General features: G+C 59.2%; 100 protein-coding genes and 3 tRNA genes (2 of these 103 running past the window's edge). 79 read left to right on the top strand and 24 right to left on the bottom strand.

Translation table 11 applies throughout. From position 1 onward, the window contains the following. Positions 1-475, top strand: the end of a protein-coding gene (gene mptB / locus HD598_RS03820) for a polyprenol phosphomannose-dependent alpha 1,6 mannosyltransferase MptB (RefSeq protein ID WP_260170482.1). It extends 1,079 nt beyond the left edge of the window; only the last 475 of its 1,554 coding nucleotides appear in the window; its start codon lies off the left edge, out of view; it ends in the stop codon at positions 473-475. Further along, positions 472-2,070, top strand: a complete 1,599-nt coding sequence (mptB, locus tag HD598_RS03815; protein ID WP_183663937.1) for a polyprenol phosphomannose-dependent alpha 1,6 mannosyltransferase MptB — start codon at positions 472-474, stop codon at positions 2,068-2,070. Before mptB (HD598_RS03820) ends, mptB (HD598_RS03815) begins: the two co-directional genes overlap by 4 nt. A gap of 35 nt (positions 2,071-2,105) precedes the next feature. Here mptB (HD598_RS03815) and HD598_RS03810 read toward each other — a convergent pair whose 3' ends face one another. Together HD598_RS03810 and HD598_RS03805 are read right to left on the bottom strand one after the other, a co-directional pair. After that, complete coding sequence (locus HD598_RS03810) at positions 2,106-3,497, bottom strand: MFS transporter (RefSeq protein ID WP_183663935.1); 1,392 nt, start codon at positions 3,495-3,497, stop codon at positions 2,106-2,108. Between the two features lie 75 nt (positions 3,498-3,572). Beyond that, positions 3,573-3,649 (bottom strand) — tRNA-Arg (locus tag HD598_RS03805). A 171-nt stretch (positions 3,650-3,820) separates the two neighbouring features. Here HD598_RS03805 and ssb point away from each other — a divergent pair. Further along, positions 3,821-4,432: a single-stranded DNA-binding protein gene (ssb, locus tag HD598_RS03800; protein ID WP_183663933.1), complete on the top strand. Its 612-nt coding sequence runs from the start codon at positions 3,821-3,823 to the stop codon at positions 4,430-4,432. 184 nt (positions 4,433-4,616) lie between these two features. Continuing rightward, complete coding sequence (gene ettA / locus HD598_RS03795; RefSeq protein WP_071893466.1) at positions 4,617-6,299, top strand: energy-dependent translational throttle protein EttA; 1,683 nt, start codon at positions 4,617-4,619, stop codon at positions 6,297-6,299. A 177-nt stretch (positions 6,300-6,476) separates the two neighbouring features. On the opposite strand, the gene HD598_RS03790 is transcribed toward ettA, so the two are convergent. Beyond that, positions 6,477-7,382 carry an acyl-CoA thioesterase gene (locus HD598_RS03790; protein WP_221244589.1) on the bottom strand — a complete coding sequence of 302 codons (906 nt, stop codon included), beginning with the start codon at positions 7,380-7,382 and terminating at the stop codon, positions 6,477-6,479. Positions 7,383-7,515: 133 nt separating this feature from the next. On the opposite strand from HD598_RS03790, the gene HD598_RS03785 reads away from it, so the two are divergent. Then, complete coding sequence (locus tag HD598_RS03785; RefSeq protein ID WP_183663929.1) at positions 7,516-8,265, top strand: hypothetical protein; 750 nt, start codon at positions 7,516-7,518, stop codon at positions 8,263-8,265. A 45-nt stretch (positions 8,266-8,310) separates the two neighbouring features. Continuing rightward, positions 8,311-9,540: an endonuclease/exonuclease/phosphatase family protein gene (locus HD598_RS03780; protein WP_183663927.1), complete on the top strand. Its 1,230-nt coding sequence runs from the start codon at positions 8,311-8,313 to the stop codon at positions 9,538-9,540. 73 nt (positions 9,541-9,613) lie between these two features. On the opposite strand, the gene HD598_RS03775 is transcribed toward HD598_RS03780, so the two are convergent. The 4 genes from HD598_RS03775 to pepN all read right to left on the bottom strand — a co-directional run bounded on the left by HD598_RS03775 (position 9,614) and on the right by pepN (position 14,125). Continuing rightward, on the bottom strand, positions 9,614-10,057 hold the full coding sequence (locus tag HD598_RS03775; protein WP_260170640.1) for a globin: 444 nt from the start codon (positions 10,055-10,057) through the stop codon (positions 9,614-9,616). Between the two features lie 49 nt (positions 10,058-10,106). Continuing rightward, positions 10,107-10,838, bottom strand: coding sequence for a DNA alkylation repair protein (locus tag HD598_RS03770; RefSeq protein WP_183663923.1), 732 nt, complete (start codon positions 10,836-10,838; stop codon positions 10,107-10,109). Further along, entirely contained in the window at positions 10,835-11,308 is a 474-nt protein-coding gene (locus HD598_RS03765; protein WP_183663921.1) for an OsmC family protein, read from the bottom strand. Before HD598_RS03765 ends, HD598_RS03770 begins: the two co-directional genes overlap by 4 nt. 270 nt (positions 11,309-11,578) lie before the next feature. Further along, entirely contained in the window at positions 11,579-14,125 is a 2,547-nt protein-coding gene (gene pepN / locus HD598_RS03760; protein WP_183663919.1) for an aminopeptidase N, read from the bottom strand. Between the two features lie 138 nt (positions 14,126-14,263). On the opposite strand from pepN, the gene HD598_RS03755 reads away from it, so the two are divergent. Next, positions 14,264-14,737, top strand: coding sequence for a ribose-5-phosphate isomerase (locus HD598_RS03755; protein WP_183663917.1), 474 nt, complete (start codon positions 14,264-14,266; stop codon positions 14,735-14,737). A 246-nt stretch (positions 14,738-14,983) separates the two neighbouring features. Here the strand turns inward: HD598_RS03755 and HD598_RS03750 are convergent. After that, positions 14,984-15,057: transfer RNA gene (locus tag HD598_RS03750), tRNA-Gly, on the bottom strand. A 140-nt stretch (positions 15,058-15,197) separates the two neighbouring features. Between HD598_RS03750 and HD598_RS03745 the strand changes: the two genes are divergently transcribed. The 6 genes from HD598_RS03745 (at position 15,198) to HD598_RS03720 (ending at position 20,542) form a co-directional block, all read left to right on the top strand. Further along, positions 15,198-15,272 (top strand) — tRNA-Pro (locus HD598_RS03745). Positions 15,273-15,376: 104 nt separating this feature from the next. Beyond that, positions 15,377-16,771, top strand: coding sequence for a trigger factor (gene tig / locus HD598_RS03740; protein WP_183663915.1), 1,395 nt, complete (start codon positions 15,377-15,379; stop codon positions 16,769-16,771). Positions 16,772-17,042: 271 nt separating this feature from the next. After that, positions 17,043-17,633 carry an ATP-dependent Clp protease proteolytic subunit gene (locus HD598_RS03735; RefSeq protein WP_071895113.1) on the top strand — a complete coding sequence of 197 codons (591 nt, stop codon included), beginning with the start codon at positions 17,043-17,045 and terminating at the stop codon, positions 17,631-17,633. A gap of 28 nt (positions 17,634-17,661) precedes the next feature. Next, the gene (locus HD598_RS03730; protein ID WP_183663913.1) at positions 17,662-18,333 is read left to right on the top strand and encodes an ATP-dependent Clp protease proteolytic subunit; all 672 of its coding nucleotides are present in this window, start codon (positions 17,662-17,664) and stop codon (positions 18,331-18,333) included. Positions 18,334-18,510: 177 nt separating this feature from the next. Beyond that, complete coding sequence (clpX, locus tag HD598_RS03725; protein ID WP_183663911.1) at positions 18,511-19,803, top strand: ATP-dependent Clp protease ATP-binding subunit ClpX; 1,293 nt, start codon at positions 18,511-18,513, stop codon at positions 19,801-19,803. Between the two features lie 109 nt (positions 19,804-19,912). Next, positions 19,913-20,542 carry a mycothiol-dependent nitroreductase Rv2466c family protein gene (locus HD598_RS03720; protein WP_071893476.1) on the top strand — a complete coding sequence of 210 codons (630 nt, stop codon included), beginning with the start codon at positions 19,913-19,915 and terminating at the stop codon, positions 20,540-20,542. Between the two features lie 149 nt (positions 20,543-20,691). Here HD598_RS03720 and valS read toward each other — a convergent pair whose 3' ends face one another. Beyond that, complete coding sequence (valS, locus tag HD598_RS03715) at positions 20,692-23,316, bottom strand: valine--tRNA ligase (RefSeq protein WP_183663909.1); 2,625 nt, start codon at positions 23,314-23,316, stop codon at positions 20,692-20,694. A gap of 63 nt (positions 23,317-23,379) precedes the next feature. Between valS and HD598_RS03710 the strand changes: the two genes are divergently transcribed. The 5 genes from HD598_RS03710 (at position 23,380) to ndk (ending at position 30,047) form a co-directional block, all read left to right on the top strand. Then, a complete protein-coding gene (locus HD598_RS03710; RefSeq protein ID WP_183663907.1) occupies positions 23,380-24,162 on the top strand; it encodes an SDR family oxidoreductase in 783 nt (260 codons plus the stop codon). A 250-nt stretch (positions 24,163-24,412) separates the two neighbouring features. Then, positions 24,413-27,760, top strand: coding sequence for an isoleucine--tRNA ligase (gene ileS, locus HD598_RS03705; protein ID WP_183663905.1), 3,348 nt, complete (start codon positions 24,413-24,415; stop codon positions 27,758-27,760). Continuing rightward, on the top strand, positions 27,757-29,115 hold the full coding sequence (locus HD598_RS03700) for a bifunctional folylpolyglutamate synthase/dihydrofolate synthase (RefSeq protein ID WP_311538941.1): 1,359 nt from the start codon (positions 27,757-27,759) through the stop codon (positions 29,113-29,115). Before ileS ends, HD598_RS03700 begins: the two co-directional genes overlap by 4 nt. 3 nt (positions 29,116-29,118) lie before the next feature. Next, positions 29,119-29,580: a DUF4233 domain-containing protein gene (locus HD598_RS03695; RefSeq protein ID WP_183663902.1), complete on the top strand. Its 462-nt coding sequence runs from the start codon at positions 29,119-29,121 to the stop codon at positions 29,578-29,580. A gap of 38 nt (positions 29,581-29,618) precedes the next feature. Next, positions 29,619-30,047, top strand: a complete 429-nt coding sequence (gene ndk / locus HD598_RS03690) for a nucleoside-diphosphate kinase (RefSeq protein ID WP_071893481.1) — start codon at positions 29,619-29,621, stop codon at positions 30,045-30,047. A 91-nt stretch (positions 30,048-30,138) separates the two neighbouring features. Here the strand turns inward: ndk and HD598_RS03685 are convergent, their stop codons facing one another. Then, positions 30,139-30,822, bottom strand: a complete 684-nt coding sequence (locus HD598_RS03685; RefSeq protein ID WP_183663899.1) for a vitamin K epoxide reductase family protein — start codon at positions 30,820-30,822, stop codon at positions 30,139-30,141. A gap of 437 nt (positions 30,823-31,259) precedes the next feature. Between HD598_RS03685 and HD598_RS03680 the strand changes: the two genes are divergently transcribed. The 14 genes from HD598_RS03680 (at position 31,260) to nrdF (ending at position 46,215) form a co-directional block, all read left to right on the top strand. Further along, on the top strand, positions 31,260-34,370 hold the full coding sequence (locus tag HD598_RS03680; RefSeq protein ID WP_260170481.1) for an Rne/Rng family ribonuclease: 3,111 nt from the start codon (positions 31,260-31,262) through the stop codon (positions 34,368-34,370). Between the two features lie 250 nt (positions 34,371-34,620). After that, complete coding sequence (gene rplU, locus HD598_RS03675) at positions 34,621-34,929, top strand: 50S ribosomal protein L21 (RefSeq protein WP_071893483.1); 309 nt, start codon at positions 34,621-34,623, stop codon at positions 34,927-34,929. Between the two features lie 46 nt (positions 34,930-34,975). After that, positions 34,976-35,230 carry a 50S ribosomal protein L27 gene (rpmA, locus tag HD598_RS03670; RefSeq protein ID WP_071893484.1) on the top strand — a complete coding sequence of 85 codons (255 nt, stop codon included), beginning with the start codon at positions 34,976-34,978 and terminating at the stop codon, positions 35,228-35,230. A 162-nt stretch (positions 35,231-35,392) separates the two neighbouring features. Continuing rightward, a complete protein-coding gene (obgE, locus tag HD598_RS03665) occupies positions 35,393-36,952 on the top strand; it encodes a GTPase ObgE (RefSeq protein WP_071893485.1) in 1,560 nt (519 codons plus the stop codon). After that, positions 36,949-38,133 carry a glutamate 5-kinase gene (gene proB, locus HD598_RS03660; RefSeq protein ID WP_183663895.1) on the top strand — a complete coding sequence of 395 codons (1,185 nt, stop codon included), beginning with the start codon at positions 36,949-36,951 and terminating at the stop codon, positions 38,131-38,133. Before obgE ends, proB begins: the two co-directional genes overlap by 4 nt. 10 nt (positions 38,134-38,143) lie before the next feature. Then, positions 38,144-39,502, top strand: a complete 1,359-nt coding sequence (locus HD598_RS03655; protein ID WP_183663893.1) for a glutamate-5-semialdehyde dehydrogenase — start codon at positions 38,144-38,146, stop codon at positions 39,500-39,502. Positions 39,503-39,639: 137 nt separating this feature from the next. Beyond that, on the top strand, positions 39,640-39,870 hold the full coding sequence (locus tag HD598_RS03650) for a hypothetical protein (RefSeq protein ID WP_183663891.1): 231 nt from the start codon (positions 39,640-39,642) through the stop codon (positions 39,868-39,870). A 10-nt stretch (positions 39,871-39,880) separates the two neighbouring features. Next, a complete protein-coding gene (gene nadD, locus HD598_RS03645) occupies positions 39,881-40,504 on the top strand; it encodes a nicotinate-nucleotide adenylyltransferase (RefSeq protein ID WP_071893489.1) in 624 nt (207 codons plus the stop codon). 1 nt (position 40,505) lies between these two features. After that, positions 40,506-41,477, top strand: a complete 972-nt coding sequence (locus HD598_RS03640) for a hypothetical protein (protein ID WP_183663888.1) — start codon at positions 40,506-40,508, stop codon at positions 41,475-41,477. A gap of 47 nt (positions 41,478-41,524) precedes the next feature. Next, the gene (gene rsfS / locus HD598_RS03635; protein WP_183663886.1) at positions 41,525-41,929 is read left to right on the top strand and encodes a ribosome silencing factor; all 405 of its coding nucleotides are present in this window, start codon (positions 41,525-41,527) and stop codon (positions 41,927-41,929) included. 416 nt (positions 41,930-42,345) lie between these two features. Beyond that, positions 42,346-42,594: a glutaredoxin-like protein NrdH gene (gene nrdH, locus HD598_RS03630; RefSeq protein WP_071893492.1), complete on the top strand. Its 249-nt coding sequence runs from the start codon at positions 42,346-42,348 to the stop codon at positions 42,592-42,594. Further along, positions 42,563-43,033, top strand: a complete 471-nt coding sequence (gene nrdI / locus HD598_RS03625; RefSeq protein WP_183663884.1) for a class Ib ribonucleoside-diphosphate reductase assembly flavoprotein NrdI — start codon at positions 42,563-42,565, stop codon at positions 43,031-43,033. Before nrdH ends, nrdI begins: the two co-directional genes overlap by 32 nt. Continuing rightward, positions 43,033-45,186: a class 1b ribonucleoside-diphosphate reductase subunit alpha gene (gene nrdE / locus HD598_RS03620; protein ID WP_183666556.1), complete on the top strand. Its 2,154-nt coding sequence runs from the start codon at positions 43,033-43,035 to the stop codon at positions 45,184-45,186. The genes nrdI and nrdE overlap by 1 nt, the downstream gene beginning before the upstream one ends. Positions 45,187-45,240: 54 nt before the next feature. Continuing rightward, positions 45,241-46,215 carry a class 1b ribonucleoside-diphosphate reductase subunit beta gene (gene nrdF / locus HD598_RS03615; protein WP_071893493.1) on the top strand — a complete coding sequence of 325 codons (975 nt, stop codon included), beginning with the start codon at positions 45,241-45,243 and terminating at the stop codon, positions 46,213-46,215. A 103-nt stretch (positions 46,216-46,318) separates the two neighbouring features. On the opposite strand, the gene HD598_RS03610 is transcribed toward nrdF, so the two are convergent. The 3 genes from HD598_RS03610 to HD598_RS03600 all read right to left on the bottom strand — a co-directional run bounded on the left by HD598_RS03610 (position 46,319) and on the right by HD598_RS03600 (position 49,497). After that, positions 46,319-47,239 (bottom strand): alpha/beta hydrolase fold domain-containing protein, encoded by a 921-nt coding sequence (locus HD598_RS03610; RefSeq protein WP_221244587.1) that lies wholly within the window; start codon positions 47,237-47,239, stop codon positions 46,319-46,321. Positions 47,240-47,272: 33 nt separating this feature from the next. After that, positions 47,273-47,899 (bottom strand): DUF4230 domain-containing protein, encoded by a 627-nt coding sequence (locus tag HD598_RS03605; RefSeq protein WP_183663882.1) that lies wholly within the window; start codon positions 47,897-47,899, stop codon positions 47,273-47,275. 74 nt (positions 47,900-47,973) lie between these two features. Further along, positions 47,974-49,497: a SulP family inorganic anion transporter gene (locus HD598_RS03600; protein ID WP_183663880.1), complete on the bottom strand. Its 1,524-nt coding sequence runs from the start codon at positions 49,495-49,497 to the stop codon at positions 47,974-47,976. Positions 49,498-49,682: 185 nt separating this feature from the next. On the opposite strand from HD598_RS03600, the gene HD598_RS03595 reads away from it, so the two are divergent. Next, positions 49,683-50,525, top strand: coding sequence for a thioesterase family protein (locus HD598_RS03595; protein ID WP_183663878.1), 843 nt, complete (start codon positions 49,683-49,685; stop codon positions 50,523-50,525). On the opposite strand, the gene HD598_RS03590 is transcribed toward HD598_RS03595, so the two are convergent. Continuing rightward, a complete protein-coding gene (locus HD598_RS03590) occupies positions 50,512-51,129 on the bottom strand; it encodes a uridine kinase family protein (protein ID WP_183663876.1) in 618 nt (205 codons plus the stop codon). The two genes, HD598_RS03595 and HD598_RS03590, sit on opposite strands and share 14 nt — an antisense overlap. 37 nt (positions 51,130-51,166) lie before the next feature. Here HD598_RS03590 and HD598_RS03585 point away from each other — a divergent pair, with 37 nt between their 5' ends. Next, entirely contained in the window at positions 51,167-51,904 is a 738-nt protein-coding gene (locus HD598_RS03585; RefSeq protein ID WP_183663874.1) for a lipoate--protein ligase family protein, read from the top strand. A 51-nt stretch (positions 51,905-51,955) separates the two neighbouring features. Here HD598_RS03585 and HD598_RS03580 read toward each other — a convergent pair whose 3' ends face one another. Both HD598_RS03580 and HD598_RS03575 read right to left on the bottom strand, forming a co-directional pair. After that, positions 51,956-52,585 carry an MBL fold metallo-hydrolase gene (locus tag HD598_RS03580; protein WP_183663872.1) on the bottom strand — a complete coding sequence of 210 codons (630 nt, stop codon included), beginning with the start codon at positions 52,583-52,585 and terminating at the stop codon, positions 51,956-51,958. Then, positions 52,582-53,670 (bottom strand): S-(hydroxymethyl)mycothiol dehydrogenase, encoded by a 1,089-nt coding sequence (locus HD598_RS03575; RefSeq protein ID WP_183663870.1) that lies wholly within the window; start codon positions 53,668-53,670, stop codon positions 52,582-52,584. The genes HD598_RS03580 and HD598_RS03575 overlap by 4 nt, the downstream gene beginning before the upstream one ends. A 144-nt stretch (positions 53,671-53,814) precedes the next feature. On the opposite strand from HD598_RS03575, the gene HD598_RS03570 reads away from it, so the two are divergent. Further along, entirely contained in the window at positions 53,815-54,576 is a 762-nt protein-coding gene (locus HD598_RS03570; RefSeq protein ID WP_183663868.1) for an SOS response-associated peptidase, read from the top strand. Between the two features lie 145 nt (positions 54,577-54,721). Then, a complete protein-coding gene (locus tag HD598_RS03565; protein WP_183663866.1) occupies positions 54,722-55,210 on the top strand; it encodes a hypothetical protein in 489 nt (162 codons plus the stop codon). Between the two features lies 1 nt (position 55,211). On the opposite strand, the gene HD598_RS13710 is transcribed toward HD598_RS03565, so the two are convergent. Then, positions 55,212-56,009 (bottom strand): response regulator transcription factor, encoded by a 798-nt coding sequence (locus tag HD598_RS13710; RefSeq protein ID WP_221244585.1) that lies wholly within the window; start codon positions 56,007-56,009, stop codon positions 55,212-55,214. A 230-nt stretch (positions 56,010-56,239) separates the two neighbouring features. Here HD598_RS13710 and HD598_RS03555 point away from each other — a divergent pair, with 230 nt between their 5' ends. The 6 genes from HD598_RS03555 to pdxS all read left to right on the top strand — a co-directional run bounded on the left by HD598_RS03555 (position 56,240) and on the right by pdxS (position 64,729). Next, positions 56,240-56,554 carry a hypothetical protein gene (locus HD598_RS03555; protein WP_071893505.1) on the top strand — a complete coding sequence of 105 codons (315 nt, stop codon included), beginning with the start codon at positions 56,240-56,242 and terminating at the stop codon, positions 56,552-56,554. Further along, positions 56,551-60,270, top strand: coding sequence for a DNA polymerase III subunit alpha (locus tag HD598_RS03550; protein WP_183663864.1), 3,720 nt, complete (start codon positions 56,551-56,553; stop codon positions 60,268-60,270). Before HD598_RS03555 ends, HD598_RS03550 begins: the two co-directional genes overlap by 4 nt. 135 nt (positions 60,271-60,405) lie before the next feature. Beyond that, positions 60,406-62,532: a threonine--tRNA ligase gene (gene thrS / locus HD598_RS03545; protein WP_183663862.1), complete on the top strand. Its 2,127-nt coding sequence runs from the start codon at positions 60,406-60,408 to the stop codon at positions 62,530-62,532. Between the two features lie 66 nt (positions 62,533-62,598). Next, entirely contained in the window at positions 62,599-63,150 is a 552-nt protein-coding gene (locus HD598_RS03540) for an HIT family protein (RefSeq protein ID WP_311538940.1), read from the top strand. A gap of 5 nt (positions 63,151-63,155) precedes the next feature. Continuing rightward, positions 63,156-63,773: a phosphatidylinositol phosphate synthase gene (pgsA, locus tag HD598_RS03535; RefSeq protein WP_183663860.1), complete on the top strand. Its 618-nt coding sequence runs from the start codon at positions 63,156-63,158 to the stop codon at positions 63,771-63,773. Positions 63,774-63,802: 29 nt separating this feature from the next. After that, a complete protein-coding gene (gene pdxS, locus HD598_RS03530) occupies positions 63,803-64,729 on the top strand; it encodes a pyridoxal 5'-phosphate synthase lyase subunit PdxS (protein ID WP_221244719.1) in 927 nt (308 codons plus the stop codon). Positions 64,730-64,839: 110 nt separating this feature from the next. Here pdxS and HD598_RS03525 read toward each other — a convergent pair whose 3' ends face one another. Next, positions 64,840-65,613: a GNAT family N-acetyltransferase gene (locus tag HD598_RS03525; RefSeq protein WP_183663858.1), complete on the bottom strand. Its 774-nt coding sequence runs from the start codon at positions 65,611-65,613 to the stop codon at positions 64,840-64,842. Continuing rightward, positions 65,610-67,652, bottom strand: coding sequence for a M3 family metallopeptidase (locus tag HD598_RS03520; RefSeq protein WP_183663856.1), 2,043 nt, complete (start codon positions 67,650-67,652; stop codon positions 65,610-65,612). Before HD598_RS03520 ends, HD598_RS03525 begins: the two co-directional genes overlap by 4 nt. 87 nt (positions 67,653-67,739) lie before the next feature. Here HD598_RS03520 and HD598_RS03515 point away from each other — a divergent pair, with 87 nt between their 5' ends. From HD598_RS03515 to HD598_RS03470, 10 genes are all read left to right on the top strand, one after another. Next, positions 67,740-68,957, top strand: a complete 1,218-nt coding sequence (locus tag HD598_RS03515) for a CapA family protein (protein WP_311538939.1) — start codon at positions 67,740-67,742, stop codon at positions 68,955-68,957. Further along, positions 68,954-69,568: a pyridoxal 5'-phosphate synthase glutaminase subunit PdxT gene (gene pdxT, locus HD598_RS03510; protein ID WP_071893513.1), complete on the top strand. Its 615-nt coding sequence runs from the start codon at positions 68,954-68,956 to the stop codon at positions 69,566-69,568. Before HD598_RS03515 ends, pdxT begins: the two co-directional genes overlap by 4 nt. Positions 69,569-69,570: 2 nt before the next feature. Continuing rightward, positions 69,571-70,326: a YebC/PmpR family DNA-binding transcriptional regulator gene (locus tag HD598_RS03505; protein WP_071893514.1), complete on the top strand. Its 756-nt coding sequence runs from the start codon at positions 69,571-69,573 to the stop codon at positions 70,324-70,326. Between the two features lie 4 nt (positions 70,327-70,330). Further along, the gene (ruvC, locus tag HD598_RS03500) at positions 70,331-70,918 is read left to right on the top strand and encodes a crossover junction endodeoxyribonuclease RuvC (protein WP_071893515.1); all 588 of its coding nucleotides are present in this window, start codon (positions 70,331-70,333) and stop codon (positions 70,916-70,918) included. 139 nt (positions 70,919-71,057) lie between these two features. Continuing rightward, positions 71,058-71,681 carry a Holliday junction branch migration protein RuvA gene (ruvA, locus tag HD598_RS03495; RefSeq protein WP_183663854.1) on the top strand — a complete coding sequence of 208 codons (624 nt, stop codon included), beginning with the start codon at positions 71,058-71,060 and terminating at the stop codon, positions 71,679-71,681. Continuing rightward, positions 71,681-72,748, top strand: coding sequence for a Holliday junction branch migration DNA helicase RuvB (ruvB, locus tag HD598_RS03490; protein ID WP_183663852.1), 1,068 nt, complete (start codon positions 71,681-71,683; stop codon positions 72,746-72,748). Before ruvA ends, ruvB begins: the two co-directional genes overlap by 1 nt. Positions 72,749-72,899: 151 nt before the next feature. After that, positions 72,900-73,391, top strand: a complete 492-nt coding sequence (gene yajC, locus HD598_RS03485; protein ID WP_260170479.1) for a preprotein translocase subunit YajC — start codon at positions 72,900-72,902, stop codon at positions 73,389-73,391. Between the two features lie 83 nt (positions 73,392-73,474). Then, entirely contained in the window at positions 73,475-75,241 is a 1,767-nt protein-coding gene (secD, locus tag HD598_RS03480) for a protein translocase subunit SecD (RefSeq protein WP_183663850.1), read from the top strand. Next, positions 75,234-76,235, top strand: a complete 1,002-nt coding sequence (gene secF, locus HD598_RS03475; RefSeq protein ID WP_183663848.1) for a protein translocase subunit SecF — start codon at positions 75,234-75,236, stop codon at positions 76,233-76,235. Before secD ends, secF begins: the two co-directional genes overlap by 8 nt. Positions 76,236-76,359: 124 nt before the next feature. Continuing rightward, positions 76,360-78,642 (top strand): RelA/SpoT family protein, encoded by a 2,283-nt coding sequence (locus tag HD598_RS03470; RefSeq protein WP_183663846.1) that lies wholly within the window; start codon positions 76,360-76,362, stop codon positions 78,640-78,642. A 15-nt stretch (positions 78,643-78,657) separates the two neighbouring features. Here HD598_RS03470 and HD598_RS03465 read toward each other — a convergent pair whose 3' ends face one another. Then, the gene (locus tag HD598_RS03465; RefSeq protein ID WP_183663844.1) at positions 78,658-79,317 is read right to left on the bottom strand and encodes a hypothetical protein; all 660 of its coding nucleotides are present in this window, start codon (positions 79,315-79,317) and stop codon (positions 78,658-78,660) included. Positions 79,318-79,478: 161 nt separating this feature from the next. Then, positions 79,479-81,116, bottom strand: coding sequence for a DUF349 domain-containing protein (locus HD598_RS03460; RefSeq protein WP_311538938.1), 1,638 nt, complete (start codon positions 81,114-81,116; stop codon positions 79,479-79,481). A 241-nt stretch (positions 81,117-81,357) separates the two neighbouring features. On the opposite strand from HD598_RS03460, the gene hisS reads away from it, so the two are divergent. Beyond that, positions 81,358-82,710, top strand: a complete 1,353-nt coding sequence (hisS, locus tag HD598_RS03455) for a histidine--tRNA ligase (RefSeq protein WP_183663840.1) — start codon at positions 81,358-81,360, stop codon at positions 82,708-82,710. A 35-nt stretch (positions 82,711-82,745) separates the two neighbouring features. Here hisS and HD598_RS03450 read toward each other — a convergent pair whose 3' ends face one another. Beyond that, positions 82,746-84,017 (bottom strand): APC family permease, encoded by a 1,272-nt coding sequence (locus HD598_RS03450; RefSeq protein WP_183666544.1) that lies wholly within the window; start codon positions 84,015-84,017, stop codon positions 82,746-82,748. Positions 84,018-84,166: 149 nt separating this feature from the next. On the opposite strand from HD598_RS03450, the gene aspS reads away from it, so the two are divergent. Continuing rightward, the gene (gene aspS / locus HD598_RS03445) at positions 84,167-85,978 is read left to right on the top strand and encodes an aspartate--tRNA ligase (protein ID WP_183663838.1); all 1,812 of its coding nucleotides are present in this window, start codon (positions 84,167-84,169) and stop codon (positions 85,976-85,978) included. An 86-nt stretch (positions 85,979-86,064) separates the two neighbouring features. Here aspS and dtd read toward each other — a convergent pair whose 3' ends face one another. Beyond that, on the bottom strand, positions 86,065-86,505 hold the full coding sequence (dtd, locus tag HD598_RS03440; RefSeq protein WP_183663836.1) for a D-aminoacyl-tRNA deacylase: 441 nt from the start codon (positions 86,503-86,505) through the stop codon (positions 86,065-86,067). A 41-nt stretch (positions 86,506-86,546) separates the two neighbouring features. Here dtd and HD598_RS03435 point away from each other — a divergent pair, with 41 nt between their 5' ends. The 12 genes from HD598_RS03435 to HD598_RS03380 all read left to right on the top strand — a co-directional run bounded on the left by HD598_RS03435 (position 86,547) and on the right by HD598_RS03380 (position 99,730). Then, entirely contained in the window at positions 86,547-87,965 is a 1,419-nt protein-coding gene (locus HD598_RS03435; protein WP_183663834.1) for a replication-associated recombination protein A, read from the top strand. Between the two features lie 147 nt (positions 87,966-88,112). After that, positions 88,113-88,739 carry a 30S ribosomal protein S4 gene (gene rpsD / locus HD598_RS03430; protein ID WP_183663832.1) on the top strand — a complete coding sequence of 209 codons (627 nt, stop codon included), beginning with the start codon at positions 88,113-88,115 and terminating at the stop codon, positions 88,737-88,739. 198 nt (positions 88,740-88,937) lie between these two features. Beyond that, on the top strand, positions 88,938-91,616 hold the full coding sequence (gene alaS, locus HD598_RS03425) for an alanine--tRNA ligase (protein ID WP_183663830.1): 2,679 nt from the start codon (positions 88,938-88,940) through the stop codon (positions 91,614-91,616). Positions 91,617-91,634: 18 nt separating this feature from the next. Continuing rightward, on the top strand, positions 91,635-92,267 hold the full coding sequence (locus tag HD598_RS03420; protein ID WP_183663828.1) for a RuvX/YqgF family protein: 633 nt from the start codon (positions 91,635-91,637) through the stop codon (positions 92,265-92,267). Continuing rightward, positions 92,264-93,682: an endolytic transglycosylase MltG gene (gene mltG, locus HD598_RS03415; protein ID WP_183663826.1), complete on the top strand. Its 1,419-nt coding sequence runs from the start codon at positions 92,264-92,266 to the stop codon at positions 93,680-93,682. The genes HD598_RS03420 and mltG overlap by 4 nt, the downstream gene beginning before the upstream one ends. Beyond that, a complete protein-coding gene (locus HD598_RS13705; protein WP_183663824.1) occupies positions 93,673-94,557 on the top strand; it encodes a shikimate dehydrogenase family protein in 885 nt (294 codons plus the stop codon). The genes mltG and HD598_RS13705 overlap by 10 nt, the downstream gene beginning before the upstream one ends. 26 nt (positions 94,558-94,583) lie before the next feature. Beyond that, positions 94,584-95,807, top strand: a complete 1,224-nt coding sequence (aroC, locus tag HD598_RS03405) for a chorismate synthase (RefSeq protein WP_183663822.1) — start codon at positions 94,584-94,586, stop codon at positions 95,805-95,807. Then, positions 95,804-96,361, top strand: coding sequence for a shikimate kinase (locus tag HD598_RS03400; protein ID WP_183663820.1), 558 nt, complete (start codon positions 95,804-95,806; stop codon positions 96,359-96,361). The genes aroC and HD598_RS03400 overlap by 4 nt, the downstream gene beginning before the upstream one ends. Next, positions 96,358-97,449: a 3-dehydroquinate synthase gene (gene aroB, locus HD598_RS03395; RefSeq protein WP_183663818.1), complete on the top strand. Its 1,092-nt coding sequence runs from the start codon at positions 96,358-96,360 to the stop codon at positions 97,447-97,449. Before HD598_RS03400 ends, aroB begins: the two co-directional genes overlap by 4 nt. Before the next feature lie 169 nt (positions 97,450-97,618). After that, complete coding sequence (efp, locus tag HD598_RS03390; RefSeq protein WP_071893532.1) at positions 97,619-98,182, top strand: elongation factor P; 564 nt, start codon at positions 97,619-97,621, stop codon at positions 98,180-98,182. Further along, a complete protein-coding gene (gene nusB / locus HD598_RS03385; RefSeq protein WP_071893533.1) occupies positions 98,179-98,589 on the top strand; it encodes a transcription antitermination factor NusB in 411 nt (136 codons plus the stop codon). Before efp ends, nusB begins: the two co-directional genes overlap by 4 nt. Before the next feature lie 115 nt (positions 98,590-98,704). Beyond that, the gene (locus tag HD598_RS03380; RefSeq protein WP_183663816.1) at positions 98,705-99,730 is read left to right on the top strand and encodes an NADP-dependent oxidoreductase; all 1,026 of its coding nucleotides are present in this window, start codon (positions 98,705-98,707) and stop codon (positions 99,728-99,730) included. Between the two features lie 28 nt (positions 99,731-99,758). Here the strand turns inward: HD598_RS03380 and HD598_RS03375 are convergent, their stop codons facing one another. Next, positions 99,759-100,919: a PrsW family intramembrane metalloprotease gene (locus HD598_RS03375; RefSeq protein WP_071893535.1), complete on the bottom strand. Its 1,161-nt coding sequence runs from the start codon at positions 100,917-100,919 to the stop codon at positions 99,759-99,761. Positions 100,920-101,023: 104 nt separating this feature from the next. Between HD598_RS03375 and pyrR the strand changes: the two genes are divergently transcribed. The 13 genes from pyrR to HD598_RS03310 all read left to right on the top strand — a co-directional run. Then, positions 101,024-101,635: a bifunctional pyr operon transcriptional regulator/uracil phosphoribosyltransferase PyrR gene (gene pyrR / locus HD598_RS03370; protein WP_183663814.1), complete on the top strand. Its 612-nt coding sequence runs from the start codon at positions 101,024-101,026 to the stop codon at positions 101,633-101,635. Further along, a complete protein-coding gene (locus tag HD598_RS03365) occupies positions 101,635-102,603 on the top strand; it encodes an aspartate carbamoyltransferase catalytic subunit (RefSeq protein WP_183663812.1) in 969 nt (322 codons plus the stop codon). Before pyrR ends, HD598_RS03365 begins: the two co-directional genes overlap by 1 nt. Before the next feature lie 12 nt (positions 102,604-102,615). Continuing rightward, positions 102,616-103,953, top strand: coding sequence for a dihydroorotase (locus HD598_RS03360; protein WP_183663810.1), 1,338 nt, complete (start codon positions 102,616-102,618; stop codon positions 103,951-103,953). Positions 103,954-104,015: 62 nt separating this feature from the next. After that, positions 104,016-104,498: a PH-like domain-containing protein gene (locus HD598_RS03355; protein ID WP_221244712.1), complete on the top strand. Its 483-nt coding sequence runs from the start codon at positions 104,016-104,018 to the stop codon at positions 104,496-104,498. Then, complete coding sequence (gene carA, locus HD598_RS03350; RefSeq protein ID WP_183663807.1) at positions 104,495-105,688, top strand: glutamine-hydrolyzing carbamoyl-phosphate synthase small subunit; 1,194 nt, start codon at positions 104,495-104,497, stop codon at positions 105,686-105,688. The genes HD598_RS03355 and carA overlap by 4 nt, the downstream gene beginning before the upstream one ends. Next, complete coding sequence (gene carB, locus HD598_RS03345) at positions 105,688-108,993, top strand: carbamoyl-phosphate synthase large subunit (protein ID WP_183663804.1); 3,306 nt, start codon at positions 105,688-105,690, stop codon at positions 108,991-108,993. Before carA ends, carB begins: the two co-directional genes overlap by 1 nt. After that, entirely contained in the window at positions 108,990-109,907 is a 918-nt protein-coding gene (gene pyrF, locus HD598_RS03340; RefSeq protein WP_183663802.1) for an orotidine-5'-phosphate decarboxylase, read from the top strand. The genes carB and pyrF overlap by 4 nt, the downstream gene beginning before the upstream one ends. Positions 109,908-110,045: 138 nt before the next feature. Beyond that, entirely contained in the window at positions 110,046-110,429 is a 384-nt protein-coding gene (gene mihF, locus HD598_RS03335; protein ID WP_221244583.1) for an integration host factor, actinobacterial type, read from the top strand. 72 nt (positions 110,430-110,501) lie between these two features. Then, positions 110,502-111,128 carry a guanylate kinase gene (gene gmk / locus HD598_RS03330; RefSeq protein WP_311538936.1) on the top strand — a complete coding sequence of 209 codons (627 nt, stop codon included), beginning with the start codon at positions 110,502-110,504 and terminating at the stop codon, positions 111,126-111,128. 67 nt (positions 111,129-111,195) lie between these two features. Beyond that, the gene (gene rpoZ, locus HD598_RS03325; RefSeq protein WP_071893543.1) at positions 111,196-111,477 is read left to right on the top strand and encodes a DNA-directed RNA polymerase subunit omega; all 282 of its coding nucleotides are present in this window, start codon (positions 111,196-111,198) and stop codon (positions 111,475-111,477) included. Positions 111,478-111,495: 18 nt separating this feature from the next. After that, a complete protein-coding gene (gene coaBC, locus HD598_RS03320) occupies positions 111,496-112,785 on the top strand; it encodes a bifunctional phosphopantothenoylcysteine decarboxylase/phosphopantothenate--cysteine ligase CoaBC (RefSeq protein ID WP_183663800.1) in 1,290 nt (429 codons plus the stop codon). Positions 112,786-112,879: 94 nt separating this feature from the next. Next, positions 112,880-114,085 (top strand): methionine adenosyltransferase, encoded by a 1,206-nt coding sequence (metK, locus tag HD598_RS03315; RefSeq protein WP_183663798.1) that lies wholly within the window; start codon positions 112,880-112,882, stop codon positions 114,083-114,085. A 2-nt stretch (positions 114,086-114,087) separates the two neighbouring features. Next, positions 114,088-115,343 carry the 5' portion of a primosomal protein N' family DNA-binding protein gene (locus HD598_RS03310; protein WP_311538935.1) on the top strand. Its footprint extends 814 nt past the window's final position, so the window shows 1,256 of its 2,070 coding nt (coding positions 1-1,256); its start codon is at positions 114,088-114,090; the stop codon falls past the right edge of the window.

Here is a 115,343-nt window from a genome sequence, read left to right as displayed (position 1 = left end):
TGATCCCAGCGGAGTGCTGCCCACCATCAAGCTCATCGGCCGCGTCACCTCTGTCATTGTGGTGCTGTTCGTGATTTTCCGGGGCAAGCACGAGCACCTTGTGCAGCGCATGGGCATCGCGTTCGCGGCCCTCGTCATCCTCTCTCCGGTCATCATGCCGTGGTACTTGCTGTGGCTCCTGCCGTTCTTCGCCGTCACCGGCATTCGTGATGACTGGCAGATGCTGTTCACCATTTTCACCTCGGCCTTCATGCTCGCGTACGGCGCCGCTGATCAGATCTTTGTCTGGCAGTTCTTGAGCGAAGCCGAACCCTGGATCAAACACATGTCCTCCATGATTTCGTGGGCGGCCATGGCGTATTTGGCCTTCCTCGATCCGCGCACCAAACACATGTTCCGAGGAGTCCTTGCCCCCATTCGCCGCCCCGCGTCTGAACGGCCCACCACGGTGATTTCTCGAGAGCACGACGCGTGAAAAATAGCGTTCGTAACCCATTGTTGGGGCTGACTCATCAGCTTTCTCGAGCCGAGGAGTGGCTGGGATCATTGCCCGTGTTCCGGCGGATTGCCGGTGGCGATGAGACCCAGGCGGCTGTTGCCATCGCTCAGGGCATCGTTGCCTCGATCATGGTGACGCTTGGTTCGTGGGGTGTGGGCTGGCTTGCGACCGCTCAGAACTCGCTTTTTGCGCGCACGACGTTCTTGAATCCGCTGCGTGTGGAGCCGGTCGGCGTGATTCTGTGTGCTTGTTTGATGGCTTTGGGCTCTCTGATTTTGGTCCGCGCGTGGCTGCGTCTGGGGCAGCGCTCCGGCGTGGATCACCAGTATTCGGTTCCGGTGATTCGGCGAGCCATCCTGTGGTGGTCCGTTCCTTTGAGCCTTTCTTTCCCCATCTTTTCGCGGGACGTGTACTCCTATTTCGCACAGGGACGACTCCTGCACGCGGGGCTGAACCCGTATGAGAACTGGGTGTCTCAGCTACCGGGTTGGTTTGCGGAAGGCTCCGATGGCTTGTGGGCCGAATCTGCAAGTCCTTACGGGCCGATCTTCTTGTTGTTCGCGCAGTTTGTGTTCTGGATTTCCGCGGGCATCCCGGAAATCGGTGTGATCCTCTTCCGCCTCTTCGCGCTGGCGGGCGTGGCCTTGTGCGTGTGGGCTATCCCGCCGTTGGCCGCACTGCTGAAGTCCAGTCCCGGGTGGGCTCTGTGGATCAGCGTGGCCAACCCGTTGTTCCTACTCATCATGATTCCTGGCGTTCACAACGACTCCTTCATGATGGGCGCGATTCTGTTGGCGTTCCTTTATGGATTACGACGACGCCGCTGGGCTTCCGTGGTCTGGGCCATTATCGCTATAGGCATCAAACCGATTGTATTGATTGGTTTGCCGTTTCTGGGCCTGCTCTTTGCTGGTCAAGGGGCGAGCTGGAAAAATCGATTCACGGAGTGGGCACTTTTGGCTCTTGCCGTGGGTCTTGGGTTGGCTGCCGTGGGTGGCGCAACCGGCCTGTGGTTTGGCTGGATCCCGGGGATGGCAAGTTCTGGATCGGCAGCGTTCCCGTTTGCGCCTATTGGGCTACTCGGTCAGGGCATTGGTTGGGTTTTCTCGCTCTTTGGCGGGGACCAAGCGGTGGTAGCTGGGGTGTTTTACACCTTGTGCCGTGTGCTCGCGGTGCTGTTCATCCTCTATTTGGCGCTCTTCCGTACTGATCTTCATCCGATGCTAGGTTTCGCACTGGGTCTGAGCGCCGTGGTGTTGCTGGCTCCCATCATTCAGCCGTGGTACTTGCTCTGGATCGTGCCGCTTTTCGCTACGTATCGGGTGTATCGAGGGCTGCTAGAAGAGCTGTTCTTCCTGCTCTCAGCGATCCTGGTGCTCGTGGGCGTGGTTGATCAACTCAGCGTGGCTCAGTGGATTGACCTAACTCTGGTTCGTATCATCACGAGCGTCTTGGGGCTGCTGTACTTGGCGTATTTGTTGTTTGTGGATCCAAAGACCAAGCAGCTTTTTCCGTTCAACCGGGCGTCGTGGACTCAAGCGCGCGTCAGCGCCACCGAACTGCGTTCCTAGCCGAAATCATCGACGTGGGGAACTAACCGTTGAGGTCAGTCGCTTTCGGATGCGGAAGGAACCGTCACTTCTTCGCGGATACGTCGTCGTTCTTTCACTGAACTGATGAAGGCCAAGGCCACCAGCAGGGCGCCGGCAGCGCTCCAGAGCGCACCCAGCAGACCGAAATCGTGTCCCACAAAGCCGATCAGCGGCGGGCCACTGAGCATGGCCGCGTATCCAAAGACGGAAACCATGCTGACGCGCTGCGCTGAATCCGTCGGGTGATTAGCAGCCGCGGAGATTCCTAAGGGGAAACCAAGTGAAACGCCAAGTCCCCACAGCCCGGCACCCACGTAGATGTACACGTCTTCGGTGGCGAGGATGAACAAGGCAATGCCAGCGATTCCCACTGCGGTTAATCCGTACAGGGCCATGGCACGTCCAAAGAGGTCCACGAGCGGACCGCCGGCGAGGCGACCCACCATCATGGCGCCCACGAAGGTGGCGTAAATCAGAGAGGAATTCGCTTGCTCTAGCGCATGACCTTCGAAGGCTGCGAGGGCGATCCAGTCATTTCCGGCTCCCTCTGAGAAAGCCGTGAACATGACCAGCAGTGCGATCATCCAGAGGGAGTAATCACGACGTAACTGCGTTTTATGTCCGGCAGGGATCGTGGTCGCGTGTTCGGTTCTCGATTCGGACGTTTGGGCCGGAGCTTTCGCCACTGTTGAAGGTGACGATTCGGCGGTGGGGGAGCCAAGGTCGGGAACGGCAAAAACGATGATGACGATTGCGATGAGGGCAATGATGACGAAGTGCGCGAAGACGCCGATGCCTTGGACGCCCACAAACCATCCAATGCCAGCGCCCACGACGTTTCCCAGACTATAGAAGGCGTGAAGGAGCGGGAGGAACGTGCGATTCAGATCTCGCTCAATGCGAGCACCTTCGACATTCATGGTGACGTCAGTGCAGCTGAGGCTGGCGCCATAGAAGATCAAGAGAATGCACACCAAGGGGATGTTGCCCCAGCTGGTCGCCAGCCCCAGCAGAATGATGAGTGTACTGGCGATCAGAATTGACCAGGCTAGGCTGCGTTGGGTGCCGAGCCGATGGGTGATTCGACGAGCGATCATGAGTCCGCCGATAGTTCCTGCCGCGAGACCAAAGAGGAGGAGTCCCACCTGACTGGTACTGGCGCCAAGTTCAATCTTGATGGCGGGCAGGCGTGAAACCCACGAGGCAAACAAGATTCCCAGCAACGTGAAGATGGCGATGATCGCGCGGACTTGGAAGCGAAGCGGGATGGGATTCACCATCAGCTGAGGGTGATGTCCTAGGAGTTTGGCAAAGCGAGCGGCCGAACCGAAAGAGTGGGGGAGCGCGCGGGTAGTGACCGGAATGCTTTCATCCGCGGGCTGCGGAGTAGGGCGTTTAGATTCCATGATCAGACCGCCAAGCTGTTGTTTTTATTCAGGTCTTTCGAATAATAACAATCTTGGCTAGGTCTTACTAGGTTTTGGTGCCCCCGGCGCGGCTCGAACGCGCGACCCGCAGCTTAGAAGGCTGCCGCTCTATCCAACTGAGCTACGGGGGCCAGTGCCAAAGGCACCCGTACATTCTAAGTCATCACCCACAGGTGATTTCCAATCGGATTAAGCGCCGAGTTATCCACATTCTTAGTTCTGCATCATGTGAGGGTGACTTTCAATCCGGACACTGGACGTACCGCGAAAGATCCGCGGTGACCTCAGAGAAAGGAAAGACCATGAGCGAGATTATTACCGTCCGCGGTTTTGTTGCCACGGATACCAAGCTCAAGAAGCTCGATAGCGACACTGACACCACCGACTTTCGCCTCGCCTGCACGGAGCGCTGGTTTGATCGAGAAAAGAACCAATGGGTTGAGGGTCAGACCAACTGGTTCTCCGTCAGCGCATATCGCGATTTGGCACGCAATGTCGTGGCAAGCCTGAAAAAGGGAGACAAGGTCATCGTGATGGGACGGCTCAAGATTCGTTCGTACACGCGCCAAGATTCCTCGATCGGCACGTACGTGGGACTCGATGCAGTGACTATCGGTCACGATCTCACGTGGGCCACCAGCACGGTTCTGCACAAGACCTACCAGGGTCGCGCCAACGCCGAGGGGAACACCGCCGAAGCAGCCGAAGCTAACGCGTCTGAAACGAACTTGTCCGCAACCAACGCGATTGATGGGAACTCGGGGGATGCAAACTCCGTTGACTCAGGCACGGTGGATACAAGCACCGGAGAGCTCACGTCTGCGCCGGACCAGGAGCTAGACCGGGAGAACGTCTCGGTTGATGATGATCACGAAGACTCCTCCGAGAGCCATCGCGAACCGGCTTTCGCCTAACATTCCCGGCTGGAATCTCAACTGCGCAGTAGTCATTGCAGTTCGCGGCATTGCTCAAGCGAGGGCCAATCGCATCACTTCCAGAGAGACTTACCTGATTCGGCACCGTAGTTGACGTGGCATTAATGGCGTCAACAGGGTGCCGAATACAGGTAGGCGCGGTTGGGAAGATAGCCTAGAAGGCATGGCCGAATTTATTTACACCATGACCAAGGCCCGCAAAGCTGTGGGCGACAAGGTCATCCTTGACGACGTAAGCATGTCGTTCTTCCCAGGCGCCAAAATTGGCGTTGTGGGTCCCAACGGTGCCGGTAAGTCTACGATCCTCAAGATCATGGCTGGTCTGGACACCCCATCCAACGGTGAAGCACGCCTGAGCCCCGGATACTCCGTGGGCATCCTGTTGCAGGAGCCTCCTCTGAATGAGGAAAAGACGGTTCTTGGCAACGTTCAAGAAGGCGTTGGCGAAATCTACGAGAAGATCATTCGTTACAACCAGATCTCCGAAGAGATGACCCAACCAGACGCTGACTTTGATGCGTTGCTCGAAGAAATGGGCAAGCTTCAGGAAGACATCGACGCTGCAGACGCCTGGGATATTGACTCCCAGCTCGAGCAAGCGATGGATGCCCTTCGCTGCCCACCAGGCGACAGCCCGGTGACGAACCTTTCCGGTGGTGAACGTCGTCGTGTGGCTCTTTGTAAATTGCTCTTGCAGAAGCCAGACCTGTTGCTCCTTGACGAACCAACTAACCACTTGGATGCCGAGTCCGTGTTGTGGCTCGAGCAGCACTTGCAGTCTTACCCCGGCGCAGTCCTCGCCGTGACCCACGACCGTTACTTCTTGGATCACGTCGCCGAATGGATCGCGGAAGTTGACCGCGGAAAGCTCCACCCGTACGAGGGCAACTACTCCACGTACTTGGAGAAGAAGCGCGAGCGACTCGAAATCCAGGGCAAGAAGGATCAGAAGCTGGCTAAGCGCCTCTCTGAAGAACTTGATTGGGTTCGCTCCAACTCCAAGGGACGCCAGACCAAGTCGAAGGCTCGTTTGGCTCGCTACGAAGAGATGGCGGCCGAAGCTGATAAGACGCGCAAGTTGGACTTTGAAGAAATTCAGATTCCACCAGGACCGCGCTTGGGATCGCTCGTCATTGAAGCCAAGAACTTGCAGAAGGGCTTCGACGACCGCACGCTGATCGACGGCTTGTCCTTCTCGCTACCACGTAACGGCATCGTCGGTGTGATTGGTCCCAACGGTGTGGGTAAGTCCACGCTGTTCAAGACCATCGTCGGACTTGAGTCTCTCGACGGCGGCGACCTGCGCATCGGTGAAACCGTCAAGATCTCCTACGTTGACCAGAACCGTGCCGGCATCGACCCCAACAAGTCCTTGTGGGAAGTTGTCTCCGACGGCCTCGACTACATCCAGGTGGGACAGGTAGAAATGCCGTCCCGCGCGTACGTTTCCGCGTTCGGGTTCAAGGGACCCGATCAGCAGAAGCGCGCTGGTGTGCTCTCCGGTGGTGAGCGTAACCGCCTGAACCTTGCCCTCACACTGAAGCAGGGTGGAAACCTTCTGCTCCTTGACGAACCAACTAACGACCTCGACGTGGAGACGCTGTCCTCACTCGAGAACGCCTTGTTGGAATTCCCGGGCTGCGCCGTGGTCATTTCCCACGACCGTTGGTTCCTGGACCGAGTGGTGACCCACATCTTGGCTTACGAAGGCACCGAAGAAGAGCCAGCCAACTGGTACTGGTTCGAGGGTAACTTCGAGTCCTACGAGAAGAACAAGGTGGAGCGCCTCGGACCGGATGCGGCCAAGCCGCACCGTGTGACGCACCGTCGCCTCACTCGCGACTAAGCTTCACGCGCATCGGGGCTCTGAAGCACCGCTGAAACTACAGCCTCTGAAACAACAGCCGCTGACACAATAAAAGACCGCAAGGATCCTTGAAAGAGGAATCCCTGCGGTCTTTTGTTTTGGCTTTTGGGCGAAGAACACTTGCCCCGTCACGCGTCAGGCGTAGCTCGACTGCGACTACTCGCCGGTGGCTTGTTCGCTCAGATCAGAGATCTGCGGAATACGGAGCATGCCTTCTTGAGCCACCGTGGCAAGGAGCTCACCGTTGCGGGAGAAAATACGGCCCGTGCCCAAGCCTCGGGCCTCGGAAGCGCTCGGCGATTCTTGAACGTAGAGCATCCACTCGTCAACGGCCACGGGGCGGTGCCACCACATCGCGTGATCCAGCGATGCAATGCTCATTCCGGGCGTGGTCCACACCAAGTTGTGGCGACGCATCACAGATTCGAGCAGCGTGTAGTCAGAGGCGTAGGCCAGAGCCGCACGGTGAACGGCCTGCGGCGTTCCCGCTGGCAACGGATCCTTCGTCTTGATCCACACAGTGGTCCCAGCAAACGGATCCGCGGCCGGCTTGAAGAAGATCGGTTCATCGATATACCGGAAGTCGAATGGTCGGTTTTCCCTCCAGTCTTTCGCGGCCGGATGATCAATGCCCTCGAGCCACTGGGCTGCTGGCGGAAGGTCCTCTGGCGCAGGAATGTTTTCAGGGAACTCCATTTGGTGCTCAATACCCACGGACGGAACCTGGAAAGAGGCGATCATGGACAAGATGGGAACGCCATCCTGATAAGCGTGAACGCGGCGTGCTGAGAAGGAACGGCCGTCCCGCAAGCGCTGGACACCAAACGTGATGGGCTTATCGATGTCTCCCGGGCGTAAAAAGTAGCCGTGGAGAGAGTGGATTTGCCGTTCTTCATCGACGGTGCGAGACGCAGCAACCACGGATTGCCCCAAGACTTGCCCGCCGAAAACGCGTCGGCTGGGTCCTTGAGGGGAGTGTCCTACAAAAATATCTTCATCGGTGCGCGCTTCCGGACCCCCGGAAACGTCGAGAAGGTCGATCAGCCGTTCAGTGGGATTCAAATCCGCCACCTTGTTACTCCTTGAAGCTCACGTCATGCATCGATGCTCTGCACTTTTCTTTAGAGGTTATCGGTGGTGCTCAGTGTCACCAAACACTTCGCGCGGGACACTCCCAGATCGGTGGCAAGATTGAATGGTGACTTTCCCCGATCTGGTTTTCAGCGATCTTGACTCCGTGCGCGACCTGGGCCAGTTCTTGGCACGCGCGCGTTCCATCAACGATGACGGCGTCCTGCTCCAACACGTGGGGTCCGCGCTGGCCACGTACGTGCCGCTGTTGACGGTGGGGGAGTTGGGACTAAGTCTCACTTCGAAGAACGACGGCGCAGCTACCGATAGCGAACCGGCTCAGGACACCCTACTCATCATGGGAATGCGTGTCTCCGGTTTGGCGGGAACGCTGACTGGTTCTTCGACGGAGACAGTGACGGGAACCCGGCCGGGCAAACCTTCAAGCGGTGTGTACGCAATCGGTGATATTACCGACCGCACCGCGCGAGCCCAAGAGTCACCGGATAAGACCGTACTAATTCCGGCACCTCCTGCCCAGCGACCCGCAGTGTGGGCGAGCCGAGTTCCGCCCCGCAGTGGGTGGGAAGTCGTTGCCGATATCCCTAGCGAGACGATCGAGCAGGATGCTTCTGCCGCCATCACAGCGGTAGCCGAAGCACTGCCTGCGTCGCCGGGCGGCGCCGTCGTACTGACGGTGCGTGAACGAATCTGGGCTTCTGACTCCACCACGAAGGAAATCCCGCTGGGAGCTGCCGTGGCCCTGAAAACCCTTGGCTTCTTATCACCTGAGGAACCCGTACGTCACGCGCGGGCCGGACTATGGCAGCGGCTGAGCACCTCGCGCGGTCACGTGCTTGTTTACCGTCGTTAACCAAAAATTCGCCAGCTCGTTGCTTATGAAGCGTATGTTTCCGGTATGCGCACACCTCTCGCCGCAACTGTAGCGGCCGCACTCGCACTGTCCGTCCCACTCATGGCAACCCCGGCGTTCTCTGCTCCCGCGGAGAAGCCAGCAGCTGCAACGGCTTCGGAGAAGAGCCAGCAGGAAACGCTCAAAGTTGCCACCTACAACGCTTCTTTGAACCGCAACTTCGAAGGTCAGCTGGTCCAGGACTTGTCCACGCCTGACAACGTTCAGGCTAAGGCCGTCGCCGAAGTCATCCAGATGAACCAGCCAGACGTTCTACTCATCAACGAATTCGACTACGATTCCGAGCACCGCGCGGCTGACCTCTTCCGCACCAACTACCTTGAGGTCTCCCAGAATGGACAGGACATCGCCGAATACCCTTACGTGTACGTGGCTCCGTCCAACACGGGCATTCCATCCGGCTTCGACCTGAACAACAACGGCGTGGTCAGCGGCGGCGACGATGCCCTCGGCTTCGGTCTCTTCCCAGGTCAGTACGGCATGGTGGTGTACTCGAAGTATCCGATCCTCGAGGATCAGGTCCGCACGTTCCAGAACTTCCTCTGGGAAGACATGCCAAACAACGCCATGCCAGAAGGCTGGTACACGGATGAGGAAAGCGCCATCTTGCCGTTGTCGAGCAAGAGCCACTGGGACGTTCCCGTGCAGGTGGATAACAAGGTAGTTCACGCACTGGTTTCCCACCCGACGCCTCCCACCTTTGACGGTGCCGAGGACCGAAACGGCCGCCGCAACCACGACGAAATCCGCTTCTGGGCTGACTACGTTTCTTCCTCCAAGAAGACCTCCGCCTACATCTACGATGACAACGGATCCTTCGGCGGCTTGAAGGCTGGAGAGCGCTTTGTCATCATGGGCGACCAGAACGCTGACCCACTCGATGGCGACTCGTTGGATCTTGCCATTGACCAGCTCTTGGATCACAACCGCATCCAGGATCCGTTGCCGACTTCTGAGGGTGCCGTGGAAGCTGCCGAACTTCAGGGCGGCGCCAACGCAACGCACCTCGCAGACCCCGCCTATGACACGGCCGACTTCGCTGATGGAGCACCGGGCAACCTTCGCGCCGACTACGTCTTGCCTTCCCGTAACTTGGTTGTTGAAGACGCCGGCGTGTTCTGGCCAACGCAAGGAGAGCCAGGTTCTGAGCTCACCGGCGTGTACCCGTTCCCAACCTCTGACCACCGTTTGGTCTGGGTTGATCTGAAGAAGTAGTTCTTTTCAGCACGCAAAACAGCGGCGGCAGTTTCCCTGATGGGGGATTCTGCCGCCGATCTTGTTTGGGTTTTTAGTTATCTGGCGTGTTCTGCAACGAATGCGCTGCACGCTCGAAGTAGTCCCATAACGTGGCATCCTGCAATTGCGGGAGCGCCAACTCATCGAGGGCCGTGCGCATAAACCGGAGCCACTTATCCCGGTTCTCCGAATTTACTGGGAACGGGTGGTGCCGCATGCGCAAGCGTGGGTGACCGCGACGCTCACCGTACGTGGTGGGTCCGCCCCAATACTGTTCTAGGAAAAGCTGGAGGCGCATCTGCGCTGGACCCAAATCCTCCTCGGGGTACATCGCCCGGAAATCTGGATCCTTGGCTACTTCGCGGTAGAAAATTTCGGTGAGCTTCTGGAAAGTTTCCTTGCCACCCACTGCGTAGTAAAACGTTCCTGCATAATCCTCGAGGCGATATTCCTCGCTCGACGCACTTTGTTGCTCTCCAGAATTGGTGGTTCGCAACTGTGTGAGCTTTCGCCCAAGGTCCTGACGACGAGGAATCAGAGGTACATCATTCATGCTTCGAGTTTAGGAGGTGCTTTGATGCTTCCCGAATTGAGAGTGACGATAAGTCGCCTGAGTGCGTTCCCAGAAAGTCCCTGACCCACTGCTCATCCGTCTTGGCGTATTCGCGGAGCGCCCACCCGATTGCCTTGCGCACAAAGAAGTCTGGGTGGCTCGCGTTGCGTTCAATCACCGTGGTGAGCAGAGTTGTGTCAGTCTCCGCTTTCAGGTTCAGCTGGGCAATGATGGCAGTACGACGACGCCACTTATTCTCGTGGGTAGCCCACGTCAGAAGGAGTTCAGCTATTTCCTGACGGTGGTTGACCAGGAGCGCCGCGTACTGTCGCTGAATCCCATCGATCAGGTCCCACCACTGACCCGTGTCCACCATGTGCGTGAGCAACGGAAGAACGTCGATATTGCCGCGAATGCTGCGCACATCAAGGATGTCTTGAGCCGCATACCGGTGGTCTCGGTGGGTGAAGTGATCCCAGGCATATCGTGACGTTTCAAGTCGCGTGGCCGCGTCTTCGCTGCGATTGTCTGCGTTCAAAATCTCTGCCGCCAGAGTCACGTTGATCTTCCGACTCTGCGCACGCGGCACACCGAAATGCGGTATCTCAGATTTCAGATATGCCTGCATTTTGAGGGCTCGAGCCGGGTCTGCGACGGCGAGATGTTCCTCCGTGGCGCGCCGGAAGAACTGTTCTGAGATTAGTTCCGATGCTGCCGGTGTCATGCGGTGGGGGATTCTGGTTCATGGTGAACCGGGAAATTGACAGATCGGGCGATGAAGCAGACGTCCCGGGCGGCGTCGTGCAACGAATCGGCAAGATCGCGCTGGGACTCATCTTCGAGTTCGACGCGTGGGCGCAACGTCGCGTGAGTGATTTCGCCGCTTCCATCAGAGTTGACGTGCAATTGGGCTGTCGCTGTGTCCGTGTAACCAGTGACCACCACAGCGTTCTGTACGGCGACGTGGAGATAGGAGAGCATGTGGCACTGCGTGAGCGCGGCCAAAAGTAACTGCTCTGGATTCCAACGATCGTTGTCCCCGCGGAACGGACGCGCGGCACTGCCGTTGATAGAACCGGGACCCTCAGCGGTGATCTCGTGGATCCGCGAGTAGTCGCGATAGCCGGACGTTCCCGTGCCGTTGTTGCCCGTCCATTCGACGGTCAACTCAAAGTGGTGTTCGCTCAGAGACATGACTCCAGCCTACTGGCGGGATCATGCGAGGCCACTTCTCTGCAACCGGGTTCCGTGTGAGGCCAATTCTCTGCAAACCAGCCACTGTGAGAACGTTTTGCGACAGAAAAACGCGAAAATGCTGTAGCGAAGTGGCCGCACATGGGGTTTCTAGGGGTGCGTCTGGCTGTAGGTAGCAAGCTGGGGGAAGCTATTCCTTAAAACGCGAAGTCCCAGCACCAACGGGTGTGGTGCTGGGACTTCGGCTGATTAGCTCTTACTGATCAGGGTTTAGTGATCTGCTGCTCGTGCGGTCAAAGCGCGTGAGACCGCGTCGCGGCTCTCAAGAACCAGACGACGCAAGGCTGGAATCTCTTCGCCCAATTCACTCAAGAAAGCGTCTGCACGCTCGAGAGTGGACTGAGAGATCTGCGTGACCGGGAAGAGCCCCAACACGATCTGTTCTGCCGTGTCGAAGGACTTGGTCTCCCACACCTGGCGGATAGATCCGAAGTAGTCGTCCACAAAGCCGGTCAGAATCTGAGGATCATGAGCGCGGTTGAAGCCCTGGATGGCTGCTCGAGACTGAGCGTTGGAGAGCTCCGAACCGGAACGGATCTTCTCAAACATGTCCCGCTTAGCTTCGAGCGTCGGGATTGCAGCGCGCGCAGTGTGGGCGGAGAGATCACCGTTAGCCGTGTCATCGGTGGCCAACATAGCGTCAATGTCACTTTGTCCCTTGCGGCCGCCGGCAACAAGCGCGGTCAACAGAGCCCACTTCATGTCCACGTCCAGTGCAAGACCATCGAGAGACGTTTCACCGTTCAAAAGCGCCTCGACCGTGTCCAGCTGAGCGCTCGAACGCGAACGCAACGCGAACGCCTTCACGAACTGCAACTGAGCATCCGAGCCGGGCTGTGCCTGCTGCGAAAGTTCCCACAAGCGATCCGCAGCGCGTTCAGACAAACCGGTGCGAGCGTCGTCGGACACAAAGGAATCAATAATGGTGCTGAGCTGACGCAACAGAACCATCACCACAGTGGAGTCGGTCTCGTGGCCAATATTGTTCAGGACCAATTCTGCGTACTGACGTGCAGGCGTTTCGGCATCGCGAGCGGCATCCCATGCAGCACCCCAAATGAGTGTGCGGGGGAGTGAGGACTCGAAGTCCTTGAGGTGATCGATAGCGAACGCGAGAGACTTCTCATCGAGTCGGATCTTTGCGTAGGCAAGATCGTCGTCGTTGATGAGAATCAAATCTGGGCGATCGATTCCGGCCAATTCCGGAACCTCGGTGTCTTCGCCATCCACATCGAGCTCCACGCGGTGCGTGCGCTCGAGCTTTCCGGACTCGTTCAGATCGTAAGTTCCAACAGCCAAACGGTGTGGACGCAGCGTGAGGTAATTGACTGGCGCGGACTGACGGATAGTGAAGGACGAAATCTTGCCGTTCTCATCCTCTTCAATCTCCGGCTCCAACTTGTTCACGCCCGCAGTTTCCAGCCACAGCGCGCCCCAGTTGGAGAGATCGCGACCGGAGGAAACCTCAAGTTCGCTCAACAAATCATTGAGCTCGGTGTTCTTCCATGCGTGCTTAGCGAAGTAGGAACGGACGCCAGCCATAAATTCTTCTTGGCCAACCCAAGCCACCAACTGGCGGAGGACGGAAGCGCCCTTCGCGTAGGTGATGCCATCGAAGTTCACCTGAACATCTTCCAGATCCTTGATGGGCGCCACAATAGGGTGCGTGGAAGGCAACTGATCCTGAGCGTAAGCCCACGACTTCTCGAGCGAGGAGAACGTAGTCCACGAGTGAGTGAACTCGGTGGCCTCAGCGGCAGCCAAGGTGGACATGAATTCCGCAAAGGACTCGTTGAGCCAGAGATCGTTCCACCACTTCATGGTGACAAGGTCACCGAACCACATGTGGGCCAACTCGTGGAGAACCGTGATCGCGCGGCGCTCAACGAGAGCATCGGGCACCTTGGAACGGAAAACGTAGCTTTCGAGGAACGTGACTGCACCAGCATTTTCCATGGCGCCGGCGTTGAACTCCGGAACAAAGAGCTGGTCATACTTCTCAAAGGGGTACGGCGTACCGAACTGCTTCTCAAAGAACTCGAAACCCTGGCGCGTGATCGTGAAGATATTGTCCGCATCCACGAACTCCATCAGGGACTTGCGCGCGAAGACACCCAGTGGGATCACTCGTCCATCTGAGCTCGTGAGCTCAGAACGAATGCTCTGGTACGGGCCGGCGATCAACGCGGTGACATAGGACGCGAGACGTGGCGTGGGGGCAAAAGCCCAGACCTTAGCGCCGTCTTCCGCATCAGTTGCGGTAGGCGTGGTCTGGTTGGAGATGACATCCCAGTGACCGGGAGCTTTCACGGTGAACTGGAACGTGGCTTTGAGATCTGGCTGCTCGAACACGGCGAACATACGGCGTGAATCGGGGACCTCGAACTGTGTATAGAGGTATACCTCGTGGTCCACAGGGTCAACGAAGCGGTGCAACCCTTCGCCGGTGTTTGTGTAGAGCGCGTCTGCTTCAATGACGACTTCGTTGTTTTCAGCCAAATCAGGCAATTGAATACGCACGCCGTCAGAGTGAACGGAAGGATCGATCTCCGTGCCATTGATGGAGATGCGGTGCACCTGATCCGTCACGGCGTCAATAAAAGTGGATGATCCGGCGGTTGCCGTGAATCGGATGGTGGTGTTGGAGCCGAAAACTCGATCGCCATGGGTGAGGTCTAGGTCAACGGTGTAGCTGTCAACGGAAATAAGTTCTGCACGCTCGCGAGCTTCCTCGCGTGTGAGATTGAGTCCTGGCACGTTGCCACCTTTCGAAATGAAAGAATTCTTTGAGATTTAAATATTGTGTCACTCGTCACGCTGGAATGCACGGCAAGAAACACAAGAGCCTCAAAAGGTAGGGTTGAGAAAAAGTTGGAACCTTCGAAAAGGATCTCTATGCGTATCCACATTGCCACGGATCATGCCGGACTGGACCTGAGCCACCACCTTATTAAGCACTTGACTGAATTGGGCCACGAAGTAACCGATCACGGTCCACAGACCTACGACCCACTCGATGACTACCCAAGTTTCTGCATCAATGCAGCGCTGGCTGTCGCCGCAGATCAGGCGCAAGGCGTTCAGGCGCTTGGAATTGTCCTGGGTGGATCAGGCAATGGTGAGCAGATCGCCGCCAATAAGGTCAAGGGTATTCGTGCCGCACTGGTGTGGAATGAAGACACCGCCAAGCTTGCTCGCCAACACAATGACGCCAACGTTGTTGCCGTGGGCGGTCGTCAGCACAGCATTGAAGAAGCTACTTCGTTGATTGAAGCCTTCATTGCAGAGCCATTTTCCGGAGACGAGCGTCACGTTCGCCGTATTGGAAAGATTGCAACGTACGAAATGACTGGCGAAGTTGTTGAGTAGCCACGCGTTTTAGGGGGAGGGTCGCTGCAAAAGAGCAGCGGCCCTTTTCTTTTCCGGAATTTCCTCAGGGTTTTATGCGAGCTGAAGCACTTTCCGGTTCTGGGGCAAAAGTATTGTTACGCCAGTTCTTAACATTTATTGGGTTTGTTGAATCATCGCGGAAATTGTTCTGACGTGGCGGGGTTAAACGAAAAAAGCGACTCTAGGCCGCTTTTTCTTGATTTATGCAGTTTTTCAACAAATACTTGGAGGGGACGACGGGAATCGAACCCGCGTAATCAGTTTGGAAGACTGAGGCTTTACCATTAAGCTACGTCCCCATTCCGGAGTGTTCCGGAAGGACTTAGAAAGATTAGCAGGGCTTTAGCGTCGCCAGCAAATCGAGATTCCGGCGACGCACCAAGACATGCCCGATTTCTTTTTTCCGGAAAGTCTGCGTAGACTATTTCTCGCACCAAAACGGGGTGTAGCTCAGCTTGGCTAGAGCGCGCGCTTTGGGAGCGTGAGGCCGCAGGTTCGAATCCTGTCACCCCGACTCTGAACAAGACACCGCTCGGACCCTTCAAACGATGTGGTCCGGGCGGTGTTCATGTTTGGTCGTGTAGTTATCAACTATCCCAATCTCAGGAGTACTACGCCGTGAAGAGCGCCGTTGAAAAACTCAACCCCACCCGCGTCAAGCTCGAGGTTGAGGTTCCACTCGAAGAACTCAAGCCGGAAATCGACAAGGCGTACAAGTCGATCGCCACGCAGATTCAGGTTCCTGGTTTCCGTAAGGGCAAGGTTCCTTCCCGCTTGATCGATCAGCGCGTAGGCCGCGGATACGTTATCGAGACCGCCATCAACGAAGGCCTCAACGGTTACTTCCAGCAGGCTGTTGTTGAGAACGAACTCTTTCCTTTGTCCCGCCCAGAGGTTGAAATCTCTGAACTTCCGGACCCAGAGAAGAACGAAGGCTCGCTCAAGTTCCACGCTGAACTCGACGTTCGCCCCACCATTGAACTTCCTGACTACAAGGGCCTCGACATCGAAGTTGATGCCGCAGAAACCTCTGACGATGACGTTCAGACCCAGCTCGATGAATTGCGCGGCCGTTTCGGCACCTTGAAGGCTGTTGAGCGCCCCACCGTTGATGGCGACTACATCACCATTGACCTCGCAGCTTCTGTAGAAGACGAAGAAGTTGACTCCGCAACCGGCCTTTCTTACTTGGTTGGCTCCGGAACCATGCTTGACGGCCTCGATGAGGCAGTCATCGGCTTGTCCGCTGACGAAGATGCAACCTTCACCACCGCTTTGGTGGGTGGCGAGCACGCCGGCAAGGACGCCACCGTCAAGGTGAAGGTCACCGCAGTCAAGGAGCGCGAGCTTCCTGAGGCTAACGATGACTTCGCTCAGCTTGCTTCTGAGTTCGACACCATGGATGAACTCATGGAAGACCTCAAGCGCGTTGCCAACGAGTCCAAGGTGACCGAGCAGGGCGTTCAGGCTCGCGACAGGGTCATGGACCGCCTCGTAGAGCTCGTTGAGGTTCCTGTTCCTGAATCCGTTATTGAGCAGCAGGTTGCTTCTCACTTCGGTGATCACGGCGACCACAGCCACGATCAGGAAGACGATCACGACACCCCGGAGCACCGCGCCGAGGTTCGCGAGAACACCGAGCGTGCGTTCCGCAACGAGATCATCCTTGACGCTATTGCTGACAAGGAAGAAATCGGTGTTGAGCAGGCTGAGCTCATCGAATACATCGTTCAGGCGTCGCAGCAGTACGGCCTGGATCCAAACCAGTTCGCCCAGATGCTTGACCAGCAGGGTCAGGTTTCCATGATGGTTGGCGAAGTTCGCCGTCGTAAGGCTCTTGCCCACGTGCTTGAGCTTGCAGCCGTCAAGGACTCCGAGGGCAACGAAGTTGACCTTTCTTCCTTCGTTCGCCCCGGTGGCGAGCTTGAGGAAGTTGACGACGACGCAGCTGCAGTTTCTGAGGACGCTGCAGAAGGCGAAGCAACCGAAGAAGAGACCGAGGCTAAGGCCTAGTCCATCCCCTGAAATTATCGCCGCTTGAATGAGTGGCACTTCCGACGCCGTGGCCCGCGAAAGCGAGCTGCGGCGTCGTTCTATTTGCGTGAAATTCACCCTCAGCGGAAGAGCCTGCCGGGGTATGCGCCAACAGCGAACAGTAGGCGCGAAAGCCCCCGATCAGCGCCGTAAATGAGTAATGTCAAAGGCAATCAAATAGTCCGCAACAAGTGTTCTGCGGACACGATGGAAGAGGTACTCGGATATGTCTACGGAATCCCGTCCCTCGATGGCGTCGGTCGATCCGGCCGCGCGCGAGGATTACATTTACAACCGGCTACTCAAGGAGCGCATCATTTGGCTGGGCTCCGAGGTAGCTGATGAAAACGCAAACGCTATTTGCTCGCAGCTCTTGTTGTTGTCTGCAGAGGATCCTGAAAAGGACATCTACCTCTACATCAACTCTCCTGGCGGATCCATCACGGCAGGCATGGCCATCTACGACACCATGAAGTTCATCCCGAACGACGTAGTGACTGTTGCTACCGGTTTGGCAGCATCCATGGGCCAGTTCTTGTTGTCCTCCGGCACCAAGGGCAAGCGTTACGCAACGCCAAACGCACGTATCCTCATGCACCAGCCCTCCGGCGGCATCGGCGGTACGGCATCTGATATTCGTATCCAGGCAGAACTGATTCTTCACATGAAGAAGGTCATGTCTGAGCTCACTGCAGAGCAGACCGGTCAGCCACTCGAGCGCATCCTGAAGGATAACGATCGTGACAAGTGGTTCACCGCTGAGGAAGGACTCGAATACGGCTTCTTCGATCACATCGCTACCCACTCAGCCACCGTTTCCGGCGGCGGCGGCGTTAAGTAATAGCGGCACAGGCTTATTAGGAGTAGGAATGAACTTCAATCCATCAGACTTCAGCACCTCGGGTGCTTCGAACATGCCGTCCGCCCGTTACGTTCTTCCACAGTTTGAAGAGCGCACGCCGTACGGTTTCAAGCGTCAGGATCCTTACGCAAAGTTGTTCGAGGATCGCATTATCTTCTTGGGCAACCAGGTAGACGACGCCTCCGCGGATGACGTTATGGCGCAGCTTTTGGTTCTTGAATCCATGGACCCAGAGCGCGACATCACGCTGTACATCAACTCTCCAGGTGGTTCGTTCACCGCTATGACGGCGATTTACGACACCATGCAGTTTGTGCGTCCCGAGATTCAGACCGTTTGCTTGGGCCAGGCCGCTTCTGCAGCAGCAGTGTTGTTGGCAGCCGGCGCTCCAGGTAAGCGTTTGGCGCTTCCTAACGCACGCGTTCTGATTCACCAGCCTTCGATGGGTGGCGGCGAACGTGGCACGGCAACGGATCTTCAGATTCAGGCCGAAGAAGTTATGCGCATGCGTTCATGGCTCGAGCACACGTTGGCAGGGCACAGCAACCGTGCGCCGGAAGACGTTGCTGTAGATATTGAGCGAGATCTGTTCATGACGGCTGAGGGTGCCAAGAACTACGGTCTTATTGACGAAGTCTTGGCCCCACGCAAGATCAAGCCACAGGCTATTGCTCGCTAGTGTTACTCCAATTCACCCACGGGTGAAGGTTATTGCTCCTTGGGGCGTGTCTTTTGCAGGCACGCCCCAAGTCGTTCATCTAAGTGTCCCGGTACTGAACTAGAGTTGAAGTTAGTTTCGGCGGGCAAAAAGCTCGTGTGATTTTTCCCGCACCTTTCTTTGGAGGTTGAACCGCATATGGCACGTATGGGTGAAAGCTCAGAACTGCTCAAGTGTTCCTTCTGCGGCAAGAGCCAAAAACTCGTTCGCAAATTGATCGCCGGTCCAGGTGTTTACATCTGCACAGAATGCATTGAGCTGTGCAACGAGATTATTGAAGAGGAACTCGGCGAAGTCACCGAGCAGGGGGAGATGCAGCTCCCGTACCCCAAGGAAATCTTCGACTTCCTGCAAGAGTTCGTGGTGGGCCAAGAAGGCGCCAAGCGTGCACTGGCCGTTGCCGTGTACAACCACTACAAGCGCATCCAGTCGCTCAACAGCTCCAAGGCAAGCCAGCTCGGAGTAGAACCCAACCCGCTCGACGAGGTTGAGGTCTCCAAATCCAACATCCTGCTGATCGGCCCTACCGGTTGCGGTAAGACCTACCTAGCGCAGACGCTCGCCAAGCGATTGAACGTTCCGTTCGCGGTGGCTGACGCTACGTCCCTCACCGAAGCCGGCTATGTTGGCGAAGACGTTGAGAACATTCTCTTGAAGCTCATTCAAGCCGCAGACTATGACGTCAAGCGCGCCGAACAGGGCATCATTTACATTGACGAGATTGACAAGATCTCTCGCAAATCTGAGAACCCATCCATCACCCGTGACGTTTCCGGCGAAGGCGTTCAGCAGGCGCTGTTGAAGATCCTCGAAGGAACGGTTGCCTCTGTTCCTCCTCAAGGCGGTCGCAAGCATCCACACCAAGAGTTCTTGCAAATTGACACCACTAACGTGCTCTTCATTGTTGCCGGAGCATTTGCTGGACTTGAAGACATCATTGGATCCCGCGCTGGCCGCAAGGGAATTGGTTTTGGCGCCCCGTTGAAGAGCTTGTCCCAAGAGGCTGGTTCCTTCTCTGATGTTCGCCCAGAAGATTTGCTCAAGTTCGGCCTCATTCCTGAATTCATTGGCCGTCTGCCGATCATCACCACCGTGGAAAACCTGGACAAGCCAGCCTTGATTCAGATTCTGACCGCGCCACGCAACGCACTCATCAAGCAGTACCAGAAGATGTTCATGCTTGACGGGGCCTCCTTGACGTTCACCGAAGATGCGCTGGACGCCATCGCGGACCTCGCTTTGGAACGTGGAACTGGTGCCCGCGGACTGCGCGCCATTCTGGAAGAGACCTTGGGACGGATCATGTTCGATCTTCCGGGGCGAACCGATGTCGCCGAGGTACTTATCGACCGCAACATCGTCATCGACAAGGCGGAACCCACCTTGATTTCACACGAAGTAGCCAACAAGCGCCGGAATAAATCGGCCTAACCCATAGCTGTACGCCGAGAGAGCATTGTCTCGCAGAAGGCTGGCTCAGCTGGTCAAATCTGCGGACGAGCACCCTGCGAGTTTTTCGCCTACCTCAGAGGAGAGACCTGTGTCTGAAACCGTTTCTGCAGAGCAATCAGTCGTCGATTTTTGGTTTGACCCCACCTGCCCCTACGCCTGGGCAACGTCCCGCTGGATGCTCGAAGTGGAAAAGGTCCGCAACGTTAAGACCAACTGGCACGTCATGAGCCTTGCAGTCCTCAACGAGGGCCGCGATGAGCTTCCCGAGGATTACAAGAACCACCTCAAGACTGCATGGGGACCGGTTCGCGTGATCATCAAGGCCGCTCAGGAGCACGGTGACGAAGTCATCGGAAAGCTCTACACCGCCATGGGCACCCTGATTCACCAGGACAAGGTGGAAGACCGTGACGAGGTTGTACGCCGTGCACTCGAGATCGTTGGACTCCCGGCAGAACTCGCTAACGTTGCCCACACCGACGAAGTTGATGAGGCTCTTCGTGCCAGCCACGCAGACGGCATCAGCCGCGTAGGTCAGGACGTCGGAACCCCAGTTGTTGCCTTCAACGGCACCGCCTTCTTCGGACCGGTTATTACCCGTGTTCCAAAGGGCGAGGACGCTGGAGAATTCTTCGACGCCGCCGTGAAGCTCGCATCCTTCCCACACTTCTTCGAGATCAAGCGTAGCCGCACCGAATCGCCTGTCACTGAGCTCTAAACATTGCATCGCTGAATCAGAACTTCGGGGAGCGTGATTCAACAAAAACGAGTGGCCGCTAACGAAAAGTTAGCGGCCACTCGTTTATTAAGAGCTTTTCAAACACTCGTCTATAGGTGCGAGTGCACGCGGCACCCGCACCTCACTGACTAGGCGGTCGGCGTTTCCTGCTCAGCAAGCACAACGTCACTGATGCTGAGTTCGCTCTCCGAAGCGGCGAAGGCCAGTTCCTTGGCGTTGCCGGCTGCGAGGAGATCGCCCAGACCCAACTTGATGCGCTCGATCTGTTCGCTCGGTGCATTCACGGTAGCGCTGGTGACCTCGGTGCGCTGCTTGACCTTGGCCTCAGACTTAGCCTTACGCAGGCCACCCAATGCCAAAGCGACGTCGGTCAACACGTGAGTGTCAGCGTCAGAGACGGCGTTCGCGAACGAAGCAGCCGACGGCCACGAAGCGCGGTGGATGGAACCTGCACGCCACCAACCCCAGACCTCTTCGGTAGCAAACGGCTGGAACGGAGCCAACAAGCGAAGGACAGCGTCAAGCGTGGTGGCGAGCGTTGCCAGAACGCTAGCCTGCTCGGTCTCGCCGCGGGCACCGTACGCACGGTCCTTGATGAGTTCCACGTAGTCATCAGTGAACGACCAGAAGAAGGATTCAGTGATATCGAGAGCACGAGCGTAGTCGAACTGCTCGAACGCGCGCGTGCTCTGCTCGACCACCTCAGCAAGGCGAACCAACAGCGAACGGTCCAAAGCGTTGGTGACCACTGCGGCGTCATCCGTGATGATGTTTGCCTCGGTAGCGCCCAAGTTCAAAGCGAACTTCGAAGCGTTCAGAAGCTTGATGGCCAGGCGGCGACCAATCTTCATCTGAGCGACTTCGTACGCGGTGTCCGCACCCAACTTGGCAGAAGCTGCCCAGTAGCGCACGGCGTCGGAGCCAAACTCATCCAAGATCTCGTTAGGGACAACCACGTTGCCCTTGGACTTGGACATCTTCTTGCGGTCCGGATCAAGGATCCAGCCGGAGATAGCGGCGTGCTTCCACGGTGCGGCGTTCTGCAAAGAATCGGCACGGACGGCAGTCGCGAAGAGCCACGTGCGGATGATGTCGTGGCCCTGAGGGCGCATGTCAAACGGGAAGACCTTGGAGAAGTAATCCTCGTCAACGCCCCACTTGCCCACAATCTGCGGAGTCAAAGAGGACGTGGCCCAGGTATCCAAAACATCCGGGTCACCCATGAAGCCATTCGGGACGCCGCGCTGGGACTCATCGAATCCCGGTGCAGGCTGAGCGGCAGGGTCAACCGGAAGCATGTCCTCGGTCGGAACAATCGGGGCGTCGTAGCGTGGCTCGCCCTGCTCATCGAGGGCGTACCAGACCGGAATCGGCACACCGAAGAATCGCTGACGGGACACTAGCCAGTCACCGTTCAAGCCGGCAACCCAGTTCTCGTAGCGGGAGCGCATGAAGCTCGGGTGGAACTCGATTTCGCGACCGCGCGAAATCATGGTGTTGCGGCGAGCTTCGTCGAGGCCACCGTTGCGGATGTACCACTGACGGGACGTGACAACTTCGAGGGGCTTGTCGCCCTTTTCGTAGAAGTTCACGGCGTGCATGATCTTCTTTGGTTCGCCGTCCAAGAGTTCACGCTCGGTGAGCATGGAGACAACGGCTTCCTTCGCAGAGAAGGCCGTCTTTCCAGCAACGTTGGCGTACGCCTCGCGGCCGGCCTCGGTGGTGATCCACTCTGGGGTGTCTGCGGAAACGCGGCCGTCGCGGCCGATGATCGCACGGGTAGGCAACTGCAGCTCGCGCCACCAGGTCACGTCCGTGAGGTCACCGAAGGTACACACCATGGCGATACCGGAACCCTTGTCAGCCTTCGCCAACGGGTGTGGGTATACGGTGACTGGAACCTCAAACAGGGGAGAGGTGACGGTCTTGCCGAAGAGGTGCTTGTAGCGGTCATCGTCGGGGTTGGCCACAAGAGCTGCACAAGCAGCCAAGAGCTCAGGACGCGTGGTCTCAATGAACACCTTCTCGCCGTCTTCGGCGGTGAAAGCGTAACGGTAGTACGCGCCAGCTACTTCGCGGTCCTCAAGCTCGGCCTGAGCAACAGCGGTGCGGAACGTGACGTCCCACAGCGTCGGGGCTTCGGACAAGTAGGCATTGCCGGCCTGGAAGTCGCGCAAGAAGGCGCGCTGCGAGGTGGCACGGGAGTGATCGTCTATGGTGCGGTAGGTGATGTCCCAGTCAACGGACAAGCCCAGCGTGGTGAAGAGGTGCTCGAAGACCTTCTCATCCTCGGCGGACAAGCGCTCGCACAGCTCAATGAAGTTCTGGCGGGAGATGACGTCCCAATCGCGCTGGTTCTTGGCGGGCTGAGCTGGGGGTTCGTAGGTGGGATCGTACGGCTTGGACGGTTCGCACCGCACGCCGTAGAAGTTCTGGACACGGCGCTCGGTAGGCAAGCCGTTGTCATCCCAACCCATGGGGTAGAAGACGTTCTTACCGTTCATGCGCTGGTAGCGCGCAAGAACGTCCGTCTGCGTGTAGGAGAAGATGTGTCCCACGTGCAGGGAGCCGGAGGCCGTCGGCGGGGGAGTGTCAATGGAGAACACCTGCTCGCGCGTGGTGTTCTGATCGAACTTGTAGATGCCCTCTGAACGCCATCGGGCGGTCAAGGCCTCCTCAAGTCCTTCAAGAGCTGGTTTGTCTGGAACGGAAACGGAATTGGGCGTGTCTGTGCCCGAGATATCAGAGGACATGCCAGCTATTCTTTCACGTTCACATGCGCTTCCTCGAAATGCCTCTCCCGGTAGGCTGACAGTATGAGCCAGAACACGAATTCCGAAATCGAAAACACCCCCACCCAGCGCGCCGCCGTCGTCACCGGCGCGAGCTCCGGAATCGGCGCAGCCACCGTTGCCGCGCTGGCAGACAAGGGATGGAAGGTCTTTGCTTTCGCTCGTCGTGAAGACAAGCTCACCAGCGTGGCCGAAGCCGCCGGCGCAGTTGCCGTCGTGGGTGACGTGACGGTTCAGGAAGACATCGATCGCCTCCTGAAGACCGTGACGGAGCAAGGCGGCGTGGACACCGTCATCAACATCGCCGGTGGCGCCCTAGGCGTCGATACCATCGGCAACGCCAAGGACGAAGATTGGGAGCGCATGTACGCCATCAACGTCCTGGGCACCATGAAGGTCACCCGTGCGTTTTTGCCCATGCTGAGAGAACAAGGCGAAGGCACCGTCCTGAACATGACCAGCATGGCGGCCCTTGTGTCCTACGAAGGCGGTGGCGGCTACAACGCAGCGAAGTCCGCAGAGCGCGCCATGACCCACGCACTCCGCCTCGAAGAAGCGGAGAACAACGTCCGCGTGATCGAAGTTCTGCCGGGCATGGTGTACACGGAAGAGTTCTCGCTGGTGCGGTTGGGCTCGAAGGAAGCCGCCGAGAATGTGTACCAAGGAGTGGAGAAGCCGCTGCTCGCCGAGGACATCGCGGACATCGTCTCCTACGCCGTGAATGCGCCACACCACGTGAACTTGGATGAGATCGTAGTTCGCCCCGTAGCTCAAGCGGCGGTGCATAAGGTGATCCGCAAGAACTAGCGGTATTATGGTGGTACTTGCGTTGACCCGGCCATCACCGGCGAGCATTCGGAAGAACGGAGCCGGCAACGGTTCTTACTAGACCCGAACGGAACCGTCCGTTATAGCGGTAATCAAGCGGCGTCGTCGTCCTCTAAAAAGGGATTCGGCGCAAGCGGGGTGGTACCGCGACCCTTCTGCCCATGTAGAAGGACGTCGTCCCCGCATCGAAGTAAAGACCCTCACCGGGTCGCCGATGCCAGGACTGACCATGAGCTTTTACCCCAAGGCCACCACAGATCCCCACCGCGGGACGGCTTCGTCTCCGCGCTTCCCCGAAATCGAAGAACGCATCCTGAAGTATTGGGATGAGGACGGAACGTTCCAAGCCAGCATCGATCAGCGCGCCGCCGGTGAGAACGAGTTCGTGTTCTATGACGGCCCTCCCTTCGCGAACGGCCTCCCGCACTACGGTCACTTGCTGACCGGCTACGTGAAGGACCTTGTGGCGCGTTACCAGACGCAGCAGGGCCGCCGCGTTGAGCGCCGCTTCGGTTGGGACACGCACGGTTTGCCGGCTGAGCTGGAAGCCATGAAGCAGCTGGGCATGACGGATAAGAACGAAATCCTTGCCATGGGCATCGACAAGTTCAACGACGCGTGCCGCGCTTCCGTCCTGAAGTACACCGACGAGTGGCGCGAGTACGTGACCCGCCAGGCACGCTGGGTGGACTTCGACAACGACTACAAGACCCTCAACGTGGGCTACATGGAATCCGTGCTGTGGGCGTTCAAGAACCTCAGCGATCAGGGCCTGACCTACAAGGGTTTCCGCGTTCTTCCATACTGCTGGAAAGACGAAACGCCGCTGTCAAACCATGAATTGCGCATGGATGATGACGTCTACAAGAACCGCCAGGACCCCACGGTCACGGTGGCTTTCGAGCTGGCGGGGGAGAAGGCTGACGCGCTGGGCCTCGGCGGAACCTACGCGCTCGCATGGACCACGACGCCGTGGACCCTTCCTACCAACCAGGCTCTAGCGGTTGGTCCTCAGGTCACCTACGTGACCGTTCCGGCTGGCCCGCACGGCGCTGGCGTTGGCGAGAACTTCGCACCGAAAGCATTCTTGCTTGCGAAGGATTTGCTGGGTGCGCACGCGAAGGATCTTGGGTACGACGACGCAGCTGCCGCAACGGCCGCTGTCACTCGCGAGTTCCAGGGCACCGAACTTGAAGACGTGACCTACACGCCGCTGTTCGATTACTTCACGGACGATGAGACCTACGGCACCGGAACCGCATGGCGCATCCTTGTGGCTGACTACGTCACCACCACGGACGGTACCGGCATTGTTCACCAGGCTCCTGCCTACGGTGAAGATGACCAAGCTATCTGTGAAGCTGCCGGAATCCCTGTGGTGCTGTCCGTAGATGAAGGCGCGAAGTTCCTTCCGCTCTTCGCCAAGCCAAGCCCATCAGGCTCCACCGAGCTCGCTGAGATCGCTGGCGTGCAGGTGTTCGAGGCGAACAGGACCATCATCCGTGTCCTCAAGGAAAAGGGCGTGCTGGCTCGCCAAGCAACCTACGAGCACTCCTACCCACACTGCTGGCGCTGCCGCACGCCGCTCATATACCGCGCGATCTCCTCGTGGTATGTCTCCGTCACGAAGTTCAAGGAGCAGATGCTTGAACTGAATGAAGAGATCAACTGGATCCCGGGCAACGTCAAGCACGGCCAGTTCGGCAAGTGGCTCGAGAACGCTCGTGACTGGTCCATCTCCCGCAACCGCTTCTGGGGTTCGCCCATCCCTGTGTGGGAATCTGACAATCCTGAATACCCACGCACCGAGGTCTATGGCTCTTTGTCCGAGATCGAAGAGGCGTTTGGTCGTTTGCCGTTGAACCACGAGGGTCAAGTTGACCTGCACCGTCCGTTCATCGACGAACTGGTGCGCCCTAACCCGGACGATCCCACGGGACAGTCCATGATGCGCCGCGTCGAGGACGTCCTGGACGTGTGGTTCGACTCCGGTTCCATGCCGTACGCGCAGGTTCACTACCCTATGGAGAACCGCGAGTGGTTTGATACCCACAACCCGGCTGACTTCATCGTGGAGTACATCGGCCAGACGCGCGGCTGGTTCTACACGCTGCACATCTTGGCTACCGCACTGTTCAAGCGCCCCGCGTTCAAGAACGTCATCAGCCACGGCATTGTGTTGGGATCCGATGGACAGAAGATGTCCAAGTCCTTGCGCAACTACCCGAACGTGAACGAAGTGCTGGACCGTGACGGTTCAGACGCGATGCGCTGGTTCCTCATGAACTCTCCGATCCTTCGCGGTGGCAACCTGATTGTCACCGAGGAAGGCATCCGCGAAGGCGTGCGTCAGGTGCTCTTGCCGCTGTGGAACGTATGGCACTTCTTCAGCCTCTACACGAACGCCGCGAACAACGGCGCTGGCTACGAAGCCAAGCTGCGCTACACCTCGAGCGATCCACTGGATTCCTACATGCTCTCCGCCACCGGAAACTTGGTGCGCGAGGTCAAGGAAAATATGGACGCCTACGACGTCTCCGGTGCCACCGAGACCGTGCGCTCATACATGGAAACGCTCACCAACTGGTACGTGCGCCGTTCCCGCGAACGCTTCTTCAACGAAGACGAACAAGCGTTTGACGTGCTCTACACGTGCTTGGAAACGGTCTGCCGTGTGGCAGCGCCGTTGCTTCCACTCGTGACGGAAGAGATCTGGCGCGGATTGACGGGCGAGCGTTCCGTGCATTTGACGGACTACCCGAACGCCGAGGACTTCCCACACGATGTGGACTTGGTGGAGACCATGGAGCTCACCCGCACCATCTGCTCCACGGGTTCCTCGTTGCGCAAGGCCTCGAAGCTTCGCGTGCGCTTGCCGTTGCAGTCTTTGACGGCGGCCGTTGCCGAGCCTGCACGATTGAGCGAAACCTTCGCCTCGATCATCGCGGATGAGCTGAACGTGCGTGAGGTGTCCTTCGTGGATGCCGCTACCACCAGCTCCGCCGATTACGGGCTTTCTCAGCAGCTGACCGTGAACGCTCGCGCGGCCGGACCGCGCTTGGGCAAGAACGTTCAGCAAGCTATCAAGGGCGCCAAGTCCGGTGACTGGAGCGTCAATGACGCTGGAGTTGTCACGGCAGGCGGCTTGGAGCTACTCGAGTCCGAATACACGCTGGAGTCCGTAGCCGCCGAAGGCGCCGGAGCAGTGTCCGTTCTTCCGGGCGGCGGATTCGTGGTCCTCGATACCGAGGTCACCGCGGAACTCGAAGCCGAAGGCATCGCCCGTGACGTGGTTCGTTTGATCCAGAGCGCTCGTAAGGAAGCTGACTTCGCGGTCAGCGACCGCATCCGCACGGTGCTGACCGGCCCGGCGAATGAGATTGGCGCCGTCCGTGCCAACGAAGAACTCGTCAAGGGTGAAACGTTGACCCTGGAGCTGGAACTTGTGGTGGAAGACTCGCTCGAGAAGATCGAAGCGAACGTTCAGAAGCTTGGCTCCGGCCAGGGCTCAGCTGCTGCAGCACCAACAGAGGACGCTGCACCAGCAGCTGTCGCCGAATCAGGAGACAACGCGTGAGCACGTATGACGAGTACTCGGTAGCCAGCGTTTATGCTGAGCTGCTCAGCCGCGCGCCGGAAAACAAGATTGAACCGCGCATGGAGCCCATGTTCCGTGCCATGGAAATCTTGGGGGAGCCCAACAAGGCCTTCCCGATCATCCACATCACCGGCACCAACGGTAAGACCAGCACCGCGCGCATGATTGAGGCCCTCCTGATGGCTCACAACTTGCGCACCGGCCGCTACACGAGCCCTCACTTGGCCAAGGTCACCGAACGCATTGTGATTGACGGCGAGCCCGTTGATGATGAGACGTTCGTGCGCATTTGGGATGAGATCCGCCCTTACCTTCTGATGGTGGATCAAGAGCTCGAAGAGCGCGGCGAGAACAAGCTCACCTACTTTGAGGCAGTGACCATCTTGGGGTACGCGATCTTCGCGGATCAGCCCGTGGATGTTGCTGTGATCGAGGTGGGCTTGGGCGGAATCACCGACGCCACGAACGTGGGCGACGGACAGGTTTCCGTCGTCACGCCGATCTCCCTGGATCACACCGATCTGTTGGGGGATACCGTCTATGACATCGCCTTGGAGAAGTCCGGCATCATCAAGCCGGGCGGCTTCTTGATCTCCTCGGAGCAAGAACCCGAGGCTGCTCAGGTACTGCTGGAGAAGGCTCGAGAAGTGGGTGCTCCGTTCCGCTTTGAGGGTGTGGAGTTCGGCGTGGAACGCCGTGACATCGCCGTGGGTGGACAAGCCATCACCATTTCCGGTCTTGCCGGCCGCTACGAGGACATTGCGCTTCCGCTCCACGGAAAGCACCAAGCCCAGAACGCTGCCGTCGCTCTCGCCGCGGTTGAAGCGTTCATTGGCGGCGGCGAAACCATGCTGAACGAGGACCTGGTTCGCGCCGGCTTTGAGGCTGCCTCCAGCCCTGGTCGACTCGAAGTAGTGCGTACCTCGCCCACGGTTCTGGTCGATGCCGGTCACAACCCGGATGGTGTCCGCGTTTCAGCGGAAGCCATTAAGGAGTCCTTCGGCTTCAGCAAGCTGGTCCTCGTGGTGGGCATTCTTCAAGAGAAGGATGCACAGTCCATGCTCGAGGAAATGTACCGCCAATACGGTGAGCTGGTAGAGGATATTTGCCTCACGCAGTCCACCTCACCGCGCGCTATTCCAGCCGGGGAATTGGCCACGCTGGCCATCAACGCGGGCTTTGATGAAGAGGACATGCACGTCACGGAAAAGCTGGACGACGCCCTGGACTGGGCTGTCTCGCGAGCTGACGAGGCTGAGGACTTTGGTGGCGGAATCCTGATTACCGGTTCCATTACCTTGGTGGGCGAAGCGCGCACCTTGCTGGGGAAGTAGGCCATGGCAAGAGAACGCAAACCACGCCCCGCCCCGGGAACTCCGAAGCCACGGCGCTCCACTCGAGTGCTCTTCGCCTCCACCATCTTGAGCCTCGAGGCTTTCGTGATGTTCTTCGCGGGCATCGCGATCTTCGGATTGCGCCGCGCTGAGCCCATCGCTCCGTGGATCTTGGCGGCCGCACTCATCATCACGGTGGCGTGCATCATGACGTGCTCGCTCTTGAAGAAGCCGCTGGGCTATTGGATCGGTTGGATCATCCAGATTGTCATGGTGCTGTTCGGCTTCTTGGAACCCATGATGTTCTTCGTCGGCATTCTCTTTGCCATCACCTGGTGGTACGGGGTCACGAAGGGCCGCATGGTGGATCTTGAAAACAAGCGCCGCGATGAGAAGCAGGCCGAGTGGGAACGCGAGAACCTTGCGAAGTCAGCCCCTGAGAACCCCGGCCCCACCACCAACTAGTATTTTTAGTAGTAACCAAACTTGTGAGGAGTTCAGCTATGTCTGCAGAACAACCCGTAGAGCGCACACTCATTCTGGTCAAGCCAGATGGCGTGAAGCGTCAACTGACCGGCGCCATCCTGGCGCGCGTTGAAGCCAAGGGCTACACCCTTGCCGAACTGAAGATGGTAAACGCCGACCGTGCGCTGCTCGAAGAGCACTACGCAGAGCACCAGGGCAAGCCGTTCTTCGAGCCTCTCGTAGAGTTCATGCTCTCCGGACCAGTCGTGGCCGCCATCGTTGAAGGCCACCGCGTGATTGAAGGATTCCGTTCCCTAGCAGGAACCACGGATCCCACCACCGCAGCACCGGGCACCATCCGTGGTGACTTCGGCCGCGACTGGGGCCTGAAGGTTCAGCAGAACCTGGTGCACGGTTCTGACTCCGTGGAGTCGGCAGAGCGCGAAATCGGCATCTGGTTCAAGTAGCCACACGGCTTCATCAAGCATTAACGACGAAGGTCCTCGACACAGCAATCACGCTGTATCGAGGACCTTCGTGTGTACGGGGTCTAAAACCTTACGACGCCGGGAAGAACGCGTTCATAAACCGGAAGAAGATGCTGGCTGCGACGGCGATGACCAGCAGCGCCACGAACATCCAGTTCCAGCTGGCAACAAAGCGCTTCAAGCCATCGCTGGAGGGGATGACATCTGTGAGGATATTTCGGGAGAACGTGGTGATGAACAAGATGATCATCATGGCCCAGACGATCATGCAGTAAATGCAGAGGGCGTTGATGTCGTATACGGCCTGGCTCCAGAGCCACACGCAGAATGCGAACGCCAGCGTGATTCCGGTCTGGAAACCAATCCAGTACCAGCGGGGGAAACGTGCTCCGGAGAGCAAAGAAACGCCAATGGTGATGACTACAGCGAAGCCGATGATGCCAATGATGGGGTTCGGGAAACCGAACAGCGCGGCCTGCCACGATCGCATGACGGTGCCACAAGAAATCCACGGATTGATGTCACAGCTCGTGACATGTCCAGGATCCTTATAGAGAGCGAAGCGTTCGAGGACCAAGATAAACGAGGCAATAAACGCCACGAGACCCGTCAGTGCAACGATCCAACCGAACCCGCGATTCGAAGCCCAAGCGGGAAGTGCGGGGTAAGCGGCGCTCAACGCTGCGTCGTCGTCATCTCTGTCTTGATACGTATCCGCGGCGCTCAACGGCGTGGGATCGGCGGGGCGATTCAAACGAAACTCCTCAGTAAATTTCAATGGTGATCTGGGCTGATTCTAAGTGATGAAGCTGGAGCTTTCGTGGCAACATTGTTTCGTTGTTGGCATAGTGACGCCGATAACTTGCCCTGATATGAAAGAATGGCAGTGGTTGGAAGTGGCCCCACACGCCACAACTAATCCAGCGACAGGCTTCCAGGATCCTTTGCGATGCAACGTGAGAGCAATCGAACACAGTTTTAGTTCGTAGCCACGAAGACCGCAGGCGTCCGCCGCTCATGTATAGCGGATGGAAAAGCGCCGCTGTTCCATCGGACTGGCCGCGCCCACGAGTGAGCGCGAATCCGAGGGAAAACTGAGACTTCCGAAGGTTGGAGGACACTAGTCCCAACCTCTCGACCGAGATGCCGGTGCGCTTGATGTGGCAAGGGTTCCGGTTAGGAGCTGTACTCATGGACCAACAGTCCAACCACAACGCCACACCCGAAAACGTTGAAGAAAACGTTGAAAACTCAAGCATTTCCGAAGTTGATGCCCCTGCGGTTGAAGAACCAGCAGTAGATGCTTCCGCAGTAGAAGCCGAAGAGGCTGTACCCGAAAATGCATCGGCTGACGAGACCTCTGAAGACGAAGTCGAAGAAGAGGCTGACAAAGACGGTGACGCAGAGGCTGAAGAATCCTCCGCGCCGGCGCAGCCAGTTATCCCGGTGAACCCTTTCGAACTCCCAGCAGGCCCCGGCGGCTTGGTGTTCCACGCGCCTGACTTGAGCGCGATTCCCCCGATTCCTTCGCGGGCTCCGAAGGTCAATGACGATGAGGACGACGACGAAGCACCGCGTGGCTCGCGTTCACGCCGTCGCTCTCGTTCGCGCGTTTCTTCCCAGCGCACTGAAGAAGTAACGGGCGAAGACGCAGACGTACAGGACTCCGCAGACGCAGATGAAGAACCAGCGGGTTCCACTTTGCGTCGCCGTCGTCGTCGCCGTCGTGGGGACGCTGACATTGAACTTGAAGGTGGCTCGCAGGATGATCCACCAAACACTGTGACGCGCGTTCGCGTGCCACGCAGCACCGCCGATTCCTCCACGTCCCAGCGCGTTACCGCCGTGAAGGGTTCCACGCGTTTGGAAGCCAAGCGTCAGCGTCGTCGTGAGTCCCGTGAAGTGGGTCGTCGTCGTCACGTGATCACGGAAGCCGAGTTCTTGGCTCGCCGTGAGTCCGTGGACCGCCAGATGATGGTGCGTCAGAACGAGGACCGCATTCAGATCGCCGTGCTTGAAGACGGCATCCTTGCAGAGCACTTTGTTTCCAAGACGCAGCAGGATTCGCTGATTGGCAGCGTCTACGTGGGCAAGGTGCAGAACGTGCTTCCGTCCATGGAAGCTGCCTTCGTTGATATTGGGCGCGGCCGCAACGCCGTCTTGTACGCAGGCGAAGTGAACTGGGATGTGGCCGGCCTTGACGGTCAGCCACGCCGCATTGAGCACGCCATGAAGTCCGGCGACACCGTCCTGGTGCAGGTCACTAAGGACCCCGTAGGACACAAGGGTGCTCGCCTGACCTCGCAGATCAGCCTTCCGGGCCGTTACTTGGTGTACGTGCCGGGCGGTTCCATGACCGGCATTTCCCGCAAGCTACCTGACGTTGAGCGCAGCCGCCTCAAGAAGATCCTCAAGGATCACTTGCCAGAGAACGCGGGCGTCATTGTGCGCACCGCCGCCGAAGGTGCCAGCGAAGAAGAGTTGATGAATGACATCAACCGACTTCGCGCGCAGTGGGAAGACATTGAGGCGAAGGCCAAGTCCACCAAGACGCTGGCCCCTGAGATCCTCTACGGCGAACCAGACCTGACCATCAAGGTGGTCCGCGACGTCTTCAACGAAGACTTCTCCAAGCTTGTTGTCCAGGGCGACGAAGCGTGGGACACCATCGAGGCATACGTTACCTACGTGGCCCCTGACCTCGTGGGCCGCTTGGAAAAGTGGAATGGCGACAAGGACATTTTCGCTAAGCACCGCATTGACGAGCAGATCCACAAGGCACTGGACCGCAAGGTCTTCTTGCCTTCCGGTGGCTCGCTGGTCATTGACCGCACCGAAGCCATGACCGTGGTGGACGTGAACACCGGTAAGTTCACCGGCTCCGGCGGCAACCTCGAAGAGACCGTCACCAAGAACAACTTGGAAGCCGCGGAAGAGATTGTCCGTCAGCTGCGCTTGCGCGACATTGGCGGCATCATCGTGATCGACTTCATCGACATGGTGCTCGAATCCAACCGCGACTTGGTGCTGCGCCGACTCGTTGAGTGCTTGGGGCGTGACCGCACCAAGCACCAAGTTGCTGAAGTGACCTCGTTGGGCTTGGTCCAGATGACGCGTAAGCGCATGGGTACCGGCCTGCTCGAAGTCTTCTCCGAACAGTGTGACGCTTGCGCCGGCCGCGGCATCATCACCCATGATGAGCCCGTCGAGCACCGCCACACCCCGTCGCAAGAGCACAGCAATAACTCCAGCAACCGTCCTTCCCGAGCCGAGCGGCGTCGTCGTTCTAAGGACAAGGACACCGTTGAAACCGTCAAGGACAACGCTCCCGCCAGCACCCCGGTAGCCGCTCCGGCTGCAAAGCCAGCCGCTGCCACGGAGAGCGAAGACCCGGAGAAGTCCGCCCGCGCTCAAGCTGCCCGCAAGGCGTTCGCGAGCATCGCGGCCGCCGCACACGCAGCCCACGAGCCTGGCCAAGAGGACCAGGCCGGTGAAACGCCTGCCGAGGCTACTCAGCGTTCTGAGGACTCGACTCCTGGTCACCGCCCGTTCGAGCAAAGCTCCTTGGAGCAGCGCCTGGCAGAGAAATCCAACCGTGAGCAGGGTTCACGTGACCAGGGCTCGCGTGAAGGCTCCGGACGGAATCGTTCGCGCAAGCCGCGCCGTTCGTCGTCCGAGGCACAGCGTGGGGGCGGGGATTCGAACTTCGAAGTGCCGCAACGTGGTGAAGATCGCACTCCTCGTCCTGTAGAGAATGTGGATGCGGAGGACGCCGGCGAGGTGGAGACCGTGGTGGTGCACGGCGAGAAGATCGCTTTGCCGCGCGGCCGCCGTGAGCGTCGTGTGGCGAGCTCTGCAACGCAGGCTCCGCAGTTGACGCTTGATGCGTTGGCTGCCGCGTTGGATGCGGTAGCACCGCTCCAGCACGACGACGCAGCTCGCGAAAAGCAAGAAACTTCCGTAGCGTCCAAGCCCACTGAGGCGCCAACCGAGGCAGCAGTACATGTTGCCCCGGCTCAGGTGACCCCAGCGGTGCCGGCAGCTACGCAGGCGCCACAGAACCCCGGAAACCTGGAGCCTGTGGCGGAACGCAAGCAGCGTCGTCGTCGTGTGGCATCAAGCCAGCAGGGAGCCGGTAACACGGAAATCCAGCGCCACGACGGCGAAGCGCAAGCGCAAGGTTCCAGCTTTACCGCAAGTGTCGCTCAGGCGACGCCTGTGGGGGAGCGCGAGGCAACTAGTGCGACTGCGCAACCTCAAGTGTTGGGCACCGGTGTGCCCGCAAGCGAGCTAGCTAAATAGGACGCGAATCCGGTGACTCCCACTGAAGCAGGGAGTCACCGTGCAATTCGCGGCGCGCCGGGGTGTGTTGTATTTGCCCAGTTGGCCGTGAGTAGCGTAAAGTAGAGCTTCGGTGCAAAGGCCTGGGCGCGATTTTTCCCCCTCGGCATTAAGCACAAAGCATTCCCCTTCTCCTTAGTTGGTTGGAATGTTGCGCACATCAGTGCGCCGAACTTTCATGTAAGAGATGTCGAGAGAAGTGAGTTCCCAAGTGGTGTACGCGATTGTCCGCGCTGGCGGCCGCCAGGAAAAGGTTTCTGTGGGAGACCTCGTAACCCTTGACCGCGTCCCCGCCGAAGCAGGCAGCACCATTGAGCTTCCCGCTCTGCTGCTGGTTGACGGTGACAAGGTCACGTCTGCAGCGAGTGACTTGGCTAATGTCAAGGTTACCGCTGAGGTTGTCGAGAACCTCCGTGGACCGAAGATTGTTATTCAGAAGTACAAGAACAAGACCGGTTACAAGCGTCGTATGGGCTTCCGTTCCGCTTTGACCAAGGTGAAGGTGACCTCGATCGCCTAAGGCGACTCGAGCATCGATCCATCGATTCTTAAGGTAGGCATATTCAATGGCACATAAGAAGGGCGCAAGCTCCACCCGTAACGGTCGTGATTCCAACGCACAGCGCCTCGGCGTAAAGCGCTTTGGCGGTCAGACGGTTTCTGCAGGCGAAATCATCGTTCGCCAGCGTGGCACCCACTTCCACCCAGGTGAGAACGTGGGACGCGGCAAGGATGACACCTTGTTCGCACTCGCCGCAGGCGCAGTCGAATTCGGCACCCGTCGTGGTCGTCGCGTTGTGAACATCCTCGCAGGCCAGTAATTTGGCGCGAGACTTAGACGGCGCGTAAGCGACGGCTGAGACTAGATTTACTAAACTGGAGGGCGGACCACGTGTCCACCCTCCAGTTTGCTATTTGGCCAGATTTCTTGCGGATCATCGCACGGAACAGGCCACAGATTTTGAATTACAGGAGACAGACTCATGGCAGCATTCGTAGACCGCGTGGTCCTTCACGTGTCCGGTGGAATGGGCGGCCATGGCTGTGTTTCCGTCAAACGCGAAAAATTCAAGCCCCTCGGTGGACCCGATGGCGGTAACGGTGGCGACGGCGGCGATGTGATCCTACGCGTGGACGAACAGACCACCACGCTCTTGGATTACCACCACTTGCCACACCGTCACGCCACGAACGGCGAAATGGGCCGCGGCGATCTGCGGCACGGTAAGACCGGCGAGACCCTCGTGCTGCCCGTTCCCGACGGCACCGTAGTCAAGAGCCGCGACGGCGAGATCCTAGTGGACCTCACCGGTGTGGGCAAAGAGTACGTGATTGCCCGCGGCGGTATGGGCGGACTCGGAAACGCATCCCTGTCCTCCCAAAAGCGCAAGGCTCCTGGTTTTGCTCTCTTGGGTATCGAGGGCGATTCGCGCGATATCGTTCTGGAACTCAAGACCGTAGCTGACGTTGCCCTCGTGGGTTTCCCGTCCGCCGGCAAGTCCAGCCTGATTGCGGCCCTGTCTGCTGCACGTCCTAAGATCGCGGATTACCCGTTCACCACGCTGACCCCCAACCTTGGTGTGGTTCAAGCGGGCGACGTTCGCTTCACCGTTGCTGACGTTCCGGGCCTCATTGAAGGCGCGTCCGAAGGCCGCGGCTTGGGTCTTGACTTCTTGCGCCACGTTGAGCGTTGTGCCGCATTGGTGCACGTCTTGGACACGGCCACGCTAGAAGCTGACCGCGATCCGATCTCAGACCTTGAAACCATTGAAGCCGAGCTGGACAACTACGCCGTTGACGCTAGCTTCGCGGGTGTCGATGGAACCGTGGTTCCGTTGAATGAGCGCCCACGCTTGGTCGCTTTGAATAAGACGGACATGCCAGATGGCGCCGAAATGGCTGACTTCGTCCGCAAGGAACTTGAAGGCCGCGGATACCGCGTCTTCGAAGTTTCCGCGTTGACCCGCGAAGGTCTCCGCGAGCTGTCCTTCGCCATGGCCGAACTGGTGCAGAAGGCGCGCGACGCCGCTGAGACTGTCCCGGTCGATGCACCTGTTGAGGTAGTGCGTCCTCGTTACGCCACCAAGACCGAATTCGTGATCCGCAAGGAAGAGCGCAACCTCGAGCCGCTGTTCCGTGTGCTGGGGGAGAAGCCCGAGCGCTGGGTTAAGCAAACTGACTTCACTAACGACGAAGCCGTGGGCTACCTTGCTGACCGCCTCGCCAAGTTGGGTGTAGAAGATCAGCTCTTCAAGTCCGGTGCTCGCCCAGGTGACGCCGTGGCCATTGGCGAAGACAACGCTGTGCTCTTTGACTGGGAGCCCACCATGTCCACCGGTGCCGAATTGTTGGCATCGCCGCGTGGTACGGACCTTCGTCTGGCTGAGTTCTCACGTCCAACCCGTGACCAGAAGCGTGTTGAGCACCAGGAGCGTAAGGACGCTCAGGCTGCTGCTCGTGCCGAACTGGAAGCTGAGCGCAAGGCCGGAATCTGGACGGAGTCCGTGAACTACAAGCACCAACAGGGGAACAAGTCCGAATGAGCGTTGCCAAGAAGCGCCCTTCACCCGTCAAATCCCGTCTAGACCTTCCCTCCGCAGACCTCGTGGTGGTGAAGGTGGGATCCAGCTCCATTACGAGCGTCAGCGGTGGCATTGACTCTGCGGCAATTCAACGCTTGTCAGATGCTGTAGGGCGTGCCGTGAAAAACGGTACCAAGGTGGTGTTGGTGTCCTCGGGAGCAATCTCGGCGGGACTTGCTCCGCTGGGCTTCGACCATCGACCTGGGGATCTCGCGACGCAGCAGGCTGCCGCCAGCGTGGGTCAGGGCCTGCTCATGGCTCACTACACGGCCGCGTTCAGCGGTCACGGCTTGATCACCTCCCAAGTACTGCTGACTGCTGAAGATCTCATTCAGCGCCAGCAATACGCCAACGCTTTCCGTGCACTCTCTAAGCTGCTCTCGCTAGGCGTAGTTCCGATCGTCAATGAAAATGACACGGTCGCCACGCACGAAATCCGCTTTGGCGACAACGACCGCCTCGCGGCTCTTGTAGCTCACTTGGTCAACGCCGACGCGCTGGTGCTGCTCTCTGACGTGGATTCTCTCTACGACGGGCCGCCTTCCGAAGGTGCCCAACGGATCCCTCACGTGCGCTCACCCAAGGATCTCACCGAGGTACGCATCGGCTCCGTGGGCTCCGCCGGTGTTGGAACCGGTGGCATGGTCACCAAGGTCCAAGCGGCCACCATGGCCTCCGAATCAGGCATCCCCGCTCTCATCACCTCCACCGTGAACGCTGGCCAAGCACTGACCGGCGAGGACGTGGGCACCTGGTTTGATGCTTACGGCAAGCGCCGACCACTGCGCCACTTGTGGCTGGCACACCTGGCTAACACCCATGGTCGCCTCACCTTGGATGCGGGCGCCGTGCGTGCGATCGCCAAGGGCAAAGCGTCCTTGCTAGCCGCTGGCGTCAAAGCCTCCGAAGGCGCGTTCGATGTGGGAGATCCCATTGAGCTTGCCGACGCCGAAGGTGTGGTGTTTGCCCGCGGATTCTCTAGCTACGCCTCCAACGACATCCCGGAGATGCTGGGCCTGACCTCTGGCGAACTTCGCGAGAAGTTCGGCACTCAATTCGAGCGCCCTTTGGTCCATGTGGATGACCTCGTCATTATGACGAACGGGGTTCGGAAAATCTCCGCACGCTCGGCAGCCGTCTAAACTTGAGGGTATGACTGAGACAGCACACGAGAATTCACTAGAGAACGCCACCGCGGTAGAGGAAACTCCCGCCACGGCACCGGAAAACGTCTCTACTGAGCTCTCTCCTGAGCAGGTCAACGAAAAGGTTTCAGCACTTGCTGATCGCGCCCGCGCAGCATCCCGCATTCTTGCGCGCGCTGATCGCGACTGGAAAGATCTCGCCCTCCGCGAAATCGGATCTCAGCTGAACTCCCGCCGCGAAGCCATCCTTGCCTACAACGCCATCGATGTGAAGCGCGGTCAGGACAACGGCACCACTGAGGCCATGATTGACCGATTGCGTCTCACGGACGCTCGGATTGACGGCCTGGTTGCCTCTCTCGAAGAGCTTGCCGGACTGCCTGATCCCGTGGGCGAAGTTTTGCGCGGACAGACCCTTCCTAACGGGCTGCGCCTGCGCCAAGTGTGCGTGCCCTTGGGCGTGATTGGCGTGATCTATGAAGCGCGACCCAACGTCACCATCGACATCGCCGGCCTAGCACTCAAGAGCGGCAACGCGGCTCTCTTGCGCGGTGGCACGGCGGCACAAGAAACCAATAAGACTCTCGTGGGCATCATCCGCGATGCCTTGCGCAAAGTTGAACTCCCTGAGGACCTGATCCTCAGCACGGATGAGTTCGGTCGCGAAGGCGCCAACGCCATGATGGCAGCACGCGGCAAGATTGACGTATTGATCCCACGCGGCGGCCGTTCGCTCATCCAGTCGGTCGTACAGAATTCGCGGGTCCCGGTCATCGAAACCGGCGAAGGCAACGTGCACATCTTCGTGGACGAATCCGCCGACGCCGAAATGGCCACGGATATCTTGGTCAACGCTAAGACCCAGCGCCCCTCCGTCTGCAACACGGTGGAAACCCTGCTTTTGCATGAAAACGCCAGCACCGCGGGCTATGAGATCCTTCGCGAACTGAACCGCCGCGGCGTCGTCCTTCACGTCGATGACAAAGCCAAGGCAATCGCTAAGGAAATCCCTACCGTGCCCGCCACGGAAGAGGACTACCAAACCGAGTACATGAATTTGGACATCGCCGTGCACGTCGTCGCTGACATGGATGAGGCCATAACCCACATCCGCAAATACACCACCGGACACACCGAAGCGATCCTGACCAACGATCTCAAGAACGCAAACCGGTTTGTGGAGGAAGTGGATTCCGCGGCCGTCATGGTCAACGCCTCGACGCGTTTCACCGACGGTGGCCAGATGGGTCTAGGCGCCGAAGTTGGCATCTCGACCCAGAAGATGCACGCGCGCGGACCCATGGGTTTGCGCGAACTGACCACCACCAAGTGGATCGTCAATGGCGATGGGCAAGTTCGCGTCTAATCGGCAGTTCGCGAATGAAGCGGGCATGACGACACAAGCGGTTGCGGGGGCGTCTTGGAGCCATGCAACTCGATAACATAGGCTGTATTCAATTAATGCTGGTGTAACTGGCATGTTTTTTGCACTGAGGGAGAAAAATGTTGAACCTGGTTACTGCAGCAGAGGCTGCGGCTGAAGCTGAGGGCGCTGGATTGTTGCCGTACATGATTGGTGGCGGAATCTTCGTCTTCTTCATGGTTCTCTTGTTCGTCACGCTTTCCTTCTCGAACGTTGGCCTTCGTCACGAAGCCCACGCTCAGGTGAACAACCCTCACAAGCCGGTTCCTCACCACCACCAAGACGCAGTCGATCAGCGCCACGGACACTAGGAGCCGCTGAATGGGCGCCAAGCGCCAGCGGCTCGGAGTCATGGGTGGGACGTTTGACCCCATCCACCACGGCCACTTAGTGGCGGCAAGCGAAGTTGCCGCCACCTTTGATCTCGACGAAGTCGTCTTTGTGCCCACGGGGGAGCCGTGGCAGAAGAGCGGGACGGACGTCTCTGATTCCGAACACCGGTATCTGATGACGGTTATCGCCACAGCTTCGAACCCCCGCTTCACCGTGAGCCGTGTAGACGTAGACCGCGATGGTCCTACTTACACGATTGACACGTTGAGAGATTTGCGCCGCTTGCGCCCAAACTCGGACTTGTTCTTCATCACCGGCGCCGATGCCATGGCTCAAATCATGTCCTGGAAGGACGTCGACGAGCTGTGGGAACTCGCGCACTTCGTTGGCGTGACTCGCCCGGGCCACGTGTTGGATAGCATGGGACGAAGTGACGTTAGTCTTCTAGAAGTTCCTGCGATGGCAATATCCTCTACGGATTGCCGATCGCGAGTGAAGAACGCACAGCCTGTCTGGTACTTGGTGCCGGATGGTGTGGTGCAGTACATCGCCAAGCATCAGTTATATTTGTCCGCTTCAGAACGTGAGAAGGGGACTCCGGAAGGAGCATGAGATGAGCGGCGAGAACCCACAACCCCTCACTCGACGCGAATTACGTGAACGCCGTCAAGCTGCTGAGGCAGCGCGAGCACGCGGCGGTGCCCTGCCCGAAACTTCCACCACTGCGCCAGCTGCCCCCTTGGTAGAGCGCGCGGAGTCCGTGGAGTCAGATTCTAAAACTCCAGCCGCGGTTGCTGCCGCCGCCGATGTTTCAGAATCAACTGACGCTGTAGCGGCGGATACTTCGGATTCCGTCGGCCCTATCACTCGTCGTCAGCGCCGCATCGAAGCGGCCAAGAAGCCGCGCAGTGCCGCAAAGTCCTCGCACTCTGCAACCGCGGATGGGACGAAGGACGTGGATACCAGCCACGTAGACCTTTCTAAGCTCAAGCAGGGTGGCCCTGTCACCGGCCGCATGTACAAGATTCGTGAGAAGGCCAGGGACACGGAGAACTTCGTGGCCGCTAATGACGAAGATGTCCATGATGCTGATCCACAAGCAACACCGGATCAGGCGCAAAAGGATCTGTTCAACACGGGCCTGAACAGCCCGGACACCCGTTCGGTGCACGTGGTCATGCCTCAGCCAGCTCAGCGAAACTTCGCGTCTGAAGATGAGGCCGATCTCGCTGCAGCGGAAGCTGAAGAAGAATTTGGTGCGTCTAAGGCGCGCTTTGAGAGCCGTGCCGAGGTGCGCAAGCGTCAACTCAAGCCTGTTCGTAAGGACGTTTCGCCGTCGCAATCGGCGCGGGCACGGATGGCGGCCGCTGCCGGTTCTTCGGCTACGGGCTCGTCTACGCCAAGCGCACGGAACTCGGGAACACCTGAACCATTCCAAGCGTCGTTGGCCCAGGGGCTAGAACCGTTGGGCTTCATGGATGGCGGCGGTGCTCGCGCTCGTCGTCAGTTTGTCATCTCTGTGGCGGCGCTCAGCGTTGGTCTGTTGACCTTCATTGTGGGCCTGACCATGATTTTGACCCGATAATTTTTGATCATCACTTTTACCACCAACAATCAACAACAAGGAGTTACGTGACTGCTGCGCAATTTTCCATTGACATCATGCGAGCTGCCGCTGATGCCGCTCGCGACAAACTGGCCTCGAACGTCGTGGCCGTGGATGTCAGTGAGCGCTTGGGCATCACGGATGCCTTCCTGATTGCCTCCGCAGACAATGAGCGTCAAGTCAACGCCATTGTGGACGGCATTGAGGAATCCCTCGCCGAGAAGTATGACCTTCACCCGACCCGCCGCGAAGGCCGCGGAGAGGGCCGCTGGGTTCTCCTTGATTACCAGGACGTCGTGGTGCATGTTCAGCACGACGAAGACCGGGTGTTCTACGCTCTGGACCGGTTGTGGAGCGATTGCCCACTGATCGACGTCTCAGAGGGTACGACGACGCCTGCTTCCGTTGAGGAGAAGCCTGCGGCCGAGTAGTCGCTGCGGTCTTGTAGATTTCGCGAGTGACCCCTTGCGGATGGTTCTGAGGAACCGTTCCGCAAGGGGTTTTCTTGTGCTCGGGTCTGGGCGTCCACAAGAGGCGACACGCCGTGTCGCGACGACACGCCCACTAGTTTCATCTGTGTAATTCGAATACACAGCCTGTGGATAGAGACGCTTTGAAGGCCTTAAACCGCGCAAACTCGCGGGTGCTTCATCCACAGTGCTTGTGGACTAACTGTGGGTGAGGAATCACAATGGTGTAAGACATGATGTTGGGGTTGATCCGCGATGGCACCACTAGATGTAGTATTGAAACCAGTGAGGCGGGGAACCGCTCAACGAAATTTTTTAGCGTCAGATGTCGTTGTAATAGGTATCTGATGGGCCGGAAAGCGATCAAGGAGAAGGTCATGGCAGTAACGGTTTACACGAAGCCGGCATGCGTCCAGTGCAACGCGACGTACCGCGCGCTGGATAAGAAGGGCATCGAGTACAAGAGCGTTGACATCTCTGAAGATCCAGAGGCGTTGGAGCGCGTACGCGCTATGGGCTACATGCAGGCCCCAGTTGTCATCACGGACAACGATCACTGGTCCGGCTTCCGCCCAGACAAGATTGCAGAGATCAATGAGTCTGCAGCTGCAAGCTCCGTCGCATAACGAGCTCAACCTCCTGACCCCTTCCGAACGCCTCACCACGTCCCGGTTGGTCTACTTTTCCTCCATCTCGGAGAACACTAAAAGATTTGTAGACAAGCTGGGGCATGATGCGGCTCGAATCCCGCTGTATCCGAGTGAATCGCCGCTCGTCACCACAGCTCCCTTCGTCCTTCTGCTTCCCACATATGGGGGAGAAGACGGAAGGCATTCCATCCCGCCTCAAGTCATGAAATTTCTCAATGACGCCCGAAACCGCGAGAACATTCGCGGAGTCATCGGGGCGGGCAACACAAATTTTGGCACCGCCTATTGCCTTGCAGCTCGAAAGATCGCTGCCAAATTAGGAATCCCGGAGCTGTACCGCTTCGAACTCATGGGGACGCCGGATGACGTGCGTCGCGTTGATGAAGGATTGGAAGAATTTTGGAAACACCAGTAATGGACAGCAACACCATCACAGATCCGAAGGAGTTGCCGGCCGCGTATCGAGGTCTCGGATATCACGAGCTCAATGCGATGCTGAACCTTTACGATGCGCAGGGCAAGATCCAGTTCGGCGCGGACCAGGCTGCTGCACGCCAGTACTTCTTGCAGCACGTCAACAACAACACCGTGTTCTTCCACGATCTTGACGAGAAGCTCGAGTACCTCGTCAAGAACGACTACTACGAGCGGGAAACGCTCGATCAGTACACGATGAACTTCATCCGCGACCTCTACAAGCGCGCGTACCAGAAGAAGTTCCGCTTCGAGACCTTCTTGGGTGCATACAAGTTCTACACCTCTTACACCTTGAAGACGTTTGACGGAAAGCGCTACCTTGAGCGCTACGAAGATCGCGTCTGCATGGCTGCACTCCACTTGGCACGTGGCGACGAAGAACTCGCCATGAAGCTCGTCGAAGAAATTATTGACGGCCGTTTCCAGCCAGCAACTCCTACCTTCTTGAATGCCGGTAAGAAGCAGCGCGGCGAATTGGTTTCCTGCTTCTTGCTTCGTATTGAAGACAACATGGAATCGATTGCCCGATCCATCAACTCCGCACTGCAGCTCTCAAAGCGCGGCGGCGGTGTGGCACTGTCCCTCACGAATATCCGTGAGCACGGCGCCCCGATTAAGCAGATCGAAAACCAGTCATCCGGTGTTATCCCCGTGATGAAGCTTCTGGAAGATTCCTTCTCCTACGCTAACCAGCTCGGTGCGCGTCAGGGTGCCGGCGCCGTGTACTTGCACGCCCACCACCCAGACATCTACCGCTTCTTGGACACCAAGCGCGAAAACGCTGACGAGAAGATCCGTATCAAGACCCTCTCCTTGGGTGTTGTGATCCCGGATATCACGTTCGAGCTCGCCAAGAAGAACGAGGACATGTACTTGTTCTCGCCATACGACGTCGAACGCGTCTACGGCGTGCCTTTCTCTGACATCTCTGTCACGGAGAAGTACTACGAGATGGTGGATGACGCTCGCATCAAAAAGAGCAAGATCAACGCTCGCGAGTTTTTCCAGACCCTCGCCGAGATCCAATTCGAATCCGGTTACCCGTACATCATGTTCGAAGACACCGTGAACCGCGCCAACCCTATTGCTGGCCGCGTCACGATGTCCAACTTGTGCTCGGAAATCCTCCAGGTTTCCACTCCGTCTGTTCTCAACGAGGACCTGACCTACGGTGCCATCGGCAAGGACATCTCTTGCAACCTGGGCTCCATGAACATCGCTAAGACCATGGATTCACCTGACTTCGGTCAGTCCATCGAAACCGCGATTCGTGCGCTCACGGCTGTCTCTGACATGTCCTACATCAACTCGGTTCCATCCATTGCTGAGGGCAACGCCAAGAGTCACGCCATTGGTCTGGGCCAAATGAACCTGCACGGTTACCTTGCTCGCGAGCACGTTTACTACGGCTCCGAAGAAGGTATCGACTTCACGAACATCTACTTCTACACCGTGCTCTTCCACGCACTGCGCGCCTCCAACGCCATTGCTATTGAGCGTGGGGAAGTGTTCGGCGGATTCGAGAACTCCACCTACGCATCCGGTGAGTTCTTCGAGAAGTACGTGACCCAGGAATGGGCTCCACAGACGGACCGCGTGAAGGAACTCTTCGCCAACGTCACGATTCCTACCCAGGAAGACTGGCGTGCGCTGAAGGAATCCGTCATGAAGCACGGTATCTACAACCAGAACCTGCAGGCTGTCCCGCCAACCGGATCCATCTCTTACATCAACAACTCGACCTCGTCGATCCACCCTGTTGCCGCCAAGATTGAAATCCGCAAGGAAGGCAAGATCGGCCGCGTGTACTACCCGGCTCCGTACCTCACGAACGAGAACCTGGACTACTACCAGGACGCGTATGAGATCGGCTACGAGAAGATCATTGACACCTACGCTGCTGCTACCCAGCACATTGATCAGGGTCTGTCACTGACGTTGTTCTTCAAGGACACCGCCACCACCCGTGACATCAACAAGGCGCAGATCTACGCATGGCGTAAGGGCATCAAGACGCTCTACTACATCCGCTTGCGTCAGCTAGCACTTGAAGGCACTGAAGTGGAAGGTTGCGTCAGCTGCATGCTCTAAGCATGTGCCCCAGCGACTCAACCCATTCACCGCAACAGCACAAAGGGAAAATCAATGACCGAGAAAGTCAAGCTCTTGAACCACGTTGAGGCCATCAACTGGAACCGCATCCAGGATGACAAGGACGTGGAAGTCTGGAACCGTCTGGTCAACAACTTCTGGTTGCCAGAAAAGGTTCCGCTCTCCAACGACGTCCAGTCTTGGGCAACGTTGACTCCAGAAGAGCAGCAGCTCACCATGCGTGTGTTCACCGGACTTACCTTGTTGGACACCATTCAGGGCACCGTGGGTGCCGTGTCGCTGATTCCGGATGCGATCACCCCGCACGAGGAAGCCGTCTACACGAACATCGCGTTCATGGAGTCCGTCCACGCGAAGAGCTACTCGTCGATCTTCTCGACGTTGGCTAACACCAAGGACATTGACGCTGCATTCCGCTGGTCCGTAGAGAATGAGAACCTTCAGAAGAAGGCTCAGATTGTCACCGATTACTACTACGGCGACAACCCACTGAAAAAGAAGGTTGCCTCCACTTTGTTGGAGTCCTTCCTCTTCTACTCGGGCTTCTACCTGCCGATGTACTGGTCTTCACGAGCCAAGCTCACGAACACCGCCGACCTGATCCGCCTCATCATTCGAGACGAGGCCGTGCACGGTTACTACATTGGCTACAAGTACCAGAAGGGACTTGAGCAGGTCGACGAAGCGACCCGCCAGGAGCTCAAGGACTACACGTTCGAGCTGCTCTTCGAGCTCTACGAGAACGAAGTCCAGTACACCCACGATCTCTACGATCCAGTGGGCTTGAGCGAAGACGTCAAGAAGTTCTTGCACTACAACGCCAACAAGGCCCTCATGAACCTGGGCTACGAAGCGATGTTCCCGTCCTCGGTCACGGATGTGAATCCAGCGATCCTTTCGGCTTTGAGCCCGAACGCTGACGAGAACCACGACTTCTTCTCCGGTTCCGGATCCTCCTACGTGATCGGCAAGGCCGTGAACACTGAGGATGAGGACTGGGAGTTCTAGATCGTCCGGACTTTGGATTGGGTTTGAGCTGAATATTGCTCTGGACCCGCAACTCTAAGCGGGTCCAGAGCAATTCTGCTTAACCGAAGAGGCTATGTCCCTTTTAATTGATAATCAGGGCTGCGCGCAGTGCTTTGACCTGTTGTTGCCAAAAGTCTTTGACCACATTTGCATCAGGAAAAACTTGATCAAAGCCGTGGGTCGCGCCAGGAACAACAAACAACTCGCAAGGCACGCCCGCATCATTGAGCCGACGGGCGTACTCGATGTCCTCGACTCGGAAGAGATCGAGCGTGCCAACGCCAATCCATGCCGGCGGCAAGCCAGACAAGTCCTCGCGGCGGGCTGGTGCCGCATATTCGGAGACGCCTGGGCGACCAGGTTCCCCGCCGGTATAGGTGGTCCAGCCACGTTTATTTGCCTTCGCGGTCCACGCTCGGAGGTACTTTGAGGCTGCTTCTGGTTTGAGAACTGTTCGGTCGTCGAGCATCGGGTAGACCAATAGCTGAAAGACGGGCTGAATGCCGCCCTGATCAAGCGCATAGAGAGCTAGTGCGGCAGCCACACCGCCGCCTGCACTGGCGCCTCCCACGGCTATGCGCTCTGAATTGATTCCCCACTCTGAACCACGATCGGCAAGTGCTTTGAGGGCGACATAGCAGTCTTCAACTGAGGCGGGTGCAGGCGCGTCGGAGCCGAGGCGGTATCGGACAGCTGCGACAGCTATTCCGAGCTCACGCACAAACGCAATGTTGTTCCGGTCATCCTGCTCGGGAACACCGAACAGATGTCCGCCGCCATGCATCCACAACAGTGCTGGAATGGTTCCAGAGAACGTAGTCGGACGGAAGAGACGAATGGAAACGGTGGGGGACGGGACGATCTCATCAACCGTGGCGTCCGGACTTGGATCCAGTCCACGGGGCTTCCGGCTTCGGATGAACTTCACCATCAACTTGTTCGTGGGAACGCTCGGCATGAACCGGACACGTGCGAGTTCCGGGTGATAGGGGAAACGCGACACGATAAGTCCTTAGATAGTTATGGGGATGTCTGATTACTCGACGAAGACAGCTTCAACGCCGGAGGGCTTGAGCATTCCGGTGATCATGGCCTTGGTGTTCTCGGTGGCGCGGTCACGTAGTTCGGATTCTTCTGCTGCAGAAGCGATGCGAGTCTCGGCCATCTCAAAGAACTTTGATTGGTCTGGAGTGGAGAAGGCATCGGAGATGGCCTTCCCTACGCCACGTCGCTGGTCATAGATGTAGGAGTCTTTGACGTTGAGGTTCGGCTTATCCAGCTGCGCGGCGGGCACCCGAATCGTTGCCTTCTTGCCGTCCTCGGAGAGCTGATAACTCTCACCCGTCAAGCCGCCAAGGTCTACATACGCATTGACGGTACCTTTGGCGAGGAACAACGTGCGCTCGCCCGAGACGAAATCAGGCAACCAGGAAATACCGTTCTCCTGGGAATCGATGATCACTTCAAAGTTGCCGACGGCCGCGTGATACTGACTCATGTCCTGAATGGAAACCAGCAGCGATGGACGCTCAGGCTCTTTTGCTTCTGCCGCTGGGCGGAACGGATTGACGCCGAAGTAGTTGGCCGCCAGCAACGCCAGAAGGAGAGCAAGGGCTACCAAGCCAAACCCGTGCGAACCACGCCTTGAAGATTTTTCTTTCACTCGCTCATGCTAAAGCGTGAGTTGAAGGATTCATGTATTCGCGTAAAAGAACTCGGGCGTCGCCTCAGAGGCCTTTAGCCGGAGCCGCCCAGTTCGCCTGAGAGCTTTGCATGGAATCTTGAAGAGAACTCGTTCATTCCCACAAACTCAACGGTCTTTCCGTATCGCTGATACTTGGTCTCGATGGCATCGAGTGCCGCCACGGTGGATGCGTCCCAGACATGGGAACGTGAGAAATCGATAACCACGTGATCGGGATCTTCTGAGTAGCGGAACATCGTGGTCAGGTCATTGCTCGAAGCAAAGAGCAGCTGTCCTTTGACGGTGTAGGTAGCGACGTCCTGCCCGTCTCGCTCCACGACTGTCCGATCCACGGAGACCAAGTGCGCCACCCGGCGGACAAACATCACGCTGGCAACCATCACGCCGAAGATGACGCCGGCGGCCAGGTTATGAGTGAGGGCAACAACCAAAACGGTGGACAGCATGACCGCAGTCTCGCTCTTGGGCAATCGCTTCAGCGTGGATGGCGCAATGGAGTGCCACTCGAACGTCGTAATGCAGACCATGATCATGATGGCCACGAGAACAGCCATAGGGATCTGGGCAACGACATCGCCGAATGCCACCACAAGCACCAAAAGGAAGAAGCCAGCCAAGAACGTGGAGATGCGCGTCCGCGCACCGGAGACCTTCACGTTGATCATGGTTTGCCCAATCATCGCGCAGCCACCCATGCCGCCGAATGCGCCAGAGACAAGGTTCGCTACACCCTGGCCCCAGCTCTCTCGAGTCTTGTTGGAACGGGTATCCGTGATGTCATCAACCAGCTTGGCTGTCATGAGGGACTCCATGAGACCCACTAAAGCCATAGCGAGAGCGTACGGCGCAATGATCTGCAGCGTTTCAAAGGTCAGCGGAACCTGGGGAATGAAGATCTCGGGCAGGCTGCTGGGCAGATCGCCTTTGTCACCCACGCGCGGGACGTTGATGGCGAAGAGGATGACGGGCACGGTGACCAAGACGATGGCGAGGAGCGGCGCGGGAATGACGGTGGTGATACGCGGCATCAGAATCAGGATCACTAAAGAGACAGCAACCAGCGGATAAACCATCCACGGAACGTTAATGAGCTCCTTCAGCTGAGCAACGAACACCAGGATGGACAGCGCATTCACAAAGCCCACCATGACGCTGCGCGGTATGAACCGCATGAGCTTTGCAACGCCTAAGACGGCCAAGAGAATTTGAAAAACGCCTGCAAGCAACACGGTGGAGACGAAGTAGTCCATTCCGTAGTCCCGCATGACGGGCGCAATGACCAAGGCAACTGCGCCGGTAGCGGCGGAAATCATCGCAGGGCGTCCGCCAACGAAGGCAATGGTCACCGCCATGATGAAGGCTGAGAACAACCCCACCTTAGGATCCACTCCGGCGATGACGGAGAACGCAATCGCTTCGGGGATCAAAGCCAGCGCCACCACTAGTCCCGCAAGCACTTCGCGCGTCAACAGCCGCGGCGAGCGCAGCGCACTCATCACGGAATCGGCGGAGACTCGTGGCGTATGAGGCGCGATCGGCGAAGGCAAAGACGACATGTAGAGGCTCTCGGAGAGGTGGGAAAGACGCCTGGCTGCAAAGCAAACTGTTACAAAGACTTCGCTGCCAAGAAGATGGAGCACCTGACGTGCGCCGGAATCAATTTTAGGTCAGCGAGAGAGCCCAAAGAGGCGCAGATACAGCCCAAATTCACTGAGGCGCCCAGAATTGATATGTTGCAAGTGTGACTGCTACCACTACAGAACTTCCAGAACTCGCGGTTGGCCCATTCTTCTACGAAGACTTGGGCAATCACCGCTACCGCTCCACCGTCCACGCTCAAGGCGCTTGGAACGAACACGAACAGCACATGGGTCCAGCTACGGGCCTCCTTGTTCATGAGCTTGAGGCTTTCCAGCCCCGTGAAGACTTGCGGATGGCACGCGTGAGCTTGGACATTCTGGGAATCATCCACGGTGGCGAGTTTGAAGTGCAGACACGCATGATTCGCCCCGGCAAGACCATCGAGCTGATCGAAGCTGAGATGGTCAGTGGTGGTCGTACCGCAATCATCGCCAGAGCTTGGCGTTTGAAGACTGGCGATTCCACGCCTGTCGCCGCCCTCGAAGATGCATCCGTAGAGCACCCTGAAAATCTTCCAGAGTTCACGGGTATGCAGGTGTGGCCCGGTGGCTACATTCAGTCTCTAGAGTTCCGTCAAGAAGAGGGCCACCGTCCGGGCAAGGGCGTGGTGTGGCTGCGCAACCCGTACAAGATGGTTAGCTCGGACACCGTGACGTCTGACGTCGTGCGGCTCCTTGGCATGGTGGACACTGCCAACGGTGTGGCGCCGCGCGTTGAGCCAGGACCGGAGTCCTGGATATTCCCCAACGTGGATCTACAGATTCATATGCACCGGACGCCAGTCGGTGAATGGCTAGGACTCGAGGTCCAGCAAAGCTACGGCGATGACGGAATCGGCCTCACATCGGCAATCCTTCATGATGTCCACGGACCCTTTGGACGCAGCGAACAGATTCTCACGGTCCGCCCTATGCCGGGGTCAAAGTGGGCTAACGGGAATTAGGCAGCGAGGATAGATAGGACTTCAAGTCCGGCTTGTTCATTTCTTGGAATCCCGCGGCCAAGTACCGGTTGCGTAGGGAAGCCTCAGCCCGCCACAGGCTCAACCCCCGCTTGACGAGGAACGGCACTGGTTTGCGGCTTTCGGAAACGTCTCGCGCGAAGCGACGCAGCGCCGTCGTACTGGAAGGCTCCCTCACGTAAATTCCCTGCACTGGCACCTCTAATTGGCGCAACGGCTGCAGAATGCGGTCCGCGAAAATGCCTTCGGCGATGATGGGTCCGCCCGCGAGCTCCACTACTTCGGAGCCCACGTAGGAGGACGTCGAGATGTCATAGGCGGGCACCGTAGTGCGGCCGTTTTCGAGCAGTTCCATCATGGAATCGAGCGCGGTGGAATCGTTCCAGGTTTCGTGGTGGTCCCAGTCAATTTCGCCGTACGGGGTGCGCGGGAACGGACGGTGCGCGTCCTCCGCGATCTCCCGGTAGTAGTTGTCCAGCTGAATATGGGGTGCGCCAAAGCGTTCAGCGAGGTAGGACTTTCCGGAACCGGAAGGGCCGCCGAGGATAATAAATTGAACGCCACTGGACTCAGACACGTATTCCATTATGTCTTGCCCCCACCCTTCGTTTTAGGATCGACTCATGTCTGTCACCGTTGATCTTGATCTCCTTCGCGAAGAACCCAGTACTGATCCGGTGGCGGATTTAGCGCGCGGCATCGATTTGCTGAACGAGGTCAAGGGCGGCGAGCGCGGCGCCACGCTACGCATTTACCGGCCCTCACCCACGCTCGCTTTTGGGCAGCGTGACGTGCGCCTGCCCGGTTTCGAGGCGGCACGAATGGCCGCGTTGCGTCACGGTTTTGAGCCGGTGGTGCGCAAAGCGGGCGGACGCGCGGCTGCGTATCACCAGGGCACGCTCATCATCGATCACGTACAACCAGAGCCGGATGCGATGCTGGGCCACACGATCCGCTTCCAGGAGTTCGGGGCGCTCTTCGCGGACGCGCTGCGCTCCGTGGGCGTAGACGCCCACATTGGCGAGCTGCCCGGCGAATATTGCGCGGGCGAATACAGCGTCTATGGCACGTCTCATTCGGGTACCGCTAGCCAGTACGACGCCGCAGCTTCCGTTAAGTTGGTAGGCACCGCCCAGCGTGTGGTCACCGGGGCATGGCTGTTTACATCAGTTTTGGTGGTCACTGACAGTGCGCCGCTACGCAGTGTGTTGGACGAGGTGTATCAAGCCTTGGAGATTCCCATGGACCCTCGCACGGTGGGAGCCGTGGAGGATCTGGTTCCCGGGATGAGTGTGGACGCCGTGACGGAATCGCTCTTAAACACGTATCGAGGCTCCGGAAAGTGGAACCTCGATACGTAGTGCTGTGATTAGCAGCGGTGGTTAGTGTCTGCGACTCTAGTAACCCCGGCTCTAGTGACCCCGCGCGATCCATTCTTGAAGGTGCGGCTTCTCGGCGCCGATGCTCGTGTCATCGCCGTGACCCGTGCACACGCGCGTGGTGTCCGGGAGTGTGAGGAGCTTTTCGCGGATGGACTCGATGATGGTGCCGAAGTCGCTGTAGGAGCGGCCTGTGGCGCCTGGTCCGCCGTTGAACAACGTGTCGCCGGAGAACACCGTGTCCAAGTCCTTCGCATAGAAGCACGTGGATCCGGGGGAGTGACCCGGCGTGTAGATGGCATTGAGCGTGATGCCGGCGATCGGGAACTCTTCGCCGTCCACAATCTCGTGATCCGGTGCCTGATCTGGGAAGACTGCGTCCCAGAGCATGCGGTCCGCTGGGTTCAAGTGCAGTGGTGCGTGGACCAGCTGTGCGAACTCCTGCGCATAGCGGATGTGGTCATCGTGGCCGTGGGTCAGCAGGACGGCAACTACCGTGCGCTCACCCACCTTCTCCGCGATAGCCTGCGGGTTGTGGGCCGGGTCAATGACGATCACCTTGGAGTCGTCGCCGACGATCCACACGTTGTTATCGACGTCCCACGTTCCGCCGTCAAGGGAGAACGTTCCGGACGTAACGAGGTTTTCGATGCGTGCGCTCATGCGATTTCCACCACCGAGCGAAGCACCGTGCCGTCGTGCATCTTCTGGAAAGCGTCTTCAATCTGGTCCAAGGAGATGCGCTCGGTAACGAATGCGTCCAAGTCCAGCCGGCCCAAGCGGTACTGGTCTACCAGCATCTTGAAATCGCGGGATGGGAGGCAGTCTCCGTACCACGAGGACTTGAGGGAACCGCCGCGACCGAAGACGTCCAGCAGTGGCAATTCGAGGGTCATCTCCGGGGTAGGAACACCCACCAGCACTACGCGGCCAGCAAGGTCGCGAGCGTAGAAGGCCTGCTTGAAAGTCTCCGGGCGGCCCACGGCGTCGATCACAACGTCGGCGCCGAAACCGTTGGTGAGGTCCTGAATGGCCTTCACGGGATCGGATTCCTTGGAGTTCACACCGTGGGTAGCGCCGAGCTTCACAGCCTGGTCAATCTTGTTCTGGTCAATGTCCACTGCGATGATGGTGGTGGCGCCAGCAAGCTTGGCACCCATGATCGCGGCAATACCCACGCCGCCACAGCCGATGACAGCTACGGACTCGCCGCGCTTAACCTCACCGGTGTTGATAGCGGAGCCGATACCAGCCATGATGCCGCAGCCCAACAAGCCAACGGCGGCGGGGTCGACGTCGTCATCAATCTTGGTGCACTGACCGGCAGCAACCAGCGTCTTCTCCGCGAAGGAACCAATGCCCAACGCAGGGGAAAGCTCCGTGCCATCCTCGAGAGTCATCTTCTGGGTGGCGTTAGCGGTATTGAAGCAGTACTGCGGCTGGCCCTTCTGGCATGCACGGCACTCGCCACACACAGCGCGCCAGTTGAGGATCACGCGATCGCCCACCTTGACGTTGGTGACGTTCTCGCCGATCTGGGAAACGACTGCAGTGGACTCGTGGCCCAAGAGGTACGGGTAATCGTTACCGATTCCACCCAGCTTGTAGTGAAGGTCCGTATGGCAAACACCGCAGGTTAATACGTCAACAACAACTTCGCCTGGACCTGGATCCGGAATGATGATGTTCTCGACGACCACTGGGGCGTCTTTGGCCTTCACAACAACAGCTCGTACGGTTTGTGGCACTTTTTCTCCTCTAATGGGAACGCTCCGGCAACGGTTGGTCACTGTCGCTTCGCGTTCGGCTACACAGTGGGGTGTATACGTTCCAGTCAATCACGAGCGCCCGAGGTGAGGTGACCTCTTGCTACTTTGTGTCACTCTTTAAGCATGTGTGGACGGTATGTCATGGCTCGGGCCATCGGTGACTTGGTAGCGCTCGCGGAAGCCGAAGCGGATGAGAATCTGGAATTTCGCCAATCGTGGAATGTTGCACCCACAACTGATGTGCCCATCGTGTTAGAACGTCTGGTGGATGACAAGATGAGCCGCCGCATCGAGGTGGCTCGCTGGGGACTGATTCCCGGGTGGGCCAAAGATTCATCCGTGGGCGTGCGGGCTTTCAACGCGCGCAGCGAGACCATCATCGAGAAGCCCACGTTCCGTTCCGCCATCAAGGCCAAGCGCTGTGCTGTCCCCGTGGATGGCTATTACGAATGGCTCAAGCCAGATACGCCCAAGGGCAAGAAGCGGCCGTTCTACATTCACCCGGCCGACGATTCGATGATCTTCTTCGCAGGAATCTACGAATGGTGGAAAGACAAGTCCGCCGAAGCCGTTGAAGGCGAAGAAGCCTGGGTGCTCTCCTGCAGCATCATGACCATGGCCTCTCCGGCTGTCGATGATCCTGATCCCGTGCTTGCCGAGCTGGGGCAGCTCCATGACCGCTTGCCTGTGCCTCTCGGCGCTGAGGCACTGACGGAGTGGCTGAACCCGGAGAACAAGGATGCGGCAGCCATGGTTGATCTGGCCACCAGTCAGGCGTTTGAGGTGGCTTCCACGTGGAACCTGCGAGAGGTAGGTCCTGCGGTGGGCAACGTGCGCAACAACGGCCCTGAGCTGGTGGAGCCACTCCAGAGTTTGTTCTCTTAACGTTTGGCAGAAAGCGCGTGGTTGAAGGCGCGGGTTATTCGGTACTAGAAGCTACGTAGTTTTGCGTATGGCTAGCCGGAACGCGGCGGAGTTGACTTGATGTGTCCGCAATTCATGCGGACGAACGTCGCCTCACTGGAGAAAAATGTTCACGCCACATCGCCGCAAAATGATGCTAGCTGGTGCTAGCGCAACCTTCGTCGCCGCTTTGGCTTTCGCCCCATCTGCTTCAGCTCACGAGTGTTTTAAGAAGAGCTGGACTGATGCCGCTTACGCTCGAGCGCTTGAGAGCGACCACTACATGTCACTGGCAGTCCTCGCGGATCAATTCATCGTCGCGTCGGTTGCTCCTGATTGTGTGGGCGTTCTTGACTATGAGAGCTTGTGGGCTTCTTGGATGGAGGAGAACGGCATCTCGCACGTGCCGTTGGTCTGGTTCAAGGAAAACCCGGAGCAAACTTTCAAAGCTTGGGAGAACGAAAAGGGTAATTCTGGTCCGGGACTGTTGGGAAGTGGCAACGACACCGCCGCTCTCGGCTATCTGGGCAACCACATTCCTACCCTGGAATCCACCATTGGTGCTGGTCTTGAGGCTGCCGTTGGTGCCGGCCTCTGCGAGTTCCCTGGGGTGTAGCTCACTGACGAGCGGTTGGGGGGTCCGGCAGCTCGAGCAGTCCCATAGATTGGGCGCGTAAGACAGCTGAGAGGCGATCTTGCGCGCCCAATTTTCTGTAGAGATGTTCTTGATGTTTGTGCACCGTGCGGGGAGAGATCGCCAAGCGTGCCGCGATGCCAGTGGCGGTTTTCCCTTGAGCAATCATCTCTAAGATCAGCGTTTCGCGTGTAGTGAGCCGTAGCTCCGCATCATGGGCCGAGTCGGCCGCTGGCCTCATCTCGTGCAACAGCCGAAGGTGGGATTCCAATCCAACGATCAACCGTTGGATTTCGCGCGCATCGTCGATGTTTCTTTGGCTAAACGGCACCTCGCTGACGAGTCCATACGAGGTGGTGTAGTTCTGAGTGACTACCGGCAAGGACAAGTGATGACGTCCCAAGTGGTATTCCTCGAAGAGGTCTCTGGCGGTTTGAGTCATCGTTTGCCCGCGGTGCGTTACCTCGCTCAGCAAGCTCGGCTCGAGGTGGTGCGGATCCATATGAAATCGGGTCAGTGGATGATGCGGCGCCACGTGCTGTACCGCGAGATCCCAGTGAGGATCGCGGCTGAAGGAACGAGCTTCTTCAATGACGGAGGGGGCTTCAGTGACAGAGGGTAACTGTGCGGTGGCGTTTCTCCAGCTCACCCGGGCACCCATGAAGACATGGAAAGTCTCCGCCAGACCAGTGGTGAGGTAGTCCATGGCCTGCGCGGGATGGGGTGTAGCAAGTATGTCGGCTGCGGTGTCAAACCACGCGCGCCGGATGTTGCGATCCACAAGTTCCTGCCCGTAAAAGCGTGTGCTTTTTCGCCAGATTCTACTTTTCTCGAGGATTTTTCTCTAGAGACAGGGGCACTTCAGTTCTAAGTGTCAGGGGTGTTTTATAGCCTCTATGGAGTCGAACAAACATTCGATACACTAGAGAGTGACCGCCCATCGCTTCCCGGGGCGGGAACTTCCCACAAACGCCGAGAGGGCTCACGCTCGGCACCGTGACGGAGGTTTTAATGGGGCTTTTTACGCAGTCTGTCGAGGTCGAATGCACCGCGGCCGGACAGCCGCTGCGCGTGCGGTGGCAAGGTCGGGAGTACCGTCTTGCCGCTGAGCCTGTGCGCTGGTTTGAACGCCGCAAGTGGTGGGCCGAAGACGTGCGCGCTGAACGCGAACGCGGCGCCGGAATGGTGGACCACGAAATCTGGCGACTTCAAGTCCGCTTAGCAGGGCGCGGCCCCCTTCAAACACTCGAACTCAGCCACCACGTAGAAACAGGCCGGTGGCGTCTCATCCAAGTAGGTGACGCCGCCCTCCGGCAAACGGCATGAGTTTCACACACCTTCACGTCTCCACCGCCTACAGCGCCCACTACGGGGTGTCATGGCCCAAGGATCTCGCAGCGGCGGCCGCATCTCACGGTGCGGACGCTCTCGCGTGCACGGACCGGGACGGCCTCTACGGTTCCATCAAGCACCTCAAAGCCTGCATCGAACATGGCCTGGACCCCATCCTCGGGGTAGACCTTGCCCTCATTGAAGATCAAGAAATCCGCACGCCGCACGGAACCCACGCGGTGCCTACGGTGGTGGGCCGCGTCGTCGTACTGGCAAAGGGACACAGCGCAGGAGCCGGGTATCGCGCGCTGTGCCGCACGGTCTCCGCCGCGCACCAGGACAGCGGGGCCGGTTCCAGCCGGACGCGGCCCGTGGGGGTGCGCTTAGAGGAGCTCGCGCGGCTGTCCCAAAATGACGACGGCGCAGCGGTGCTTGCGGTGCTCGTAGGGCCCCGGTCAGATGTGGGTCAGGCCGCGCAACGGCGTCAGTACGGGCGCGCTCGCAGCCTGTTGCAGCGGTGGAAATCGCTCATGCCCGCCGGAAGCGTGTTCGTGGAAGCGGTGTCCCATCTGAGCCGACCGGGGGAGAAGCTCAGCACCGCCCACGCCGTTCGCATGATCAAAGCCGCCCGCCAAGTAGGGGTTCCGTACGTGCTCAGCAACGCCGTGCGCTACCTCGACGTGGAAGGAGCCGCTACCGCGGACGTACTCGACGCCGCCCGCACCCTCACCTCACTCGACACCCTGCCGGAGAGCCAACCCAACGGCCAAGGCTGGCTCAAAACGCCCGCCGAAATGAAACAGATTGCCCGGGAGATCGGTCGCGAAATCACGGACGCCTCCGGGGTGGCCAGCACCCTGCTCAGTACCACGGAAGCGCTCGCAGACTGGTGCCGCATAGACCCTGTGACCGATTGCGGGTACGGCATTCCCGTGGTCCCGGAAGCGCACGTCATCGGGATTACAGGGGACCCCAACCGGGAGCTCGCGGCGCGCTGCGAAGCCGGCATCACCAAGTTCTTCCCACCGCACGCCGGCGCTCAGGTGTTCGGCAAGCGTGGGCGCGTGGAGCTGCGCGAACGCCTCGACGAAGAACTCTCCGTGATCCAGGATCTGGGCTTCGCGTCCTACTTTTTGACGGTCGCCGAGGTCACCAAAATGATCTCGGGCATGGGGGTGCGCACCGCCGCCCGCGGATCCGGTGCGTCCAGCCTGGTCAACTACCTCACCGGCATCAGCCACGTGAACCCGCTCATGCACGAACTCTTGTTCGAACGCTTCCTCTCGCGGGATCGCAGCTCGCTGCCGGATATTGACGTGGACGTGGAAAGCGCGCGCCGCCACGACGTCTACCACCAGATTTTCAAGCGTTTCGGCGCCGAACGCACCTCACTTATGAGCATGCAAAACGGGTACCGGGCGCGCGGCGCCGTCCGCGATGCAGGACTGGCGTTAGGGATGCCGGAACCGGAAGTGGATGCCATCGCCAAACAAATGTGGCGTTTCTCCGCCTCAAGCTTCCGCGAAGCCATGGAACGCATGCCGGAACTCAAAGGCTTCTCCGAGCGCGTGGAATCCGGCCGCCAACGCGGTAACCAACAGCTGGATCTGCTGGTTGATCTGACCGAGCGCCTGGACCGGTTGCCGCGCCACATTTCCATGCACCCGTGCGGCGTGATCCTCGGGGACGCAACCTTGCTGGACCGCACCCCGGTGGAAGCCTCCGGGATGGGACTGCCCATGAGCCAGTTCGACAAACATGACATGGACCCCATGGGCATGCTCAAACTCGACGTCCTCGGCGTGCGCATGCAATCCGCGATCGCCTACACCCTCGACGAAATCCAGCGCATCCACGGCACGGGCGAGGCCGTGGCTCAAGCTGGTGCGCACGGGGACGCGGACTACGTGGGTGCTGACGGGCGGATTGCGTTAGAGAAGGTCCCGTACGACGACCCCGCTACCTTCGAGCTCATTCGCTCCACTCACACACTGGGTTGCTTTCAGATCGAATCCCCGGGACAGCGCGAACTCATCGGCAAGCTCGCGCCGTGGGAGTTCAACGACCTCATCATCGACATTTCCCTGTTCCGGCCCGGCCCCATGCAATCGGACATGGTGCGGCCCTTCCTCGAGCAGCGCCACGGATTCCGCGAAGCCGTATACCCGCACCCGGATCTGGAACCCGTGCTTGCGGAAACGCACGGAGTCACGGTGTTCCACGAACAAGTGCTGCGCATGATGCATGTGATGACCGATTGCGGTCTCGCGAAAGCGGACGTGTACCGGCGGCTGCTCGGGAATCCAAAAGCAGAGCCACGCGTGGAATCTTTCTTCCGCGAACACGCTCTCGCCAAGGGGTACCCGCTCACCGTGATCGACAAAGTGTGGCAAACCCTCCACGCTTTTGGCAGCTTCGGCTTTTGCAAAGCGCACGGAGCGGCCTTCGCCGTACCCACCTACCACTCGGCGTGGCTCAAAGCCCACCACCCCGAAGCGTTCCTCGCCGCCCTCTGGGAACACGATCCCGGCATGTACCCGCGCCGGCTCCTGGTGGCCGAAGCCCGACGCATGGGCATCCCCATCCTGCCCATCGACGTCAACCGCAGCACCTCACACTTCCGCGTAGAACGCGTAGGACCCGAAGGAACAGATGGCCGCGGCAAGGACGCAGGCAAGCTCGGAATCCGTATGGCTCTGTCCGTCGTGCACGGACTGAGCGAGGTAGAAGTCAAACGCCTCGAAGCCCACCAGCCGTATACCTCGGTAGCTGACGTGCGAGACCGTGCCCGGCCCACCCGCACCAACCTGCGTCGCCTCGCCGAACTCGGTGCTCTGGACCGCTTCAACACCAAAGCGCGGGTCAGCCGTACCGACCTAGTGCATCACCTCGACATGCTGCGCCGCCCCATCAGAGGCAAAAAGGTCCCCGTCCTGGAAGGACAAATGCCGCTGCCCTTTGAAGAAGACGTCGAAACCTCCAACCTCACGCCCGTGTTCCCCGAACCCACCCCAGACCAGAAAGTCCGCACCGAACTAGACCTCACAGAAATCGACGTCTCCGCACACCTCATGGACTCCCACCGCGAACTCCTCGAGGCCTACGGCATCACCTATGCCAAAGACCTGCTCAGTCTGCGCTCGCAGACACGCGTGCTGGTGGCCGGAGTGCGCGTGGCCACCCAGACTCCACCCATGCGCAGTGGTAAGCGCGTGGTGTTCATTAGCCTCGATGACGGCACCGGTTGCGTGGACGCGTCCTTCTTCACGGAAGCCCAACACCAAAGCGGCGAAATGCTGTTCTCCACCAGGCTCATGCTGATCGAGGGCACCACGCGGCGTACCGGTCCGCGGGCTGTCTCCCTGCAAGCCATCAGGGCGTGGAACATGCATCAGCCAGAGACGCTGCCGCCCGTGACGTACCTGAAGGACACCGAGGAACAGTACTGGCAAGAGCGCCGCGAGAGCGCTCGGCGTTTCCGGGAAGAAAAGAACCAAGAACGCAAGAGCGAACTGGCCCGCGCACTGGCCGGAACCAGAGCTGGCACACCGGGAAGCGTCAAGGAGATCCCGCACCATGACACGGGGTGGCCGGTGCGGGGGATTGAGGCTACGGAGCATGCGCCGTCGTCGTCCTCAAAACCGTACTTCCCACCCGTGCCGGTACCGCACCCGGACACGTGGGAACTCATGCCAACCCCCAACCGCTAGCAACCCATTTCACCCACACCGCCACGAGCACCCACAGTGCACCGCCACCGCCTCGATTTCCCGTAGAATCGTGAGCGGCTGGCTGTGATCAAGGTACGTCACAAGCTATGAAGCCGATCACGAAAAGAGGAATACGTGTCTGAGCAAATCTCGATCGTCGTCGACGGGCAAGAGCAACAAGTCGACGCCGGCACCACCGGAGCACAACTGTTTTTTGAACAGCGAGAGGTGGTGGTGATGCGAGTCGACGGTACCCTTCAAGATCTCAGCCGTGAACTCGTAGCAGGCACAACCGTTGAATCCGTGACCATTGATTCCGAAGACGGCCTCAATGTACTGCGCCACTCCACCGCGCACGTCATGGCGCAAGCCGTGCAGCAGTTGCGCCCGGATGCCAAGCTGGGCATCGGCCCGTACATCAAGGACGGCTTCTACTTCGACTTCGACGTTGCCGAGCCATTCACGCCCGAGGATCTGAAGACCCTCGAGAAGATGATGCTCAAGATCGTCAACCAGAACCAGCAGTTCCGCCGCCGCGTGGTCACGGAAGAGCAAGCTCGCGAAGAGATGGCCAACGAGCCCTACAAGCTGGAGCTACTCAACAAGTCCAACGAAGCGGACACCGCCGGTGAAGGCGTGAGCGTTGAAGTTGGCGCTGGCGACATCACCATTTACGACAACGTGGACCGCAAGTCCGGCGACGCCGTCTGGTGCGATCTCTGCCGCGGCCCACACCTGCAAAACACCAAGATCATCTCCAACGCTTTCGCGCTCACGCGTTCGGCTGCCGCCTACTGGCTGGGCAGCGAGAAGAACAAGCAGCTGCAGCGCATTTACGGCACGGCCTGGCCCACCAAGGAAGACCTCAAAGCCTACCAAGAGCGTCTTGCCGAGGCTGAGCGTCGCGACCACCGCAAACTCGGCGCCGAGCTGGACCTGTTCTCCTTCCCTGATGAGTTGGGCTCCGGTCTGCCGGTGTTCCACCCCAAGGGCGGCATCATCCGTAAGTCCATGGAGGACTACTCGCGCCAGCGCCACACTGAGGCTGGCTACGAGTTCGTGTACACGCCTCACATCACCAAGGGCCACCTGTACGAGATCTCCGGACACTTGGACTGGTACAAGGACGGAATGTTCCCGGCCATGCACGTGGACGAGGAACTCAACGAAGACGGCACGGTGCGCAAGCCGGGTCAGGATTACTACCTGAAGCCCATGAACTGCCCCATGCACAACCTCATCTTCGACTCCCGCGGCCGCTCCTACCGCGAGCTTCCACTGCGCTTGTTCGAATTCGGTAGCGTCTACCGCTATGAGAAGTCCGGCGTGGTCCACGGTCTGACGCGCGTGCGCGGCATGACACAGGACGACGCCCACATCTACTGCACCAAGGACCAGATGAAGGACGAGCTCACCTCGACCCTCAACTTCGTCCTCGGCCTGCTCAAGGATTACGGACTGGATGACTTCTACTTGGAGCTCTCCACGAAGGACCCTGAGAAGTACGTGGGTGGAGACGAGATCTGGGAAGAGGCGACCCGCACCCTTGCAGAGGTTGCGGAAGCGTCCGGACTTGAGCTGGTTCCGGATCCAGGTGGAGCCGCGTTCTACGGACCGAAGATCTCCGTGCAGGCGCGCGACGCCATTGGTCGTACTTGGCAGATGTCCACCATTCAGTTGGACTTCAACTTGCCGGAGCGCTTCAACCTCGAGTACCAGGCTGCAGACGGAACCCGTCAGCGTCCGGTCATGATTCACCGTGCACTGTTCGGTTCCGTGGAGCGCTTCATGGGCGTTTTGACCGAGCACTACGCGGGCGCTTTCCCAGCATGGTTGGCTCCGGTTCAGGTGGTAGGCATTCCGGTGGCGGAAGCGTTCAACGATTACATGCAGGGCATCTTGGATGAGCTCAAGAAGCGCGGCATCCGCGTTGAGGGCGATTACTCCACGGATCGTTTCCCGAAGAAGATCCGCAACGCGTCCAAGGACAAGATCCCGTTCGTGCTCATCGCCGGTGGCGACGATGCCGAAGCGAACGCCGTGTCCTTCCGTTACCGCGACGGCAGCCAGGACAATGGCGTGCCCGTTGAGGAAGCGATCGAGCGCATCGTTGCTGCGGTCCAGTCCCGTTCCTTGCAGGACGGTCCGGCTCGCACTTCGGAGGACGACGACGCCGCTGCGGTTACGCCAGCATCTTCCGGAGACTTGGCTGAGGCAGCAACCGCGGATGCGGTAGCGAGCTCGGCTGCGGTCGAGTCCTAAGCGACTCATTAGCGGAAGCTGATCATCAGTAGCAATGTGGGTGGGGAGTTCAGGAAGGATGAACACGTGACGAGTGCACAGGATCAAGAAGCAACGGACGATTTCGAATCTGCCGGGGTGCCTGACTCGTTCGGTCGTCTCTGGACTCCCTACCGCATGGCCTACATCAAGGGCGGTCAGGACCAGGTCAAGGGTGAGGACGATTGCCCGTTCTGCGCAGCCCCTGGCCGCACCGACGAAGAAGGTCTCATTGTTTACCGCGGTGAACACGCGTACGCGCTCCTAAACCTCTTCCCGTACAACCCCGGTCACCTTTTGGTGTGCCCGTACCGCCACGTGGCGGACTATACGGACCTCACGCCTGAAGAGACCGTGGAGATCGCCCAGATCACCCAGAAGGCCATGACGGTGATCCGTTCGGTATCCCATCCTCACGGCTTCAACTTGGGAATGAACCAGGGCGCCTCCGGTGGTGCGGGCATCGCCGCTCACCTGCACCAGCATGTGGTGCCGCGCTGGAACGGGGACGCTAACTTTTTCCCGATCATCGCCAAAACCAAGGCCATTCCGGCCACGTTGGGCGAAGTGCGTCAACAAATTGCTGAGGCGTGGGACTAAGACTCATGCTGAATCGCCACGCTCGCGAGTTCTTCACCAAGCTGTTCACCCCACTGGCCCGATTTCTTATCAAACGCGGCGTCACCCCGGACACCGTCACGGTGGTGGGAACCTTCGGATCCGTGCTCGGCGCTTTGATCTTGTTCCCGATGGGTCAACTGTTTTGGGGAACCATCGTCATCACCGCCTTCATCTTTTCTGATGTGGTGGACGGCATCATGGCCCGCTTGCCAGAGCACAAGTCCACGAACGACGGACGGTGGGGGAGCTTCCTGGACTCCACCATGGACCGGCTGGGTGATGGCGCGATCTTCACCGGCGTAGCCATTTGGTTCTTCACGGGCGGCAACAACGTGGCCATCGGCATCGCCGCTCTCGCCTGCTTGGTGAGCGGTTCACTGGTCTCCTACGCGCGGGCTAAGGCTGAAGCGTTGGGCTTTGACGCCAACACCGGTATCGCTGAACGTGCAGAACGGCTAGTGCTCACGCTCGTGTTCACGGGGCTGACCGGCTTGGGACTTAACGAATGGGTGTTATGTTTCGTGTTGATCTTGCTGGCTCTTGCTAGTGTTGTCACGGTGCTCCAGCGAGTCTGGAAAGTACGTACACAGGCTCTACTATGAGTCGGTAGTAATTAGAACCCCTCGAATGTCTGAAAGGACCACTCGTGTCCGCAAATGAATCCAACGCTTCAACGGGCGTGACCGGCAGCTCGCGCGTCAAGCGCGGAATGGCAGAAATGCTCAAGGGCGGCGTCATCATGGACGTTGTCACCCCAGAGCAGGCTCGCATCGCTGAAGATGCTGGCGCTGTCGCTGTTATGGCTCTTGAGCGCGTCCCGGCTGATATCCGCGCTCAGGGTGGCGTATCCCGCATGTCTGACCCAGACATGATCGACGGCATCATCGAAGCCGTTTCCATCCCTGTGATGGCGAAGGCCCGTATTGGTCACTTCGTTGAGGCGCAGATCCTTCAGTCCTTGGGTGTTGACTACATCGATGAGTCCGAAGTTTTGACCCCAGCCGATTACACCAACCACATCGACAAGTGGAAGTTCACCGTTCCTTTCGTGTGCGGTGCAACCAACTTGGGTGAAGCCCTTCGCCGTATCAACGAAGGCGCAGCAATGATCCGCTCGAAGGGTGAGGCAGGAACCGGCGACGTTTCCAACGCCACCACCCACATGCGTCAGATCCGTGCCGAGATCAACCGCCTCAAGTCCATGGCTGATGACGAACTGTACGTCGCCGCCAAGGAAATTCAGGCTCCATACGAACTCGTCAAGGAAATCGCATCCACCGGCAAGCTTCCCGTGGTGCTCTTCACCGCAGGCGGCATTGCCACCCCGGCTGACGCTGCCATGATGATGCAGCTCGGCGCCGACGGTGTGTTCGTTGGTTCCGGCATCTTCAAGTCCGGCAACCCAGCAGAACGCGCCGCAGCTATCGTCAAGGCCACCACGTTCTTCGATGACCCAGATCAGCTCGCGCAGATCTCCCGCGGTCTCGGTGAAGCCATGGTGGGCATCAACGTTGACGAAATCCCGCAGCCACACCGCTTGGCAGAACGCGGCTGGTAAACACCACCGACACAACGAAGGGCTCTGCGCTAGTGCATTCAGCACCGGTGCAGAGCCCTTCTCGTTAAGCCTCGTCCTCCACCTGCAAGGACACTCGCTTTTCCTAGCAGCTAGGACTTAGGCGCGGCATCCTTCAACGTCAACCGAAGCTGGCGACCCACACCCAGCGGTTGTAGTCCCAACGACCGCAAGAAGGGTTGAGCCAACGGGCCTCCAGCCGCCACCACTTGAAGTCCGGCCGAGCCGTTCGTGGATTCCTGACCCTCGCTAGCACCATCGGCGCTCTCGTCTGCAGGCGGAAATTCGCTCAAAAGCCGACGCACCATCGCGGTACCCACGCCGCGTCGTCGTACATCCGAAGCAACCGCAAGATTATGCAGCGTCACCAGCCCCGACGGCCCGCGCCGAGCGAAACCGCGACCCACCGGCTGACCCGAAGAATCAACGGCAAGAACGTGCCGTACCGGCCACGCGCCGTTAGCAACATCAAGCTCATCCACGTCAGCGCCCCGAGCGCCAGGCACAGTGGAGCTGATAGAAACGTTGAACTCAGAGAGCTTTCCCGAAGGAGTGGGGCGCAACAAGCCGTGTGTCCACATCAGCGGCGGTCCCGCGCGGAACCCGAAATCTTCCAGGACACCGGGTCGCACGCTCGCGTTAACCCACGCGTAAATGTCACGGGCACCCAGACGGACGCCCTCGGCAAGCCCCGGCTTGATGCTTGAGGCCACCGGCTTATCCGGGAACATCAGGTGCAAACGATTGCGGGCAGGCAACCATACCCACTGGCAACCGCTGCTGGTGTAGGTGCGGCCGCCGGTAGCAGCAGCGAGGTCGCCGTACCAAGCGGTCAGCGAGGACTGGGCATCGCGAATGGTGGTCACGCGGCAAGCCCCCGACGCTCTAGAAGGAACTGAGGGTTCACGTCTCGACCGCGAAGCGTGCGGAAGAGGGAGAGCGGGTCCAAAGCGTTTCCGGGTGCCAGAAGCACGTTGCGGAACGTATCGCCGGCGGCACGGTTCAGTCCGCCGTTCTCCGTGAACCATTCCACGGTGTCTGCGTCAAACATTTCGCTCCAAATGTAGGAGTAGTAGCCAGCTGAATACTGGTGCACAAAGATGTGTTGGAAGTAGCCCGTCCGGTAGCGCGGCGCAATAATCGCCGAATCAAATCCCACGGCGCGCAGGGCCTCGGCCTCGAACGCTTCGGGTTCCGTCACCGTCTCTCCGGGAGCCAGTGAATGCCACGCCCAGTCCAGAATGGCGGCGCCCAGGTACTCGGTGGTCGCGAAGCCCTCGCCCCACAAGGAGGCGGCCTTGAGTTGATCCAGAATCTCCTGTGGCAGCCGTTCGCCGGTTTCCACGTGGGCGGCGTAATTCTCGATGACCTCGGGCCAATGCGACCACATCTCGTTGACCTGGGACGGGTATTCCACGAAGTCGCGGGGAACGCTGGTGCCGGCCAGCGACGGGTAGGTGGCGGTCGCGAAGAGACCGTGGAGGGCGTGACCGAACTCGTGGAACATGGTGTTCACTTCGTCCAGAGTAAGCAGCGCCGGCTGGCCCGCTGGCGGACGAGGGATGCCCATGGTGTTGGTGACTACGGGCTTGTCACCCACCAACTGTGAGCCGCCACGGATGCTGTTCATCCAGGCGCCACCTGTCTTCGTGGAGCGGGCAAAGTAGTCCCCAAAGAAAAGACCCAGTGCTGAGCCGTCCTCGTTGAAAACTTCCCACACGCGAATATCCGGGTGGTACACGGGGATGTCGTGTCGCTGAGTGAAGGTGAGCCCGTAGAGCTTGTTCGCGGCGTAGAACACGCCCTTTGTCAGGACTGTGTCCAGTTCGAAGTACGGCTTGAGCGCGGCGGTATCCAGCTTGAACTCGGTAGCGCGCACCTGCTCGAGGTAGTACGGGAAGTCGCTGGCCGTGACGGGAGCCCCGGCAATCGCCGTGAGCTTTTCACGCTCGGCCAGAGCGTTGTTCCAGGCTGCCTTGGCGAGGGTCTTCAGCTGCGTATCGACGGCTTCAACCGAAGGCGCGGTCTGCTTCGCAAGCGCCAGCTCGGCATAATTCGCAAACCCCAGAATGCCCGCCTTCTCGGCGCGCAAAGTTGCAATTTCTTGAGCGAGGGACAGAGTTTCGGTCTCGATTTCAGGGTCGCCCACTGGCTGAATCCCGCCAGAATTCGGCAGACCACGCGTCACGGATCGCTCAAATAATCGCGCACGAACCTCAGCGCTGGTCAACGAAGACAACGCCGGCTGCGCGGAGAACAAGGACAGCGTGATGAGCCATCCCTCAAGTCCCTTTTCGGCGGCAGCGTCACGAGCGGCCGAAATCTGGGAAGCATCAAGGCCGTCGAGTTCCGCTTCATCCGTCACCAGAAGCGCATGCTGATTCAGGCCGGCCAACACTCGCGAGGAGAACTGTGCAGACAACTCTGCAACACGGTCGTTGATGGAACGAATTCGGTCCTTCTCGGCTTGCTCCAGCTGGGCGCCGGCAAGCACGAAGTCACGAAGCTTCTCAGAGACCAGCCGTGCATCCTCGCCCGTCAAAGCGGAGGCGTCCACCGCGGAGCAACGCTGGAATAGCTCGGCATTTTGCAGCGAGTCGTTCTCATGAGCCGTGGTGAGCGCGCTGATTTCCTTGTAAGCGGCTTGGATCTCAGGGGTTCCATGCGCCGGATACACGTTCGCGAACGCCATTTCGGCCTCGCGTAACAAAGCTCCGGAACGCTCCAACGCCACAAAAGTGTTCTCAAAGGTTGCAGGCGTGGGATCCTGCGCGATCTCTTGGATCTCGCGCGTGTGACGCGCGATTCCTTCCTTGATGGCTTCGACGTAGTCAGCGGCGGAAAGTGCTGCGAAGTCAGGAACGAGGTACTCGTTGCTGGGCGGCTCAAAGAAGGCGTTGGTCATGCCATCCAGCTTTTCACACCCACCGGACGCCAGCCACTAACGGCGCCGCTCGCGTGCCGAATCTGTTCCTCCCGATAGGCTCGAAACGTGAATAACATCTCTCACCCAGCCCGCAACGTCGCGGCAGCCCTCCTGATCCTCACCAACGCGCTCACTGGATGCTCGGCAGGGGAGCAAGCTGCGCCGTCGTCCTCTCTAGGAAATTACGACGACGCCAGCTCCACTCCCAGCGCAACCCTCAGTTCCGGCGGGGCCAGCGTCAGTTCTGACAGCAGCGAAAGTGAGGCGTCAGATTGCGGTGCGGGTGAGTGCGTGGATGTGGTACTGACTGGGGATGTGCTGCTGCACCCGCCGCTGTGGGAGAACGCCGAACAGGCCGACGGTAGCTACGATTTCGCGCCCTTGCTAGCCGGTCTCAAACCCTTGCTTCCCGACGAAGCCATCGGGGTGTGCAATATGGAAACGCCGCTCGCGCCCGAAGGCGGACCGTACCGCGGATACCCAAGTTTCACGGTTCCGCCCGATATTGCCGAGGCGCTAAAGGAAACCGGATACGACGCGTGCTCCACGGCGTCAAACCACACGGTCGACGCGGGGACCGAGGGCGTGGTTCGAACTCTCGACACCTTGGAGGCTGCCGGGCTAGAGACCACCGGCTCTTATAGGACGGCGAGTGAGGCGGAGGAGCCGCTCGTCCTCGAATCCAACGGCGTCAAAGTGGCCATTGTGGTGGGAACGTTCAGTCTGAACGGGCTCCGCGCTGACGCATCGTGGCGGGTCGACATGATCAATACGGACCGCATGATTGCGAAAGCCAAAGCAGCGCGCGAAGCCGGGGCTGATGTGGTGCTCGCCGGGACACACGACGGCACCGAATACGTCTCCACGCCGTCGGCTTCTCAAGAACAAACGTTCAAAGCACTGGCCGCTTCCGGGGAATTCGACGCCGTCTACGGACATCACACGCACTCGGTGCTTCCCATCGAGAAGTATGACGGCACCTGGTTGGTCTACGGCCTGGGAAATTCGGTGGCCCGTCACGCGACCGATCTCGCCGTGAACCGCGAAGGACTTACGGTTCGATTTCGATTTATGAAGGACGACGACGGCACGTGGAACACCGAAGCTCCCGCCTGGACCGCGCACATCATGGCACGCGAACCCGACCGCTGGTGCGCCCTGGGAACGGACGAAATCTGCACCACGTCGTCCGAAGACTCAGCAAGTTTGGAACGCACCACAACCACCGTGAATCAGCTCGGTGCGGATGAAGACGGTGCAAGGCAGGATAATTACACACCATGACCACCATTGGAGTACTTGCCCTGCAGGGCGATTTTCGCGAACACCTTCGCGCGATTGACGATTTAGGACAATCCAGCGTGCCGGTGCGGCGCGCGCGGGAACTCACCGGACTCGACGGACTGATCATCCCCGGCGGAGAATCCACCGCGATCGACAAGTTAGCCCGTTCCTTCGACATTGCGCAGCCCATCAAAGACGCGATCGCAGACGGTCTTCCCGTTTACGGCTCTTGCGCCGGATTGATCATGCTGGCCGATCACATTGTGGATCCCGCCCACGATCTCAAGGGAAACCCGCAACAGACGTTCGGCGGAATCGATATGTCCGTGCGCCGAAATGCCTTTGGACGCCAAGTGGATTCATTTGAAGAAGACATTGACTTCAAGGGACTCAGCGAACCCCTCAAGGCAGTCTTTATCCGTGCGCCATGGGTGGAACGTGTGGGAGAGAACGTAGAAATCCTCGCTAGCGTCCCGGTGCCCGCGCTGGATGCTACTAGAATTGTCGCAGTCCGTTCGCGGAATCTGCTCGCGACGAGCTTCCATCCTGAAGTTTCGGGGGAGCGCCGCGTTCACGAATTGTTCATCAAGATCATACGAGGGGAAGCTTAGGCATGTCAGGCCATTCCAAATGGGCAACCACTAAGCACAAGAAAGCTGTCATCGACGCCAAGCGCGCCAAGTCTTTCGCCAAGCTCATCAAGAACATCGAAGTTGCTGCTCGCGCCGGTGGCGCAGATATGTCCGGCAACCCTGCTCTGGAACTTGCCGTTTCTAAGGCTAAAAAGACTTCTGTGCCCAATGACAACATTGACCGCGCGATCAAGCGTGGTGCCGGTCTGACCGGTGAGTCTATTGACTACCAAGAGATCATGTACGAAGCACGTGGCCCACAGGGCTCCGCACTTCTTATTGAGTGTTTGACGGATAACAAGAACCGCGCCGCCTCTGAGGTGCGCCTTGCCGTGACCCGTAACGGTGGATCGATCGCCGATCCAGGTTCCGTTTCTTATCAGTTCACCCGCAAGGGCGTCGTGAACTTGCCGAAGAACGAGCTCACCGAAGATGACCTTCTCATGGCTGTGCTTGAAGCCGGCGCTGAAGAGGTCAAGGACTCCGGAGAGAACTTCGAAGTTCACTCCGAGCCACAGGATCTGCGTGCCGTGGTGTCTAGCCTCGAAGAAGCTGGCATCGAGTACGAGACCGACGAAGTTGAATTCGTCTCCTCCATGCAGGTTGAACTCGATGCAGATTCTGCTCGCAAGTTCCTCAAGCTGGCGGACGCGTTGGAAGACTTGGATGACGTGCAGAACGTCTACTCCAACGTAGACATCTCCGCTGACGTCATGGCCGAGCTGGACGAAGACTAACCCAGTGACCCTTCGAGTAGTCGGGGTGGACCCCGGCCTTACTCGCTGCGGTTTAGCGTGCGTCGACGTGGAAACGAATCGGCGCACGCAACTGGTCGGCGTGACCGTCATTGGCACTACCGCCGATCAGCCGCTCGACGAGCGACTTTTGAGGATTGACCAAGGGATTGAAGCCTGGCTTGATCAGTACAAGCCAGACGTGGTGGCCATCGAGCGCGTGTTCGCCTCAACGAATGTCTCTACCGTCATGGGTACGGCACAAGCCTCAGGCATTGTGATTGCCGCAGCCGCGCGTCGTCGTATTCCCGTAGCCCTGCACACCCCCACGGAGGTGAAAGCCGCTGTCACCGGCAGCGGCCAAGCCTCGAAGGATGCGGTGGGCAAGATGGTGACCAAGATTCTGCGGTTGACCGAAGTCCCGAAACCCGCGGACGCAGCCGACGCCATTGCCCTGGCGATCACGCACGGGTGGCGCGGTGCAGCGCCGGGCTCCCAAGCCAGCGCGTCCTCGCACTCCGCTAGCGCCCTCACGCCCGCGCAAAAGGCCTGGGCGGCCGCTGAAGCGACGGCACGCCGAACCCGCTCTCGCTAAAAGCACTCATCATCGAGTACGGTTTTCGTAGATGTGTTCTAAAGGTTGTTGAGTTCTACCTGTTCTGAAGTCGCTTCAGTGCGCACAGCTTGTTGAAGGCGCAGAAAAGTGAAAACTCAGCACAGTGAAAGGTGAAGGCGTGATTGCAACTCTGACGGGAACGGTTACCCATGTTGGTTTGTCACATGTGGTGATCGACGTCAACGGCTTCGGAATGCTAGTGCATTCAGTTCCGAGCACGCTCGCCGCACTCACGGTGGGCGAGGTAGCCACGCTGCACACCCACATGGTGGTCCGCGAAGACTCCATGAATCTGTACGGTTTCGCGGATGGGGGATCGCGCGATGTTTTTGAGGTCCTCATTAGCGTCTCCGGCGTAGGCCCACGCATTGGCTTGGCAATCCTCGCGGTACATTCAGCCGAAGCCGTGCGTATTGCCACCACCACCAAGGACGTCACCGCGTTCACGAAGGTTCCCGGTATTGGCCCCAAAGGAGCCCAGCGCATTGTGCTGGAGCTTGCCGGCAAGCTCGCACCGACGGGCGAGGACGAAGGCATCGTTTCTGTCGTCGTGGGGGAGAACCCATGGGAGCCACAAGTTACCGAGGCGCTCGTGGGACTGGGCTGGTCGGAAAAGGACGCCAAGCGCATGCTGGCAAAGTTCCCGGAGACGGAGCCTGAGATTGCCGAGCGCGGGTCCGTCCCAGAAATTCTTCGCGCAGTGTTGCGTACCCTGGGTAACTCCGCAACAGGACGCAACTGATGAGCGACGAAGTACCGTTGACAGCCTCTGGCGCCGAACCAGAAGAACGAGTAATTGAAGCTGCGCTTCGACCTAAGAATCTGGACGACTTCGTGGGTCAGCCCCGCGTTCGCAAACAGCTCTCACTGGTGTTGGAAGCCTCCAAGATTCGTGAGCGCGTCGCCGATCACGTGTTGCTCTCCGGCCCTCCCGGCCTGGGCAAAACCACGCTGGCCATGATCATCGCCGCCGAAATGAACGCGCCACTGCGCATCTCTTCGGGACCGGCCATCCAGCACGCCGGAGACCTAGCGGCTATCTTGTCTTCCCTGAGCGAAGGCGAAGTGCTCTTTCTGGACGAAATTCACCGTATGAGCCGTCCCGCTGAGGAAATGCTCTATATGGCCATGGAAGATTTCCGCGTCGACATTGTGGTGGGTAAGGGCGCCGGCGCTACCGCCATCCCGCTGGACCTTCCACCGTTCACGCTCGTCGGTGCCACCACGCGCGCTGGCCTACTACCTGGCCCGCTCCGTGACCGCTTTGGCTTCACCGGACACCTCGAGTTCTATTCGGTTCCCGAGCTTGAACTGGTATTGCGCCGTTCCGCCATGCTCATGGATTTGAAAGTGAACTCCGCGGGCTTCTATGAAGTGGCCTCCCGCTCCCGCGGAACGCCCCGTATCGCCAACCGCCTCTTGCGCCGCGTGCGTGACTGGGCGCTTGTGCACGGGATTGAACAGATTGATGCGCGTGCGGCCTCCGCAGCATTGGATATGTACGAAGTCGACGCGAAGGGACTGGATCGGCTGGACCGGGCCGTCCTGCATGCTCTGTGCACCAAGTTCGGTGGCGGACCTGTGGGTCTGTCCACGCTTGCCATCGCGGTAGGCGAGGAAACGGAAACGGTTGAAACCGTGGCCGAACCGTTCCTGGTGCGTGAAGGATTACTGGGCCGCACCCCGCGCGGGCGCATCGCGACCCCGCAAGCGTGGGAGCACCTCGGTCTGACCATGCCGAAGGATGCCATCCTGTCCGGGCAGACCTATATTTCCTTCGACGACGACCAAGCCGAAGCGGAAGACTAAGGCGAGCTGCGTCGTCGTCCTCCGTGAGCCGTGGAGGGTTCGTTAAGGTGTGACCTATAGAATGGCCACGGCCGTACTCTGCATGTGACCCCAAACTCACGCGCATCTGACCGTAACGGCTCGCCGACGATAGACGAATAGGTACAAATTCTTGACTTCCCTGATGGTGGCGCCTCTCGCCGTTGTAGCCCAAGCTTCCACGACCCAAGCAACCGGCTTTGATCCGTTCACGCTGGTGCTGTTCGCGGCTTTGGCACTGATGATTTTCATGATGTTCCGCGGCCGCAAGAAGGCTCGTGAGGCACAGGAGAAGATCAAGTCCAGCCTTGCCCCCGGCGCTACGGTCATGACCACCTTCGGTCTGTTCGGTACCGTCGTTTCGATTGACGAGGCCGGCAACAAGGTAGAGCTGGAGCTTTCGCCAGGTAACTTCGCTACCGTGCACACGCAAGCGGTGGGCCAGGTTGTCACCCCAGATGAGGTTGTTGCTGAGGAATCCACCGAGAACGTTGTGGTTCCCGATGACGCTTCCTCGATCACCCCGCAGCCACGAGTTGAGGACTCCACGCCTTCCGCGACGGAGACCCAGGCTACGGATGGCGTGATTGACGATTCGCGTCGCGACGGCGAAAACAAGGCCTAAATTTCTCTGAGAATCGAGCGCACTAGAGTGTTGAACCCAACCACTAGTGCGCTCGATTCCGTCACTGTGAAAGTTGTTGTTAGATGGCATTGACTCAACCAGTCCGCCACGCGCGTGCCGGACTTATATGGTTGGCGATCATCCACGTACTGCTGGGCGGACTGCTCGCAGCGGGTGTATTCACTAACCAGACCACGTGGGCTCCCAAGCTCGCACTCGATCTTGAAGGTGGCACCCAGATGATTCTGGCGCCGCGCGTTCAAGGCGACTCCCAAATTTCCCAAGAGCAGCTGGACCAGGCCGTGGAAATCATCCGCCAGCGCGTGGATGGAACAGGTGTTTCGGAAGCCGAAATCACCACCCAGTCCGGGCGCAACGTGGTTGTTTCCATGCCGGGCACTCCGGACGCCAAGACTCGTGAGCTGATCCAAGCCTCCGCGAACATGGAGTTCCGCCCCGTCATCACGGGTGCACCATGGACGGCCACCGCGGCAGCTGACCGCACCGCAGACGCAGACATTCCTGCACCCACCGCGGAACCGGCCAACGCCTCTGATACCAACTGGATCACCAAGGCGCTGTACAAGAAGTTTGAGGCGTACGATTGCCCCACCGAACTCGCGAGCGCTGAACGCCCCGAGAATGATCCTGCCAAGCCTGCCATCACGTGTGACCCAGGTACGCAGTACAAGTACATTGTGGGACCGGTAGAAGTTCCCGGCACGGACATTTCCGATGCCTCCTTCGGCATGGCCAACAACTCCCAGGGTATTAGCACGGGCCAGTGGGCCGTGAACCTCGAGTTCAACTCTGAGGGTGCAGACAAGTTCCGCCAGGTGACCGAGCGTTTGGTCTCCGCCACCGGCTTCCAGAACCAGTTCGCAATCCTTCTTGATGGCGTAGTGCTTTCCGCTCCAACGGCCAATGCAGTCATCGCTGACGGCCGCGCGCAGATCACCGGTAGCTTCACGGAAGAGTCCGCCCGAGCGCTCTCTGAGCAGCTGAAGTACGGCGCCCTTCCTATTAGCTTCGAGATCCAGTCTGAGCAGCAGATCTCTGCAACGCTTGGTCAGGATCAGCTCAAGATGGGTCTGATCGCCGGCATTATCGGTTTGGCGCTGGTCGCGATCTACTCGCTCTTCCAGTACCGCGCGCTGGGCTTCGTCACGATCCTCTCGCTCATCATCGCGGGTGTGCTGACGTACTTGGCCATCGCGATTCTTGGCTGGGTCCAGAACTACCGCCTCTCACTCGCTGGCGTCGCCGGCATCATCGTGGCCATTGGTTTGACCGCGGACTCGTTCATCGTGTACTTCGAACGCGTCAGGGATGAGTTGCGAAGCGGTAGACCGCTCACCGCCGCGGTTGAAGTGGGTTGGGATCGTGCACGCCGCACCATCCTGGCTTCGAAGGCCGTGAACCTTTTGGCCGCCGTGGTGCTGTACATCGTGGCCGTGGGCAATGTGCGCGGCTTCGCGTTCACGCTCGGCTTGACCGCGATCGCCGACCTCATTGTGGTCTTCCTCTTCACGCACCCCATGCTGCAGTTGCTGGCCCGCACCAAGTTCTTTGGCGAGGGACACCCGCTCTCCGGTATGGATCCGCGCTTGCTTGGCGTCGAACCGTTCTATCAGGGTGCGGGCAAGTTCCGCAGCCCGGCTACGGAGGGTGTCGCTAGTGCAGATAGCCAGGACGACGACGCAGCTAACGGCTCGCAGCGATCGTTGCGCGACGTACGCAAAGCGGAACGCAACGGCGAACGCTTGACGATTGCAGAGCGCCGTCGTCTTCAAGACAACTCTTCCGTCACTACCGGTGACGACAAGGGACAGGGGGCCGACAATGCCTAATCTCGCACAGTGGGGTAACGACCTCCACTCGGGCAAAAAGTCCTACCCGTTTATTCAGAAGCGCAAGCTCTGGTTCATCATCACGTTAGTGCTCGTGGCGTTGTCCATTGCAGTGCCACTGATCAAGGGCGGGTTCAACCTCGGTATTGATTTCCGTGGTGGTTCTGAGTTCACCATCTCGCAGGTCCAGAGCACGGATGTTGCGCCCGGTGAGGAAGCCGTTCACGCGGTGGCTGCCGATGTTGAGCCGCACGTGACCAACATTGCTCCGAACACCATGCGTGTCCAGACTGACCGTTTGACCGACGACCAGACCTTGGCCTTGGCTAAGGGTCTTGCCGAGGCGTACGGTGTGCCGACCTCCAACGTGACCTCCACCTTCGTGGGGCCAACGTGGGGTCAGGATGTATCGCAGCAAGCGCTGATCGGTTTGGTGGCGTTCATTGTGCTGGTGACCATTTTGATGGCGCTGTACTTCCGCACCTGGAAGATGTCCATCGCGGCCGTGGTTGGCCTGCTGGTAGTGGTCATCATTACCGCCGGCATCTACTCGCTGTCTGACTTCGAAGTCACGCCAAGTGCCATCATCGGCTTCTTGACGATTCTGTCCTACGCGCTTTATGACACCGTGGTGGTCTTTGACAAGATCCGCGAAAACACGGAGGACATCGAGTCGCGGACAGATGCGACGTTTGCCGAACGCGTGAACCTCGCGATCAACCAGACGCTGGTTCGTTCCATCAATACCTCCATGGTGGCGGTGCTTCCGGTGGCGTCGATTCTGTTCATCGGCGCGTACCTCTTGGGCGCGGGAACCTTGCGCGACCTTGCCTTGGCATTGTTCGTGGGCATTATTGTGGCAACCTTGGCCACCATCTTCGTGCAGGCTCCGCTCTACGCGGCGCTACGCAGTAACGAAAAGGGCATCAAGGAACAAGCGGCCCGAGTGGCTGCAACAAAGGCGGAGGCCACCGCCTGGATTCAAGGTTCTTGAACCTAAAGTGCGATACTGTTTCACCTATTCACGCAGTAGGTGAAACAGTATTCGCGTTTAAAGGGTTCAATGATTTTGTGAACCCATAGCGAGGTACACCAGAGAGCGAAAGGGTGTGTTGGTGATGGCAGAAAATAGTGCGCCAAAGAATCCACCTCGCAGGGCTTCCGGGCTGTCACGATTTGTTCGTTTTGCCGGCCGGACGGTCCATGAGACGCCACCGATTCTTGAACCGCTGTTGCGTACCGTGCGTGCGAACAGTCCTCGCGAGGACCTGGACCTGATTACGCGAGCGTTCACCGTCGCCGAGAAGTACCACACGGGTCAAACGCGCAAGAGCGGCGATCCGTACATCACCCACCCGGTCGCGGTGGCCACCATCCTCGCCGAGATGGGCATGAGCGGGGCTACGCTCGCCGCGGCCCTGCTGCACGACACCGTCGAAGACACGGACTATTCCCTCGAAAACCTGACCCGCGAGTTCGGCCCCGAAGTGGCCATGCTCGTAGATGGCGTGACCAAGCTGGACAAGGTCCAGTTCGGCGATGCCGCTCAAGCTGAAACCGTCCGCAAGATGGTCATTGCGATGTCCAAGGACATCCGTGTGCTCTTCATCAAGCTTGCCGACCGTCTCCACAACGCGCGCACCTGGCGCTACGTCTCACCGGCCTCTAGCGCCAAGAAGGCTCGCGAAACTCTCGAGATCTTTGCACCGCTTGCCCACCGTCTGGGCATGAACCAGGTCAAGTGGGAGCTCGAAGATCTCTCCTTCGCCGCGCTGCATCCCAAGGTCTATGAGGAGATCGTCCGTCTGGTGGGCGAACGCACTCCAGAGCGAGAGAAGTACTTGTCCACGGTTCGGCGAGAAATCGCCGAGGACATGCTCCAGGAGAAGATTAGGGCGACCATCACCGGCCGCCCCAAGCATTATTACTCCATCTACCAAAAGATGGTGGTGCGCGGAAAAGAATTTGATGAGATCCATGACCTCATGGGTGTTCGTGTCCTCGTAGACACGGTCAAGGACTGTTACGCGGCGCTTGGCGCCATTCACACGCGATGGAACCCGCTCATTGGCCGGTTCAAGGATTACATCGCGATGCCCAAGCTGAACACCTATCAGTCCCTGCACACCACTGTGGTGGGACCGGAAGGCAAGCTTGTTGAGATTCAGATCCGTACCCATGACATGCACCGCCGTGCCGAATACGGTGTGGCTGCGCACTGGAAGTACAAGCGCCGCACGGAGACGGAAGCGGTCACCGCCAACGACAGCGCCAATATCAACTGGCTGCGCTCTCTCGCCGACTGGCAGCGCGAGTCCCGCGATCCCGAAGAGTTCCTCGACGAGCTGCGCTACGAGATTGGCTCTGACGAGGTGTACGTCTTCACCCCGAAGGGCGACATCATGGGTCTGCCCGCCGGTTCAACGCCGGTGGACTTCGCCTTCGCAGTACACACCGAGGTGGGCTACCGAACCATTGGTGCCCGCGTCAATGGCAAGCTCGTCCCGCTCAGCTCCACGCTGAACCATGGTGACTGGGTAGAAATTTTCACCTCTAAGGCGGAAGGCGCAGGTCCTAGCCAGGACTGGCAGAACTTCGTCAAGAGCGCCCGCGCCCGGACAAAGATTCGTCAGTGGTTCACGAAGGAACGCCGCGAAGAGTCCATTGACCGCGGCAAGGAACAGCTCACTAAAGCGCTGCGTAAGTACAACCTCCCGCTGCAGAAGATCATGTCTCATGACACTCTGACGGCTGTTGCGCACGAGCTGCACTTGCACGACATCGCTGGGCTGTATGCGGCGGTGGGCGATAACAACGTTTCCGCCCAGAACGTGATTGAGCACCTGCAGCTCATTGTGGGCCAGCAGGTTCCTCAAGAGACGGAAGACGACGAGCTTTACGCGGTCGAGGCTCCCAAGCGCCCGCACATCGATCATTCCGATTCCGGCGTGATTGTCCGAGGTGCTGGCGATGTCCTGGCGAAGCTTGCTCGCTGTTGTACGCCGGTTCCGCCGGATGAGATCCGCGGCTTCGTCACGAAGGGTTCTGGAGTGTCAGTGCACCGCATTGATTGCCCCAACATCCTGCAGCCCGGTCTGGATCCGGCGCGACTCGTCGACGTCGAATGGGCTCCCACGAAGGAGTCCGTGTTCCTCGTGGAAATCCAAGTGGAAGCACTGGACCGCAAGAGTCTGCTCTCCGACGTCACACGCGTTCTTTCCGAGAACCACGTTAATATCTTGGGCGCCACGGTTCACACCACCCGCGAACGCACGGCACTGTCCCGGTTCTCGTTTGAAATGACGGACACCAAGTACTTGGACCACGTTCTGAACGCTGTCCGACGCATCGATGGCGTCTACGACGTCTACCGAACCTCCGGGGGCACCCGCCGCGCTTAGTTTTGTGCCACGAACTTAGTGTGAACGTGCTGCTTCTTTGAACGCTGATTCGAGGCAACGCCGGGCGGAGTACCGGCGTTGCTGTTCCAAACTCTCAGTCATCTGTTCAAACGGCACGTGAGAGCCGTACCGGGCGATCAACCGCACTAGGGCTTGGCGTGAGCCCGGCATGATGTTGAACAACGCCAGATCGAAGGCGGTCCGCTCGATATTTGTTACGCGCAGGGACCCCAAATGGTTGCTGTCGTTTCCATCGACTGCAGCTTCCAGCGTCAGCAATGACATGGGGGAGTCGTTGGGGAGTGGCCGGTGGTATCCGCCCACGTGCATTTGGATCCGATCAAGTTGATCCACGCAGCCATAGATCCAGGCTGCCGTCATGCGTGAAAAGACCGCCAGACGAGATGCCGTCTCGCCCACCGTTGTCGCTAGCGCGAGCAGGCGAACGCCGGGATCCACCACCGTGTGGCTCGTGACGAAGGTGCCGGGAAGGATCTCGAAGAGGTGCTGATCGAGGGCGAGAGCTTCCAGCTCGCGCTGGGTGTGGTCATGCGATGCAGGGGTCATGAACTCGGTGGTGAGCGCGTGACTCCAAGAAAATTCTGACGGCTGGTCTCCCGGCATGATGGCCTCTTCGCGGTGAATGACGTGGTGACTCCAGCTTGCCAAATTCATGCGCCGAAAGACTCTGAGAACTCTTCAGATGTTGATAACTCAAGAGTGGCGATCTAGAGCGGGCACGCAAAAGGGTGAGCGTGATGCCATCTGAATGACATCGCACTCACCCTCTAAACAGCTACTGGCAATGACTAACGCCAGTCGGTGTTCTCAAACTCTTAGCTGAGATCCTTTGCGGAACGCGTCAGGGTCTCGAGCCACAAGCGACGAGCGGCCAAAGCTTCCTCGGCCTGCTTGATCTTCTTCTGGTTGCCCTGAGCCTGCGCTTTCGCCAAGTCGTCTTCAAGATCCGCAATGGCATCTTCAAGCTGCGTCAGCATGGAGTTGGTGCGGGCCTTCTTCTCCGGGTTGGAGCGGCGCCACTGATCGTCCTCAGCATTCTTGACTTCATCCTCGATCTGGCGCAAGCCAGCTTCGATGCGCTGCATGTCCTTGCGAGGAACCTTGCCGGCAGCTTCCCAGCGTTCGCGAATGGAGTCGAGCTTCTTCTTCGCGTCGTTGAGGTTCTTCACCGGAACAATGGCGCGGGCTTCTTCAAGCAGCGCTTCCTTGACCTTGAGGTTGCCCTCAAACTCTTCCTGAACAACCTGGTTAGCAGCCTGGCGTGCTTCGAAGAAGACGTCCTGAGCTGCGCGGAAGCGAGCCCACAGAGCGTCGTCGTCCTTGCGGGAGGCGCGCTTTGACTGCTTCCACTCGTCCATAAGCTTGCGGTACTCGGTGGCCGTGTTGCCCCAGTCCGTGGAGGTCTGCAGCTCTTCGGCGCGAGCAATCAGCTTTTCCTTCTGTTGCTTGGCTGCGGAGTTGTCCGCATCCAGCTGGCTGAAGTAAGCGCGACGGTGGCGGTCAAACGTGGTTCGGGCGCCGCGGAAACGCTTCCAGAGCGCGTCCTCGGTGGCCTTGCTCAGGCGAAGTCCGTTTTTCTGAGCGGCCTTCCAGGCATCAAAGAGTTCCGTCATGCGGGCGCTAGCTTGCTTCCACATGATCTGCGAAGGATCCTTGCCGGAAATCTCTTCAGCCTCGGCCACAATGGCTTCGCGGGCTTCGAGTTCCTTAGCGCGACGCTCTTCAAGGGTCTTGCGCTCTTCAGCCTGCAAGTTGGAAATTGCGAGCTTCACGGTCTCAAGGCGAGCTTCGAGGGCAGCGATGTCACCCACCATGAGGCGCTCTGCTACAAGAGCGGAGAGGTGATCGGCAGCTTTGTTCATGTCGCCTGCAGGAGCCTTCGCGACGATGCGCTGCTCCAGCAACATGACCTGGGAAACGACGTCGTCGTGCTTACGAACGAAGTAAGCCAGAGCCTCTTCCTTCGTGGCATCCGGGTACTGTCCTACCGGGAATTCCTGACCGTCGACGATCACAAAAACATGGCCGTCCTCGGTGACACGAGCGAACTTCTCAGCCTCATCGAGGGGAGTCGAGAACGCTGGCGGCGCAGCTACGGGAGCGCTTGCTGGCTTTTCTTCTGCGTTCTTGGCGCTCTTAGCGGCCGCTGGCGTTGGCAACGGGGTGGCTACGGGCTTCTTCGGCGTAGCCTCAGCTGCCGGTGCTGGCGTCGCTTCAGCGTCGCTCGCCTCGGCTTCGGCTTCCGGCGCTGCTGGCTCGGTTGCCTCAGGCTCGGAGGCTACGGGTTCCGTTGCTTCAGCCTCGGTTGCTTCGGAGGACGACGACGCAGCTGGGGTTTTCTCCGCTGCTACATCTTCGGTTGCCGTCACGTTGATTTCTTCTGGTGCCGGCGATTCGGTCGACACGGACTCGGTCGACTCGTTGAATTCGTCGGATTGCTGACTGGTAGTCACCGCTATAACTCTTTCGTTTATGGAAGGCACACACAGATGTGCGCCCACTAACACGCTCACTTTACCGATTCCGCGCGCTTTATTCTCCCTTGTTGAGAGAACTTGCGATTCACGTGTCATGTGATGAGCCAGTCAGCGCCTCAAAGTATGCGCTATGGGTGCTAAAAGTGGGCGTGCCCATAGAATGGTGAGGCTGAAAGTCGACGACCACAGAAGTGGCAGTTAAAGGAGCATCATTTTCATGGCACGCAAAGCCTCCCTGTCAGGATTCCCCGAATGGTTGCCAGCAGAGCGCCTCGTGGAGCAGCACCTCTTGGACGTTTTGCGTCGCACCTTTGAGCTCCACGGTTTCTCCAACATCGAAACCCGCGCTGTTGAGCCGGTAGGCCAGCTGCTTCAGAAGGGTGAAATCGACAAGGAAGTCTACGGAGTCGGCCGCCTTCAGGCAGGCGAGGGTGAAGCTATCTCGGCGACTGATCCCAACGCTTTGGCACTCCACTTTGACCTCACTGTTCCTTTCGCTCGCTACGTGGTGGAGAACGCCGGCTACCTCGCCTTCCCGTTCCGCCGCTACCAGATGCAAAAGGTGTGGCGTGGCGAGCGTCCTCAGGACGGCCGCTTCCGCGAGTTCACGCAGGCAGACATTGACATTGTGGGCGACGGCGCCCTGCCATTCCGATACGACGTGGAACTAGCCCTTGTGATGATCGAGGCGCTCACCGCTCTCAACATCGGCGACTTCACGGTTCGCGTGAACAACCGCAAGCTCTCCGAGGGTTTCTACTTGGGTCTGGGACTCACGGACACCGCGGGCGTGTTGCGCAGCATCGACAAGCTCGAGAAGATCGGCGCCGAAAAGGTCAAGCAGCTGCTGATGACCGAGGTTGGTGCCACCGAAGAGCAGGCCGAGAAGGCGCTGGCTCTGGCGAGCATCCGCACCGAGGACACCAGCTTCGTCGAGCAAGTTCGCGCTCTGGGAGTCACTCACGAGGTTCTCGATCAAGGTTTGGCTGAGTTGGCTGAGGTCGTTGGTTCTGCAGCGCAGCGCTCACCGGGACGCATTGTTGCCGACCTCGCGATCGCCCGCGGCTTGGACTACTACACCGGTACGGTCTACGAGACGATGATTACCGGTCACGAGCAGCTGGGTTCCATTTGCTCTGGCGGCCGCTACGAATCGCTTGCGAGCAAGGGCAGCAAGACCTACCCGGGTGTGGGACTCTCGATTGGCGTTTCGCGGCTGGTGTCCCGACTCTTGGCCACCGAGACCCTTGTGGCGAACCGCTCCGTTCCCACTGCAGTTCTCGTGACGCTCGAGAACGACGACTCGTGGAACCAGGCTCAGGATGTGGCGACTGCACTGCGTCAGCGCGGCATTCCAGTAGAAGTTGCTCCGAGCGCGGAGAAGTTCGGCAAGCAGATCAAGTTTGCTGATCGTCGTGGCATTCCGTTCGTATGGTTCACGAGCTCCGAGAACGGGCACGAGGTCAAGGACATTCGCTCCGGCGAGCAGGTACAGGCTGACCCGGCGACGTGGATGCCACCGGCCGAGGATCTGACTCCTCAAGTTCTTCGCGGAAACCAGCAGGCCTAGTTCTTAGTGAGTACTTTGCTAGGCATGGGTTCGAATTAGACGATCTTGGCGTTGCGCCGCAGTACCCAGCGCAACGCCAAGCCCACCGCGTAGACACCCATCATCACCAGAATGCTGGTGAGCGGAAGCGTCACGACGAGAGCCACGCACAACACCAACCCCACGGCGTTGAGCCACATGGGGGAGAAGCGAGGTCGCTCGGACGCGCCGAGCTTGAGCGCGGAAGCGTTCGCGATTGCGTAGTAGACCAGCACTCCAAAGCTTGAGAAGCCGATGATCGTGGTGGGATCCGTGGCCACGATCAAGAGTGCGGCAAGGATCGCAACGACGATCTGCGCGAACCACGGAACGCCGTGAGATTCACTGACCTGACCAAAGGCTTGCGGAAGATCGCGCTCTCGAGACATCGCCAGGGCCGTCCTCGAGATCCCGGCGACCAACGCCAAAAGAGCGCCTAAGGCCGCCACCGCTGCGCCCACCGTGATGATCCAGGCGGGCCATCCCGCGCTCTCCGCAACGGTTTCCAAGGGAGCCGGCGAGTTCGCCAAGCCCTGCACCCCAACGCTCGCAACGCCGGCCGTCCACACCAGGGCGTACACCGCCAGCGTGATGGACAAGGCGATCATGATTGCGCGAGGAATGTTCTTGCGAGGTTCGCGCACCTCCTCACCCATCGTGGCAATGCGCGCGTACCCGGCGAAAGCAAAGAACATCAGCCCGGCAGCCTGCAGGACCAACCACGGCGAATCAGGACCTGCCTCGAGGACCGGGGCTGCGTCGTCGTACTGGGAGAACCCACCGCTCAAAGCCGCGACGGACAGCGCCACCAAAAGAATCAGCACGGGAATCACGATCACCCGCGCGGCCAAGGCGGTGCGCGTGACGCCCAGCAGGTTGACGCCTGTGACCAGAACTATGGCGGCCAAGCCCAGTGGAACGGCAAGGTCCGGCGCCAAGTAGAGCCCCACCGTGTACGCCATCGCCGCGCAGGACGCGGTCTTACCAGTGACGAATCCCCAGCCCGCCAAGAACCCCGGAACCGGACCCAACTCCCGCGTCCCGTACAAGTACGCGCCACCACTGTTGTGGTGCTTCATGGCAAGGGCTGCAACAGCAAGGGCGTTCGCGATCGCTACCACCACGGCCAACAACACAGCCAGCCACCACCAAGTCCCGGCAAGAGCGGCGACGGGCGCCAACACCACAAAAATGCCGGCGCCAATCATGGAACCAACGCCCAAATTTACGGCGTCGAAGAGTCTTAAGGATCGTTTCAAACTAGGCGTCGTGGTGCTCACGGGGGTCATCATACGGAGCGAAAGTGTCCTCAACGTGGCCTTGTGACGCCAGCGGGGAACGCAATTACCGGTAAACTCAATGGAAACTACTGCAATGGCAAGATTCTGCGCGGGCGCATCATGCCCGCTTTTGCCTCCACTGTTTCGAAAGGACAGCTTTGCTGCGCACTCATAGCCTGGGCACTCTCCGGGCAGAGCACATTGGGGAAACCGTCACTCTCGCGGGCTGGGTAGCCCGCCGCCGCGACCACGGAGGCGTGGCATTCATTGACTTGCGCGATGCTTCCGGCGTGGCGCAGATTGTCATCCGAGACGAGGCTGACTTCCACCACTTGCGCAACGAGTACGTGCTGCAAATCACCGGTAAGGTGGAGCGCCGTCCCGAAGGCAACGAAAACGCCGCTTTGGCCTCCGGTGAAGTTGAAATCATTGCTGACGAAGTAGTGGTCTTGAACACTGCCGCTCCGTTGCCATTCCAGGTGGATGAGCACGTGGAGGTAGGCGAGGAAGCTCGTCTGCGTCACCGCTACCTTGACCTGCGCCGCCCAGCACCGCACCGCAACCTCTTGTTGCGCTCCGAAGCTAACCGCGTAGCCCGCAACCTGTTGCACGAACAGGGCTTCGCCGAAATCGAAACGCCCACGCTAACGCGCTCCACCCCAGAAGGCGCTCGCGACTTCTTGGTCCCAGCACGCTTGGCACCGGGCTCTTGGTACGCACTCCCGCAGTCCCCACAGCTGTTCAAGCAGCTGCTCCAGGTGGGTGGCTTCGAAAAGTACTACCAAATCGCTCGTTGCTACCGTGACGAAGACTTCCGCGCGGACCGTCAGCCAGAATTCACGCAGTTGGACATTGAGGCCAGCTTCGTGGATCAGGAAGACGTCATCGCCTTGGGCGAGTCCATCGTCAAGGCGCTCTGGAAGCTCATCGACGTGGAGATCGAAACCCCGATCCGCCGCATGACTTACGCCGAGGCCATAGAAAAGTACGGCTCTGACAAGCCGGACCTTCGCTTCGGTCTTGAGCTGACCGAGCTCACCGAATTCTTCAAGGACACCACGTTCCGCGTGTTCCAGGCTCCATACGTCGGTGCCGTGGTCATGCCAGGTGGCGCTTCCCAGGCTCGCCGCACGCTCGACGCGTGGCAAGAATGGGCCAAGCAGCGCGGCGCTAAGGGCCTTGCTTACGTGCTGGTTCAGGAGAGCGGCGAGCTCACCGGACCGGTCGCGAAGAACCTCACGGACTTCGAGCGCGAGAACCTTGCCTCCACCGTGGGCGCCAAGCCAGGCGACTGCATCTTCTTCGCCGCTGGCGATGCTTCGAGCTCGCGCGGCCTGCTCGGCGCAGCTCGCGTGGAAATTGGTCACCGCACCGGCTTGATCGATCCGAAGGACTGGGCGTTCGTATGGGTTGTTGACGCACCGCTCTTCGAAGCTGCCGATGCAGCTCGTGCAGCTGGCGACGTCGCCGTGGGCGCTGGCGCGTGGACCGCAGTTCACCATGCCTTCACGTCCCCGAAGCCCGAATTCATTGACACCTTTGACACGGATCCAGGCTCCGCTCTGGCCTACGCGTATGACATTGTCTGCAACGGCAACGAAATTGGTGGCGGTTCCATCCGTATCCACCAGCGCGATATCCAAGAGCGTGTCTTCAAGGTCATGGGCATCGACGAAGAGTCCGCCAATGAGAAGTTCGGCTTCTTGCTGGAAGGCTTCAAGTACGGCGCGCCTCCTCACGGCGGAATCGCCTTCGGTTGGGACCGCGTGGTGGCTTTGCTCGCCGGCGAAGAGTCCATCCGCGAAGTGATCGCGTTCCCGAAGACCGGTGGCGGCTACGATCCGCTCACGGCAGCTCCGGCGCCGATCACCCCGCAGCAGCGTAAGGAAGCCGGTGTGGACTTCAAGCCAGAAGCGAAGAAGACCACCGTCAAGGCAGAAGACGCCGCTGAGGCTCCAGCGGCCGAGTAGTTACTGAACTCCGGATTTACTGAACAGCAGGAAGGGGCTGGCCGCGCAGAGAATTTCTCTCTGGTGGCCAGCCCCTTTCTGCGTTCCTAGACCGCCAGTTCGTCCGTATCCACAATCAGCGTGAACGGCCCGGAGTTCACAAGCGTTACTTCCATTTCGGCACCGAAGACTCCCGTTTCTACATGTGCGCCAAGAGTGCGCAAATAGTTCACGAAGTATTCATACAGTGGCTCGGACTGAGCGCGCCCCGCGGCTTTGGTCCAAGAGGGACGCCGTCCCTTTCGCACGTCCCCGTAGAGCGTAAATTGGCTCACCACCAGCAGCGGCGCGTTAATGGACGCGCACGATTGTTCATCCTCTAACATCCGCAAGTTCCAGATTTTCTCGGCGAGAACTTCCGCATGACGCTCGGTATCCGGGGGAGTAACTCCCAGCAGAATCAGCAATCCAGGTTCGTCAATGGCGCCGACCGTCTCACCGGAGACGGTGACCGAGGCGCGGCTCACTCTTTGGGCAATAGCTTTCACCCTGACACGCTACCGCGAGAGGGTGGGGATAGGGTTGATGGGTGAGTGATCTCTTTTCGGCGGACATTGAAGATGAGGAGTACGACGACGCAGGCTCGGCTTCCAGCCCAGCGGGTGCGTCCCGTAGGCCTCGCTTGCCGCTACCGGTGCGCATGCGTCCCAAGTCCGTGGATGAAGTAGCCGGACAGCGTCACTTGCTCAAGCCGGGCTCACCGTTGCGTCAGCTTTCCGGCGAGGACACCGGCGGCCCAGCCGGTCCGACCAGCATCATTTTGTGGGGACCTCCCGGAACCGGAAAAACCACTCTGGCGCATGTGATCGCAAACGGTCCGGGCCGTAAGTTCGTGGAGCTCTCCGCCATTACCGCCGGCGTCAAGGATGTCCGCCGCGTGATGGATCAAGCGCTTCAGGATCGTGACCTTCGCGGCATCACCACGGTCCTCTTCTTGGATGAGATTCACCGCTTCAACAAGGCGCAACAAGACGCGTTGTTGCCTGGCGTTGAGAATCGCTGGGTGGTGCTCGTCGCTGCAACCACTGAGAACCCGAGCTTCTCGGTCATCGCACCCTTGCTCTCACGCTCACTTCTTCTCACGCTCAAGCCGCTCGACGAATCTGATATCGCCGAACTTATCCAGCGCGCCGTCACGAGCGAACGGGGACTCGCGGGAACCGTAGAGCTGGAACCGGCCGCGCTCGAGCACATCGTGCAGCTTTCGGGAGGAGACGCTCGCCGTGCCCTGACCGCGCTTGAAGCGGCAGCCGGCGTCGCCTGGGGCGAGGCCCACGCCAACGGAACGCCGGGGGATGCGGACGCAAGCAGCGTCGTCGTACTGGTCACGGCAGAGCACGCCGAACGGGCCATGGATGCGGCGGTGCGCCGGTATGACAAGTCCGGGGATGCGCACTACGACACCGCGAGTGCGTTCATCAAGTCCATTCGCGGTTCCGACGTGGACGCCGCGCTGCACTATGTCGCCACCATGCTCGAAGCGGGGGAGGATCCTCGATTTATTGCGCGCCGGCTCATGATCAGCGCGAGTGAAGACATCGGCATGGCGGATCCCACCGCGCTTCAAACAGCGGTCGCCGCAGCGCAAGCAGTACAGCTCGTAGGTATGCCCGAAGCGCGCATCATCCTGGCCCAAGCCGTGGTGCATCTGGCGACGGCGCCAAAGTCGAACGCTTCCTATGTGGCTATCGGCGAGGCTATCGGCGACGTGCGTGCCGGTAAGGGCAAGGGCATTCCTTCGCACTTGCGCGACGCCCACTATCCGGGGGCAAAACAACTGGGCCACGGCAAGGGCTACATCTACTCGCATGACGAGCCGCACGGGATCGCACATCAGCAGTACGCGCCGGACGATCTGGTGGGCAAGGACTACTACCGTCCTACGGGTAACGGTGCCGAGCGGGCGATCGGCGAGCGGGTCAACCGTATCCGCGATATCCTCCGTTAGTTTCTGGTAGGATAGATCCTCGGCTGGCAAGCGCATCCCCCCATTTTTGAGGTGAGTTGTTGCTGTAGTTCGAGGGTAGCGGTTGTCCCTCACTCTCCGTACGGGAGGCCAGATTTGACACACACCGCAGTACAGCAAAGGAAACACGTGGCTAACAACACCCGTGCCCGCCGTAAGGTCCGCATTTCGCGTGCCCTCGGTATTGCCTTGACTCCTAAGGCAGAAAAGTACATGGAGCGTCGCCCCTACGGACCAGGCCAGCACGGCCGCGCCCGTAAGAAGGCAGACTCCGACTACGCAGTGCGTCTTCGCGAGAAGCAGCGTTTGCGTGCTCAGTACGGTATCCGCGAAGCTCAGATGACTCGCGTCTACGAAGAAGCCAAGCGTACCTCTGGCTTGACCGGTGAAAACATCATCGAACTTTTGGAAATGCGTCTTGACGCTTTGGTGCTTCGTGCAGGTTTCGCACGCACCATCTCTCAGGCACGCCAGCTCGTTGTGCACCGCCACATCTTGGTTGACGGTCAGCGCGTGGACATCCCGTCCTTCCGCGTGAAGCCAGGCCAGATGGTTCACGTTCACGAGCGTTCCGAGAAGATGACCCCGTTCCAGGTTGCAGCTGCCGGTTCACACCGCGACGTGCTTCCTGCTGTTCCGGGCTACCTCGACGTCAAGCTTGAGTCCCTTCAGGCAACGTTGGTTCGCCGTCCGAAGCGCTCTGAGGTCCCTGTGACCTGCGAAGAGCAGCTCGTGGTCGAATACTACGCTCGCTAAAACTGAGCTTTGTGCGTCACAACTCGTGACACACGTAAAAATGGAGTCCGTAGCATGCGCTGCGGGCTCCATTTTGCTATTTTCCAAAGTCTTGCCGTTCTTTTAGGCGGTAAGGTGGGATAGCTACTCGTGCGCACACGCGCGCGTGAAGCGAATGTTCATCAACTGGGTGTTGACCCCGAAGGATCACGACTACACATGAAATCGCAAGAGATTGCACAGCGTTGGATCGACTTCTTTGTCGCTAACGGACACCGTCACGTCCCAAGCGCGTCCTTGGTATCTTCCGATCCTTCGGTCCTATTCACCATTGCGGGCATGGTCCCGTTCATCCCTTACTTGACCGCTCGCGAAGAGCCGCCGTTCCCGCGCGCTGTCTCCGTACAGAAGTGCATCCGTACTGGTGATATTGACGAAGTGGGCAAGACGGTCCGTCACGGCACCTTCTTCCAGATGGCCGGCAACTTCTCCTTCGGCGATTACTTCAAGCGCGAAGCCATTACGTTCGCCTGGACCCTGCTGACCACGCCGGTCAACGAGGGTGGCTACGGATTGGATAAGGACCGCTTGTGGGTCACCGTTTACCTGGACGACGACGAAGCTGCCGCTTTGTGGCAAGAAATTGCCGGGCTTCCCGTTGAGCGCATTCAGCGCATGGGCATGGAGGACAACTACTGGTCCACCGGACAGCCCGGACCAGCTGGCCCGTGCTCGGAGATTTACTACGACCGCGGCCCCGCCTACGGTCAAGACGGCGGCCCAGCCGTGGATGACACGCGCTTCATTGAGATCTGGAACCTCGTGTTCATGCAGTACCAGCGTGGCGAGGGCACCGGAAAGAACGACTTCGAGATCTTGGGCGAACTGCCGAAGAAGAACATCGACACCGGTTTGGGACTCGAGCGTCTTGCGCTGATCCTGCAGGGTGTTGAGAACATGTACGAGACTGACCAGGTTCGTCCCGTGCTGGACAAGGCTGCTGAACTCGCTGGCAAGGCCTACACCTCCACCGAGGATCCTGCCGACCCGCACCACGCCGATGATGTCCGTATGCGCGTTGTGGCCGACCACGTTCGCTCGTCCCTCATGCTCATCACCGATGGCGTCGTGCCGTCGAACGAAGGCCGTGGCTACGTACTGCGCCGCCTCATGCGCCGCGCCATCCGCGCGATGCGTTTGATGGGCGTTCAGGACATGGTCATGCCGGAGCTGTTGCCAGTGTCCCGTGACGCCATGAAGGGTGTGTACCCGCAGGTTGAGACGGACTTCGAGCGCATTTCCCGCATCGCTTACGCCGAAGAGCGCGCGTTCTTGCGCACCATCGCTTCCGGTACCACGCGTTTGGAAGAGGCAATCGTGTCCTCCAAGTCAGCTGGCACCAAGCTGTCCGGCGAAGATGCTTTCGCGTTGCACGACACCTACGGGTTCCCGATTGATCTGACCCTGGAAATCGCTTCCGAGGCCGGACTGGCTGTGGACGAAGAAGGTTTCCGCGGACTGATGAAGGAACAGCGTGAGCGCGCCCAGAAGGACGCAAAGTCCAAGAAGGCCGGCCACGCCGACCTCACGGTCTTCAACGGTCTGCACTCCAAGGGCGATACCGTCTTTACCGGTTACACCGAGCTCGCTACCGAATCCACGGTGCGCGGCATTGTGCGCAACGGTGAGCTGGTTGACTTCGCTACCCAGGGTGAAGAAATTGAGCTGGTCTTGAATGAGACCCCGTTCTACGCCGAGTCCGGTGGACAGGCAGCCGACGTGGGAATCATCAAGGGCGACGGCTTTGTGGTGGAAGTTCTGGACGTGCAGTCACCCATCAAGGGTTTGAGCGTGCACAAGGCCATTGTTCGCGAAGGCGAACTTCCTTCGGCCGCTACCGTGCAGTCTGAGGTTGACCGTATCCGCCGTATGGCTGGCGAGCAGGCGCACTCCGGTACGCACATCATCCACGCTGCTTTGCACGATGTCCTTGGCCCTGACGCTTTGCAGTCCGGTTCCTTCAACAAGTCCGGCTACTTGCGCTTTGACTTCACGTGGCAGGACCAGATTTCTGCTGCCGCAAAGTCTGAGATTGAAGAAGTCGCCAACTTGGCGATCCGCAACAACTTCCCGGTGACCACCACGGTCATGAGCCTCGATGAGGCCAAGGCTATGGGCGCTACCAGCCTCTTCGGTGAGAAGTACGGCCAGACCGTGCGCGTCGTGGAAATCAACGGTGCGTGGAGCCGCGAACTTTGCGGTGGTACGCACGTTGGAGCCACCTCCCAGATCGGTTCGCTGACCCTCCTGGGCGAGCAGTCCGTGGGATCAGGAAACCGTCGTGTAGAAGCACTCGTGGGTATGGAAGCGTTCCGTCACGGAGCTGCTGAGCGTGCCTTGGTGAGCGAGCTTTCCGAGATGTTCCGCGCCCCGGCCTCTGAGATTTCTGACCGCATCGGCCAGACCGTCCAGAAGCTTCGTACGGCGGAGAAGGAACTCGAGCGTCTTCGCGCAGCACAGTTGGTCGCCCAAGCTGGCGCACTGGTTGCCTCGGCGAAGGAAGCGCACGGCGTGAAGATCGTGACGCACCACGCCGGTGAGATTGCCTCCGCGGATGATCTGCGTACGCTCGCGCTCAACCTGCGTGATCGTTTAGGTACCGAGGCGTCCACCGTTGCTTTGACCGGTGTTTCTAAGGACCGTCCGGTAGTTCTGGTGGTCACTAACGAAGCCGCGCGCGAAGCGGGCGTCAAGGCTGGCGCTCTGGTGCGCACGGCAGCTGGCGTCCTCGGTGGCGGCGGAGGCGGCAAGGACGACATGGCGCAGGGTGGTGGCCAAGACGCAAGCAAGGTTGACGCCGCACTTGAGGCCATCTTCGTTGCTGTTCGAGATCGCTAAGCCGGAAAATTCTCAAGTATGACTGAATCTTCCATGGGGCTCCCGGAGGTCCACATCCTCCGAGCGAACGTCCGCGCACCACGCGCGGGCGTCGACGTAGGCCAAGCGCGCGTTGGGGTGGCTTTTAGCGACCCTGACGGGCTCTTGGCCTCCCCCTGGAAGACGCTGAAGCGCAACGCGTCCAGCAATCAAGATGTGCGGCTGCTCGCTCGCGAGCTGAAAGCACGATACGTGTGCCGCGTGTATGTGGGCTTGCCTCGATCTCTCAAAGGCAATGACACGGCATCCACGGAAATGGCGTGGGAATACGCAGATATTCTCAACAATCTCTTGAATTCCCCCTCAAGTGACCTCGCCGCCCCCCACGATCCGCAAGCGGGCTCACCTACGCCAGCAAGCGACGTCGTAATCCCTGTTTTCATGATCGATGAACGACTCTCCACCGTGTCCGCACACAAGACACTGCGTGAGAACGGCATCGATTCCCGCAAGCATCGTGCAATTATTGATCAAGCTGCAGCCGTGAACATCCTTCAACAAGCGTTGGAAATGGAATCCGCTCAGCAACGCATCCCGGGAGATTTCGTTCCTTTTCCCGAGAGCGCACCTGGATTGCCTGAGGCACCTGAGGCGAAGGACCCTTCACTATGAATGATCCGAACGCTGACGCAAGTCAGTTTTTGAGTCGGCGCGAACGCCGTGAAGCCGAGCGGCTGCGCCTAGAGCGCGAAGCCGCCGAGGCCTCGTCAACCGACGAGGCTCACAACGATGCGCCTGAGCAGATCAATGATGCTCACGATTCAGAGCGTGAACCACGCACCGAACTTCATTCCGTGGTTCAGCATCCAGAGCAGAATGCGTCCCACCAGGACGAGCTTCAGCACTATGTTGATGACCGCCAGTACCCAGAGCGCGATGAGCCAGACGGTCACGTCCTCTTTGACAAGCTTCCGCCGACCGTGGTCCCAGTTCCCACCGGAACAAACCCCACCACGAACATTCGGCAACAGCGACGCCAGCGCCGCAACAAGATCATGGGCATTGCCCTTGCAGTGTTCGCGGCCGCTCTGGTTGCCGTCATCATCTTGGTGCAAAACCTCGTCGCAGGCACTGAACCGGCCGATTACGCCGGACCGGGCGGCGACGCCACCACGTTCGAGGTTGAGCAAGGATGGGGAGCCATTCAGATCAGCCGCCAGCTCTTGGCAGATGACATTGTTGCCTCAGATACCGCATTCTTGGAAGCGCTGGAATCCAACACCTCCGGCACGAGCGAGATCCACCCCGGGTCCTACGAGCTGAAGAAGCAAATGAAGGCCTCTGACGTGGTGAGTGTTCTCACCGCTGAAGGCCCAGCCGTAAGCTACATCGCGATCAGCGAAAACTCGCGCAAGAATGAGGTCTACGCCAAGATTTCCGAAGCCACCGGTGTGGCCGTCAAGGAAATCTCTGCCTTCGATACCAAGGGCACTCAGTTTGGATTGCCGGCCACCGTGAAGTCCCTTGAGGGCTACCTGCACCCAGGCGAATACCGCTTCCCATTGGATACCCCAATCAAGGACATCATCCAGGAAATGGTCACGAAGACCTTGGATGAGCTCAAGCGAGTAGGAATTACCGACCCAGCCGAGCAGTACCGCATCCTCAAGGTTGCTTCCATCCTGCAGGGTGAAGCCACTGCTAAGGACTACCCGGTTGTTGCTGGTGCCATCGAAAACCGTTTGGATCCGAACAACACTGAAACCAACGGTCTCTTGCAGCTGGACTCCACCGTGACCTACGGCTTGGGAACGCGCAGCCTCCAGTTCACGGAAGAGCAAAAGCAGGACGCGTCTAACCAGTACAACACCTACATTCACAAGGGATTGCCGCCAACGCCTATCGGTAGCCCCGGCAACTCGGCTATCGATGCAGCGGCTGATCCGGAAGAGAACGACTACTACTACTGGGTGACCGTGAACATCGAAACTGGTGAAACCAAGTTCTCCAAGACGTATGCCGAACACCAGGGCTACCAGCAGGAGTTCCGGGACTACTGCGCAGCGAACGCAGATAAGTGCAAGTAGGGGCACACAGCGAGGGACTTCGCGCGGCGGTCATCGGGTCACCGATCAGCCATTCGAAGTCCCCGCTCCTTCACGGCGCCGCTTATCAAGCGCTGGGGCTGGATATCGAGTACACGCGCCGGGAGGCCGTGGAAACGGACGCAGCGGCTCTCAACACCATGCTGCGCAACGAGCCAGGTTGGCTAGGGCTTTCCTGCACCATGCCCATGAAGCAAGCGCTCATCCCGTTTCTCGATAACACCAGCGAACGGGTGCGAATTCTCGGCGCCATGAACACCGTGGTGGTGCACCGCACTGATGGTGAACCCGTCAAGCTCAGCGGTGAGAACACTGATGTGGACGGGCTCATCAAATCCATCGCCGCTATGGGCGCCACAGTGCTCAAGAACGTCGCCATCTTCGGTGCCGGCAACACGGCCTCCGCCGCCATCATGGCCGTCGCTGAATCCGGTGCCGAGCACATTGATTTTGTGGTGCGCAATCTTGAACGTGCCGCCGCTTCCATCGCGCTTGCGCAGTCTTTTGGCCTCACTGCCAACGCCATCCTCAACGACGCTGCCGCCTTCAGCATCCCCGAGTACGATGCCGCGATCAGCACACTTCCTCCTGGATCGGCTGATTCCTTCGTCGACAAACTTGGGCTGGAGAACCTCCGTCCCGGCACGCCGCTCATGGATGTTACGTACGACCCGTGGCCCAGCCGGCTTGCTTCCGCCTGGACTGAGCACGGGGGAGTGGCGGCCTCTGGTTTGACCATGCTGTTGTACCAAGCGGTGGAGCAGGTCAAGCTGTTCACGGGCGTCACGGAAGCGGATTGGGATCACGTCATCAATATGATGTGTGACGCAGTCGGCTTAACGCGTCCCCAGAACTAGGCCGCGAACATGGCAAGATGTTAGGCATGCTTCGTTGGTTAACTGCGGGTGAATCGCACGGTCCCGCACTGGTTGGAATCATTGAGGGGATGCCTGCGGGTGTCCCCTTGATTACGGATGACGTCAAAGCGGCCCTGGCCCGCCGACGCCTCGGCTACGGTCGCGGCGCGCGCATGAAGTTTGAGCAGGATGAGGTCACCTTTCTCGGTGGCGTTCGTCACGGCCTCACGCAGGGCGGACCGGTTGCCATCCAGGTGGGCAACACTGAGTGGCCTAAGTGGCAGAAGGTGATGTCCGCGGATCCTGTGGATGCTGCCGAGCTCGCCAACATGGCACGTAATGCCCCGTTGACTCGTCCTCGTCCGGGCCACGCCGATTTCACCGGCATGCAGAAGTACGGTTTTGACGACGCTCGCCCGGTTTTGGAGCGCGCTTCCGCTCGCGAAACGGCGGAGCGGGTAGCTCTTGGCACCGTTGCCGCGAATTTCTTGCGCGCCGTTGGCGTTGAGCTGGTTTCCCATACGACGGCGGTGGGTACCGTAGCAGCGCCGGTTGACGCTCCGTTGCCGCTTCCGTCTGATGTAGAAGCCCTTGACGCGGATCCGCTGCGTTGCTTCCGCCAGGAAACCTCGGCCGCCATGGTGACCGAAGTCGACGCCGCCCACAAGGAGGGCGAAACCCTCGGCGGCGTCGTAGAAGTTCTCGCCTACGGCATGCCTCCAGGAGTTGGCTCCTATGTGCACTGGGACCGTCGCCTCGACGCGCGCCTCGCAGCTGCACTGATGGGCATCCAAGCCATCAAGGGTGTTGAAGTTGGTGATGGCTTCTTGACGGCCGCTCGCCGCGGATCCGCGGCTCACGATGAGCTCCAGCGGGCTGAAGACGGAACCATCCACCGCACCTCCGGCCGCGCTGGCGGTATCGAGGGCGGCATGAGCATCGGTGAGACGCTTCGCGTCCGCGCGGCCATGAAGCCAATCGCCACCGTGCCACGCGCGCTCAAGACCGTAGACATCGCAACCGGCGAGGCCACCACGGCTCACCACCAGCGTTCCGATGTCTGTGCGGTCCCAGCTGCTGGCGTGGTAGCTGAAGCCATGGTGGCTCTGGTCCTGGCTCAAGCGTTGCTCGAAAAGTTCGGTGGCGACAGCCTGGCCGAGGTCAAGCGCAACATTGATTCCTACCGCGCCTCCATCCCTGAGAACCTTGCATCTTTTGGAGTAGCTGACGAGGACGCTAGCGAGTCGTGACACAGGGACCCATCTTCTTGATTGGACCCATGGCAAGCGGAAAGACCTCGATCGGTAAGGCCCTCGCGAAGCACTTGGGCCGCGAGTTCATCGACACGGACAAGATTGTGGTGCAACGCCACGGATCTATCGCCGAAATTTTTGCCAGCCACGGGGAAGCCGAGTTCCGGCGTCTCGAAACGGAGACGCTCAAGGAAGTGGCGTCGTCGTCCTCAGTGATTGCCACCGGGGGCGGCTCCATCCTGAGCCCAGAGAATCGCCGCGTGATCGCCGAGTCTGGTCCTGCCGTCTATCTCGAGATCGACGAAGCCGCGGTCACTCCGCGTATTTCGGGACAAGGCGCACGGCCGCTCTTGGCAGGTGAAGATCCGGTGAAGCGCTGGGTGTCCATCTTCACCGAACGCGAGCACCTTTACCGCGAGATGGCCACCGTGACCATCGACGCGCGCACCAAGCCGCCCCGCGTGCTCGCTCGGGACATTGCGCACCGGCTGGGCCTTGAGGCATCACACACCACTGACGAGCTACTTTCAACGAACGAGGATGATTCATGACTAACGCGGTAACCACCATCAAAGTCACCGGCTCCCAGCCGGCTGAGAACTATGACGTCTTGGTGGGGCACGGCCTTCTGGGGCACGTGGCACCGTACCTTGGTGAACGCGTCCGTCGTGTCCTCGTCATTCACCCGCGCGCTCTGCGCACCACGGGCGAAGCCGTCCGCGAAGATCTGGCAGCTCAGGGCTTCGAGTCCTTCACTGCCGAAATCCCGGATGCCGAAGAGGGCAAGCACCTTCAGGTCGCAGGATTCTGCTGGCAGGTTTTGGGCCAGAATGACTTCACGCGCTCTGACGCCATCGTCACCGTCGGCGGCGGCGCAGTGACGGACCTCGGCGGATTCGTTGCAGCAACGTGGCTGCGCGGCGTCAAGGTCATCCACATTCCTACCAGCCTTCTGGGCATGGTGGACGCTGCCGTGGGCGGCAAGACCGGCATCAACACCGCTGAAGGCAAGAACCTTGTGGGCGCGTTCCACCCGCCGGCAGCCGTGATCGCAGATCTTGACGCACTTCAGACGCTTCCCGCCAACGAGCTCGTCACGGGCATGGCCGAATCCGTCAAGTGCGGTTTCATTGCGGATCCGCGCATTCTGGAACTCATTGAAGAAGACGTCAAGGACGCCACCAACGCCGAATCGGACCGCTTGCGTGAAATCGTGGAGCGCTCCATCCAGGTCAAGGCCGAAGTTGTCTCCGCGGATCTCAAGGAAAGCGGTCGCCGCGAGTTCTTGAACTACGGCCACACCCTCGGCCACGCCATCGAGCTCGCCGAGCGTTACCAGTGGCGCCACGGCGCAGCAGTGTCCATCGGTATGGTCTTTGCCGCCGAGCTTTCGCGCACTATGGGCCGCATCGATGACCAACTTGCTGAACGTCACAAAAACATTCTTGAGCTCATGGGACTGCCCACCAGCTACCGCAATGACCGCTGGTCGGCGTTGCTTGATGGCATGCGTCGGGACAAGAAGTCCCGCGGTGATCTCTTGCGTTTCGTGGTTCTTGACGGCCTGGCCAAGCCGGCCATTCAAGAAGTGCCGGACACCGCGATTCTCTTCGCGACCTACCAAGAGATCGCTTCTTAAGGATTCGGATCTACAGGGCGTCGGCGAGAATTTCCGGCGTCCTGTAGAATTGCGTTTGGTTTTTTGACACAAGAGTCAGCGTTAGCCCGCAACTTCCATATTTCGAGTCGTTTCTCACGGCTAGGCATCGAGGCGGAGCAAGCTGTGACTTCCAACGGAAAGGTGCCTCGTGGCAACGAGTAACGACATTAAAAACGGAACAGTGCTGAAGATTGATGGCCAGCTGTGGACCATCACCGAATTCCAGCACGTCAAGCCAGGCAAGGGCGGCGCTTTTGTCCGTACCAAGATGCGCAATGTTCTTTCCGGCAAGGTCGTTGATCGTACCTACAACGCTGGCGCCAAGGTAGAGACCGCAACCGTTGACCGCCGTGACTACCAGTACCTCTACCAGGATGGTGCTGACTACGTGTTCATGGATACCGCTGATTACGATCAGATCACCGTTCCAGCCACCGTTGTTGGCGACGCCGCAAACTTCATGCTGGAGAACCAGCAGGCCGTTATCGCCATGCACGACGGTTCCCCGCTGTACATCGAACTTCCACCATCGGTAGTTCTCGAGATTACCTACTCCGAGCCAGGCCTTCAGGGTGACCGCTCTTCCGCTGGCACGAAGCCTGCCACGTTGGAGACCGGCTACGAGATCCAGGTTCCTTTGTTCGTTGAGCAGGGCACCAAGGTCAAGGTTGACACCCGCACGGGCGACTACCTCGGTCGAGTCACGGAGTGAATGCTCGCACCAAAGCGCGACTCCGCGCTGTGGAGGTATTGTTCGAGGCTGAAGCACGCGATGTTCCCATCATCGACGCCATGGAATTGCGCCGCCGGGTAACGGATCAGCAGATTTCGGCCTACACGGAGAGCATTCTTCGTGGAGTTGATTCCAAGATTGCTCGCATTGACGAGTACTTGGAAACTTATTCCAAGGGTTGGTCCCTGGAGCGTATGCCGGCAGTTGATCGTTCCATCTTGCGTGTAGCCACGTGGGAGCTGCTGTTCAACGACGACGTTCCCGACAAGGTCGCCGTCAAGGAAGCAGGAGACATCGCCAGCGAACTTTCCACGGATGATTCCCCGGAGTTCATCTCTGGTTTGTTGGGCCGCTTGCTTGAGCTCAAGCCAACCTTGTTGGCCTAGAGGAGTTCTTAGGACTCGTTGCACTTTGTGAATGCGGGGTTCTGCACGTTTTGCGTGTGGGATCTCGCATTCAATGCTTAACCTTCGCTATGAATTTCGTGGAAGACTTGGCGGCATGCGCGCCATTCTTTTTGAGAACTATAAGCAGCCCGTTATTGAAAAGGATGTTCCGGAACCGTCTGTCGGTGACCATGACGTTCTGATCCGGGTGGAGGCTGCAAGCATTAACCACATCGACGCGCGACTACAAGCCGGCGAGTTCAAAGTGATACTTCCGTACAAGATGCCTGTGACTCTTGGCCATGATCTAGCAGGTACCATCCTTGCAACCGGAGTGGCTGTCACGCGGTTCAAGAGCGGCGACCAGGTATATGCGCGACCGCGAGACTTTCGCATTGGCACCTTCGCTGAGAAGATTTCCGTTCACGAGGACGATGTTGCGCTAACGCCGCGATCCATCAGCACGGTGGAAGCAGCGTCCTTGCCGCTCGTGGCGCTTACTGCGTGGCAAGCCCTCGTGGATCTCGGCACTGTGCAGGCCGGCCAGAAAGTTCTCATTCATGCCGGTGCAGGCGGCGTGGGCTCCATTGCGATTCAAATCGCTAAGCATTTGGGTGCCCAGGTAGCAACCACGGTTTCGGCAAAGAATATCGAGTTCGTCCGTAGTCTCGGCGCAGACATCGCGATCGACTACCGTACTCAGGACTTTGAAAGTGAACTGGAGAGCTATGACTTCGTCCTCGATTCACTCGGCGGCGCGAATCTGGAGAAATCCCTCAAAGTCGTTCGTCGAGGCGGAATCGTGGTGGGAATTTCTGGCCCACCTACGCCAACCTTTGCGCGCGAGGCGGGCCTGAACCCGGTAGTCCGTTTGGCCGTCGCCGCAATGAGCTTTAAGACCCGACGACTGGCTCGAAACTTGGGCGTCACATACAAGTTTCTGCTCATGAAATCGTCTGGAGAGCAGTTGGCTCAGCTGGCTAAGCTAGTGGATTCGGGCGTCGTTCGACCAATTGTTGGAGCCACTCACCCCTTCGAAGAGGCTGTTTCCGCAATCGAATCATTGGGTACTAGCGGCGCTCTTGGCAAGGAAGTTCTATTGGGGCCCGGTTTCGCTGTTGACCAGCCCACCGAGTCATAAGATTTCTCTGGAGTACGACGACGCTTGGCTAGCGTCCAGCGCCAAAGCTGCGGTTCGCCTGGACCTGCGCAAAGAGCTGTTGACGTTGGCGCACCAGAAGCTGTAGAAGTCTTTGCTCTTCGGCGGCATCGTTACGGAGCGCGTGACCGCGCACGATGCGGTGGCGAGTGGCACCCAATCGCGTTGCGGTAGCGGTAAAGTCCCGCATCAATCCGGCCGCGCCACCACCTGCCGCCCAAGCCCGGGCACTGCGGCGACCCTGCGGCGTCGTAAACATCTGCACTTCTTCAGCAGATAACCAGCCCGCAGTCGCGTAATCACCCAAACGCTGCGCCAAGAGCTTGCGCTCCAGCCTGCGCAAGTACCAGACGGCAAGGACCGTCACGATGAACAGGGGCATCTGGAAGAGGAAGTAGAAGCTAAAGAAATCGTCGAAGAACAGGCCCAGCCCGCCGTTCCAGAAGAAATGGGCGACCATCGCTGGAATGAGGCCTGCCAAGAAGTACAAGAGCCACGCGCGGCGCTTCCCGTGTTCCAGAGACAGCCCCAGCATGAACCCAATCCACGCCGTAAAGAGCACGTGAGCGAACGGTGAGAAGAGGCCGCGGAGGACAAAGATTTGGACGAGGCTTGTTTCGTGATCGGCGAAGGAGCTCATGAAGTACAGAATGTTCTCGGTAAAGGCGAATCCCGCGCCCACTAAACCGCCGTACACGATGCCGTCGATGGGGCCATCGAAGTGGCTCCGTGCCAAGTGGAAAATCAACAAGACACCCAGGCCCTTGCTGATCTCCTCAATCACCGGTGCCTGGATCAGGGCTCCGAAGAGTTCGGGATCGTTGAAGGGGGAAAACGCCCCAAACGCTGCGGAGAAGAAGTCACCGAACAACAAGGCAAGCGCAACGGAAGCTCCGGCACCCCACAACAGTGCGATGGTCACGAAGACCCGTGGCTCGGGATCCCAGCGGTCCACCCACCGCAATCCCCAGAGGCAAATACCGAGGGGGATGAGCGCCAAGAGGGTGGTGAAAGTGAGTCCGCCGGTCCCGAAAGAGGACCAGAGGAAGAAGGCCACGCCACCAAGAATCATGAAGAGCGCTACGAGTGCGATCGCCACAGCGACACTGGAGCCCACAGAGCCCGAGTTGCGGCCCGGTTGCGGGTAGAAGGATTGTGAGGGAACGCTCATGAGATCTAGCGTAGTGTCCTCGAAGCGGTGGTGAGAGTCGTGGTAGTTTAGAGCACGTCAGACAACCTTTAAAGTCCGTCCTGTGAGGCGGGGAAGGAGTCGGCATGTCGGAACACCTTTCCGAATCGACAGATTCGGGTGCACCCTCGCCGCGCAGTGAACGAGTAGTACTCAACGGCTCAGATATTGAGCGCGTTCTCAAGAGAATTTCATACGAAATCATTGAAGCCAATAAAGGCGTCGATGATCTTGTGATCCTCGGTATCCCTCGGCGCGGTTTCCCGCTCGCTCAGCGCATCGCCCGCAACATTGCCGCCGAAACCGGCGTAGATGCAGATTCCCTCGTGGGTCAACTCGATGTCACCATGTACCGGGACGATCTTCGCCGTAGCAAATCACGCACACCAGCCCCCACCAAGCTTCCTGTTCAAGGCATTGACGGAAAGAACGTAGTCCTCGTCGACGACGTGCTCTTCTCGGGGCGCACCATCCGCGCTGCACTCGACGCCATGGTGGACTTGGGCAGGCCACGCGTAGTGCGCTTGGCCGTTTTGGTGGATCGCGGACACCGCGAACTCCCCATTCGCGCCGACCACGTTGGCAAAAACCTCCCTACGGCGCAGTCCGAACGCGTCAAAGTTCATCTGGAGGAGACGGATGAAATCGACGGCGTGGGCGTCAACGAAGTAGTGATCTTGAGCGCAGGGGAGAAGTAGTGAAGCACTTGTTGTCCACGAAGGACCTCACGCGCGAGCAAGCCATCAACATTTTGGATGTCGCCGAAGAAATGGCGGCGGTATCCCAACGCGAAGTGAAGAAGCTTCCGGCCTTGCGCGGTCGCACCGTAGTGAACCTCTTCTTTGAAGACTCCACGCGTACGCGCATCTCCTTTGAAGCCGCCGCTAAGCGACTCAGCGCAGACGTCATCAACTTCGCCGCCAAGGGTTCCTCCGTCTCGAAGGGCGAGAGCCTCAAGGACACGGCTCAGACGCTCGAAGCCATGGGAGCTGACGCTGTGGTGATTCGCCACTCGGCCTCCGGTGCACCAGCACGCTTGGCCGCAACGGACTGGATCTCCGGCGCCGTGGTCAACGCGGGCGACGGAACTCATGAGCACCCAACCCAGGCACTCTTGGACGCTTTCACCTTGCGACGTCACTGGTCCCCGGTTGCCGGCGGTCCTTCTACCGGCGCCGCTCTCGAGGGCATGCATGTGACCATCGTGGGCGACATTCTCCATTCCCGTGTGGCGCGCTCCAACGTCTGGCTGCTCACCACTCTTGGCGCTAAGGTCACCCTCGTGGCTCCTCCCACGCTTGTTCCGGTGGGCGCCAACTGGCCGTGCGACATCAAGTTCGATCTGGATGAAGCTCTGGCCGAACAACCCAACGCCGTCATGATGTTGCGCGTTCAGGCTGAGCGCATGAACGCCGCATTCTTCCCGAATGAGCGCGAATACTCGCGCCGCTGGGGCTTGACGGATGACCGCTTCGAACATTTCATGAATGCCACGGACCAGGAGTCCATCATTCTTCACCCGGGTCCCATGAACCGGGGTCTGGAAATTTCTTCAGCTGCAGCGGATAGCGCGCAATCCAAAGTCCTGCAGCAAGTCACGAACGGCGTCTCCGTGCGTATGGCTGTTCTCTACCTCTTGCTCAGCGGCGAGCTCGACGAATCGTAAAGGGTGAACCACATGACCACTTATCTTGTAACCGGTGCCTCCGTTCTGGGCGGAGAGACTCTGGACATCCTGATTTCACACGGCACCATTGTGGCGCTCGGCGCCGAAGCTTCTCAGCATCAAGACGCCGCGAACGCCACCACCGTGGACGCCAGCGGACTCGTGGCGCTTCCGGCGTTCGTCGATCTGCACACTCACTTGCGTGAACCAGGACGCGAAGACGCAGAGACCGTCGAAACCGGTACCCGCGCGGCTGCGCTGGGTGGCTTCACCGCCGTTCACGCCATGGCGAACTCCTTGCCGGTAGCCGACACCGCCGGAGTGGTGGAGCAGGTCTGGAGCTTGGGCAAGCGCAGCGGCTGGGTGGATGTTCGCCCGGTAGGCGCCGTGACTGTGGGCCTCAAGGGCGAGCGCTTGAGCGAGATGGGCGCTATGGCCGATTCTCGTGCACAGGTCCGTGTCTTCTCCGACGATGGAATCTGCGTTTTCGATCCCGTGCTGATGCGCCGCGCGCTCGAGTACGTGAAGGCCTTCGATGGCGTCGTCGCTCAGCACGCTCAAGAGCCCCGCCTGACTGAGGGCGCTCAAATGAACGAGGGCACTGTGAGTGCCGATCTCGGTTTGGCCGGCTGGCCGGCGGTTGCTGAAGAGGCCATCATCGCTCGGGACGTCTTGCTCGCCGAGCACGTGGATTCGCGTTTGCATGTCTGCCACGTGTCCACCGCCGGTAGCGTTGAGATCATCCGCTGGGCCAAGTCCCGCGGCGTCAACGTGACCGCTGAAGTCACCCCGCACCACTTGCTCCTCACGGATGAGCTGGTCCGCACGTTCAACCCGGTGTACAAGGTGAATCCACCCTTGCGCGCTGACAAGGACGTCCAGGCTTTGCGTGCCGCCGTCGCTGACGGCACCATCGACATCATCGGTACCGATCACGCGCCACACCCGAGCGAGTCCAAGGACTGCGAATGGGCGCAAGCAGCTATGGGCATGACGGGCCTCGAGACTGCGTTCGCAATTGTGAATGAGACTCTCGTCAAGACTGGCTTGATTGGTTGGGATCGTGTCGCGGAGATCATGTCGCAGAAGCCCGCTGACATTGGACGCCTGACGAATCAGGGCCGCCCGGTAGCCGTGGGCGAACCGGCAAACCTCACCTTCGTTGATGCGGAAGCTGCCTGGACCGTGAATCCGGAGGCGATGGCCACGAAGGGCCGCAACTCGCCGTTCCGCGACATGGAAGTTCACGGCTCCGTCCGCCACGTTTTCTTCCACGGTCACCCCACCGTGCTCAACGGCTCGCTGAATGATCCGCACCCGGCCTCCGCAATCGAAGGGGCATCTGCGTGAACACCGATTACCTTCCAGCCATTCTGATCACCCTCGCGATCATTGTGGTGGTCTTGGGCCTCATGGCGTTGGGCTGGCGTAACCGCCTCAAGCGCCAAGCGGACGTCCCCGTTCCGCCGGCTGTCCCGGCCACGTTGAGCGAACCGCTCGTTTCGGGGCAGGGAACGTACATTACGACGACGACCGCTCACGATTATCTGGATCGTATTGCCGTGCACGGCTTGGGAATCCGGACGAACGCCGAGCTTTCAGTTCATTCTGAAGGCGTGCTGTTGAACCGCGACGGTGCAGCGCCGGTGTTCATTCCGGCAGGTTCCTTGCGTGGCGTTCGTCTCGAATCGGGCATGGCCGGAAAATTTGTTGAAAAAGAGGGCTTGATCGTGATCGAGTGGAACATTGGTGCCCACGAGGGCATTCAGGATTCCGCTGAGTCCAACGTCGATACCGGTTTCCGGGCCCGTTACCACCAGCAGCAATCAGAACTTTTCGCGGCGATCGAATCCATCGCGCCGCACACCGCACACAACGAGAGGAAGTCGGCATGAGTACCGCCACCTTGCAACCAGCAGTTTTGGTGTTGGAGGACGGCCGCATCTTCCGCGGACAGACCTACGGATCCACCGGAACCACCCTTGGCGAAGCCGTGTTCAACACGGGTATGACGGGCTACCAGGAAACCCTGACGGATCCGTCTTACGCACGCCAGATTGTGGTCCAGACGGCTCCACACATCGGCAACACCGGCGTCAATGAGACGGACAACGAATCCCGCAAGATCTGGGTTGCCGGATACGTGGTGCGCGATGCAGCGCGCCGCCCCTCCAACTGGCGCTCCGAGGGCTCCCTGAACGATCTCCTTGCAGCTCAGGACATCGTGGGCATCCAGGGCGTCGACACCCGTGCTCTCACGCGCCACTTGCGCGATCGCGGAGCCATGAAGGCCGGCATTTTCTCCGGCGAGGCTGCACAGCGCCCGGAAGCCGAGCTTCTCACCGAAGTCAAGAACCAGCCCTCCATGGCCGGTGCCCGCCTGGCTGAAGAGGTTAGCGCTGACGCAAGCTACGTCGTCGTACCTTCAGAGCACGGATGGGAAGGCGAGCCAATCTTCCGTATCGCCGCCCTAGATCTGGGTATCAAGGGAATGACACCGCAGCGTTTCGCCGAGCGCGGCGTGGAAGTCCACGTACTGCCTGCAAACTCGACACTCGCCGACATCGAAGCCGTCAACCCAGACGGTGTCTTCATGTCCAACGGACCCGGTGACCCGGGCACCGCTGACGCACAGGTAGAGCTCTTGCGCGATGTTCTTCGCAAGGATCTCCCGTTCTTCGGTATCTGCTTCGGCAACCAGATCCTCGGCCGCGCGCTGGGATACGGAACGTACAAGCTCAAGTTCGGTCACCGCGGTATCAACCAGCCCGTCATAGACCACACCACCGGCAAGGTGGAAATCACCGCGCAGAACCATGGCTTCGCCGTGGATGCGCCGGTGGGGGAGCCCACCACCGCGCCGCTGGCCGAATTCGGTCGCGTCCAGGTGAGCCACACCTCCCTGAATGACAACGTGGTGGAGGGCCTGAAGTGCCTCGACATCCCGGCGTTCTCCGTGCAGTACCACCCGGAAGCCGCCGCGGGACCACACGATGCCGCTTACCTTTTTGATCGATTTGTAGACACGATGCGCGCGCATCACGAAGCCACGAACGTTGCTGGCCAGCAGGAGGACAAGAACTAATGCCAAAGCGCAATGATTTGAAGTCAGTTTTGGTGATTGGCTCTGGACCGATTGTTATTGGTCAGGCCGCCGAATTTGATTACTCCGGAACTCAGGCGCTGCGCGTTCTCAAGGAGGAAGGCATCCGTGTCATCCTCGTGAACTCCAACCCCGCCACCATCATGACGGACCCGGAACTTGCTGACGCCACCTACGTTGAGCCGATCACCCCTGAAGTGGTGGAGAAGATCATCGCCAAGGAGCGCCCGGATGCGATCCTTCCAACCCTCGGTGGCCAGACGGCACTGAATACGGCCATTGCTCTGGACAAGTCCGGTGCTTTGGAGAAGTACGGCGTGGAACTCATCGGCGCGAACATCGCCGCTATCGAGCTCGGCGAAGACCGCGAGAAGTTCAAGGGCGTTGTGGAACGTTGCGGCGCCGAAAGCGCGCGCAGCCACATTGTCCACTCCATGGAAGAGGCCCTCGTGGCCGCCGCCGACCTCGGCTACCCGCTGGTGGTTCGCCCGTCCTTCACCATGGGCGGCCTCGGCTCTGGCATGGCCTACAACGAAGCTGACCTGCACCGCATCGCCGGCGCAGGTATCCAGTACAGCCCCACCTCCGAGGTCCTCCTCGAAGAATCCATCCTGGGCTGGAAAGAGTACGAGCTCGAAATGATGCGCGATAAGAACGACAACGTGGTGGTTGTCTGTTCTATCGAAAACTTCGACCCCGTAGGCGTTCACACCGGTGACTCCATCACCGTGGCACCGGCCATGACGCTGACGGACCGCGAATACCAGAACCTGCGAGACATCGCTATCGCGGTCATCCGCGAAGTGGGCGTGGACACCGGTGGTTGCAACATCCAGTTCGCCATCGAGCCGTCCACCGGACGCGTCGTGGTCATCGAAATGAACCCACGTGTGTCCCGTTCCTCCGCGCTGGCTTCCAAGGCAACCGGCTTCGCCATTGCCAAGATCGCCACCAAGCTGTCCTTGGGTTACACGCTGGACGAGATCCCGAACGACATCACCAAGAAGACGCCTGCGTCCTTCGAGCCAACCCTCGACTACGTCGTGGTCAAGGTGCCTCGTTTCGCGTTCGAGAAGTTCCCGGCAGCGGACCCAACGCTGACCACCACCATGAAGTCCGTTGGCGAGGCCATGGCTCTGGGCCGCAACTTCTCCGAAGCTCTGCAGAAGGCCTTGCGCTCGCTCGAGCAAAAGGGCTCCGAGCTCACCTTCGATGCGCCAGCACCGGAAGAGATTCCAGAGCTTGTTGCCGGCACTCGCGTGGGCACCACGGGACGCTTGCGCAATGTGCAGCGCGCCCTTTTGGGTGGTGCCAGCATTGAGGAACTCTACGAGGTCAGCGGCATTGACCCATGGTTCTTGGACCAGCTGGTACTCATCAACGAAATTGCCGAAGAAGTGCGCACCGCGCAGAACCTCACCCCAGAGGTGTTGCGTCTTGCCAAGCGCCACGGCTTCTCTGACGCCCAGATCGGCGCCCTGACCCACACCGCCGAAGATGTTGTTCGCGGAGTGCGTCACGCGCTGGGTATTCGCCCGGTCTTCAAGACGGTGGATACCTGCGCGGCCGAGTTTGAGGCGTACACGCCGTACCACTACTCGAGCTATGACGAAGAGACCGAAGTGGGCCACCACGAAGGCAAGTCCGTCATCATCTTAGGCTCTGGTCCCAACCGTATCGGCCAGGGCATCGAGTTCGATTACTCCTGCGTGCACGCCACCATGGCACTTCGCGATGCTGGCTACGAGACCGTCATGGTCAACTGCAACCCGGAGACCGTGTCCACGGACTACGACGTTTCGACGCGCTTGTACTTCGAGCCGCTGACCCTTGAGGACGTCCTTGAGGTCATCGCAGCTGAAGAAGCCACCGGTGGCGTCCTGGGTGTGTTCGTGCAGCTCGGCGGTCAGACTCCGCTGAAGCTCGCACAGGCTCTTGCTGACGCTGGAGTGACCATCCTCGGCACCAGCCCAGAGGCCATCGACTTGGCCGAACACCGTGGCGCGTTCTCTCAGGTGCTCGAGCGCGGAAACCTCATTTCTCCACGTAACGGAACCGCGGTGTCCTTCCAGGACGCTAAGAAGATCGCAGACGAGATCGGCTACCCGGTCCTCGTTCGCCCGTCCTACGTTTTGGGCGGCCGCGGCATGGAGATCGTCTACGACGAAGAGAACCTCTCCCGCTACATCGAGAATGCCACCGAGATCACCCCGGACCACCCGGTACTCGTGGACCGTTTCCTCGAAGACGCCATCGAGATCGACGTCGACGCGCTCTTCGACGGCACGGACCTCTTCGTGGGCGGCGTGATGGAGCACATCGAAGAAGCCGGCATTCACTCCGGTGACTCGGCTTGTGCACTTCCACCGATCACCCTTGGGCCAGACACCATCGAGCGTGTAGCCCGCGCAACGCGCGCCATCGCTGAAGGCGTGGGCGTCCGCGGTCTGATCAACATTCAGTTCGCACTCGCCTCCGATGTTCTCTATGTAATCGAGGCAAACCCCCGCGCGTCCCGTACGGTGCCGTTCGTCTCCAAAGCAACCGGTGTCCAGCTGGCAAAGGCTGCAGCGCTGATTGGCGTCGGCGTGACGATCGCTCAATTGCGCGGAAACATCCTTCCCGCGCAAGGCGATGGATCCCGTTTGCCGTCCGACGCTCCGGTGGCCGTGAAGGAGGCAGTGCTTCCGTTCGCTCGCTTCCGCACCGTGGACGGTCAGGCCGTTGACTCCCTCTTGGGCCCAGAAATGCGCTCGACGGGTGAGGTCATGGGTATTGACTCGAGCTTTGACATCGCTTTCGCGAAGAGCCAGGCCGCGGCGAACAACCCGTTGCCGACCTCCGGCAAGGTCTTCGTCTCCGTGGCGAACCGGGACAAGCGCGCCATGGTCATGCCGGTCAAGCGACTTGCCGACTTGGGCTTTGAGATTGTTTCGACCGGTGGCACCGCTGAGGTGCTCCGCCGCAACGGCATCAAGGCCACCGTGGTGGCCAAGGTGCACCAGGGAACGGGTGCTCAGACCATCGTTGACTTCGTCACCAACGGCGAGATCGACATGATCTTGAACACCCCTTCGGGTGGCGACTCGCGGATTGACGGCTACGAAATCCGTGCGGCCGCCACCAGCGTTGGCACCCCGGTTATCACTACGGTCGCCGAGTTCTCTGCCGCCGTCCAGGCGATTGAGTCCATGCGCAACACTGAGTGGGAAGTTCGCAGCCTTCAAGAGCATGCCAAGAACTTGGCTGCTTCTCAGGCGGCAATGCTCGCTGGGACGCAAGCGTGAGCGAAACCAGCGGCGTCAAGCGCGCTAGCTTTGGTGAGCGACTCGCGGACGCCATGGCTACCCGCGGGCCGCTCTGCGTAGGTATTGATCCGCACCCGGCGCTTCTGGCGCAATGGGGATTATCGGACGACGCCGCAGGCTTGCGAACGTTCTCTCGTGCGGTTTTGGAGGCCACGGCAGATATTGCCGCCACCATCAAGCCTCAAGTGGCGCTTTTTGAGCGCCATGGTTCCCGGGGGATCGGGGTGCTTGAGGAAGTGTTGGCCGAAGCTCGCGAACGTGGTGTTCTGACGATCGCGGACGCGAAGCGTGGAGACATTGGATCCACCATGCAGGCCTACGCTGAGGCGTGGCTTGCTGATGGTTCACCGCTTGCTGCTGATTCGCTCACGGTCAGCCCGTACTTGGGTTTTGAGTCCTTGCGACCGGCGCTTGATCTCGCGGCCGAAACAGGACGCGGCATCTTTGTGCTGGCGCTCACCTCCAATCCTGAAGGCGCCAGCCTGCAGCACGTTGGCGGTCAAGACTCCGTAGCTCGACGCATCACTGAAGCCGTGGCCGAAGAGAATCGCCGCGCTGCAGAGCGAGCTGCAAACACCGAAGGCTCAGGTGCCGGAACCTCCAGCTCCTCCACATCCGGTGCAGTGACGATGGGTTCTGTAGGACTGGTGGTCGGCGCAACCGTGGCAGGTGTGGCTCGTGATCTTGGCATCGACTTGCCGGGAACCAATGCTCCTCTGCTCGCCCCAGGCTTGGGTGCACAAGGCGCTACGCCTGTGGCAATGCGTCAGGATTTCGGTGCGGCGTGGCCATTGGTATTAGCCAATAGCAGCCGTGGAATTTTGAAGGCTGGCCCCAGCGTGGAATCGCTTCGGGCGTCCGCGCTGGAAACGATTGCGAGCCTTACTCAGTAATTCATGACCGTGGTGGAACCTCGATACTTCGTTTAATATCCAATTTCCTAAATTCGTTCGGAAAATGGGTTGATTAGGCGCCTTTTGTTCGCTAGGTTCAATTCATGCTGTGACGAAAGATCCCACTTTTGTTGCAGCATGAATAATCCGTCACCAGGCATTAATTCTGAGGAGCTGCCAGTGGTACTCAAAGACCTTTCAGATGAGGATCGCGCTAACGCTCGTGCCAAGGCACTCGAAGCACGCACTCGTCGGGCCAGCATCAAAACCGAATTTGCAGCGGGGGAGCTCTCCATTTCTCAGATTCTGGAACTAGTTCCAGATGATGAAGCAATTGCCCGGCTGCGTGTGGGTGAACTATTGGAAGCGCTTCCGGGCGTAGGAGCCGTGCGTGCTACCTCCATCATGCACAAGCTGGGAATTTCAGAATCCCGGCGTTTGCGAGGGTTGGGTCGCAAACAGAAGAACGCCCTCACGGACTATTTCAACAACTCAGCGAAGTCGAATTCTCGTCCTCGCTAGCGTACTGTTGACTCGCTAAAGAGCTGCGCGGGAGAACTGCGCAGCTCAGTACGGGCGTATCGAGGAGAAGAAGTGAGTCACCCAGAACCCATCGAGAACACCAACTCAACGGGTAAAAGATCCTCGATAACCGTGCTTGCCGGACCCACCGCCGTGGGCAAAGGAACCATCTCTACCTACATTCGTGACAACTACCCTGAAGTGTGGTTGTCCGTCTCCGCCACCACACGACAGGCCCGACCAGGCGAAGTAGACGGAACTCACTACTTCTTCGTCAGCTCGGACGAGTTTGCACGTATGGCTGAGAACGGCGAAATGTTGGAGTGGGCCGTTGTGCACGGACGGAACTCGTACGGCACCATTCGAAAGACCGTTGACGACGCTGCGGCGTCCGGAAAACGTGTCCTCCTTGAGATTGATCTCCAGGGTGCGCGACAAGTCAAAGAGTCCATGCCGGAGGCTCAGTTCGTGTTCTTGGCGCCTCCCAACTGGGACGAATTGGTGCGACGACTTATTGGGCGCGGCACGGAAAGCCCCGAAGAACAGCAGCGTCGACTAGATACGGCTAGAATAGAACTCGCTGCCGAGCCGGAATTCGATGTCACGATCATCAATGACGACGTCAAGCGAGCCGCCGATGAACTGGTGACCCTGATGGGGCTGACTCCGAAGACCGATCACGAAGACCACTCACAGTAGCTTTTTGAAGCGGCCTCGCCGCGATTGATAGCAGCACGAAACACTCTAAAGAAGGTATGGAAACGTAGTGCCCAACGAACTTGAAGGCATCATTAACCCGCCGATCGACGAACTCTTGACTCGCACGGATTCCAAGTACGCCTTGGTCATCACCTCTGCGAAGCGTGCTCGTCAGATCAACGCGTACTACTCACAGTTGCACGAAGGACTGTTCGAGTACGTTGGACCCCTCGTAGACACCAAGCTCAACGAGAAGCCACTGTCCATCGCAATGCGCGAATTGAACGACGGCATGCTGGATGTCAAGCCTAAGGCCCCAGTGGCCGACGCTGAGTCTGAACAACTCTAAGAATTAGATACTGACGTCATGGCTCGAATTGTCCTCGGTGTCAGCGGCGGCATCGCCGCATACAAAGTGGCCTCGCTTCTTCGGTTATACCGGGAAGCGGGCCACGACGTAGACGTCATTCCCACCCGCAACTCCTTGGAGTTCGTGGGTAGAGCTACGTGGGAAGCCCTCTCTGGCCGGACGGTCACCGAGTCGGTGTTCCAGGACATTGAGTCTGTTCGCCATGTTCGCCTAGGACAAGAGGCCGACCTCGTGGTGATCGCTCCAGCAACGGCAGATGTGCTGGCTCGTGCCGCAACCGGCCAAGCTAACGATCTTCTTTCCGCGACCCTTCTGACCGCTCATTGCCCGGTGGTCTTTGCGCCGGCGATGCACACCGAGATGTGGTTGCACCCGGCCACCCAAGCAAATGTGGCAACTCTTCGCTCGCGTGGCTGCACCGTGATTGACCCGGCCGACGGCCGTCTCACGGGTAAAGACTCCGGCCCTGGTCGGCTCCCCGAGCCCAGCGATCTTTTCGACGCGACCACCGCTGTCCTTGAAGCGCATGTGCGCACGACTCAAGCCGCGTCGTCGTCCTCAAATTCTGCCGAAGCTGAAGTACCTTCAGCTCGCCCGTTCGAAGGCAAAATCGTCACCATCTCCGCTGGCGGCACACGCGAACCCCTAGACCCCGTCCGCTTCCTTGGTAACCGTTCATCGGGTCGTCAGGGCGTCGCTATTGCTCAGGCTGCACTCGATGCCGGCGCAGACGTTCGATTTGTGGCCGCTCACATGGATGTTCCTGCCCCCGAAGGCGTGATTTTGACCACGGCGTCTACCGCTCTTGAGCTTCATGAAGCAGTGTTCGAAGCCGCACGAGGCGCGGACGTCCTCATCATGAACGCGGCCGTTGCCGACTTCCGTCCCAGCGAGTACGCGGACTCGAAGATTAAGAAGCAAGACGATCACGCGGACCCCATCATTCACTTGGTACGCAACCCTGACATCCTCGCCGATGTGGTGGCCGAACGTGATGCGAATGATTTTTCCACGTTGCCCCCATTGATTGTGGGTTTTGCCGCTGAAACCGGGGATACTTCCGGTTCTGTACTGGAATATGGCGCCGCCAAGTTGGCCCGAAAGGGCTGCGAGATGTTGGTGGTCAACCAGGTGGGACAGTCACTGGTCTTTGGTCAGGACACCAATTCTGTGACGATTCTTTCCGCTGACGGAACAGCTCCCGTTGAATTCTCCGGCACTAAGTCTGAAGTCGCCGAAGTTCTCCTTGAAACGATTGCAGCACGGGTAGACTCGCAAGACAAGTAAGCGACTGTCACGCCCACTTCACCCACAGCCGCGATCTATCCACCGTGTTGGCGCCCGAAAATGAGTGCGTCACGTGAGCTATTAGGATTGGTTCGTGATTTCCCAACAGCAAAACCTGCGCTTGTTTACGTCTGAGTCCGTGACCGAAGGTCACCCGGACAAGATTTGCGATCAAATTAGCGATGGAATTCTTGATGCGTTGCTCGCTCAAGATCCCGAAGCCCGCGTCGCTGTCGAAACCCTGACCACCACTGGACTCGTCCACGTCGCTGGCGAAGTGACGACGAGCGCCTACGTGGAAATCCCACAGATTGTCCGGGAAACCATCTTGGGCATCGGCTATGACTCCTCAGCCAACGGATTCGATGGCGAACGCTGCGGCGTCTCCATCTCCATCGGCCAGCAGTCCGCTGAGATCTCTGATGGCGTGACCAACTCTCTCGAGGTCCGCGAATCCGGGTCCGTTGATCCCATGGACGCACAGGGCGCCGGCGATCAGGGCATCATGTTCGGCTTTGCGAGCGATGAGACGCCGTCCCTCATGCCGATGCCAATCTTCTTGGCGCACCGACTCTCCGAGCGCCTGACTGCTGTCCGCAAGGAAGGCATCTTGCCGGAGCTGCGTCCCGACGGCAAGACGCAGGTCACCATTGGCTATGACGGCGACAAGCCAGTCAGCATCGATGCTGTGGTGGTTTCTGCTCAGCACGCAGACACCTATGAGCTGGAACGCCTCAAAGAAGACTTGAAGAACCACGTGGTGGATCCGGTCATCACTGCCTCCGGCCTGGATGTCGCGGATGCGAAGATCATTCCTAACCCCGCAGGCCGCTTTATCATTGGTGGCCCTGTAGGAGATGCCGGTCTGACCGGTCGCAAGATCATCGTTGACACCTACGGCGGATTCGCTCGCCACGGTGGCGGCGCCTTCTCCGGCAAGGATCCATCGAAGGTGGACCGGTCCGCGGCCTACGCAATGCGCTGGGTTGCCAAGAACATCGTCAAGGCCGGACTCGCACGCCGTGCAGAAGTTCAGGTGGCTTACGCCATTGGTCAGGCCGCGCCGGTAGGACTGTACGTGGAGACCTTCGGTACCGAGCAGGTGGATCCCTCCCGCTTGCCGGAAGCGATCCGCAGCGTGTTCGACCTGCGTCCGCTCGCCATCATCCGCGACCTGAACCTGAAGCGTCCGATCTATCAGCGCACGGCAGCTCACGGTCACTTTGGCCGCGAAGAGCCTGACTTCACGTGGGAAAACACGGATCGTGCCGCTGACCTGCGGTCGTTCTTCAACGTCTAGACGTGTCACCCACGGATCACGAGGAACCGGAGTCACTCCCGGGCTTGGACGTGGCGGCAGAGCCCGTCTCACCCTCACGTCCAAGCAGCCTCGAACCCGCGCCGGTCCTTCCGATCGCGCGCGTAGTACTTGAACAACCCGTTCCGCACTTGGATCACCCTTTTGACTACCTGGTGCCGCTTTCCCTGCACGACGACGCCGTCCCCGGCGCTCGTGTCAGCGTGCGGTTTGGTGCCCAGAAGTTGGGCGGCTTCATTCTGGAACGCCGTGATGAGGCCGAGCCCGGCGTCTCACCCATTCCACTGCTGAAAGTCATCACTGCGCTTCCCGTGCTGAACCCGCTCGTCGCGGTAGCCGCGCGTGCGGTTGCCGATCGTTATGCAGGAACGCTCTCCGATGTTCTACGCGCCGCGATTCCTCCGCGCGTTGCCAGCGTCGACAAGGAATTTATCGCCGCCACGGCCGAGCCCAGCGATACCGAGGGTGCCTCAGGAACCCCAGCTGCGTCGTCGTACGTCCTAGGAACCACCAACCCGTGGCGGCACTACGAGGGCGGGGAGCAGTTCCTGACCGAATTAGCGGCGGGGGGAAACCCGCGAGCCGTCGCGACCGTGCTGCCGGAAACCGCAGGGGACTGGGCAGAACTGGCACGGGAAGCGATGCTTGCCTCCGTCAGCTCGGGCCGCAGTGTGGTCATGGTGGTCCCGGATGCACGCGACCTCCAGCATCTCGAATCCACGTTGCAATCCAGCGCCGCTGACCTTCCTTTCGCACGACTCAACGCCGAGGACGGACCCACCCCGCGGTACCGAAACTTCTTGAGTGCCGCTCTCGGCAACGTGCAGGTGGTGGTGGGAACGCGCTCAGCAGCGTTAGCGCCGGTCGAGAAGCCGGGACTCTATGTGCTGTGGCAAGACGCCGACCAGAGTTTGAGCGAACCCCGAGCGCCCTATCAGCACGCACGCGAAGTGCTCCTGCTGCGAGCCAACGAGGAAGGGGCCCCTCTGCTGGTCCTGTCCACGAGCCGCAGCGCGGAAGCTCAGCGACTGGTCGCCACCGGGTGGGCTCGCGAGCTGGCTCCGTCGCGCGACGTACGCCGAGAATTCTCGCCGCGCGTGGTAGTCACGGGAGACGATTTTGAGCGCGAGAAGGATCCCTTCTTGCACGCTTCCCGTCTTCCTCGCGCCGCGTGGCAAGCCGCTCAGAAGGCTCTGGAAACTGGCCCAGTGCTGATCCAGGTGGCGCGCACGGGCTTCAT

It is taken from the genome of Neomicrococcus aestuarii, assembly GCF_014201135.1.
Taxonomy (GTDB): domain Bacteria; phylum Actinomycetota; class Actinomycetes; order Actinomycetales; family Micrococcaceae; genus Neomicrococcus; species Neomicrococcus aestuarii.
Note: the sequence above shows the minus strand (reverse complement) of the source record. Positions and strands in the feature narration are given on the sequence as shown.

What these genes read in the sequence shown, in the direction of transcription:
- HD598_RS03810 (WP_183663935.1), bottom strand. Translation starts at nt 3,497, where the DNA reads ATGGAATCTAAACGCCCTACTCCGCAGCCCGCGGATGAAAGCATTCCG.
- ssb (WP_183663933.1), top strand. Translation starts at nt 3,821, where the DNA reads ATGAGCGAGATTATTACCGTCCGCGGTTTTGTTGCCACGGATACCAAG.
- ettA (WP_071893466.1), top strand. Translation starts at nt 4,617, where the DNA reads ATGGCCGAATTTATTTACACCATGACCAAGGCCCGCAAAGCTGTGGGC.
- HD598_RS03785 (WP_183663929.1), top strand. Translation starts at nt 7,516, where the DNA reads ATGGTGACTTTCCCCGATCTGGTTTTCAGCGATCTTGACTCCGTGCGC.
- HD598_RS03780 (WP_183663927.1), top strand. Translation starts at nt 8,311, where the DNA reads ATGCGCACACCTCTCGCCGCAACTGTAGCGGCCGCACTCGCACTGTCC.
- HD598_RS03770 (WP_183663923.1), bottom strand. Translation starts at nt 10,838, where the DNA reads ATGACACCGGCAGCATCGGAACTAATCTCAGAACAGTTCTTCCGGCGC.
- HD598_RS03765 (WP_183663921.1), bottom strand. Translation starts at nt 11,308, where the DNA reads ATGTCTCTGAGCGAACACCACTTTGAGTTGACCGTCGAATGGACGGGC.
- HD598_RS03755 (WP_183663917.1), top strand. Translation starts at nt 14,264, where the DNA reads ATGCGTATCCACATTGCCACGGATCATGCCGGACTGGACCTGAGCCAC.
- HD598_RS03735 (WP_071895113.1), top strand. Translation starts at nt 17,043, where the DNA reads ATGGCGTCGGTCGATCCGGCCGCGCGCGAGGATTACATTTACAACCGG.
- HD598_RS03730 (WP_183663913.1), top strand. Translation starts at nt 17,662, where the DNA reads ATGAACTTCAATCCATCAGACTTCAGCACCTCGGGTGCTTCGAACATG.
- clpX (WP_183663911.1), top strand. Translation starts at nt 18,511, where the DNA reads ATGGCACGTATGGGTGAAAGCTCAGAACTGCTCAAGTGTTCCTTCTGC.
- valS (WP_183663909.1), bottom strand. Translation starts at nt 23,316, where the DNA reads ATGTCCTCTGATATCTCGGGCACAGACACGCCCAATTCCGTTTCCGTT.
- HD598_RS03710 (WP_183663907.1), top strand. Translation starts at nt 23,380, where the DNA reads ATGAGCCAGAACACGAATTCCGAAATCGAAAACACCCCCACCCAGCGC.
- ileS (WP_183663905.1), top strand. Translation starts at nt 24,413, where the DNA reads ATGAGCTTTTACCCCAAGGCCACCACAGATCCCCACCGCGGGACGGCT.
- HD598_RS03695 (WP_183663902.1), top strand. Translation starts at nt 29,119, where the DNA reads ATGGCAAGAGAACGCAAACCACGCCCCGCCCCGGGAACTCCGAAGCCA.
- ndk (WP_071893481.1), top strand. Translation starts at nt 29,619, where the DNA reads ATGTCTGCAGAACAACCCGTAGAGCGCACACTCATTCTGGTCAAGCCA.
- HD598_RS03680 (WP_260170481.1), top strand. Translation starts at nt 31,260, where the DNA reads ATGGACCAACAGTCCAACCACAACGCCACACCCGAAAACGTTGAAGAA.
- rpmA (WP_071893484.1), top strand. Translation starts at nt 34,976, where the DNA reads ATGGCACATAAGAAGGGCGCAAGCTCCACCCGTAACGGTCGTGATTCC.
- obgE (WP_071893485.1), top strand. Translation starts at nt 35,393, where the DNA reads ATGGCAGCATTCGTAGACCGCGTGGTCCTTCACGTGTCCGGTGGAATG.
- proB (WP_183663895.1), top strand. Translation starts at nt 36,949, where the DNA reads ATGAGCGTTGCCAAGAAGCGCCCTTCACCCGTCAAATCCCGTCTAGAC.
- HD598_RS03655 (WP_183663893.1), top strand. Translation starts at nt 38,144, where the DNA reads ATGACTGAGACAGCACACGAGAATTCACTAGAGAACGCCACCGCGGTA.
- HD598_RS03650 (WP_183663891.1), top strand. Translation starts at nt 39,640, where the DNA reads ATGTTGAACCTGGTTACTGCAGCAGAGGCTGCGGCTGAAGCTGAGGGC.
- nadD (WP_071893489.1), top strand. Translation starts at nt 39,881, where the DNA reads ATGGGCGCCAAGCGCCAGCGGCTCGGAGTCATGGGTGGGACGTTTGAC.
- HD598_RS03640 (WP_183663888.1), top strand. Translation starts at nt 40,506, where the DNA reads ATGAGCGGCGAGAACCCACAACCCCTCACTCGACGCGAATTACGTGAA.
- nrdH (WP_071893492.1), top strand. Translation starts at nt 42,346, where the DNA reads ATGGCAGTAACGGTTTACACGAAGCCGGCATGCGTCCAGTGCAACGCG.
- nrdI (WP_183663884.1), top strand. Translation starts at nt 42,563, where the DNA reads ATGAGTCTGCAGCTGCAAGCTCCGTCGCATAACGAGCTCAACCTCCTG.
- nrdE (WP_183666556.1), top strand. Translation starts at nt 43,033, where the DNA reads ATGGACAGCAACACCATCACAGATCCGAAGGAGTTGCCGGCCGCGTAT.
- nrdF (WP_071893493.1), top strand. Translation starts at nt 45,241, where the DNA reads ATGACCGAGAAAGTCAAGCTCTTGAACCACGTTGAGGCCATCAACTGG.
- HD598_RS03600 (WP_183663880.1), bottom strand. Translation starts at nt 49,497, where the DNA reads ATGTCGTCTTTGCCTTCGCCGATCGCGCCTCATACGCCACGAGTCTCC.
- HD598_RS03590 (WP_183663876.1), bottom strand. Translation starts at nt 51,129, where the DNA reads ATGGAATACGTGTCTGAGTCCAGTGGCGTTCAATTTATTATCCTCGGC.
- HD598_RS03585 (WP_183663874.1), top strand. Translation starts at nt 51,167, where the DNA reads ATGTCTGTCACCGTTGATCTTGATCTCCTTCGCGAAGAACCCAGTACT.
- HD598_RS03580 (WP_183663872.1), bottom strand. Translation starts at nt 52,585, where the DNA reads ATGAGCGCACGCATCGAAAACCTCGTTACGTCCGGAACGTTCTCCCTT.
- HD598_RS03570 (WP_183663868.1), top strand. Translation starts at nt 53,815, where the DNA reads ATGTGTGGACGGTATGTCATGGCTCGGGCCATCGGTGACTTGGTAGCG.
- HD598_RS03565 (WP_183663866.1), top strand. Translation starts at nt 54,722, where the DNA reads ATGTTCACGCCACATCGCCGCAAAATGATGCTAGCTGGTGCTAGCGCA.
- HD598_RS03555 (WP_071893505.1), top strand. Translation starts at nt 56,240, where the DNA reads ATGGGGCTTTTTACGCAGTCTGTCGAGGTCGAATGCACCGCGGCCGGA.
- HD598_RS03550 (WP_183663864.1), top strand. Translation starts at nt 56,551, where the DNA reads ATGAGTTTCACACACCTTCACGTCTCCACCGCCTACAGCGCCCACTAC.
- pgsA (WP_183663860.1), top strand. Translation starts at nt 63,156, where the DNA reads ATGCTGAATCGCCACGCTCGCGAGTTCTTCACCAAGCTGTTCACCCCA.
- HD598_RS03520 (WP_183663856.1), bottom strand. Translation starts at nt 67,652, where the DNA reads ATGACCAACGCCTTCTTTGAGCCGCCCAGCAACGAGTACCTCGTTCCT.
- pdxT (WP_071893513.1), top strand. Translation starts at nt 68,954, where the DNA reads ATGACCACCATTGGAGTACTTGCCCTGCAGGGCGATTTTCGCGAACAC.
- HD598_RS03505 (WP_071893514.1), top strand. Translation starts at nt 69,571, where the DNA reads ATGTCAGGCCATTCCAAATGGGCAACCACTAAGCACAAGAAAGCTGTC.
- ruvB (WP_183663852.1), top strand. Translation starts at nt 71,681, where the DNA reads ATGAGCGACGAAGTACCGTTGACAGCCTCTGGCGCCGAACCAGAAGAA.
- secD (WP_183663850.1), top strand. Translation starts at nt 73,475, where the DNA reads ATGGCATTGACTCAACCAGTCCGCCACGCGCGTGCCGGACTTATATGG.
- secF (WP_183663848.1), top strand. Translation starts at nt 75,234, where the DNA reads ATGCCTAATCTCGCACAGTGGGGTAACGACCTCCACTCGGGCAAAAAG.
- HD598_RS03470 (WP_183663846.1), top strand. Translation starts at nt 76,360, where the DNA reads ATGGCAGAAAATAGTGCGCCAAAGAATCCACCTCGCAGGGCTTCCGGG.
- HD598_RS03465 (WP_183663844.1), bottom strand. Translation starts at nt 79,317, where the DNA reads ATGAATTTGGCAAGCTGGAGTCACCACGTCATTCACCGCGAAGAGGCC.
- hisS (WP_183663840.1), top strand. Translation starts at nt 81,358, where the DNA reads ATGGCACGCAAAGCCTCCCTGTCAGGATTCCCCGAATGGTTGCCAGCA.
- HD598_RS03450 (WP_183666544.1), bottom strand. Translation starts at nt 84,017, where the DNA reads ATGACCCCCGTGAGCACCACGACGCCTAGTTTGAAACGATCCTTAAGA.
- alaS (WP_183663830.1), top strand. Translation starts at nt 88,938, where the DNA reads ATGAAATCGCAAGAGATTGCACAGCGTTGGATCGACTTCTTTGTCGCT.
- HD598_RS03420 (WP_183663828.1), top strand. Translation starts at nt 91,635, where the DNA reads ATGACTGAATCTTCCATGGGGCTCCCGGAGGTCCACATCCTCCGAGCG.
- mltG (WP_183663826.1), top strand. Translation starts at nt 92,264, where the DNA reads ATGAATGATCCGAACGCTGACGCAAGTCAGTTTTTGAGTCGGCGCGAA.
- aroC (WP_183663822.1), top strand. Translation starts at nt 94,584, where the DNA reads ATGCTTCGTTGGTTAACTGCGGGTGAATCGCACGGTCCCGCACTGGTT.
- aroB (WP_183663818.1), top strand. Translation starts at nt 96,358, where the DNA reads ATGACTAACGCGGTAACCACCATCAAAGTCACCGGCTCCCAGCCGGCT.
- HD598_RS03380 (WP_183663816.1), top strand. Translation starts at nt 98,705, where the DNA reads ATGCGCGCCATTCTTTTTGAGAACTATAAGCAGCCCGTTATTGAAAAG.
- HD598_RS03375 (WP_071893535.1), bottom strand. Translation starts at nt 100,919, where the DNA reads ATGAGCGTTCCCTCACAATCCTTCTACCCGCAACCGGGCCGCAACTCG.
- pyrR (WP_183663814.1), top strand. Translation starts at nt 101,024, where the DNA reads ATGTCGGAACACCTTTCCGAATCGACAGATTCGGGTGCACCCTCGCCG.
- HD598_RS03360 (WP_183663810.1), top strand. Translation starts at nt 102,616, where the DNA reads ATGACCACTTATCTTGTAACCGGTGCCTCCGTTCTGGGCGGAGAGACT.
- HD598_RS03355 (WP_221244712.1), top strand. Translation starts at nt 104,016, where the DNA reads ATGGCGTTGGGCTGGCGTAACCGCCTCAAGCGCCAAGCGGACGTCCCC.
- carA (WP_183663807.1), top strand. Translation starts at nt 104,495, where the DNA reads ATGAGTACCGCCACCTTGCAACCAGCAGTTTTGGTGTTGGAGGACGGC.
- carB (WP_183663804.1), top strand. Translation starts at nt 105,688, where the DNA reads ATGCCAAAGCGCAATGATTTGAAGTCAGTTTTGGTGATTGGCTCTGGA.
- mihF (WP_221244583.1), top strand. Translation starts at nt 110,046, where the DNA reads ATGAATAATCCGTCACCAGGCATTAATTCTGAGGAGCTGCCAGTGGTA.
- coaBC (WP_183663800.1), top strand. Translation starts at nt 111,496, where the DNA reads ATGGCTCGAATTGTCCTCGGTGTCAGCGGCGGCATCGCCGCATACAAA.